88 protein-coding genes, 1 tRNA gene, 1 pseudogene and 1 riboswitch (1 of these 91 cut by a window edge) are annotated in these 96,605 nt (G+C 48.2%); of the genes and pseudogenes, 25 read left to right on the forward strand and 65 right to left on the reverse strand.

The genetic code is table 11. From position 1 onward, the window contains the following. Positions 1-123 carry the 3' end of an RDD family protein gene (locus AC4IFB_RS09390; RefSeq protein WP_490780017.1) on the forward strand. It extends 327 nt beyond the left edge of the window, so only the last 123 of its 450 coding nucleotides appear in the window; the start codon falls outside the window, past its left edge; the stop codon is at positions 121-123. A gap of 344 nt (positions 124-467) precedes the next feature. On the opposite strand, the gene AC4IFB_RS09395 is transcribed toward AC4IFB_RS09390, so the two are convergent. The 12 genes from AC4IFB_RS09395 to AC4IFB_RS09450 form a co-directional block, all read right to left on the reverse strand. Continuing rightward, entirely contained in the window at positions 468-1,763 is a 1,296-nt protein-coding gene (locus AC4IFB_RS09395; protein ID WP_490774834.1) for an adenylosuccinate synthase, read from the reverse strand. Between the two features lie 83 nt (positions 1,764-1,846). Beyond that, a complete protein-coding gene (locus AC4IFB_RS09400; protein WP_490780066.1) occupies positions 1,847-3,031 on the reverse strand; it encodes an ATP phosphoribosyltransferase regulatory subunit in 1,185 nt (394 codons plus the stop codon). 8 nt (positions 3,032-3,039) lie between these two features. Beyond that, a complete protein-coding gene (locus AC4IFB_RS09405) occupies positions 3,040-3,225 on the reverse strand; it encodes a DUF2065 domain-containing protein (protein ID WP_490774833.1) in 186 nt (61 codons plus the stop codon). 185 nt (positions 3,226-3,410) lie between these two features. Further along, positions 3,411-4,277 carry a protease modulator HflC gene (hflC, locus tag AC4IFB_RS09410; protein ID WP_490774832.1) on the reverse strand — a complete coding sequence of 289 codons (867 nt, stop codon included), beginning with the start codon at positions 4,275-4,277 and terminating at the stop codon, positions 3,411-3,413. Next, positions 4,277-5,428: an FtsH protease activity modulator HflK gene (gene hflK, locus AC4IFB_RS09415; protein ID WP_490780018.1), complete on the reverse strand. Its 1,152-nt coding sequence runs from the start codon at positions 5,426-5,428 to the stop codon at positions 4,277-4,279. Before hflK ends, hflC begins: the two co-directional genes overlap by 1 nt. Positions 5,429-5,732: 304 nt before the next feature. Further along, entirely contained in the window at positions 5,733-7,013 is a 1,281-nt protein-coding gene (gene hflX, locus AC4IFB_RS09420) for a ribosome rescue GTPase HflX (protein ID WP_490780019.1), read from the reverse strand. 100 nt (positions 7,014-7,113) lie between these two features. Then, positions 7,114-7,380, reverse strand: a complete 267-nt coding sequence (gene hfq, locus AC4IFB_RS09425; RefSeq protein ID WP_490774829.1) for an RNA chaperone Hfq — start codon at positions 7,378-7,380, stop codon at positions 7,114-7,116. Between the two features lie 162 nt (positions 7,381-7,542). Next, positions 7,543-8,523 carry a tRNA (adenosine(37)-N6)-dimethylallyltransferase MiaA gene (miaA, locus tag AC4IFB_RS09430; RefSeq protein WP_490780020.1) on the reverse strand — a complete coding sequence of 327 codons (981 nt, stop codon included), beginning with the start codon at positions 8,521-8,523 and terminating at the stop codon, positions 7,543-7,545. A 1-nt stretch (position 8,524) separates the two neighbouring features. After that, positions 8,525-10,327: a DNA mismatch repair endonuclease MutL gene (gene mutL / locus AC4IFB_RS09435; protein WP_490780021.1), complete on the reverse strand. Its 1,803-nt coding sequence runs from the start codon at positions 10,325-10,327 to the stop codon at positions 8,525-8,527. A gap of 213 nt (positions 10,328-10,540) precedes the next feature. Further along, positions 10,541-11,857, reverse strand: a complete 1,317-nt coding sequence (locus AC4IFB_RS09440; protein WP_490780022.1) for an N-acetylmuramoyl-L-alanine amidase — start codon at positions 11,855-11,857, stop codon at positions 10,541-10,543. Between the two features lie 103 nt (positions 11,858-11,960). Continuing rightward, on the reverse strand, positions 11,961-12,431 hold the full coding sequence (tsaE, locus tag AC4IFB_RS09445) for a tRNA (adenosine(37)-N6)-threonylcarbamoyltransferase complex ATPase subunit type 1 TsaE (protein WP_490774825.1): 471 nt from the start codon (positions 12,429-12,431) through the stop codon (positions 11,961-11,963). Continuing rightward, positions 12,424-13,935 (reverse strand): NAD(P)H-hydrate dehydratase, encoded by a 1,512-nt coding sequence (locus AC4IFB_RS09450; protein ID WP_490780023.1) that lies wholly within the window; start codon positions 13,933-13,935, stop codon positions 12,424-12,426. Before AC4IFB_RS09450 ends, tsaE begins: the two co-directional genes overlap by 8 nt. A 187-nt stretch (positions 13,936-14,122) precedes the next feature. On the opposite strand from AC4IFB_RS09450, the gene queG reads away from it, so the two are divergent. After that, a complete protein-coding gene (queG, locus tag AC4IFB_RS09455) occupies positions 14,123-15,181 on the forward strand; it encodes a tRNA epoxyqueuosine(34) reductase QueG (protein ID WP_490780024.1) in 1,059 nt (352 codons plus the stop codon). Here queG and AC4IFB_RS09460 read toward each other — a convergent pair. Both AC4IFB_RS09460 and orn read right to left on the reverse strand, forming a co-directional pair. Then, positions 15,174-16,280 (reverse strand): VanZ family protein, encoded by a 1,107-nt coding sequence (locus AC4IFB_RS09460; RefSeq protein ID WP_490774822.1) that lies wholly within the window; start codon positions 16,278-16,280, stop codon positions 15,174-15,176. The genes queG and AC4IFB_RS09460 overlap by 8 nt on opposite strands. A gap of 14 nt (positions 16,281-16,294) precedes the next feature. Beyond that, positions 16,295-16,843 (reverse strand): oligoribonuclease, encoded by a 549-nt coding sequence (gene orn / locus AC4IFB_RS09465; protein ID WP_490774821.1) that lies wholly within the window; start codon positions 16,841-16,843, stop codon positions 16,295-16,297. 109 nt (positions 16,844-16,952) lie between these two features. On the opposite strand from orn, the gene AC4IFB_RS09470 reads away from it, so the two are divergent. Genes AC4IFB_RS09470 through rsgA form a run of 3 tightly spaced genes read left to right on the forward strand, consistent with a single transcriptional unit; the run spans position 16,953 to position 19,506 of the window. Beyond that, complete coding sequence (locus AC4IFB_RS09470) at positions 16,953-18,200, forward strand: M48 family metallopeptidase (RefSeq protein WP_490780025.1); 1,248 nt, start codon at positions 16,953-16,955, stop codon at positions 18,198-18,200. A 13-nt stretch (positions 18,201-18,213) separates the two neighbouring features. Beyond that, positions 18,214-18,501: a cytochrome c gene (locus AC4IFB_RS09475; RefSeq protein ID WP_490780026.1), complete on the forward strand. Its 288-nt coding sequence runs from the start codon at positions 18,214-18,216 to the stop codon at positions 18,499-18,501. A 12-nt stretch (positions 18,502-18,513) separates the two neighbouring features. After that, complete coding sequence (gene rsgA / locus AC4IFB_RS09480) at positions 18,514-19,506, forward strand: small ribosomal subunit biogenesis GTPase RsgA (RefSeq protein WP_490780027.1); 993 nt, start codon at positions 18,514-18,516, stop codon at positions 19,504-19,506. A gap of 60 nt (positions 19,507-19,566) precedes the next feature. Here rsgA and AC4IFB_RS09485 read toward each other — a convergent pair whose 3' ends face one another. The 8 genes from AC4IFB_RS09485 to AC4IFB_RS09520 all read right to left on the reverse strand — a co-directional run bounded on the left by AC4IFB_RS09485 (position 19,567) and on the right by AC4IFB_RS09520 (position 25,314). Continuing rightward, on the reverse strand, positions 19,567-20,019 hold the full coding sequence (locus AC4IFB_RS09485) for a protein tyrosine phosphatase family protein (protein WP_490774817.1): 453 nt from the start codon (positions 20,017-20,019) through the stop codon (positions 19,567-19,569). Between the two features lie 59 nt (positions 20,020-20,078). Continuing rightward, on the reverse strand, positions 20,079-21,449 hold the full coding sequence (locus AC4IFB_RS09490) for an ATP-binding protein (RefSeq protein WP_490780028.1): 1,371 nt from the start codon (positions 21,447-21,449) through the stop codon (positions 20,079-20,081). A 54-nt stretch (positions 21,450-21,503) separates the two neighbouring features. Next, on the reverse strand, positions 21,504-22,184 hold the full coding sequence (locus AC4IFB_RS09495; protein ID WP_490774815.1) for a response regulator transcription factor: 681 nt from the start codon (positions 22,182-22,184) through the stop codon (positions 21,504-21,506). Positions 22,185-22,296: 112 nt separating this feature from the next. Further along, positions 22,297-22,563, reverse strand: coding sequence for a PepSY domain-containing protein (locus tag AC4IFB_RS09500; protein WP_490780029.1), 267 nt, complete (start codon positions 22,561-22,563; stop codon positions 22,297-22,299). A gap of 167 nt (positions 22,564-22,730) precedes the next feature. Further along, positions 22,731-23,264 carry a glycine zipper 2TM domain-containing protein gene (locus AC4IFB_RS09505; protein WP_490780030.1) on the reverse strand — a complete coding sequence of 178 codons (534 nt, stop codon included), beginning with the start codon at positions 23,262-23,264 and terminating at the stop codon, positions 22,731-22,733. Between the two features lie 167 nt (positions 23,265-23,431). After that, positions 23,432-24,037 carry a DUF938 domain-containing protein gene (locus AC4IFB_RS09510; RefSeq protein ID WP_490780031.1) on the reverse strand — a complete coding sequence of 202 codons (606 nt, stop codon included), beginning with the start codon at positions 24,035-24,037 and terminating at the stop codon, positions 23,432-23,434. A gap of 10 nt (positions 24,038-24,047) precedes the next feature. Further along, positions 24,048-24,980, reverse strand: coding sequence for an oxygen-dependent coproporphyrinogen oxidase (hemF, locus tag AC4IFB_RS09515; RefSeq protein WP_490774835.1), 933 nt, complete (start codon positions 24,978-24,980; stop codon positions 24,048-24,050). A 16-nt stretch (positions 24,981-24,996) separates the two neighbouring features. Further along, positions 24,997-25,314, reverse strand: a complete 318-nt coding sequence (locus AC4IFB_RS09520; protein WP_490774811.1) for a CDC27 family protein — start codon at positions 25,312-25,314, stop codon at positions 24,997-24,999. A 460-nt stretch (positions 25,315-25,774) separates the two neighbouring features. Between AC4IFB_RS09520 and AC4IFB_RS09525 the strand changes: the two genes are divergently transcribed. From AC4IFB_RS09525 to AC4IFB_RS09535, 3 genes are all read left to right on the forward strand, one after another. Then, positions 25,775-25,978 (forward strand): hypothetical protein, encoded by a 204-nt coding sequence (locus tag AC4IFB_RS09525; RefSeq protein ID WP_490774810.1) that lies wholly within the window; start codon positions 25,775-25,777, stop codon positions 25,976-25,978. 73 nt (positions 25,979-26,051) lie between these two features. Beyond that, complete coding sequence (locus tag AC4IFB_RS09530) at positions 26,052-26,372, forward strand: hypothetical protein (RefSeq protein WP_490774809.1); 321 nt, start codon at positions 26,052-26,054, stop codon at positions 26,370-26,372. Positions 26,373-26,449: 77 nt separating this feature from the next. Next, complete coding sequence (locus AC4IFB_RS09535) at positions 26,450-26,791, forward strand: DUF1801 domain-containing protein (protein ID WP_490780032.1); 342 nt, start codon at positions 26,450-26,452, stop codon at positions 26,789-26,791. A gap of 257 nt (positions 26,792-27,048) precedes the next feature. Here AC4IFB_RS09535 and AC4IFB_RS09540 read toward each other — a convergent pair whose 3' ends face one another. From AC4IFB_RS09540 to AC4IFB_RS09570, 7 genes are all read right to left on the reverse strand, one after another. Next, positions 27,049-28,044 (reverse strand): transposase, encoded by a 996-nt coding sequence (locus AC4IFB_RS09540; RefSeq protein WP_490780033.1) that lies wholly within the window; start codon positions 28,042-28,044, stop codon positions 27,049-27,051. Positions 28,045-28,393: 349 nt separating this feature from the next. Further along, positions 28,394-29,392, reverse strand: coding sequence for a calcium-binding protein (locus tag AC4IFB_RS09545; RefSeq protein WP_490776251.1), 999 nt, complete (start codon positions 29,390-29,392; stop codon positions 28,394-28,396). Positions 29,393-30,100: 708 nt separating this feature from the next. Next, entirely contained in the window at positions 30,101-30,697 is a 597-nt protein-coding gene (locus AC4IFB_RS09550; protein ID WP_490780034.1) for a class I SAM-dependent methyltransferase, read from the reverse strand. Then, positions 30,694-31,917 carry an O-succinylhomoserine sulfhydrylase gene (locus AC4IFB_RS09555; protein ID WP_490780035.1) on the reverse strand — a complete coding sequence of 408 codons (1,224 nt, stop codon included), beginning with the start codon at positions 31,915-31,917 and terminating at the stop codon, positions 30,694-30,696. The genes AC4IFB_RS09550 and AC4IFB_RS09555 overlap by 4 nt, the downstream gene beginning before the upstream one ends. Before the next feature lie 63 nt (positions 31,918-31,980). After that, positions 31,981-33,606, reverse strand: coding sequence for a glutamate--cysteine ligase (gshA, locus tag AC4IFB_RS09560; protein ID WP_490776255.1), 1,626 nt, complete (start codon positions 33,604-33,606; stop codon positions 31,981-31,983). A 219-nt stretch (positions 33,607-33,825) separates the two neighbouring features. Further along, entirely contained in the window at positions 33,826-35,910 is a 2,085-nt protein-coding gene (locus AC4IFB_RS09565; protein ID WP_490780036.1) for a carboxy terminal-processing peptidase, read from the reverse strand. 179 nt (positions 35,911-36,089) lie between these two features. Continuing rightward, on the reverse strand, positions 36,090-36,953 hold the full coding sequence (locus tag AC4IFB_RS09570) for an NUDIX hydrolase (RefSeq protein ID WP_490780037.1): 864 nt from the start codon (positions 36,951-36,953) through the stop codon (positions 36,090-36,092). Between the two features lie 459 nt (positions 36,954-37,412). On the opposite strand from AC4IFB_RS09570, the gene AC4IFB_RS09575 reads away from it, so the two are divergent. The 5 genes from AC4IFB_RS09575 (at position 37,413) to AC4IFB_RS09595 (ending at position 41,080) form a co-directional block, all read left to right on the forward strand. Next, the gene (locus AC4IFB_RS09575; protein WP_490780038.1) at positions 37,413-38,696 is read left to right on the forward strand and encodes an SDR family oxidoreductase; all 1,284 of its coding nucleotides are present in this window, start codon (positions 37,413-37,415) and stop codon (positions 38,694-38,696) included. Continuing rightward, positions 38,696-39,172, forward strand: a complete 477-nt coding sequence (locus AC4IFB_RS09580) for a DUF2269 family protein (RefSeq protein WP_490776259.1) — start codon at positions 38,696-38,698, stop codon at positions 39,170-39,172. Before AC4IFB_RS09575 ends, AC4IFB_RS09580 begins: the two co-directional genes overlap by 1 nt. Positions 39,173-39,184: 12 nt before the next feature. Beyond that, positions 39,185-39,802, forward strand: a complete 618-nt coding sequence (locus AC4IFB_RS09585) for a DUF4166 domain-containing protein (protein WP_490780039.1) — start codon at positions 39,185-39,187, stop codon at positions 39,800-39,802. A gap of 164 nt (positions 39,803-39,966) precedes the next feature. Continuing rightward, positions 39,967-40,470 (forward strand): C-GCAxxG-C-C family protein, encoded by a 504-nt coding sequence (locus AC4IFB_RS09590; RefSeq protein ID WP_490780040.1) that lies wholly within the window; start codon positions 39,967-39,969, stop codon positions 40,468-40,470. Next, positions 40,460-41,080 carry a dUTP diphosphatase gene (locus AC4IFB_RS09595; protein WP_490776262.1) on the forward strand — a complete coding sequence of 207 codons (621 nt, stop codon included), beginning with the start codon at positions 40,460-40,462 and terminating at the stop codon, positions 41,078-41,080. Before AC4IFB_RS09590 ends, AC4IFB_RS09595 begins: the two co-directional genes overlap by 11 nt. A 44-nt stretch (positions 41,081-41,124) precedes the next feature. On the opposite strand, the gene AC4IFB_RS09600 is transcribed toward AC4IFB_RS09595, so the two are convergent. Further along, complete coding sequence (locus tag AC4IFB_RS09600) at positions 41,125-41,598, reverse strand: hypothetical protein (protein WP_490776263.1); 474 nt, start codon at positions 41,596-41,598, stop codon at positions 41,125-41,127. A gap of 216 nt (positions 41,599-41,814) precedes the next feature. On the opposite strand from AC4IFB_RS09600, the gene AC4IFB_RS09605 reads away from it, so the two are divergent. Next, complete coding sequence (locus AC4IFB_RS09605) at positions 41,815-42,207, forward strand: DUF302 domain-containing protein (RefSeq protein WP_490776264.1); 393 nt, start codon at positions 41,815-41,817, stop codon at positions 42,205-42,207. 48 nt (positions 42,208-42,255) lie between these two features. Here the strand turns inward: AC4IFB_RS09605 and nudB are convergent, their stop codons facing one another. The 7 genes from nudB to pomA form a co-directional block, all read right to left on the reverse strand. After that, complete coding sequence (gene nudB, locus AC4IFB_RS09610; protein ID WP_490776265.1) at positions 42,256-42,702, reverse strand: dihydroneopterin triphosphate diphosphatase; 447 nt, start codon at positions 42,700-42,702, stop codon at positions 42,256-42,258. 43 nt (positions 42,703-42,745) lie between these two features. After that, entirely contained in the window at positions 42,746-44,536 is a 1,791-nt protein-coding gene (aspS, locus tag AC4IFB_RS09615) for an aspartate--tRNA ligase (RefSeq protein WP_490780041.1), read from the reverse strand. A gap of 48 nt (positions 44,537-44,584) precedes the next feature. Continuing rightward, positions 44,585-45,211: a DUF502 domain-containing protein gene (locus tag AC4IFB_RS09620; protein ID WP_490776267.1), complete on the reverse strand. Its 627-nt coding sequence runs from the start codon at positions 45,209-45,211 to the stop codon at positions 44,585-44,587. Positions 45,212-45,229: 18 nt separating this feature from the next. Then, complete coding sequence (locus tag AC4IFB_RS09625) at positions 45,230-45,493, reverse strand: FmdB family zinc ribbon protein (RefSeq protein WP_490776268.1); 264 nt, start codon at positions 45,491-45,493, stop codon at positions 45,230-45,232. A gap of 264 nt (positions 45,494-45,757) precedes the next feature. Next, a complete protein-coding gene (locus tag AC4IFB_RS09630) occupies positions 45,758-46,375 on the reverse strand; it encodes a PilZ domain-containing protein (RefSeq protein WP_490776269.1) in 618 nt (205 codons plus the stop codon). A 57-nt stretch (positions 46,376-46,432) separates the two neighbouring features. Continuing rightward, positions 46,433-47,311, reverse strand: coding sequence for a type VI secretion system protein TssL, long form (tssL, locus tag AC4IFB_RS09635; protein WP_490780042.1), 879 nt, complete (start codon positions 47,309-47,311; stop codon positions 46,433-46,435). A gap of 2 nt (positions 47,312-47,313) precedes the next feature. Continuing rightward, complete coding sequence (gene pomA, locus AC4IFB_RS09640; protein WP_490776271.1) at positions 47,314-48,072, reverse strand: flagellar motor protein PomA; 759 nt, start codon at positions 48,070-48,072, stop codon at positions 47,314-47,316. 187 nt (positions 48,073-48,259) lie between these two features. On the opposite strand from pomA, the gene AC4IFB_RS09645 reads away from it, so the two are divergent. The 3 genes and pseudogenes from AC4IFB_RS09645 (at position 48,260) to AC4IFB_RS09655 (ending at position 49,877) form a co-directional block, all read left to right on the forward strand. Next, a complete protein-coding gene (locus AC4IFB_RS09645) occupies positions 48,260-49,108 on the forward strand; it encodes an SDR family oxidoreductase (RefSeq protein ID WP_490776272.1) in 849 nt (282 codons plus the stop codon). Positions 49,109-49,238: 130 nt separating this feature from the next. Beyond that, positions 49,239-49,589 (forward strand): annotated as a pseudogene (locus AC4IFB_RS09650) (gamma-butyrobetaine hydroxylase family protein); the annotation flags it as partial. An 18-nt stretch (positions 49,590-49,607) separates the two neighbouring features. Beyond that, complete coding sequence (locus AC4IFB_RS09655) at positions 49,608-49,877, forward strand: MoaD/ThiS family protein (protein ID WP_490776361.1); 270 nt, start codon at positions 49,608-49,610, stop codon at positions 49,875-49,877. A 177-nt stretch (positions 49,878-50,054) separates the two neighbouring features. On the opposite strand, the gene gspC is transcribed toward AC4IFB_RS09655, so the two are convergent. The 13 genes from gspC to leuC form a co-directional block, all read right to left on the reverse strand. After that, the gene (gene gspC, locus AC4IFB_RS09660) at positions 50,055-51,014 is read right to left on the reverse strand and encodes a type II secretion system protein GspC (RefSeq protein WP_490776273.1); all 960 of its coding nucleotides are present in this window, start codon (positions 51,012-51,014) and stop codon (positions 50,055-50,057) included. Positions 51,015-51,053: 39 nt separating this feature from the next. After that, on the reverse strand, positions 51,054-51,617 hold the full coding sequence (locus AC4IFB_RS09665; RefSeq protein ID WP_490776362.1) for an SPOR domain-containing protein: 564 nt from the start codon (positions 51,615-51,617) through the stop codon (positions 51,054-51,056). A 130-nt stretch (positions 51,618-51,747) separates the two neighbouring features. Next, complete coding sequence (gene folC, locus AC4IFB_RS09670; RefSeq protein WP_490780043.1) at positions 51,748-53,016, reverse strand: bifunctional tetrahydrofolate synthase/dihydrofolate synthase; 1,269 nt, start codon at positions 53,014-53,016, stop codon at positions 51,748-51,750. A 144-nt stretch (positions 53,017-53,160) separates the two neighbouring features. After that, positions 53,161-54,021, reverse strand: a complete 861-nt coding sequence (gene accD, locus AC4IFB_RS09675) for an acetyl-CoA carboxylase, carboxyltransferase subunit beta (protein ID WP_490776275.1) — start codon at positions 54,019-54,021, stop codon at positions 53,161-53,163. 35 nt (positions 54,022-54,056) lie between these two features. Further along, positions 54,057-54,875, reverse strand: coding sequence for a tryptophan synthase subunit alpha (trpA, locus tag AC4IFB_RS09680; protein WP_490776276.1), 819 nt, complete (start codon positions 54,873-54,875; stop codon positions 54,057-54,059). Further along, positions 54,872-56,068 carry a tryptophan synthase subunit beta gene (gene trpB, locus AC4IFB_RS09685; protein WP_490776363.1) on the reverse strand — a complete coding sequence of 399 codons (1,197 nt, stop codon included), beginning with the start codon at positions 56,066-56,068 and terminating at the stop codon, positions 54,872-54,874. Before trpB ends, trpA begins: the two co-directional genes overlap by 4 nt. A 4-nt stretch (positions 56,069-56,072) precedes the next feature. Next, complete coding sequence (locus tag AC4IFB_RS09690) at positions 56,073-56,699, reverse strand: phosphoribosylanthranilate isomerase (RefSeq protein ID WP_490780044.1); 627 nt, start codon at positions 56,697-56,699, stop codon at positions 56,073-56,075. 82 nt (positions 56,700-56,781) lie between these two features. Beyond that, complete coding sequence (gene truA, locus AC4IFB_RS09695; protein ID WP_490776278.1) at positions 56,782-57,537, reverse strand: tRNA pseudouridine(38-40) synthase TruA; 756 nt, start codon at positions 57,535-57,537, stop codon at positions 56,782-56,784. Positions 57,538-57,723: 186 nt separating this feature from the next. Beyond that, positions 57,724-60,498 (reverse strand): motility hub landmark protein FimV, encoded by a 2,775-nt coding sequence (locus AC4IFB_RS09700; protein ID WP_490780045.1) that lies wholly within the window; start codon positions 60,496-60,498, stop codon positions 57,724-57,726. 326 nt (positions 60,499-60,824) lie between these two features. Then, positions 60,825-61,940 carry an aspartate-semialdehyde dehydrogenase gene (gene asd, locus AC4IFB_RS09705; protein WP_490780046.1) on the reverse strand — a complete coding sequence of 372 codons (1,116 nt, stop codon included), beginning with the start codon at positions 61,938-61,940 and terminating at the stop codon, positions 60,825-60,827. 54 nt (positions 61,941-61,994) lie between these two features. Continuing rightward, positions 61,995-63,071 carry a 3-isopropylmalate dehydrogenase gene (gene leuB / locus AC4IFB_RS09710; RefSeq protein WP_490780047.1) on the reverse strand — a complete coding sequence of 359 codons (1,077 nt, stop codon included), beginning with the start codon at positions 63,069-63,071 and terminating at the stop codon, positions 61,995-61,997. A gap of 11 nt (positions 63,072-63,082) precedes the next feature. Then, positions 63,083-63,721, reverse strand: coding sequence for a 3-isopropylmalate dehydratase small subunit (leuD, locus tag AC4IFB_RS09715; RefSeq protein WP_490780048.1), 639 nt, complete (start codon positions 63,719-63,721; stop codon positions 63,083-63,085). Positions 63,722-63,797: 76 nt separating this feature from the next. Continuing rightward, complete coding sequence (leuC, locus tag AC4IFB_RS09720) at positions 63,798-65,201, reverse strand: 3-isopropylmalate dehydratase large subunit (protein WP_490780049.1); 1,404 nt, start codon at positions 65,199-65,201, stop codon at positions 63,798-63,800. Positions 65,202-65,322: 121 nt separating this feature from the next. On the opposite strand from leuC, the gene AC4IFB_RS09725 reads away from it, so the two are divergent. Continuing rightward, positions 65,323-66,210 carry a LysR family transcriptional regulator gene (locus AC4IFB_RS09725; protein ID WP_490780050.1) on the forward strand — a complete coding sequence of 296 codons (888 nt, stop codon included), beginning with the start codon at positions 65,323-65,325 and terminating at the stop codon, positions 66,208-66,210. Here AC4IFB_RS09725 and ndk read toward each other — a convergent pair. From ndk to AC4IFB_RS09750, 5 genes are all read right to left on the reverse strand, one after another. Continuing rightward, the gene (gene ndk / locus AC4IFB_RS09730) at positions 66,207-66,635 is read right to left on the reverse strand and encodes a nucleoside-diphosphate kinase (protein WP_490776285.1); all 429 of its coding nucleotides are present in this window, start codon (positions 66,633-66,635) and stop codon (positions 66,207-66,209) included. The genes AC4IFB_RS09725 and ndk overlap by 4 nt on opposite strands. A gap of 149 nt (positions 66,636-66,784) precedes the next feature. Next, positions 66,785-67,933: an MFS transporter gene (locus AC4IFB_RS09735; RefSeq protein WP_490776286.1), complete on the reverse strand. Its 1,149-nt coding sequence runs from the start codon at positions 67,931-67,933 to the stop codon at positions 66,785-66,787. A gap of 321 nt (positions 67,934-68,254) precedes the next feature. Continuing rightward, positions 68,255-69,352: a chorismate synthase gene (aroC, locus tag AC4IFB_RS09740; RefSeq protein WP_490780051.1), complete on the reverse strand. Its 1,098-nt coding sequence runs from the start codon at positions 69,350-69,352 to the stop codon at positions 68,255-68,257. A 22-nt stretch (positions 69,353-69,374) separates the two neighbouring features. Further along, positions 69,375-70,694, reverse strand: a complete 1,320-nt coding sequence (locus AC4IFB_RS09745) for a TolC family outer membrane protein (RefSeq protein WP_490780052.1) — start codon at positions 70,692-70,694, stop codon at positions 69,375-69,377. Positions 70,695-70,802: 108 nt separating this feature from the next. After that, the gene (locus AC4IFB_RS09750; RefSeq protein ID WP_490780053.1) at positions 70,803-71,639 is read right to left on the reverse strand and encodes a M23 family metallopeptidase; all 837 of its coding nucleotides are present in this window, start codon (positions 71,637-71,639) and stop codon (positions 70,803-70,805) included. A 294-nt stretch (positions 71,640-71,933) separates the two neighbouring features. On the opposite strand from AC4IFB_RS09750, the gene AC4IFB_RS09755 reads away from it, so the two are divergent. Both AC4IFB_RS09755 and AC4IFB_RS09760 read left to right on the forward strand, forming a co-directional pair. Beyond that, positions 71,934-72,020 (forward strand) — tRNA-Leu (locus AC4IFB_RS09755). A 392-nt stretch (positions 72,021-72,412) separates the two neighbouring features. Then, complete coding sequence (locus AC4IFB_RS09760) at positions 72,413-73,468, forward strand: calcium-binding protein (protein WP_490776290.1); 1,056 nt, start codon at positions 72,413-72,415, stop codon at positions 73,466-73,468. A gap of 507 nt (positions 73,469-73,975) precedes the next feature. Here AC4IFB_RS09760 and AC4IFB_RS09765 read toward each other — a convergent pair. Continuing rightward, positions 73,976-75,529 carry a hypothetical protein gene (locus AC4IFB_RS09765; protein ID WP_490780054.1) on the reverse strand — a complete coding sequence of 518 codons (1,554 nt, stop codon included), beginning with the start codon at positions 75,527-75,529 and terminating at the stop codon, positions 73,976-73,978. 57 nt (positions 75,530-75,586) lie between these two features. After that, on the reverse strand, positions 75,587-76,846 hold the full coding sequence (locus AC4IFB_RS09770) for a hypothetical protein (RefSeq protein ID WP_490776292.1): 1,260 nt from the start codon (positions 76,844-76,846) through the stop codon (positions 75,587-75,589). Between the two features lie 1,116 nt (positions 76,847-77,962). Between AC4IFB_RS09770 and AC4IFB_RS09775 the strand changes: the two genes are divergently transcribed. Then, positions 77,963-79,639 carry a hypothetical protein gene (locus AC4IFB_RS09775; protein ID WP_490780055.1) on the forward strand — a complete coding sequence of 559 codons (1,677 nt, stop codon included), beginning with the start codon at positions 77,963-77,965 and terminating at the stop codon, positions 79,637-79,639. A gap of 150 nt (positions 79,640-79,789) precedes the next feature. Here AC4IFB_RS09775 and acnB read toward each other — a convergent pair whose 3' ends face one another. Then, positions 79,790-82,372, reverse strand: coding sequence for a bifunctional aconitate hydratase 2/2-methylisocitrate dehydratase (gene acnB / locus AC4IFB_RS09780; protein ID WP_490780056.1), 2,583 nt, complete (start codon positions 82,370-82,372; stop codon positions 79,790-79,792). A 464-nt stretch (positions 82,373-82,836) separates the two neighbouring features. Here acnB and AC4IFB_RS09785 point away from each other — a divergent pair, with 464 nt between their 5' ends. The 4 genes from AC4IFB_RS09785 to AC4IFB_RS09800 all read left to right on the forward strand — a co-directional run bounded on the left by AC4IFB_RS09785 (position 82,837) and on the right by AC4IFB_RS09800 (position 85,789). Then, positions 82,837-83,742 (forward strand): LysR substrate-binding domain-containing protein, encoded by a 906-nt coding sequence (locus tag AC4IFB_RS09785; RefSeq protein WP_490780057.1) that lies wholly within the window; start codon positions 82,837-82,839, stop codon positions 83,740-83,742. Between the two features lie 263 nt (positions 83,743-84,005). Next, on the forward strand, positions 84,006-84,242 hold the full coding sequence (locus AC4IFB_RS09790) for a hypothetical protein (RefSeq protein WP_490780058.1): 237 nt from the start codon (positions 84,006-84,008) through the stop codon (positions 84,240-84,242). 575 nt (positions 84,243-84,817) lie between these two features. Beyond that, positions 84,818-85,180, forward strand: coding sequence for a hypothetical protein (locus AC4IFB_RS09795; protein WP_490776297.1), 363 nt, complete (start codon positions 84,818-84,820; stop codon positions 85,178-85,180). 372 nt (positions 85,181-85,552) lie between these two features. Next, positions 85,553-85,789, forward strand: a complete 237-nt coding sequence (locus AC4IFB_RS09800) for a hypothetical protein (protein ID WP_490780059.1) — start codon at positions 85,553-85,555, stop codon at positions 85,787-85,789. Between the two features lie 95 nt (positions 85,790-85,884). Here the strand turns inward: AC4IFB_RS09800 and atzF are convergent, their stop codons facing one another. The 7 genes from atzF to AC4IFB_RS09835 all read right to left on the reverse strand — a co-directional run bounded on the left by atzF (position 85,885) and on the right by AC4IFB_RS09835 (position 95,638). Next, positions 85,885-87,696, reverse strand: a complete 1,812-nt coding sequence (atzF, locus tag AC4IFB_RS09805) for an allophanate hydrolase (RefSeq protein WP_490780060.1) — start codon at positions 87,694-87,696, stop codon at positions 85,885-85,887. Positions 87,697-87,702: 6 nt separating this feature from the next. Then, positions 87,703-91,299: an urea carboxylase gene (uca, locus tag AC4IFB_RS09810; RefSeq protein WP_490780061.1), complete on the reverse strand. Its 3,597-nt coding sequence runs from the start codon at positions 91,297-91,299 to the stop codon at positions 87,703-87,705. 112 nt (positions 91,300-91,411) lie between these two features. After that, positions 91,412-92,056: an urea amidolyase associated protein UAAP2 gene (locus tag AC4IFB_RS09815; protein WP_490776301.1), complete on the reverse strand. Its 645-nt coding sequence runs from the start codon at positions 92,054-92,056 to the stop codon at positions 91,412-91,414. Positions 92,057-92,059: 3 nt separating this feature from the next. Continuing rightward, entirely contained in the window at positions 92,060-92,794 is a 735-nt protein-coding gene (locus tag AC4IFB_RS09820; protein ID WP_490780062.1) for an urea amidolyase associated protein UAAP1, read from the reverse strand. A gap of 3 nt (positions 92,795-92,797) precedes the next feature. Next, positions 92,798-93,616 carry an ABC transporter ATP-binding protein gene (locus tag AC4IFB_RS09825; RefSeq protein WP_490780063.1) on the reverse strand — a complete coding sequence of 273 codons (819 nt, stop codon included), beginning with the start codon at positions 93,614-93,616 and terminating at the stop codon, positions 92,798-92,800. Then, the gene (locus AC4IFB_RS09830; protein ID WP_490780064.1) at positions 93,613-94,434 is read right to left on the reverse strand and encodes an ABC transporter permease; all 822 of its coding nucleotides are present in this window, start codon (positions 94,432-94,434) and stop codon (positions 93,613-93,615) included. Before AC4IFB_RS09830 ends, AC4IFB_RS09825 begins: the two co-directional genes overlap by 4 nt. Before the next feature lie 163 nt (positions 94,435-94,597). Beyond that, positions 94,598-95,638: a putative urea ABC transporter substrate-binding protein gene (locus AC4IFB_RS09835; RefSeq protein WP_490776305.1), complete on the reverse strand. Its 1,041-nt coding sequence runs from the start codon at positions 95,636-95,638 to the stop codon at positions 94,598-94,600. 61 nt (positions 95,639-95,699) lie between these two features. Continuing rightward, positions 95,700-95,837, reverse strand: a riboswitch (guanidine-I (ykkC/yxkD leader). Positions 95,838-96,605 lie beyond the last annotated feature (768 nt).

Here is a 96,605-nt window from a genome sequence, read left to right on the forward strand (position 1 = left end):
TTTGCAGCAATTCTCTCCCTTTTAATCGTGGGCTTGGGGTTTATTTGGATAGTGTTCGATCGAGATAAGATGGCGTGGCACGACAGGCTCTCACAAACCCGTCTGGTAATAGTCGAAAAGTGACGAGTGACACACTAGTGTGGTGCGTCATATAAACCCTGTATTTAGAAAGCCGCTCAAGCCGTGAGTGCAAGGCGCAGCCCGCAGGTAATGGTCGTTCCCTTACCAAGGGGTGCAACGCCGCAATCGCGGCTTGAGTGGCTTCCCGCAGGGCGAGGCAGGTGATTTAATCGCAAACTGAGATAGGCCTTGTCTAAATATAGGGTTTATATGACGCACCACACTAGGATCACAATCTTTTTCAGCCATACCTCAGCATCAGTTCCTAAACCATTTTGATTGGGGAAAAAGATTGGTCAGGCCCACCGCAAAGGAGAGAAGTGCATCACAAAGCGGCGGCCCGGGAATCAGCTATCAAAGGGGTGGCAGCGAATAATCGTCTCTTTTCGATCAGGCCCGGTAGAAACAATGTCGATCGGAGTGTCACACAACTCTTCGATTTTACTTAAATACTCCTTGGCGGCTGTTGGTAACTTATCATAATCAGTGATACCTACAGTCGACTCCTGCCAGCCTGGCATTTCCATATAGACTGGCTCACATTTCTCGAACAGATCTGCGCCAGAAGGCGGTGTTGTAACCTCCTGACCATCCAGCTTGTAGGCAATGCAGATTTTTATCTTATCCAAACCGTCAAGAACATCGAGTTTGGTTATACAGATTCCGCTAACACTGTTAATTTCCAAAGAACGACGCAAGGCAATACTGTCCAACCAGCCACAGCGTCTTTTACGCCCAGTTGTGGCTCCAAACTCATGTCCTTTGGTACCCAGGTGGTCACCAGCATCGTCAAACAGCTCCGTTGGAAACGGTCCTGCGCCCACACGCGTGGTATAGGCCTTGACTATGCCCAATACATAATCGATATATCGTGGCCCCACACCCGTGCCAGTGGCGGCACCACCTGCAGTCGTGTTGGAAGAGGTGACATAGGGATAGGTACCATGATCAATATCCAACAGGGCGCCCTGAGCCCCTTCAAACATCACATGTTTACCCTCCCGGCGCATTTGATGCAGTGTGCCGGTCACATCCTCAACCATAGGTTGCAGACGTTGAGCCTGTTCAAGTAACTGGTCGAGTACTTGCTGGTAATCGACCTCACCATATTCAAACAGGTGTTTGAGGGCGAAATTATGGTAATCCATCACCTCACGCAAACGCTCAGAGATATGTGACTGATCAAAGATCTCACCTAAGCGGATGCCCCTTCTCGAGATCTTATCCTCATAGGCAGGGCCAATTCCACGACCAGTTGTACCAATAGCCTTTTTACCACGAGCCTTCTCACGAGCCGCGTCCAGCGCGATGTGGTAGGGAAGAATCAGGGGGCAGGATTCAGAAATTCCTATGCGGTCGGACGCAGGAACCCCGCTCTTCTCCAACATGTCGATCTCTTCCATCAAAGCATCCGGGGCGAGTACGACACCATTGCCGATCAGGCAGCGGACACCATCCCGCAGCACACCCGAGGGGATAAGATGCAGTACTGTCTGCTTACCATCGATAACCAAGGTGTGGCCGGCATTATGACCACCCTGAAATCTGACCACGGCAGACGCTTTGTCAGTCAGCAGGTCTACGACCTTACCTTTGCCCTCGTCTCCCCACTGTGTTCCGATAATTACGACATTCTTGCCCATGGCTCTCTCAAAATCGTTATATCCGGCTGCTGCCAGACTTTTTATTACAAAACCCGTCGATTCTTACAGAAATATTTTCAAAATCAAACAGAAATAAGTTTCCAGTGATCGTCAACACACTCAAGTTGTTGCTCACACCCCATATCGACAGCCCCCCCTGACTGACCTGGCAAGGCACAGATCACTCTACGCCCCTCTCCACGCAATCGGGCAATCTCCTGATGTAACCTAGGATCATCTGAATTCGGTGCAAATATTGAGGATTCATCCGCCCCATCAATGGTGGATTGTGCGACACGAATCAGATTCTTGAGGTCGGTACTGAATCCTGTTGCTGGTCTGGCTCGTCCGAAAACGCTGCCAATGGCATCATATCGCCCACCCCTGGCTATCTCCTTTCCATTTCCAGGTACGAATGCGGCAAATACAACCCCAGTATGAAAGTGATAGCCTCTTAACTCCGCAAGATCAAAGTGCACCGGTACATTGGGTAACCATTGTGCGATCTGATCAGCCATTGCCTGCAGATAATCCAATGCCTCAATTACTGAAGGTGAAGCCTGCTGGAGTTCCTGCTTTGCCTGGCTGAGGGCCTTGTCACCGTTCAGCTCGCCCAGACGGGAGAGCATCGATGCATGCTCCGGTGCAATGTCGAAGGATGAGAGCAGGGTTTCAATCTCTGGCAGCGCCTTGCGTTGTAGCGCATCGAAAAGCTCAGTCTCCTGAGACTTATCCAATCCTGCCTGCTTGGCCAGACCCTTGAAGATGCCAACATGCCCCAGATCGAGATAGAGATCCTCTACTCCGGTTTTTGCCAATGTCTCCATCATCAGGCGCAATATCTCTATATCGCTCTCAACCCCACAATGGCCATACAACTCAGCACCGATTTGTAATGGGCTTCTTGTCCCAGCAAAACCATCCGTACGTGTATGAAGCACCGTTCCCAGATAGCATAGCCGTGTTGGGCTCTGTGCGCGTATTCGATGTGCATCGATTCGTGCTGCCTGGGGGGTGATATCGGCACGAACCCCCATCAATCTGCCACTCATCTGATCGGTCAGTTTGAAGGTATTCAAATCGAGGTCGCTACCGGTACCCGTCAATAGAGAGTCCAGAAACTCCACAAAGGGGGGAATGACATAGTCATAACCCCAGCTGCGATAGAGATCCAGCAACTCGCGGCGTTTACCCTCTATCACTGCAGCTTCCTGAGGAAGCACCTCATCAATGCCGTCAGGCAATATCCAACGTTCGTTTTCCATCATCGCCAAGATTAATTCACCAGATAAAGCAGGATAACACCAGAAACCATACTAATCAGACCACTGAGGCGCATGGAACGGTTATCGTGTTGGGCAATCATCAGCAGGATTGAACGCATGCTGTTAGGGTTCAAAAAAGGCCAAATGCCTTCGATCACCAACAACAGGGCCAACGCCACAAGCAGATCATGCCACATCTGTCATTCCCCAAAAAAAAACCGGGAGCATCCCGGTCCAGAGTTTGCTGCCCTTACAGGCCGCAGGACATTTTCCCAGAGTGGACAACTATTGTCCATCAACGGGGTAGTTGATTTCCAACTGTTTATTCAAGAACAAAGGGAAATCCCATCCTCAGCAAAGGCTGAAGATGGGATAGTGGCAACTACTGTCCGGAACTGTTTTTCAAATAGCGGAAAAAGTCAGAATCAGGTTGCAACACCATTATATCCGATGAGTCCTTGAAGCTGCTTTTATACGCATTCAGACTCCGGTAGAAGGCATAAAACTCACTGTCCTGCTTATAGGCATTAGCGTAAGTCTCAGCAGCTTTACCGTCACCCTCACCACGTAATATCTCTGCTTCACGATAAGCATCAGCTACAATAACGACACGCTCTCGGTCAGCATTGGCCTGGATACGTTCTGCTGCTTCCGCACCTTTGGCGCGTAGATCCCTGGCCACCCGTTCACGCTCAGCTCTCATCCGTTGATAGACAGACTCACTGACTTCAGGCGGTAGATCGATCTGCTTGACACGAACATCCAGAATTTCGACACCCAGTTCAGACGCCATGACGTCAGACACCTTGGTCAACTTATCCATGATTTCTGTACGTTCGCCGGAAATAACCTCCTGCACAGTCCTTTTACCAAATTCGTCTCGGAGATTGGTGTTTATACGTTCCTGTAACAGTCGTGCAGTTTTATCCAAACTACCGCCTGTCGAGCGAAAGTACTGCGCAGCATCTGCAATTCGCCATTTCGCGAAATAGTCAACAATGACGTCTTTCTTCTCAGCTGTCAGAAAACGCTCAGGACGGGAGTCCATGGTCTGGATACGGGCATCGAAGGTCTTAACATTATTAAGCACAGGCCACAAAAAATGCAGTCCGGGCTTGTAATCAGTTGCAACAATCTCACCCAGCCTGAGCTTTAAAGCTACTTCCCACTGGTTGACAACAAAGGCAGATGAGTAAACCACCACTGCTCCGATGGCGACCAAAGGGAATATTATTTTAGATGATTTCATCAACGTGCCCCCCTGGTGCGATCGACATTACGGAATTTTGTGCTCTCAACCGGTGTGCGGGAACTCTCACTACTGCCGATAGATGCGCTCCTGCTGTTATTACCCTTTTCCACACCTTGTATCAGTTTATCCAAAGGCAGATACATCAGACTGTTACCACCTTCGGTATCCAGCATGACTTTGCTGGTCTGACCCAGCATAGTTTCCACTGCCTCGAGATAGATACGTTCTCGGGTAACCTTCGGTTCCTTTTGATACTCTTTGAGAACTGCAAGAAAACGACTCACATCACCCTCTGCCTCAGCTATCACCCGATCCTTATAGGCACTTGCATCAGCAAGTTGGCGCGCCGCCGCACCTCGAGCTCTGGGTACCACTTCATTGGCATAAGCTTCCGCCTGGTTTTCAAGCTTCTCTTTATCCTCTCGGGCTTTGATCGCATCATCAAATGCGCTTTTAACCTGTTCAGGTGGCTTGGCTGGCTGCATATTCACACTGGTAATCATTAAACCGGTCTTATAGTCATCTATCAGCCCCTGAGCACCTTGTTTAATTCGATCAGCAATTGCACCACGACCCTGTGTAAGGATGAAATCCAGATCACTTTTACCAATTATTTCACGCACTGCGGTTTCTGTTGCATCGCGCATGGTCTTGTCGGGATCACGATCCTGAAAGAGGTAATCTGCAGCATCCAGAATTCTGGACTGGATGGTGAATTCCACATCGACGATATTCTCGTCTCGGGTCAACATCTGGGCCTTGTGCCTGAATGAGGTTATCTGATCCACATTCACAGAAATTACCCTTTCGACTGGGAAGGGTATATGCCAGTGAGGACCAGGCTTAGTGGTTTCATGGTATGCGCCAAAACGCAATACTACGCCACGTTCAGGCGCATCGATGATGTAGATACCGCTGGCTAACCAGACTAGCAGCGCAATCGCCACAACAAATCCGATTGATTTTGATCCAGGCCCGGATCCACCACCTATTGAGGAGTCTCCACGAGAGGAATTACCCCCACCAAAGATTCCGCCTAGCTTTTCCTGAAGTTTCTTTACCACTTCATCAAGATCTGGCGGACCTTGATCACCACCCTTGCCACTCCAAGGATCTTTACCGTTTCCACCCGGTTCATTCCAGGCCATTGAACACTCCAAACTTAGTTATTGATTTATATAGAATATGTCAGATACCCTAATATCTATATATGGGGATATTCCAACAGGATTCAATGCTCCACTTTCAACACATCTTATCAGGCTAACCACCCGGTGATGTACCGCGAAGCATTCTAACAGTACGTTACTGCCATGTCCCACAATACGATACCATCGCTTTCCTTAGCAGACTAACCCAATTATTGTACTGCTACTCGAAAAACCAACAGACCGCACATCCGCACTAAAAAACACCAATTCCAGAAATCAAACTGTTTAGGGCCTGTTAACACTAGATCAGGCAGTTTTCTAAAACGGGTTCCTCTTTCAGAAGTCTACGAAACGCTCTTTCTGACATATCAATCTCCATCTCCCAGCCACCTTCGTCGGTTGATGATTCATTGATGACCACACCACGCTCAAATAACATGGCATGCAGTCGGCCATCCTGAGGACTCAAAAGAACACGCTGCCTGACATGATTTTGTTTGAAATACTCAGTGAGTCCTTGAATGAGTAGATCACAACCCTCTCCTGTCTGAGCAGATAGCCAGATACGCGAAACCCGTCCATTTTCATCCCGGTCTATCCTGGGTTGATCATTCGCTAGCAAATCGATCTTATTGAAAACTTCAATCTGATTGACCTTGTCAGCACCAATTTGTTGCAAAACATCATTAACTTCAGTGATACAGGTTCCACGCTGGTGGCTGGCTGCATCGATAACATGCAACAACAACGACGCATCAGTGGTCTCTTGCAAAGTCGACTTGAAGGCCGCGACCAGGTCATGGGGTAGATGACTGATAAATCCCACGGTGTCTGCCAATACAACAGGCCCCTCAGGCTTCAATTCAAGTCGCCTTAAAGTGGGATCCAAGGTTGCAAAGAGCTGATCAGCTGCATAGACATCTGAACCAACAAGACGATTGAAGAGTGTGGATTTTCCTGCATTGGTATATCCAACCAGTGAAACTGTCGGGATTTCCGCCCGCTCCCGTCCTCTTCGCCCCTGCTCCCTCTGTGAATCCACACGAGTCAGCCGTTTCTTTATCTGGCTTATTCGCTGACTGAGCAAGCGTCGATCAGTCTCCAGCTGGGTTTCACCCGGCCCCCTGAGACCAATACCACCTTTTTGCCTCTCCAGATGGGTCCAGCCTCTGACCAAGCGCGTTGAGAGATGCTGTAATTGGGCCAATTCCACCTGCAGCTTACCCTCGAAAGAGCGCGCACGTTGTGAAAATATATCGAGTATCAGTCCTGTTCTATCGACCACTCGACAGCCGAACTCTCGTTCCAGGTTACGCTCCTGACTGGGGGAGAGCGTGTGATCGAATATCACCAGCTCTGCCTCTTCAGTGGAGACGATCTGCCCAATTTCTTCCGCCTTACCTCGTCCAACAAAATACTTTGGATCGGGCTGACGACGACTTCCGGAGACAAAAGCGACCTGCTCCGCACCCGCAGAGAGAGACAGATCTCGAAATTCGTTAATCTCATCGGGATCGCTAACCCCGTTCAGATCAAGATGAACCAGTACAGCTCGTTCACCCGATTTGGGACGTTCAAACATAAGTGGAATTGTTATTGAAGATTAGGAGAGATATGAACTATCAAACTGAATGGGCGTATCAAACCAATGATACGCCCAGCAATGATCCTGATTGAGCAATCTAGAAATTTCCGGCGCCTGCAGCCCCATCCTCTTCGGATTGGCCATTAGCATGCTGAATACGGACGTTTCTGGCAGGCACAACAGTAGAAATAGCGTGCTTGTATACCATTTGACTGACACTGTTCTTCAAAAGAACCACAAATTGATCGAATGATTCAATCTGACCCTGTAGCTTGATACCGTTTACTAGAAATATTGAGACAGGTACGCGTTCCTTCCTCAGTGCATTCAAAAAAGGGTCTTGTAAACTTTGCCCTTTAGACATGGGAGATTCTCCTTATTGTGTTTGTATTATTAAAAAACAATTACAAGCGCTAAAAATTAATACCGGTAGTAAATATCTACTTTACAAGCGAAATTGTAGCATACTGTATATTTATCAAAGTATTCAAAATATCAATACCTCAAATTTAGGTGCGTTTATTGCCTAAACCCTTTTCGTTTTCGCGGCCAAACTGGGAAAATGCTCAGAAATCAGATCTAAGGCCTGTTCCAGCACATCCCCCTCATCGTCCAACCAGTGGCAATCCTGCTCTGCACGCAGCCAGGTAAACTGGCGCTTGGCCAATTGGCGTGTAGCGATGATTCCCTTTTCTACCATCTCATCCCAACTGCTTTCACCGAGAATATATTGCAGCATCTGTCGATAACCGACAGATCTCATCGAGGGCATCACCGGTGACAAGTTACCTACACTCAATAATTTCCGAACCTCCTGCTCAAACCCCTCGGCAAGCATTTTTTCGAAACGCTGTGCGATTCTGGCATGTAGCAGAGCTCTCTCTTTAGGCGCACGAACCAGTTTCAATACACGATACGGGAGTATGTGACCCTTACCGGCCTGTTGAAGTTCACTCATCTTCTTGCCACTGATCTCGATGACCTCCAGAGCGCGTAGAATACGCTGGGTATCATTAGCGTGAATCTTTGCAGCTGCATCGGCATCCAACCTCTGCAGCCTTTGGTGAAGAAAATTCAATCCTTGTTTCGCCAATTCACTCTCGAGCCGCTTTCTGATCACTGGATCCGCTGAAGGCAGATCAGATAGCCCTTGTGTCAGAGCTTTGAAGTAGAGCATTGTCCCCCCCACCAGAAGCGGCACCTTACCAGAGGCATGAATAGTAGCCATCTCCTGCAGTGCATCTTGTCTGAATGAGGCTGCAGAGTAACTTTCAGATGGTTCCAGAATATCGATCAATCGATGAGGTGCTTCACGAAGGGTCTCCTGATCAGGCTTGGCAGTACCGATATCCATACCCCGATAGACCAGTGCTGAATCGACACTGATAATCTCAACAGGCAACCGACGCACCAGATCTACCGCCAGCTCGGTCTTGCCTGTCGCAGTTGGTCCCATGATAAATATAGCAGCAGGTAATTCATCCTGATTCGTTGTTGTGCTGACCATCTCAACGACCTCTGAGGAACAATCGATCGATCTCACCGATCGACAAGGTAGTCCATGTCGGTCGGCCGTGATTGCACTGATCAGCCCTTTCAGTTCGCTCCATATCACGCAGTAGAGCATTCATCTCATCCAACTCCAGACGCCGATTGGCACGAACCGAGCCATGACATGCCATGGTTGCCAATACATGGTCTGTCTCATCTTTGAGCCTTTGGCTGCTGCCATGTTCGGCTAAATCAGAGAGTAGATCCCGCAATAGTTTTTCTGGATCTGCACCTTGCAAGAGCGCGGGAATGGATCGTATTGCCAGAGATTCACGTCCAGAACGACTCACCTCAAGACCCATCTGTTCTAAAAATGCATTTGACTCCTCAGCCAGGTCTGCTTCCCGCACACTAACCGCCACCCTGACCGGTACCAGTAAAGGCTGATGGGTGACCCCCTCTCCGTGATATCGCTGTTTCAATCGCTCATAGGTGATCCGCTCGTGGGCAGCATGCATATCCACCAGAATAAGACCTGTTTGGTTCTGCGCCAGAATGTAGATTCCATGCAGCTGGGCCAAGGCATAGCCAAGGGGCGGAATCTCGTCATCTGCAGCGGACTCACTACCACTATGGTGCATGGGTTCGACAGGCCGCTGTGCCGCAAACCCAGCCCGATAGGCCGCCGGACGTTCCGCTAGACGCCAGTCAAGACCCTGCTGTTTGGGGGATATATATGATAACTCACCAGAAGCCTGCGGCTGAGTTGGTGTCTCGATCTGAATTGTCTCAGAACTCAGACTCTCCTCTGACGACTGCGGCCTTGTTTCAGCCAGCAAACGATGAAGAGCACGATAGATAAAGTTATGAACTGAACGTGAATCCCGAAACCGTACCTCATGTTTTGTGGGATGAACGTTAACATCAACCTTACGTGGATCGATATCGAAGAAGAGTACATAGGCTGGATGCCGGCCATGATAGAGAACATCCTGAAAGCCCTGCCGAACAGCGTGGGTAACCAGTTTATCCCTGATCATGCGCTGATTGACATAGAAATATTGCATATCCGCCTGTGAGCGTGAGAAGCCTGGCCTGGCAACCCAGCCATAGAGAGCGAGATCTCCCGCCTGCTCCCTGATAGGCAGTGCCTGCTCGAGAAAATTGCTCCCGAGAAGTTCAGCCAGACGTTTCTCCTGCTGCGTGACGTCGTTACAAGGTGCCAGAGATAAGACCCTGCGGCGATTATGCTGAAGAGTAAATCCCACATCAAATCGAACCAGCGCCAAGCGCTGAACCAATGTTTGAATATGACCAAATTCAGTCTTTTCCGTGCGTAGAAATTTTCGCCTTGCCGGAGTGTTGTAGAAGAGATCACGAACTTCAACCGTTGTTCCCTGTGGATGGGCGGCCGGCTTTGTCTTCAGCTCGCTATCGGCCCCATCGCCACTGACTTCCCAGGCCTCTTCGTCATCCTGGTGCCTTGAGATCAGCCTCAACCTGGAAACTGAACTGATACTGGGCAGGGCTTCACCACGAAACCCCATACTCTGCAATAGTTCCAGATCTTCAAAACAACTGACCTTACTCGTCGCATGGCGGGAAAGGGCCAAACTCAGCTCATCCCGGGTGATTCCGACACCATCATCTCTGACCCGCAGACGTTTGATCCCCCCCTGCTCTATCTCGATTTCAATGTGACGAGCACCAGCATCCAGGCTGTTTTCCATCAACTCTTTAACCACAGAAGCTGGTCGTTCAACAACCTCACCAGCTGCGATTTGATTGATCAATTGTGGTGGCAGAGTACGGATAGGCATGTTGGTAAGTTTTAAAGCGTCTGGCGTATTAACCCGGCACCTTAATAGGTCATGTGAAGGAGTTCAAGGTCACACTTGTAACCATATAGAGAGCTATCTCCACTGTAGATGGCTACAAGACTGGTGAAATATCGATTTTAGGCCAATATCCGAGGCAGGACTATAGAACTCAACTGATTCATCGAAGATGGGGAATCAGAATAGCGGAAGGCGTCAGCCACCAGGAATTTGCAGCACCTGTCCGATGCGAATCGTATCACTTTTCAGCTCATTGGCATTACGCAGACGTTTGACACTGACCTGGTAACGATTGGCGATGGCAAGCAAGGTATCACCTGACGAAATGACATGCTTGCGTACAGCTTGATTTGCCGCCAGCCAGGTGCCTGGTGGTGGCTGATACCTGAAGTAGTCACGAATACCCTTCATCAAAGCTTTTGCCACTTTATTCTGATGTTTGGGATCTCGCAGACGGCGCTCTTCATCTGGATTGGAGATAAATGCGGTCTCCACCAGCATTGAGGGTATATCCGGTGATTTGAGCACCACAAACCCAGCTTGCTGTACCCTCCGTTTATGGGTTTTGCCCAGGCCCTTAAGCTCAGAAAGTACTCGGCTTGCTGCCTCAGAACTCGCTTGTAATGTGCCAATCTGTGAGAGATCGAGTAACACCGAGGCCAACATATCATCCTTGTCCTCCAGCGAGACGCCACCAACCAGATCAGCACTGTTCTCCCGCTCTGCCAACCACCGGGATGCTTCATTCGAGGCGCCACTCCTTGAGAGGGTGTAGACAGAGGACCCCCTCACTTTCGGGTCTTTGAAGGCATCAGCATGGATTGAAACAAACAGGTCTGCCTGGTGTTGTCTGGCTTTAGCCATGCGTTTTCGCAGGCCCAGATAGTAATCCCCATCCCGTATAAGAACAGCACGCATCCCTTTTTGCTTGTTGAGCAACTTCACCAGCTTGCGGCCGATTTGCAGCACCACGTCCTTTTCATAGGTACCCTTGCGCCCCCTGGCTCCGGGATCTTCACCCCCATGACCAGGATCAACCGCAATTACCACATCACGGTGTCCTGCTGTTTTGGCTTTCTTTGCAGTTTTAACCGGTTGATTGCGATGTAGGGTTGTACTTTTCCCATCATACAGATCAACAACCAGACGGTGGCCGTATTCTCTGTTCGGACGAAGGGAGAAACTCTTTGGTTTTACCGCGCTGTTCAGATCAAAAACCACCCGAACATCATTTTTGTTGCGCCCAGCAGATCGCATACCCCGAATCATCTTGTTCTCTTTAGTGGGATCAGGTAAGTGCTTGGTGAGCTTTACATTTTTAAGGTCCAGTACCAGGCGATCAGGTGCCTTCAGGGTAAAAATCTTGTGTGATACTATGTCGTCGGCATCAAATACCAGGCGGACATGGTCTGGCGCAGACCAGATACGCAGCCCGGTAATCTCAGCCTGCTTCGCGTGGAGTGGGAGACTGCTGACAAACAGTAGCAGCAGTATGGTGAGTCTATTCCTCATTGCCCCATGACCAATTAACATTAAAACACAACATAAAAAATAGCATGTGTCAGTATTTTTTCCAAGTTATTCTGCTAGATAGATGATTTTTCTATTAAATAAATTAACCATCCACCAGATCACTTTGTATTTCCTGAAATATCTCCCTGCCTTTTCTACTGACGCCCCCGATTTTTATTCGTCTTGCCGCCCCATCATGAGCAATATCAACCACCAGATCAGGGGAAGGCAAGCCACCCTCGCCTCTTTCCGGCCATTCAATCAACATATAAGCGTCTTCTGTAAGCAGGTCTTGAATGCCAAGATATTCCAGCTCTTCAACATCTGACAATCGATACAGGTCGAAATGATAGCAGGAAACCTTACCCATTTCGTAGGGTTCCAGAATTGTGTAGGTTGGGCTTTTAACTCGCCCCTGATAACCGACGCCCCTTAGGAATCCTCTTGCCAGTGTAGTTTTACCCGCACCAAGATCACCCACCAGATAGACAATACAGGGGGGAAAACAGTTCATTGCCAGACGGCGCCCGACCTCCTCTTGCTGTGCTTCACCCGACACAGTCAGCTCAATCATTCTTCAGCTCCAAATTCAGAGTCGGACGCAGGGCCTCGATCAAGTCTCCTGCTAACATACCTATCTCTCCCCCGATTGCCGCCTGGTCACCAGCTGCAGCGTGCAGGCAGACACCGAGTTCAGCGGCCTCCCGAAGTGGGTAACCCTGCACCAGAAATGCACCGATAACACCGCTCAGTACATCACCGGATCCTCCACTCGCCATACCGGGATTGCCATCACTACAGAGCGCAACAGCCTGATTGCCATCAGAACCAACCAGTGTTCCCGCCCCTTTCAAAACAGTGACGCCACCATAGCGTTGCTGTAGTGCTTCACAAGCTGCAAAGCGATCACATTGAACCTGCTTTGTCTCCCATCCCAAAAGTCTGGCAGCCTCCCCTGGATGGGGTGTCAATATCCAGTTATCTCTACGAGCAGGATATCTCTTCAGCCAATATAGCGCATCGGCATCCATGAGTAGGGGTAGACCAGTCCGGGTAACAGCGTTGAAAAGCATCTCACTCCAGACCGACCGGCCTAAACCAGGCCCCAACACCACACCATCCACTCTATCCAATAAGAGCCCCACCGATGCCTCATCGGTCACCCCTCGGCACATCAGTTCCGGGCGACCGATGTTACTCCATGGGGCATGTTGCGGATGGGTTGCCAGAGTGACCAATCCTGCACCACTCCTGGCTGCACCCTCGCCAGCCATACGCACTGCACCAGAGTAGCCAGTATCACCTCCAGCAAGCAGAAGATGGCCAAAATCTCCTTTGTGGGAGGAACGATCCCGCTTGGGTATTTGATTTACTGCCTTGTGCCAATTTATACGACGACAAGCCAGCAGTTGACGGGAGTAGAGTTGCGCTGGCACCTCAAGGGCATCGAAGCTGATGTCGCCACAATACTCGGGACCATCTCCAGTAAACATACCCTGCTTCAACCCTATAAAGCTGATGGTTGCTTCAGCTTTCACCGCCACGCCCAATACAGAGCCGCTATCCGCATGGAGTCCGGATGGTATATCCAGCGCAAAGACCGGCGCCTGATGTTGATTGATCTGCTCAATCGCAGATCTCCAGCTCCCCATAACCTCACGCTCAAGACCTGTACCAAGAATCGCATCAACGATCAGACCAGGTTTTCCTGGCAATCCCTGGTAGGGCTCAATATCCCGACCTAGATCCTGCCAGGCCCTGGCTTTGATCAGAGCATCCCCCTTGATCTTTTCCTCGTCTCCAAGCTGTAGTACACGGACTCGAAAGCCTGCCTGGAGTGCCAGCCTGGCAACAACATAGCCATCACCACCGTTATTGCCTAATCCACAAACCACCACTATTTCGCCGATCTCGGGCCATCTATGCTGTATAGCTTCAAAGGCGCGAGCACCGGCCCGCTCCATTAACACTTCACCAGGAATAGAGAACTCCTCAATGGCGATTCGATCGAATTCGCGCACTTGCTCAGCCCGATAGAGGGCGAAAGGCAAAGTGTCGATGAACGGCATTACTCGCATAACTGTCTAGTCTCCTAATGTCAGTGGAACCATACCGCGAAGCCATTGGGGTATCAAAACATCCTCTGCCTAGTGAACCTCGTCATTGATTCTGTACCATTCAAAATCTATGACGAGGTTCACCAGACTCACACAAATAAGACACTGCCCAGGGAGTAAGTTATAGTTTCCCAGCATGAGTGTGACGATGAATGCTGATCAGTTGAACAACCTCAGCCTGCAGATCAAACAGTGGGGAATTGAACTGGGTTTTGATGCGATAGGTATCGCAGACACTGACCTGACAGAGGCGGAGTCAAGACTCAATCAGTGGCTGGCATCCGGCTACCAAGGGGATATGGCCTATATGGCCAAACATGGTACAAAAAGAAGTCGACCATCCGAACTTGAAAGCGGCACACTCAGGGTCATCTCTGTGCGTATGGACTACCTGCCTGAATCGATGGACGATCTGCAGAGTGCACTGGACAGTCCTCAAAAAGCCTTTATCTCACGCTACGCTTTGGGGCGTGATTATCACAAGGTGCTGCGAAAGCGACTGAAAAAACTGATACAGAGGATCGAGAAGGCCGTCTCAGGTGGACACCATCGACTGTTCGTGGATTCCGCCCCGGTACTTGAAAAACCCCTGGCACAAAAAGCTGGATTGGGTTGGATTGGCAAACATACCAATCTGATAGCCAAAGATTCGGGATCATGGTTTTTTCTTGGTGAGATCTATACTGATCTACCCCTCACCACTGACCAGGTCTCTGAAAACCACTGTGGCAGCTGCAGCGCCTGCATTGATATCTGTCCCACCCAGGCAATCACAGCCCCCTATCAACTTGATGCCAGACGCTGTATCTCCTACCTGACCATTGAACTTAAAGGGTCTATTCCCGAGCCATACAGGGTTCCCATAGGTAATCGAATCTATGGTTGTGACGATTGCCAGCAAGTCTGTCCCTGGAACCGCTTTGCTTGCTTAACCCGGGAAGAGGAGTTCTACTCACGTGAAGGTTTGGACAGCAGTGACCTGATCACTTTTTTCAAATGGGATGAAGTCACATTTCTAAATCGCACTGAGGGTTCTGCTATACGCCGCATCGGCTATGAGCGTTGGCTAAGAAACCTGGCTGTGGCACTGGGCAATGCACCCACTACACCCGAGATTGTGGAGGTACTGCAAATCCGTACAAATCAGGTAACCCCGATGGTCAAGGAGCATCTGCTTTGGGCATTGAAGCGTCATAAAATCAGATAGAAACTGAGTGACGCTTGCTGACGAAGAGTCTGACCAACAACAAACCAGCAATAATTCCAATGCCATCCACGATCACATCGCTGAACCTCGGCGATCTGCCAGGGACAAAATACTGCATCAATTCTGTAGCAAATGCCGCTAGCAGCAATCCAGGCAACAGAAGCCAGACCGGTTTTGCTCGTTCTGAAAAGAGAACCCCACTCAGCAGAAAAAAGCCAACCAGATGGCCAAATTTCGATACATCCCAAATCACTGGAAAATATGTGGGTGAGATATTGAACGACAGTCCCATTGCAGAGAGCATATCCTTAGTATACAAATCAGGAACAGAAGAAAAGAGTGTTTGTTCCAATGCCCTTTTTAGCTCAATCGGTGCCAGAACCCCAACCCCAATCAGTATGATCATGGCTACCAGATAGCCCCATTGCGGACGACCACGATAGTGTTGAATAAGTAATATCAGCCACCAAACAGAGAGCGTAGTCCAGACCAGTAGCAACAGGTTTTTAACGGTGGTATATGTAGGATTACTAGCTGCGGGATAAAGAGAAGGTGTTTTAAACTGCAACTGTCCCGCTGTTTTGAAGAGTGAGATCGAGAAGCAGACTTGCTCAAATTCAGAAGAAATTTCCACAGCCGCATGATAATGATTCCAAGGTAGATCTCCTTGAGAATTGAATAATCGACTGCTTAGTTCATAGTTTTTCCCACCATCGGCAAGATATCCTGTCACCCCAGCCCTCGCTCCATGCCACGCTTTAGGCCCAATCTCCAAACCCTCGGTTCTCGCATCAATCGCCATCACCAGGCCGCCGGGAAATACCGAACGCATCCAACACTGGTATAGCCTGCTGGATTGAGTTTTGGATTGATGGTTGATCTCGACAACACCATCAATGACCTGAATCAATTCTCTCTTTCCACCGATCTTCCAACCCGTCAGTTCGTCAGTAAAGCCGGGATTTGTCAGAATCTCCTCACCAGTGATGAGATAGTCATCCACCGAGTTAAAGAGAAGATAACTCAGGAGTGCTAGAGATATTGCCAGTAGATAGTGTTTTACCAGCAGATGCGGCAACTTCCCTGTTTGACCCAACACAACTGGCCCATATACTAAGGTAGACGGAGGAAATGGTTCCGATAGTATTGCAATTCAGCTATCGAGTCTTTGATATCGTCCATCGCAAGGTGCTTTCCCTGCTTTGAAAAGCCCTCACTCAAGGAGGGGGACCAACGGTTGATAAGCTCTTTCAACGTACTGACGTCCAGGTTCCTATAGTGGAAGAAACCTTCCAGTTGCGGCATTGTCCTGGCCATGAAACGTCGATCCTGACAGATGCTGTTGCCACACATCGGAGAAGCCCCTGAGGGTATAAATTTTTCTAAAAAGGCAATCGTCTCTGCCTCCGCCTTTGCCTCGTCATACTGACTGTTTCTGACCCGCTCTAACAGCCCGGAACCACCGTGCTGGCGTTGATTCCACTCATCCATGGCATCAAGCTTCTCCTCGGGCTGATGAATTGCAATCACAGGCCCTTCCGCAAGAATAGTCAGGTTTGCATCGGTAACAATGGTTGCAATCTCAATGATTTCATCGTGTTGCGTATCCAACCCGGTCATCTCCAGGTCGATCCAAATTAAATTGGAGGCATCAACAGGCATCTTGGTATCCTTTGTCGCATTATCGGCTCGCGGCGAGATTCTAGCAGGAAGCTGTCTCAGACTGTATGCTTATCGACCCAACAACCTAGGATTTTCTGATAAACCACTGATGGCTCTATTTACACAACTTTTTTTACTGTTCCTGATTTTCGGTACTCTGCTACAGCTCTGGTTGCTCTACCGGCACCTGAGTCATGTCGCTAAAAACAGGGGCATGGTACCCACTGCGTTCAAAGACAAAGTGACAATCGAGGATCACCAGAAAGCCGCTGACTACACCCAGGCCAAGGGTAAACTGGCCTTTATCGAAAGCTTGATCGGTGTTGCTTTGCTGCTGTTTTGGACCCTGGGTGGAGGCCTGGATCTGTTAAGCCGCTACTTGGGAGGGTGGCAGTGGGGAGAGATTACAACCGGGATGGCCTTTATTTTCTCATTTTTGTTCATAGGTTCCTTTCTGGATCTCCCATTCAGCCTCTTCAGAACCTTCCGTTTGGAAGCCGTTTTTGGCTTTAACCGCATCACACCTCAACAATATCTCAAGGATCGTGCACTCGGCCTGGTGCTCTCAATACTGCTTGGTGGGCCTCTATTGTGGGTGATCCTGAAATTGATGCACAGCGCAGGTGAATACTGGTGGCTTGGCGCATGGCTGGTCTGGCTAAGTTTCACCCTCGGTATCTCCTGGGCTTACCCCCGCTTTATTGCACCATTGTTTAATAAATTCACCCCGCTTACTGAGGGTGATATGCGCAACCGTATTCGAAGTCTGCTTCAACGTTGCGGTTTTGCCAGTGATGGCATTTTTGTTATGGATGGTTCAAAGCGATCAGCCCATGGCAATGCCTATTTTACCGGCTTCGGAAAAACCAAACGCATCGTCTTTTTTGATACTCTGCTGGAAACCCTCAGTGTTGAAGAGGTGGAAGCTGTTCTGGCCCATGAACTCGGTCACTTCCACTACAAACACATCCATAAACAGATGGTGGTGATGGCCCTGCTCTCGCTCGGTGGCATGGCACTACTTGGCTGGCTTACTCAGCAAATCTGGTTCTACAATGGTCTGGGCATCACAGAACCATCAAACGCTGCAGCGCTTCTGTTATTTATACTGACAATCCCTGTTTTCACCATATTCTTTACCCCGCTTGGCAGTTATCTATCACGACGCCACGAGTTTGAAGCGGACAACTATGCGGTAAATCAGAGCAGTGGGGAGTTTCTGATAAAAGCGCTGGTCAAACTCTATCAAGACAATGCAAGCACATTGACACCGGATCCGCTCTATTCGTTTTTTCACGACAGCCATCCTCCGGCTCCTGTGCGTATTGCCCACATTACCAAACATATTTCAGCTTAAATGGAGAGTGTTGATGAATAAGCTACTGATACCTGCAACCTCACTACTGATCCTTGTCTCCTCCAACCTGTTTGCAGAAGACCTGGAAAGAGGCCAGCAGTTACATGGCGAACACTGTATTAAATGCCATGGCAGTGAGGTTTATACCCGTCCAAATCGCAGGGTTGGCGACCTCCCTGGGTTACATAAACAAGTGCGTTTTTGTGAGCAGAATCTAGGACTGACCTGGTTCGATGACGACATCGACAGTACCACCACATACCTTAATCAGGAATACTACAAATTTGACCCTAAACAATAAGAAAATCTCTTCATGGCCAAACGCCGCCTGACAATCCAACAAAAAGGTCGTATTCAGGCAATACAAGAGAAACGACGACAACGTCTGGATCAGAGAGCCCATCAATCCCTGAGCAGTGCTGATGAACAACCCTCCCGGGAGGGGCATGTCGTCATACGCCATGGCGCCACACTTGGGATTGATGATGGGTCAGGAAAGATCCACCGATGCCAGACCCGTCAGAACATAGGCCATCCAGTCTGTGGAGACCGGGTTATATGGCAACCTGTCGAAGAGACAGAAGGGGTTGTAACCGCTCTGTTGCCGAGAGAAAGCGTCCTCAGCAGGCCCGACTATAGCGGCCGCCATAAACCACTGGCAGCAAACATCGGTCTACTGGTAATTGTACTTGCACCAAGGCCAGAACCCAGTGGCTACCTACTCGACCAGTATCTGGTTACTGCTGAAACAATCAAGATTCCGCCTCTAATTGCCATCAATAAGATCGACCTTTTATCAGAGGAAGAGGAATCAACCTTTATCTCTCAATTCGATGCCTATACCAAAATTGGCTATCCGCTGATAAAGATAAGTGCAAAACAGGAACATGGACTGGACGCCTTGATCGAACACCTGAAGGGGGTCACCAGTATTCTGCTCGGGCAATCCGGTGTTGGTAAATCATCATTGATCAATGCCCTGCTTCCGGAGCATGATGTTGAGACTGGCAGACTCTCTGAAGCCACAGGCCTGGGCCGGCACACCACCTCAGCTGCGACATGCTACAACCTGCCTCAGGGGGGGAAATTAATTGACTCACCAGGGGTTCGAAGTTTTCGGCTCACCGATCTCAGTCGCCAGGAGCTTGAACAAGGCTTCCCGGAATTCAGGCCCTATATCGGTCAGTGTCGTTTTCACAACTGTACCCATGAACATGAACCGGATTGTGCCATTCAAAGTGCCGCCAATCGTGACGAGATAGCCCCGCTTCGCCTGGAGAACTTTCTCAGACTAAGCAAGTCATAGTCCTATTTTTTCAATATATAGCGGACAATATCCTCTCTAAGGAGTGCTGAAACAGTATTGTTACTTGATTTTAAGTGCCATAAATTGTTGCCAAACATCATTTGGTCGCCATGATGGCAACATCACTCGGCAAGCTTGATCATGCGTATAGCCATGAACCGACTTATAGTACTGATACAAAAAAGCAGAAACTCGTTTATTTACCACACAATGTATCCATATTTTTTTATCCGAAAAACTCTCCATAATGTTAATGAATGTTCTCAAATGCTCGATATCTGGCACATCGAACGGTACTGGAATATGGACATATGACATTTTCCTTGCTGTTACAATATAACCTTCTTCAGGGATTGCATTGTCCGAATTTGGCATCGCCAGATTAATTACTAACTGGTAGCCTGCTTGTGCAATATCCTTGAATTGCTTCTCTTCAGGTTGCCCGGAAGAAGCAATCCGTTCAGAAACTCGAATGTAGTTTGTAATATCTTCTATTGCCATTTTCTTTGTCACTGCGTGGTATTGACCTGCAGGGCTTGGCTCGTTGTACTCGAGCCTAACAATTTTTAGAATTAATTCTCGGGAAAGCGTACATGCACAGCTGCGCCACCGAATGTCGATGATGTGCCTATCTCTATCTGTCCGCCATAGGCACTTACGATATCTGCGGCAACTGCCATGCCGATACCTTGCCCCGGTTGTCGGGTATCAACCCGATGTCCTCGTTGAAAAACAGTCTGAATCTGATTATCTGGTATGCCATCTCCATCGTCCTCGATGCAGAAATAGAGAGATTTGGCTGCGGTGACTGTTACTGCAACCTGGCGCTTGCCATATTTACAACTATTCTCCATCAGATTCCCAAGCAGCTCCATCAAGTCACCTTCATCCCCAAAAAAGTGGCTCTCTGGCTCTACACTGATATGCCATTGAATGCCCTTATCGAGATAGACCTTATCCAGTGATTTCATCAATCGTTCGACCAGTGGTTCAACCGCAATACTCTGAGTCAGAACATGACGCCCCGAAGCGGCCGCACGTTGTAACTGATGGCTTACAATCTGATTCATTCGCACCACTTGATCGCAGACAGTTTGATGAGGATACTCTCCTGGTCGATCTGCTATACCCTGGAGGATAGCCAACGGCGTCTTAAGACTATGGGCCAAATCGCCAAGACTGTCCCGATATCGCTGCTGCCTGGCCTGGGCGTGCTGAATCAGGGAGTTTATATTTGATGTCAATCGATTCAGCTCTTTCGGGTAGCGCCCCTTGAGTTTATCGGAGCGTCCGGATTCAATTTCAGTCAACGCCTCCTCCACCTCACGCAGTGGTGACAACCCCCAACTCAGAACCCATCCTTGCACCAATAACAGCAGGACAGCGGCCCCACCCAACCATAGAAAAAGGGTGTCGCGAAAAGTCCCTATCTGCTCCTGTATCGGTTCCAGATCTTCAGCCACCGACAGCACATATTTCAATTCACGGCCATTGAAATCTTCCCATACCACACCGAAGTTCAGGCCCATAACCTCTCTGTCAGGCATCTTGAAACGTCCAGACTCTGATTCACCAGGGGCGATATATTTGGAAAAACTGAGCGCTTGACCTAAAGCGGACCCGGAGTGCCAACGGTAACCCTCTGGATAGAGATTAACCTGAGCGTAAAGGCCTGAGTCTGGTCGATTGAAACGGGGATCTGTCAAAACATCAGGCATTTTTAGCTGCCCTTCGTGACCCTCTTCAGCCGCTGCCAGCAGTGCATAAACACTACTTAAGAGCCTCGCATTCAAGGCCTCTTCAGTAGAAGATCGAAAGGCTTTATCGAGAGACAACCCGGTTAACCCGAGAAAAGCCCCTAACACCAGAGTTGCCGCCAGAAGCAGACGCTGCCGAATGGATAGGATATGCCTGGTGTGATTGGCCATCATAGGACGCTGCAAAACCCTCTATCCAGGTTCAGAATAGCGTTGAATTTGCCAGAGACTGTTGGGTTGTTATAGATTTCTTTCCAGAGCAAATCGATAGCCCCGTCCGCGCAGAGTCTCAATGGGTTTGTAGTGTTCATCAGGATCAAGCTTTTTACGCAGGCGCCTGACAAAGACTTCGATAGTATTGCTATCCCGATCCCAATCCTGGTCATAGATGTGTTCGGTCAGCTCGCTCTTTGAAACCACTTCACCGGCATGTAGCATCATATATTCGAGAACCTTGTATTCGTAAGCTGTCAGCTCCACAGGTTCATCGTTGATACTGACCGTCTGAGTACGGGTATCGAGGGACACCGGCCCGCCTGAGAGCACCGGTTGCGACCAACCACCAGAACGTCTCAGAAGAGCATTGAGTCTGGCAAGTAACTCTTCAACATGAAAGGGCTTGACCAGATAATCATCAGCACCCGCTTCCAAACCTTCCACTTTGTCCTGCCAGTTTCCGCGGGCGGTAAGAATCAAAATTGGAAAGTTTTTATCCAGCTTTCGAAGTTCACTGATTAACTCAATTCCAGACATCTTCGGCAGGCCAATATCGACAATACCTACGTCGATGCCATATTCCCGTCCTAAAAAAAGCCCTTCTGCGCCATCCTCGGCACTATCTACAGTGTAACCATGATCAGCGAGTCGAGTAGCCAGTGGCTCTCTTATCTCCGCCTCATCTTCAACCAAAAGTACCCGCATCTAAGTTTCCCAATACCAAGTCAACAGAACTGCCCAGATAACTGCCTTCTACATGCTATTCCTGATTCTGACCAGGTTCATAGAGACAAGAATAGATATGTGTTTTCTTTGATCAGCGCCTGGCGCCATTTTTCTTGCCTCCGCCATCTGCGTTAATGCGTACACGATGCAATTTCCCATCTTTGGACAATATACGAATGTTATGCACTCTTCGGCCATCCCTGGTTTGGGTCTCTGCTTTGATAACCTGCCCACCCTTACGCTGTTTGGCCTGCTCCACCGCTTTATTGAGGCTAACCTCCGCTACAGCGTTGGTCAGTGACAATAGTAGCGATCCGAGCAACAATGCCTGGACTATTTGTCGAGCGATTGACCTCATATTATAAAAACACCTGATTGTCTAAACTGTTTGCAGTCACCGGGTTGGCCCCGGGGGAGCAGTAAATGCCGATCTCCCCAGGGGATGAAGAAATCCTATAACCCCTCATCGATTGTTATACCTTTTTCATCGATCGAAAGCGATAATCCTTCTGCTGCCAAACAGACCTAATAACTATCTGCAGGCCTGACATCTACCCGAACCGGTATACGCTCGCCGGGATGCTCATTGGTGAAGGTGGTAAATACCCGGCCTTTGTAACGATAGGTGACGTCGTATCCGGCCAACTGCTCTTTATAGCGGGTGTGGTGAGTGGTTTCACACCGCTGTTCATAGGTTGTACCGTAGTGGCCACCCCGCCCCTGATTACTCAGGTCGTGACCAATTGCGCCACCAAGCAGCGTACCAGCGAGGGTGGCAGCGTCACGTCCTCTGCCACGACCGCGACTCACTGAGTTTGCCACAACACCACCAATAATGCCGCCCAGCACTGTACCGGTAAATTTTTTACCTCTTGGTTGATAGTAATCAACCTCTTCATCCCAACAGTGACGCTCAGGTTCAGATATCTCTACGGTACGATAGACTGGTTCCACATCGATAACCTTGGCACTATCCCGATAACGGTCACGATGCCCTGCTGTAGCGGTCATTGAAAGAGTAAGAAGAACGGTTCCGGTTATCAATATTGTTCTGTTCATGATTTTCTCCAGGCTGATTCCGAAAAACAGTGGTGACAACTCACCTCAAGTTATCTACAGCTTAAGAGAACGTAACTGAACACAAACTGAACCAGAAAACCCTATAAATACAATATACAAATCAATGACTTAGCTATGGGCTTTTTTCGGATGTACAAATCCAACACTCAAGACCCCTGTTTACGCCAGACCAGCATGCGATTGTTGACCGGCATTTCAATATCTTCCTCAAGTATCATTCCATGATTGCCAGCCAGCAAAACCAGGTCATCAAAATTTCGTATACCACTCAATGGATCACGGGATTTAAGCCATTGATCAAATCTGCGATTACTTTCACTGGTGAAGTGGCCTTGATAATTAAATGGGCCATAGAGCACAAAACAGCCATCCGGCTCCAAAATGCGGCCTACCCCTTGAAACAGTTTTTCCACTTCTGGCCAAGACATGATGTGGGCGGTATTTGCACTGAAAACTGCAGAGAAAGTCTCTTCAGGCCAGCTGTCAGATACATCCAGAGATATCGGCTCTCTCAGGTTGGTTAAACTCGCATCGACCAACCAGGCACGTATTCCCTCGTGATTCTCCTCCTTATCACTGGTATGCCATATCAAATGAGGCATAGCTGCAGCAAAAAAGACCGCATGCTGGCCTGTACCACTGCCGATTTCCAAAACTGAATTGGCACAGCTTAACAGGCGCTTCAATTGCTCTAGAATTGGTTGCTTATTCTCATCACAAGACTCGGCATAGGGTTTCTGCTCTATATTCAATTTTCTATCCTTAACAATCCGCCCACTCTGTGGGTTTTAAATATCGTTCATATAACTGAGCTTCGTTTGAGCCATCCTCAGGAGTCCAGTTATATTGCCAACGCACCAAAGGTGGAAGCGACATTAAAATAGACTCGGTACGTCCCCCGGACTGCAGACCAAACAACGTGCCTCGATCGTAGACCAGATTGAACTCCACATAGCGCCCCCTGCGATAGAGCTGAAAACTCCGTTCACGCTCACCAAAAGGGGTATCACTTCGACGAGTAACTATGGGTCGATAGGCAGGCAGGTAGTGATCACCGACACTGCGCATAAAATCAAATGACTTGGTAAACCCCCACTCATTCAGGTCATCGAAAAAGAGACCACCAATCCCCCTCGGCTCATCTCTGTGTTTCAGATAGAAGTAGTCGTCACACCACTTTTTATAGCGAGCATAGACATCACTGCCAAACGGATCACACGCCTTTTTTGCAGTATTGTGCCAATCTCGACAATCCTCGTCATAACCATAATAAGGTGTTAGGTCAAAACCGCCGCCAAACCACCATACCGGATCAGCGTCCTCTTTTTCTGCAATAAAAAAACGGACATTGGCATGAGATGTAGGCACATATGGATTGTTTGGATGTATCACCAGGGAGAGCCCCATCGCCTCGAAGGCGCGGCCTGCCAACTCCGGGCGATGAGCAGTTGCTGAGCCCGGCAGCTGATCTCCTCGCACATGGGAAAAGTTAACACCTGCCTGTTCAAAAACAGCACCATCCTGCAACACTGCACTGATTCCACCACCACCCAGTTTTTCTCCAGGTTCGCGTTGCCAACTATCCAGGAAAAAATGAGCCTGACCATCTTCCTCTTCCAGGGCTGAGCAGATAGTCTGCTGCAGTTTCAGCAAGTACTCCTTAACTTGCTGTTTGTTTGGTTGATCATTCAAGATAATTAATTCTCTATTGTTATGTTGATTTGGTATCAAGGCGTTTCAGAAAGATCTTCATCTCCTTGGCAGCCTGTATATCCCCTTTAGCCTCAGCTACTTCGATTCCTTTTCGGTAAACATCCGCCGCCTCCTTCACCTGCTCCACCCCTGCCAGAGCCTTGCCAAGGTGTTTCCAACTGGCAGAGTGTTGTTCATCCAGCTTTACCGCTTCAGTCAACTGCTCTACAGCTTTCAGGAAATCTCCCTGTTTGAGAAAAAGCGTTCCCAGCGTATATCGCAGCAAGGCGTTATCTGTGCCCTGCTCCAACATTTTTTCCAGGTTCTTTTGGTCCATGGGTAGTTTGACCTCTTTTGTATTGCTCTGGGTATAAATTATAAACCGTTCAATATTTACAGGTTAAATGGTACTTCAGACAGATGATACCTCTTCTGATACTATCAGATAGGGGTAATCACATAGAGATACAACCTGAAATAATTAATGGGTATTGAACTGTTTAGGCGGGTCACAATATTGCCATAGGTCAATATCTCTACAACCGGTTCATCCTAGAATCCGCAGTTGAACATGGATTTGTGGAAAATCTCGGCGTGTCCGGCTAGGCGTCGATCGCCGTTAATGGCTATTCCCTTAACAAGAGCGACAACGCAGCAGGGCGCGCTGAGATTTTTCACAAATTCTTGTAGCGTTAGTAAGCTCAATCAGTGGGTAGGGATAAAACCATTAATTGATGTGGCATATCATTACCTTATGCCAGGTTATAGCGGTCAACTACGGAATCTAGGATCATAATATGACCATAGATAAAGCGCGCGAAATCATCAAACAGCAGATCTGTTTCGGCAGTGGATACAATCGTAATGCGGTACGCCTGTTGCTGAGCGAAATTCAACGAGAGTACGGTCAGCAAGCCAGTGACCAGTTGATCAATGAACTCTCTCTGGAGGAGGCATTTGGTATCAAGCCTGGAACTGATTTCACCCATGTTGCGCATTAATATCCGGCGAAATCAAGGCAATATGCCTTTGAATACATGTTGAACTAAATCGTTATAAATAAATGATCGAAAAATGATCTCAGAATCTGATTGGAAGAAGTTTAAGAAAATTAAAGAAGAGGCATTACAACGCTTCTGTGGAACAATATTAAATGATGTATCAGCGGGTTTAGAGAATAGTGATAACCCAACAAATCATGGTAAATATCTCTATTTATACAAATTGATTGAGAGCTATGATAAACAAATTGCTTTGCTATTTAATGACCACAGCCGCTCAAAAGCCACAATACAACTTATGATGCTGCGACAAGAAGGATTGGTTAATGAGGCTGATATCCAGGGTTTATCAAATGAACTCAAAGAACACACAAATCCTAGTAATCATGCATAACCATCGGCTACAGTGGATGCTCGCTACCGCTCGGCACACTGAGCCTGGCCGTTATGTGATGTAAAAGGAGGATAGAATTGAAAGCCGAAGATTATTTTAACGGGCTAGAATCACCGATGAAAGAAATCTCAAAAGAACTGCGCAGGATAGTTACTACATTTTCTTCAGAGCTAAAGGAAGAAATAAAATGGGGTGTACCGACTTATTCAATGAAGAAGAATATTTGCTCAATAATAGCTCATAAGAAACATGTAAATTTTCAAATAATGCAGGGTGCGCATCTAAAAGATGCTCAAGAACTTGAAGGGACAGGGAAAGATATGCGGCACATGAAACTTTACTCACTCAGTGAAGCCGAAGGTGAAAAGATTAATAATTACTTAAAGCAGGCTATAGAATTGGAAAATGATTACACATAACAATGAGCTTTCAGTCGAGCGGTTTCATATAATATAAACATTATAAACATGACACCCAATCAAAATATAAACATGAAAATAGCCCAGATTCAAGGTGAAAGCATCACCACCTGCTGCAAAAATTGGTGAATTTCAAAGGAGATATTATTGAATTATGGAAAGAATCTATACTGAACTTCGTTAAATTCTCAACGTTAGGCGCATAGGACTCTCAGCGTTTGCTGATCTTATACTTTGTTGAACGATGAGAGTCTTTTTTAGGTAAGCAGCGACTGCACTGCCCCAAGATTCGGCGTTCGCCGATAACCCAGTTTTCGGCAAACGGCTTTGAGTGAGTAACTCATACCCACCAGTCCCTTGAAGCGACTTTCGAAATTCTGTGTCATATAAAGCCAATGCTTGGCGTCGATCTGTAATCTTTCTAGAATCGGTGGTTGATTTTCAGCAATAAAGCCACGTTTGTTTTCCAGAATGGCGCGACCCGTCCAGTCGACCAGTTCGAGATAGTCCTTTAGGCGAAACGGTAATCCTTTGGGCATATCCTGACGTGGATCGCCGACAAATGGAAATAGCCCACTTGGTGTTTCAGGTTCGCCTGAATCATCGGGATGTTGTTTCAATTTCAGGGCTCGCTCTTTGATGGATATATGCTCGGACTGTTCGGGTGTATCCGCTACTCCTGCTCTCACCGGATTGAGATCCACATAGGCCATACAGGTTGCCAGAGCCTTTTCATCCAACAGGGCCTGGGATTTATAGCGACCTTCCCAATAGCGACCAGTACACTCATCCTCTTGGTTGGCCTTTCTGGCAATCGGTTCATTGAGACAGCGCATGAACCAACTTATGCTGTGCAGGCGTCGTCGCCATTTCGTGATCAGCTCTGATACCGAGTCCCGCTCTGCCTGAGTGAGTGTCTCTTTGGCAAGATAGCGTTGGACGATCACAGGGAGGGAAAAGAGGCGTTCCCAGCGCTCGATGACCGCCCGTTCACTCCACTCTGCAGCTCGCTCGGAGTCCACATGGAGTATGACGTGGTAGTGATTGTGCATCACGGTGTATGCACAGGTGTCGATGGCGAAGATATCCGTCAAAAGCATTATGCGATCGACGATCCATTGTCGCCGATGTTCATAGCTTTTTCCGGTAAGCGAATCCACGCCACAGAGAAAGGCACGGCGTACGCAGCGGGAGACACAGTGGTAGTAGGGGGTTTCTTCCAGCAGAATCTGGACTTTCCTTGGTTTGGGCATCGTATCGCTCCTTGATAACAGATGGTAAATGAAGATTGCTATTCTGTGTGGATTTTTTAAATCAGGAATGGGTGTCCGGATAAAAAAGAAAAGGATCTGGATGTACGACTCGTTCTCCTATACCTCACGTTTTGTGAGTTCAAAATTAGTACTTACTACGAATGGAAGAAAACTTAGATGATAAACCACGGAAAATACTGAAGACACGGATATATATTACGATCCTTCAGTGATATCAGTTGTTAAAGACTTACTATAAAATAGTGAGCTGTTTTACCTGCCAGACAGATTTTTAATTAGTCTCTAACTGAATGGGCAAGGCCACTACTGTGACCTGCCCTAGCAGGTTTTACTTAAAAGATATCAAATTGAGAGGAAAACCACCGCCTCCTGACAGATTAGGGCCGCCTCCACCGAGCAATCCCAGCGGATCTAAGAATGACGGTATGGAACTACCTGAATCCTGTTGTGCATCATTGCCATTCCCAGCATCAAGTTCGTTACAGTTTGGCTCACGAATTATTCTGTCACAACCCGTGCCGCCATCGACATCATCCGATCCCTCCCTGGCATCAATATAGTCATCGCCTGAGCCACCTCTGACGATATCGTCGCCACCTTGGCCCACCAAACTATCATCGCCGGAGCCACCGATAAGTACATCAGTGTAATCGCCACCTCCTCCACCGATAAGATCGTCACCGCTTCCACCATCAAGGTAGTCAGAACCTGCGCCGCCATGTAAGTGGTCATCTCCTGAGTTTCCTTCGAGGCAATCATTGCCAGTACCACCACTTACCTTATCGTTACCGCTACCACCGCTCATCCTGTCATTACCACTATTCCCACCGAGCCAGTCATTACCAGCGCCACCATCAACAACGTCATCGCCAGATCCTGCATGAACCTCATCGTTCCCTGCACCTGCTGAGATAACATCATCACCACTGCCACCAAAGATCTTTTCGCTACCTGATCCACCTTGAATGTTGTCGTCTCCATTCCCACCTTTAAGAGTAAGATTGTTTTCAGGGCCGTGTAGTTGATGACCGGTAACCGAAATATTATCGTCCCCACAACCACCATTGATTACAAGATTTTGTGACTCTTCAGCCGTGAAGTGATACGTATTTCCATTGAAGGTAACATCCGTTGATCCGTCACAATTAACATGTGCATTTATGCAATCATCCCCATCACTTCCATTAAAGGTCGTTTGTCCGTTTGACCTTTCGATTGATGATCCATCAGCATTATTCTGTACACTTGGGTTAACGCATCCACAGGAGAAGTTTGAGTTTGAAGCCTGAGAGCAGCTTGATAATTGAGTTCCATTCATAGCATCCATGTTTGTAATTTCCTTAATTAAGTACGAAGTTATTGATACATATTCCATATACATCAAATCCATTTGCACTTTCATTAGACACGAGAAATGCAACCTATACTAGCTAGGGATATCCTGTATATTGTTTTAAAATCTCAATGTAAGAATAGGTTATATACCTATTCTTGAAGCGTAGATTATGGCATTAAAGAATGATTGTAGATAACATAAAAATCGAGACGGCATCAATTGAAGATGCAGATACTATTCTCAATATACAAAAGACCGCTTTTCTTGACCAAGCAAAGATTTACAATAATTACCAACTACCACCTTTAACCTAAAGCTTGGAGTCAATCAGGAATGAGTTCTAAAAAAAACCTTTCTTAAAGTCTTGTTAAAGGGAAAAATTTAGGAATATTCATCTATATAAAAAACTGGGATACCAAATTATTAGAAATGAAATCACGGATCAAGGCTTTGAGCTGCTATATATGAAAAAAAGCCATAACAATGCCAATCCACACTGACTCTCTCAATCGGCAGTGCCAGCACTCTGCATTATAAAAAACTCTGTGAGGCTTTGAAGCATGAATCCTTGCTCTAATGGGCCGCGTGGTAAGTTCGGTAACCCTCAACCGGCCCACTACTAGCCAAACAACTGACATCTGGTAAAACTAAAAAGCTTGATAATAGGTTAGTTTTTAGCTGACGGGAGATCACTGCCTGTCATTTTTCAGCTACCAACATCGCAACATCACGGGTTCCCCTGGAGAGATCACCCAGCCTTCCCTCTTCTCTATAGAAGCGTATTTTTAGCTTATTGAACAGTCTCAGCAGTTCCTGGTCAGCCAAGCGAAAACTGCTGTTTTTAGGCCCTTCCGCTGATACGGCATCACGAATGAAGGTTTGATAATAGATCAGGCCGCCTGGTTTCAAGGCGTTGATCAGTGATGCGATCAAGCTGCGTTCGAGGAAGTAGCTGACTACGATCACATCAAACTGATTCCCTGATGGGGGATTGTGTTCAACATCTCGCACTTCGGCTTTCAGGTTTGGCAGGTTTTTCTCATTTGCAAGTTGCTGCAGACGCTGTATGGCAACTGGAGAAAGATCCCAAGCAACCACATCCAGCCCCAATGCAGCTAAATGTACTGCATTGCCGCCTAAACCACATGCAAGATCGAGCGCAGTTCCATTTGATGGCAACAGGTGCGAATTGCTTAGCACTACCTCGGCTGGTCGGGCTATTTTCTCCTGATCGCTATAGCGCTCATCCCACATAGCACGAAGCTGCTCATTTTCTTCGTTGTTCTGATCGCTCAAAGCCTATCCAGGCCACGGGCCAGATCGCGCTTGATATCTTCGATATTTTCCAGACCAACAGCAACACGCACCAAGCCATTGCCTATACCGACTTTGGTTCGCTCTTCCGGACTCAAACGACCATGGGTAGTAGTGGCGGGATGGGTAATCGTGGTTTTTGTATCACCCAGGTTGGCGGTAATTGATATCAAGCGGGTTGAATCAATCAATGTCCAGGCTGCGGTTTGCCCTCCTTTAACATCAAAGGCCACAATACTGCCAGGTGCGCTCTGCTGCTGTTTCGCCAGGTTATATTGTGGATGGCTGGGCAAACCTGGAAAATAGACCCGTTCAATACTGGCGTGCTGCTGTAGCCATTCAGCCAACTGCTGAGCGTTTCTGGAATGAGCCTGCATGCGTATTTCAAGGGTTTCCAATCCCTTGAGAAACACCCAGGCGTTGAAAGGGCTCAATGTTGGGCCTGCAGTTCTCAACACTCCGAATACCGCCTCCCCTACAACTTCATGACTACCAACCACTGCGCCACCCACACAGCGCCCCTGCCCATCAAGATACTTTGTGGCGGAATGGACAACAATATCAGCGCCCAGACTCAGAGGTCGCTGTAGCGCAGGGGTGCAAAAACAGTTATCCACCACCAGTAACGCCTGATGTGCATGGGCCAGTTCACTGATTTTTCTGATATCAGCCACTTCGGTGAGTGGATTCGAGGGGGTTTCCAGAAACAGAAGCTTGGTTGTCGGACGAATTTCCGCTTCCCAGGCAGCGAGGTCGTTGAGTTCGACAAAGGAGGTCTCGATTCCGAAGCGGGTTAGATATTTCTCAAACAGTATGGAGGTTGTTCCGAAAATACTGCGTGATGATATGAGATGATCACCTGCCTGGAGTAATCCCATACAGATGGCGAAAATAGCTGACATGCCAGATGCGGTGGCAACACAGCGCTCTCCACCCTCTAGTGCCGCAAGCCGCTCCTCAAAATTCCTGACTGTAGGATTGGTGAATCTGGCATAGATGTTCCCTGGCTCATCACCACTGAAGCGGGCTGCAGCTTCAGCAGCACTTCCGAAAACAAAACTGGAGGTAGGAAATATTGGTTCACCATGTTCACCTTCAGGCGTCCTATGATGTCCGCTACGAATAGCTAGCGTAGAGAACCCCCATCCAGGCTCTTGTTGATCCTCCATTTTTTTATCCTCATGCTTTTTTACCTGGCTCATTTCAACAAATCACAGCACAGGAATTTGTGTAAATTGTACTTCTCTCTTATTCAGAGAATATAGTCAGCTCATGGAGATGTTCTTGTCGTAAACTGCTTCAACAGAAGGTCTATCTATCTGCTGTGCAAAATAGCGCTCCAGAAACTCGTCAAAACTGAGTGTATCAGAGGCTTCTAACTCTTTCTGCCGCCGCCAGGAATCTATAGCTTCCTGACTTAACAGGCTCTGATCTTCATTAGAACCAGCCTGCTGACTGAAGTCGTGACGATGTTGTTGCGACATACGCTTGGCGAAATGATAAAAGCCCTCTCCTCTTTCTCTCATTTCACTCAGCATTCGAGCTGAGGGGGTCATCTCCGGATCTTCTAGTCGACTCTTCTGTAGAAGAAGACTCCGGGTATAGGGTTGTCCGGGCATACCCGTCTCGAGAGTCTCGCAAATGGGTAACATGGCTTCACAGATCTCCAGTCCCCAATCACGTAACGATATCTTTTTCCCTCTCCTTTGCAGTTCCAGTCCTGGCTTCCTACCCTGGTGCGCTGCCGCCAGCTCATTCCAGTCTATTGTTTTCTGTTCAGAAACATTTATCGAGGGGCTTTCACTGAGCAGACAAAACAGCATCAAAGCCTCAATAAAATAAACCTGCTCCTCGGCAATTCCCAGTGGATGGAATGCATTCACATCCAGGGATCTCAGTTCAACATAGCGCACACCGCGTCGCTGCAGAGCATGTATCGGTTTTTCCATCAATTCAGGGATCTGCTTCGGCCGCACTGTACTGTAGTACTCATTCTCTATCTGAAGGATGTTGGCATTAAGTTGTTCGTAACGTCCATCAACTTTCACCCCCATTGCTTTGTAGATTGGACAAGGTGTCTCAATGGCACGGGAAAGCGTCTCTATATAGGCATCTAAACAGTCGTAACAAGCTTTGATGCCTGTACCCTGCTCCTTACTGTTCTGATAACCGATATCCCCCATACGCAAAGAGGTGGCATAGGGTGAAAAGTAGGTATATTCATCAAAGGATTCCAGTGTCGTTGGACGACCACCCAGAAAGGACTTGCACACTGCGGGGGATGCGCCGAACAGATAGGGTATCAACCAGCCCAGACGCTGTAAGTTTCTGAGCATTGCGAAATAGGAATCTGAAATAAAGGCCTGGGTATCCCCTTTATCACCTTCAAGCTGCTGATATACCCACCAAAAATCCTGGGGTAGTGAGTAGTTGAAATGCACCCCGGCAATCACCTGCATAACCCGACCATATCTATGCCCTAAACCACGTCGATATACAGTCTTCATCATCCCTGCATTTGAAGACCCGTAGTTAGCGATGGGAATGCGCTCATCATCCTCGACAACACAAGGCATACTGGTTGACCAGAGAATCTCTTCATCCAGATGTTGGTAGAGAAAGCGGTGTGCTTCGAAGAGAAATTTCAGTGGTTCATTACGATCTGCAGAGGGCGGCGTAATAATCTCGGTCAAGGCTTCTGAGTAATCAGTGGTGATGTAACGATTGGTAAGAGGGGAGCCCAATGCCTCAGGATGAGGCAGGTTTGAAATAGAACCTTGGGGTGAAACACGCAGTCCCTCTTTTTCCAGACCAATCAATCCCCCTCTCATAAGCTCGAGTTGATTCGCTTGGTGTAGACGTTTTAAACGATTTTCAAGTGTTGAGTACAAACCGGGTCAATCCCTAAAGGGGCATGGATGATATTGAGCATTGGACATAAAAGGCGGAGATTATACCTTGCCATGGAGACGTATAGTAGCTTGGCGATAGATCGGTATAACCATGTCTAAAAAAATTAGGCCAATAAGACACAGCCATATCCCATCTGCTAATCGATCTGGGATATGGCTCTTGATTGGTACAGTTTATACGTTACACCACACTAGGGCTTATCGCATCACTGCCATTGGTTCTGCGACACGTATCGAGTCCATAAGAATGCGTGCTGCTTCATTCAATTCGATACGGCTGGTAGCCTCAGTCTCCTTTTCATCTGGGTCATCATCTAAATCTTTCTGGTCTGCATCCTTGATTGCAGTCAAACCTTGTGAAGCACGAAAACGGTTTTTGTGCAGCAGCCGTTCATGCTCCCTCTCCTGCCATTCATTACGACGCTGTTTTTCAAGCAAACTGACTTCTGTACGTTTATCAAGTTCGAGAAATCGTTTTTCCTGATCCACTAACATTTCAAAACCCGCATCCGTCTTAACACGTGTCAGATGAGTGCCAATCAGTTCAGAGACAGTGTATTGACCCTTGGTTATAAAGTTGGCAGGCCTTATCTGAGCCCAGGGTAAGGCATTTTCCAGTGACCTCTCACCATATTCATCTGAATATTTTGCTGTAGGGAACTGAATATCGGGAACCACACCACGATGCTGCGTGCTGCCTCCATTTATTCTGAAAAATTGAGCCATGGTCAGACGAAGTCGCCCAAGATCCTTTTTACGTCCAGGTACAAATCGCCCCAGATCCACCAGAGTCTGCACAGTACCTTTGCCGAAGGTTGGCTCACCAATGACAATACCTCGTTTATAATCCTGGATTGCCCCGGCGAAGATTTCTGATGCTGAAGCGCTGTTGCGATCCACCAATACAGCCAGGGGACCTTCGTAAGCAATGGATTGATCCGGATCCTGCTCAACTTCGATCTTTCCGAAGGCATCTTTGATCTGCACTACAGGACCGGAATCTATGAACAGACCTGTTAGTTCTGTCGCCTCGGAGAGTGACCCCCCTCCATTCTCCCGTAGATCGATCACGATACCGTCGACATGCTCTTTTTTCAGGTTGACCAGCAGATTCCTCACATCACGAGTAGTGCTGCGAAAATCAGCTTCACCCCGTGACTCAGCTGCAAAATCCCGATAAAAAGTGGGTACTTCAACAACCCCAATGCGGTATTTTTCCATGCCATCCAGTTTATCGATGACATAACTCTTAGCGGCTTGCTCCTCCAATTTGATTTTGTTTCGCACCAGGGTGATGGTTTTTCGATTCGAGCCCTCTCCCTTCTCCAACACATCAAGCTGCACAACTGAACCCTTGGGACCACGAATCTGTTCGACAACATCCTGTAGACGCCAGCCGATAATATCCATTATCTCACCCTCGAGGCCCTGTCCAACGCCGACAATTTTGTCACCGGCATGGAGCAGATCACTCTGCTCCGCAGGCCCACCTACAATGGTTTTCTGCACCACGGTATAGCCATCCTCGTCTTTCAGGACAGCTCCAATACCTTCCAGAGAGAGCCTCATACTGATATCAAAATTCTCGGATGTACTGGGTGACATATAGCTGGTATGGGGTTCCAGGCTCAATGTATAGGCATTGATAAATGTCTGAAAAACATCATTATTATCAAACTGCTCCACTCTCGAGAGCAGACGCTCATAGCGTGCTTTGAGTGTCTTTTTGATCTCTTTGTCCTGTTTATCCATCAAGCGCAGATTAAGAAAATCGTTTTTTACCCTACGACGCCAGATATCATTCAACTCTGTACGGGTCTGGGCCCATGGCAGCTCTTCCCTTTCGAAGACATAGATCTCGTCAATGGTAAAATCGAAATCATCTTCAAGCAGTTTCAATGCGTGCCCTATCGCCTCACTCACTCGCTGACGATAGAGACGAAAAATCTCGAATGCAGGCTCTATCCGGGCGTTTTTCAGGTAGTCATCCAGTTTGTCCCGATAGCTCGAAAAGTGGACGATATCTGCTGCCAGAAAGAAAGAACGGTTGGGATCAAGAGCACCGTAGAAGCGCTTCAGAATCATTTCAGACATCGCGTCGTCCAATGCAGTATCTTTGTAATGATACTTTTCAATGACCTTGACGATGACGCTGGCAGTCTGTTGCTGTTCCGCAGTAGGACGTAGCTCCTGCACGGGAACTGGTTGTCGATTGGCCCACAATGGTGCTGACACAAAAATCAGAATCAACCACCAGAACCGCTTCATTTTAAGATATATCATTCATCCTACCTGGTCATTTCGGGATCGGACCTACCTAGGTTGGTGTTCACAGGCCCAGGGAAAACACCTATACAAACTCAATTTTTATATTTTGAGTATGCTTTGGACTAAATTTCCAGTCACCGGGTTCCGTAGCACCTACAAAAGAGCACGGGACACCTTGAATTTACCACCTTTACTCATAATTTCTTGTGCAATCCGTGGACTAACTCGAGATATCCCTGTGTTTCAGGATTTATAATCCCATGACGAATCAGAAAGTCAATCACAACAAGATTACAGTTCGGCTTGAAATCATCGGTTTCAGCAACCCTTTCTGCTGCCTCTTCCACTGACATCAATGTGAACTCTGCCACTTCCCCATCTGTATTGTGAGGAATAAAGTCCTCCGGCAACTCAAGATCATAACAATAGAGTGTATCCGGCTTTAGACCTACCTCGGTTTCTATACAATAGGTCAATGCACCGACCGGTATCGCTCTATCAACTATAGAGGAAGGCACACCCGCCTCTTCCTTACACTCTTTGTACAAATTCTCACTCATAGTCAGGTTGTGGGGTAATCCTCCCGCTACCATGTTATCCAGATGATCAGGGAATATTCTCCGGTCTGAAGCCCGTCTGGCTATCCACAGTTTCAAGCCATCCGCACTGCGAATGAAACCATTTAAATGTTGACCATAGGCCCGCAAACCGAAAAAAGCAGCTGCCGCACGATCAATTGTAGCAATTGCAGAATCCCTTCCACTGGAAGTGACGGGATACCGTTCACCATGCCTGTGAGTCATTACCTTCAGATCCACCAATTCAGTGGTCACTTCATCAAGTAGTTCAGTTCTCGATTCGAAAGTATTGAATTGAGGATTGAGATGAAGCCCAACTTCATCCACTGAAAAGCTGTCTGGCCATTTCATCAGTTGCGACCAGACAGGTTCTTTCAGATAACCGATGAGATCTGATGTGTAGTAGAAAGCTTTGAAATTGTCACGATTCCATAGATTAAGCTTATCGATATGCCGTTGAAATCCTTCTATTTTCATCATTTTTCTATTCTATTTGGAAGCTACCTTTAATCCGAAATAACGGGTTCGCTAATCTTATATGGGGCCTCAATCTGTCTGATTCAATCTGGCGACAGCGATCATGACCTCTGAAATCTCTAATAGCACTGCCCCATTTTAAAGTCCGGTCCGGTAAAGCTGCTAAACACTCCTGCTGCAATTTAACTTAAACCTGGACATTTTCCCAAGCACTTCGCCAGCTGGATGCAATCTTTCTTGACAGAGGCAGATAATTTCACTACTTTCTGTTTATACAGAAATTACTGATATATGAGTATAGCGATGCATCCAACTCTCCTGACACTGCAAACATTTTGTCATTTCTTAACTCCACTCACGCCACAACAGATCAGTAACCCAGACAGAGAGATTAACAAAGTCACCAGTTCTACCCCATTAGGTAGCAATGGCAACAACCGGTCATTTAACAAGGAGAGTCCAATGCGAATCATGATCACCGGAGCCAATGGGTTCATCGGCACTCATATTGTTCAGGCTCTGCATCAAGATGGGCATCAAATCGTCGCTTGTGTACGATCCATCAAATCCGCCAGACAAAGAGGCCCCGGAATAGAGTTGATAGAGGCCGACTTCACCACTGATCACAGTGCCAGGGTATGGCGGCCCCGTGTAAAAGGCATTGATGTGGTTATCAACACTGTTGGCATTATCCGCCAACGTGGGCGTCAGACATTTTCATCACTGCACCACAAGGCACCAATAGCCCTATTCCGGGCATGCGCTCAAATGGGTGTGAAGCAGGTTATCCAAATCTCAGCCCTGGGCGCTGATCGTAGCGCCTTCAGCGAATACCATTTAAGTAAAAAAGCAGCTGACGACTACCTTGCCTCCCTGGATCTCAACTGGCTGATACTCATGCCATCCATTGTTTATGGGGTGGGCGCAAAAAGTATGGCATTTTTCAAAGCAGTCTCTTCTCTGCCCCTGGTGCCCCTGATCGATCAGGGAGAGCAGCAGATACAACCGATCCACATTGATGACATGATCCACTTGATACGCAGATCAATTAACCCTGAAAGGCGTTTCAGGAAAAGAATGGTATTGGTTGGTCCCTCCAGAATCACGATAAAAAAGCTCTTGGAGGATTTAAGGCTGTGGTTAGGATTGACTCCCCCCCACTATCTCTCCATACCCTACAAATATGCAGTATCACTTGCTCAATGGGCTGGTTTTTGGGGTAACACGCCACTCAATGGGGAGGTTATTAGCATGTTGCAGCGGGGAAATATTGGAGAGTGCAAACCCTATATTGACGAGTGCGGAAAACAACCCAGGGAGATGAAGAGCGTACTCTTGGAATCTCCAGCCGAAGATGCAGACAAATGGCATGCTGGTCTCTATTTCCTGAAACCAGCTTTACGTTTGAGTATTGCATTTGTCTGGCTGTTCACTGGTTATCTTTCCGCTTTTGTTTTTCCCATTGAATCGAGTTACGCCCTACTTTCTCAGGTTGGCATTGAGCACCGTTACGCCCCGCTGTTCCTCTATAGTGCAGCCGGTATAGATATAGCCTTGGGTATTGCCACAGCATTCACATATCGAATCCGACTCACAGCAGTTCTGCAGATAGCACTGATTGTGCTCTATACCCTGATCATTTCAATCTACGTACCCGACCAATGGTTCCACCCATTTGGGCCAATCAGCAAAAACCTGCCGCTTATCGTAAGCATCCTGATCATGATGACATTGGAGAGAGAGTGATGAATGAATATTTATTGATCAAATGGGCACATATCCTCAGCGCAACATTTCTTTTTGGAACGGGTCTTGGAAGTGCCTTTTATAAGTGGTTGACTGATCGAACAGGAGACCTGCCTGCAATGGTTCAAACCAATCGATTAGTAGTCCTCGCCGACTGGATATTCACCACCCCTACAATAGTGATTCAGCCTGTTACGGGCATCTGGTTGTTGTCGATGATAGGCATACCACTGAACCAGGGATGGGTGCTGATTACCATTTTACTCTACATCATTGCTGGCGCCTGCTGGTTACCTGTTGTCTGGCTCCAAATTCGCATGCGAGACCTGACTTCTGAAGCTTATAGAGCGAATCTGCCTTTAGGGAAAAGCTACCAGAAGTATGCTCAAATCTGGTTTTGGTTGGGTGTTCCTGCCTTCATTGCGATGATTGCCATCTACTTTTTGATGATTTTTAAACCTGCCATCAACCTATAGAGGGAACTTTAAATGAAACAAGAGAAACTGGAACCGGTAATCAAACAGGCACTCGGAACAAACTGGGAAGCGTTGTCCGGAATTGTCAAACAGCACTACGATATTACCCCGGGAGAAGATAGTACGCTTATTCTTCGAGGAGAGATGGGTGAAGTCTATCACTCCACTATTGCAAAGCTCTACCTGTTACCGGGACGCATATTCGGTGCGCTGGTCCCCTATCGAGGTAAAAAAATACCCACAACCGTCAAGAACTGGACCAGCACTAAAAACAGCAAAGCGATGTTCTGGTATAGAACCTTACACTTTCCAAATAGACCTCAGGTGATATTTCAATCACGCATGGAGCATTTGGTGGATAATGAGATTATTGAGTACGTGAAGTATGGAATGGGTATCCGCATGGCACTGTTCGAAGATAACCATAGCTTGGTCTATAAAGGACTGGGATATGTTTTAAGAATCGGCAAACTGAAGCTCCCTATACCCAACTGGTTGATCCTGGGTAGAGCAACAATTGTGGAAACGGCAATATCAGATAAGCTGCTGCACCTCGATTTTGAAATCGTACACCCACTATTCGGTAGGACTTTTTCCTACTCAGGGGAGTTCGTGATTCTGGGCGGTTAGCATATGCTATTACGTGCCAGGCTACGGTGTGGTGATGTTTGTTGAGGTTTAATAAGATCTAAAGATGACCTATGTTCTGGTCGTGCTTGTGACACTAAAAGTTAAATGACCTATGGTCTAATCTGATACAGTTTAAATTTCCACTTCCCTAGATGGTTGAAGCAATGTCCAGCAATCGATCTGTAAAAAAACCGGCCGATAGCAGCGAAACAAGAGCTAAAGCCGCTACTCAGTGCTTCTGTAACGGCTACAACTGTTCTCAGGCTGTATTGACCGCCTTTGCAGGTCGTTATGATCTTGATGAAGGGTTGGCGATGCGTCTTGCTTCTGGTCTTGGTGGTGGCGTAGGTCGCATGGGGGAGGTTTGTGGTACCCTCACCGGTGCTGCACTGGTAGTGGGTTTGGAGCTGGGTCCCAAATCCAGTGAAGATGTTGACGCCAAAGAGAAGACCTATGTCGCAACCCGGCAACTACAGGAGCGCTTTATAGAGCGCCACGGCAGCAACATCTGCAAGGAACTGTTGCAAAAAGACCTGAGCAATCGTTCTGAGTACCTTCAGGCGAAAGAGCTGGGGTTGTTCAAAATCCATTGCCCTAATTATGTGGAAACGGTAGTGTCCCTGCTTGATCAATTTTTAGAAGATAGTGAAGACCAAGATGAAAGATAAGATCCTAACCATGCTCAAACTCCAGGATGCCATGAACTGTAAGGTTAACGATGATTGGCGAGACGCCGGCTATCCCTGGTACCGGGCAATCTGGACCGAGTGCGCGGAGATGCTCGACCACTACGGCTGGAAATGGTGGAAGCATCAAAAACCGGATATGCAACAGGTCCATCTGGAGATCGTTGACATCTGGCACTTCGCTCTAAGTGATCTCATCTTGCACAATGCCACCCTTGATGAAGCCGCTGAGCAGGCAATGAAGGGGTTAGAACAAACCACCGAACCGGTTGACATCAGAACCTCCATCGAACAACTTGCGATGGCCAGCATCAAGACCGAATCTGCAGATATAGGTCACTTTGCCACCATGATGCGTGCAGCGGAGCTGAACTTTGATGAACTCTTCAAAACCTATATCGGTAAAAACGTGTTGAACTTCTTCCGTCAGGATCATGGCTACAAGGAAGGGAGCTACATTAAGATCTGGAATGGACGAGAGGATAACGAATATCTGGCTGAAATCCTTGATGGTCTCGATGCAAACAGCACGGAATTCAGCGATGAAGTCTATCGTCAGCTGGAGAAGTCATACCCAACCACTGCTGAGTAAACTATTGACCCGACACTGCAACTGGCTACCACCTACTACACCATTCAGGAGAGAATCTGTTCCAATTGCAGTTCGGAATACCCCGCTTCTTCCCCAAACTTCTCTATCAAGTCCTGACCGGCAAGTTGCCGTGCAATCCCCTTGTCTTCATTATGTTCTAGATGGTATTCATAACGATCACGTAAATAACCATGACGCCGCCAGGCATCACGCTGTGATAAGCCGACTCGATTCGAGCGTTGTGAACGCAGTAACTTAGCTGCCCCACTGCCAAACTTCTGCTTCTTTTGCTTTTTCTCCCTACTACTTTTTGATTCAACCAGTTTCTGCTGTAACTTTTCTATGGCTTGATCACGTTTCTTGAGTAGCGCTTCCAGTGTATTGATCTTACCTTTGAGCTCCAGGATGACAGTACCTTTCTTCCCTGAGTTGTTGTCTGAGCTGTTGTCTGAGGTTTTATTCTTCTTTTTGAGCTTTTCCTTGCCTGTTTTTTTAAGCTTTTTTTCTTTATTCTTCATATCCCAGCCTCGACAGATCTTATTCCGCCCCGATAAATGAGTCACAATTTAAGATATAGAACATATCTTCTCTGCCATCACGTCGCTTCAATTTTATAATTATAACTCAAGTTTTGAACTTCACAGTCTGCACATAATGTTTTGTGGTTTTGACGAAATTCAATGCCTGATATCCCTCTCTCTGTTGAAATGCGCCAACTTTTAACAGGAGGCACTATGTACGAATTCAACACTGAGATAGATCTTTCTTTTGATAAAGCCGTGGCGCGTGTTCGCGATGTTTTGATGGAGGAACATCTGGGAGTAGTCAGCGACGTGGATGTTCAGGCTATCTTCAAAAACAAAATGGATAAAGATATTCCCGCCTATCACATTTTTGGTGCATGCAATCCGGGATTGGCTGACAGGGTATTGAGTAGTGAACCAAACGCAGGGACACTGTTACCCTGTAATTTCATAATGCGCGAGCAGGAAAATGGTAAAGTCGTTGTCAGTTTCATGGATCCTGAAACCGTACTCGGTCACTGCACAACAGAAGAACCTAAAAAAGTAGCGACAGAGGCCAAACAGAAGCTGCTGAGGGTAATTGAAAAATTAAACGCGAACTGACAGAAGGTAAATGGACTCTCTGCAAGTAGAGAATGCCACCACACATCTTCACTGCCGATTGTTCATCAAATATCGCAGGGCCTTGCGATTGGTCCAGGAAGTAGCCAGACGCAAGGCCTGTTCATAGGAAACCCATCTGTATGCACTATGTTCACTGGAGTGTAGTCTGGGTAGACGACGATTAGGTAGCATTAAAGAGAACCAGTGTTCGGTATTGGTGTGGGCTGAAGGTGCATAGCGAGACCGCCAGGCCGACAAGATAGGGAAGGTCACCTGCTGTTGCAGATCGATCAAGCCATCACCCGCCATGATACCTGTCTCTTCATACAACTCTCTTCGCGCAGCCTGCTTCACCGACTCCCCCCACTCCAAGCTACCGGTGACAGACTGCCAGAACTGCTTCGGCAGAACCCGCTTCAGCATCAATACCTCACCACAGACTGTATGCACCACCACCAGTACAGACTCAGGCCGTTTGTTAGCTCTGGATCTCATATCGTTCAGTGATGTGTCACGAGTCCGAAGATGATGTCTAGCCTTAAGACGAGCTCTCTTCTGTTGTGGGTTTACGCACACGAATAGAGAGCTCACGCAACTGCTCTGGCGCCACTTCTGATGGTGCTGAAGTCAGCATACACGCTGCCGTCTGGGTTTTTGGAAAAGCCATGACCTCACGAATGGAGGCTGTACCCGTTAGCAGCATAACCAGACGATCCAGACCAAATGCCAGGCCCCCATGTGGAGGACATCCAAACTTCAGGGCATTCAAGAGAAAACCGAACTTCTCTTCGGCTTCCTCGTCACTGATCTCTAAGAGCTGGAAGATCTTCTGTTGTACATCCTGCTGATGGATACGGATGGAACCACCTCCCAGCTCAACCCCATTCATCACCATGTCATAGGCACGTGATTTACAGTTACCTGGGTCACTATCGAGTAGATCGAGTTGGTCCAACTTGGGTGAGGTGAAAGGATGGTGCAGCGGAGTCCAGCGTTTGTGCTGTTCGTCCCATTCGAACATTGGAAAATCGACAACCCAGATCGGTCTCCAGTCCCCTTGCATCAGATCCATATCCTGACCCACTTTGACACGCAACGCACCCAAAGCTTCATTGACCACATGAGCCGAATCGGCGCCAAAGAAGATCAGATCGCCGTCTTTTGCTCCGGTACGCTGAAGAATCGCATTCACCACCTCATCCGGAAGGAATTTAAGAATCGGTGACTGCAACCCTTCGATGCCTTTGGCCAATTCGTTGACCTTGATGTAGGCCAGACCTTTGGCACCGTAGATAGCAACATATTTTGTGTACTCATCGATCTTCTTGCGGCTAAGTGAACTGCCACCAGGCACCATCAATGCCGCGACTCGACCCTTGGGATCTTTGGCCGGGCCGGAGAACACTTTGAACTCCACATCCTGCATCAGATCACCCAGATCCACTAACTCTATAGGCACACGCATATCGGGACGGTCAGAACCAAATCGTGACATCGCCTCATCGTAGGTCATGCGAGGAAAGGGGTTGGGCAGATCCACATCCAAAATTTCTTTGTAGAGCTGACGAATCATCTCTTCGTTGATCTGCAGAATCTCATCCTCATCCATGAAAGAGGTCTCGATATCGAGCTGTGTGAATTCTGGCTGGCGATCAGCACGTAAGTCTTCATCTCGAAAACAGCGGACAATCTGATAGTAACGATCCATTCCTGACATCATCAACAGCTGTTTGAAGAGCTGTGGCGACTGAGGCAGCGCGAAAAACTCTCCCGGATGGGTACGACTGGGTACCAGGTAATCACGGGCACCTTCGGGGGTAGCTTTTGTCAGCATTGGGGTTTCGATGTCCATGAAGCCCTGATCATCCAGATAGCGGCGTAATACCCGGGTCACCTGGGAGCGAATGCGGATTTTCTCCAACATCTCCGGACGACGCAGATCGATATAACGGTAGCGCAGACGTATCTCTTCGGAAACATTCTCATGCTCTTCGAGTTGGAATGGTGGCGTTTCTGAGCGATTCAACACTTCCAGCTCAAGACCCAGAATTTCAATCTCCCCAGTCGATAGGTCTTTATTGACTGTGCCTTCCGGTCTCGCTCTGACACGCCCTTTTACCCGTAGCACAAACTCATTACGTACCTGCTCTGCGAGGGAAAAAACTTCTGGCAAGTCGGGATCATAGACCACCTGAACCAGACCTTCACGATCACGCAGATCGATAAAAATCACGCCTCCGTGGTCACGCCGGCGGTGCACCCATCCACAAATTTCAACTTCCTGGTCGATATGGGAGCTATTGATTTGGCCACAATAATGACTGCGCATGGGTATTATCCTGTGAGATTTCGCTGGAAACGCTAAAAAGCGGGAATGTTACGGCTTGAGTTGCGCCTCTGCAAGCCCAGGTGTCGAGTTGACTGCTCCCATGGAGAGCAACATCTTCAATCCGTCATCGACACTCATCTCCAACTCCCGTACTTCCTCTTTCGGCAGAAGCACGAAATATCCACCTGTGGGGTTGGGTGTCGTTGGAATATAGACGCTGACCATGTCGCGCCCGAGGGCCTCTTGTACCGGCCCACTATCTTCATTGGTCAGGAAAGCCAAGGTCCAGAGTCCACGGCGGGGAAACTCTACCAACACCACTTTGCGAAACGATTTGCCATTGTCAGCAAACATGGTTTCGACCAACTGTTTGACAGCTGAGTAGACTGAACGAACCAGTGGAATATGGGAAAGCAGTGCTTCCCAAAGCTTTACTAAACGGCGACCAAACAGATTTGCTGCCACCAGGCCTGTAAAGAACAGAATCAGTAGAGAGAGCACCACACCGAGTCCCGGAATATGGAAACCCAGTAAACTGTCAGGACGATAGGCCTCTGGTAGCAATAACAGGCTGCGATCCATCCAGTCCACCAGAAGACTGACAACAAAATAACTCGCGCCCAAGGGTAGCCAGATCAGCAGGCCTGCTACTAAATAACGGCGTAAATAGGTCATTCAGAAAGCCAATGGATATTAGCCACAACCGCAGGATCCACCACCACACCCCTTTGATTTTCCTTCAGTTTTACCACTATCATGAACATTCTTTTTACTACCGCTTTTGAAATCGGTCTCGTACCAACCACTCCCTTTCAGTCGGAACCCGGCAGCTGAAATCAGTTTTTTGAGGCTATCCTGCTTACATTCAGGACACGCCTTCAGCGGTTCATCGCTCATCTTCTGTAAGGCTTCAAACTCATGGTTACAGGCCTCACAGCGATATTCGTAGATAGGCATTGCAGGCACTCCTCATTACATCGAATTTAGTCGCCGCATTCTGTTATGCAGCGTAGAATTCTGGAATCCTACCATATTGGGGTGAGTAGACTACTATTCAAGGTTCTTTAAACCTAAAAAGATCAGTCGGACGGCGTGAAGTGAGCACTTGTGGTGGTACAGCTCCTGCACGGCGCGCAATAGCCTGTAGCCTGGATTGAGTGCAACGGAATCCAGGCTACCTTACTGAGAATTGATGAAGATGGTAGACCCACAAAGTGAGGATCAATTTTCTTGCGACTCCTTCATCTCCCGGCGCTGTCTCAACATCTCTCCCTGTCGCCGAGTGATATGTCGAATCAGGGCATCCTGATCTGCCCCGCGGATCAGTGAAAAATTGATTCTGACATGATAGGGATAATCTGGATGATCCCCCTCGGAAGCTACAATACCAACCACTTCCCCATAGGCCAGAAGACCGCTGTATGAGGGTAGCAGCAGCAGCTTGATCTCCACCATTGAGCCCACTTCAACCTGCTCGGTGATATCCATACCCAATCCACCAGCACTCAAATTGACTTTTTGCGAGGGTCGATCAAGCAGTTCCCGCTCTTCTGTCAGAAAGCTTTTACCCAGCAGATTGACCTTTTCGTCGAGCGCTTTGAGGTAGTCGGCAATGTCAGTGTCACGCTGCTCAATTCGATGCATTGAGGCGGACAGATGTTGACTGATCTCCTGTAAACGTGTCATCACAGTAAATCTATCACCTGCCCTCAGTTGCTCATCAATACTGGAGGGTATTTCAGATGCGGGAATTACCCGATAACTCACTTGAAGAGAATCGTCTATACGGAAAAATTCCCGGCGCTCATCTTGGGTTTTTTCCTGATCATCTATAGACATCGGTCTGACTCCTATTCGGGCCGGTTAACACTAAAAGTAGGTTACAAATCATTTGAATCAGTCTATTTCCTCAGGCATTGCAGCAGATTCTTGGCTGCCACCAAGATCCTCACCACGCTGTATGACCAGCTCAACACGCCTGTTTTGTGCCCGGTTTTCAGCAGTATCATTATCAACCAGGGGATGAGAATCGGCATAACCCTGTATCAGAAACCTGTCCTCTTCAATGCTTGCGTTACTCAGCATGGCATGTACCACAGTTACTGCACGGGCAGAGGAGAGCTCCCAGTTGGAGCGGAATCGTCTGGTGGAGATCGGTATATTGTCCGTATGGCCCGCTACCACGATCTTACCCGGCGTTGTCGAAATCACATCGGTAATCTTGGTAATGACTTCGAAAAAATCGGGATTCAGATTTGCCCGCCCTGAAGGAAATGAGCCCTTTTCCTGTATACGTATGATAATGTTAGTAGATTCTGTATCCACATCGATCAGTCCTTCGTTTATCTCTTCCTCCAGCATCTCCTGCAGCTCAACTGCCTGAGCTTCAACCTCTCGTTCCAGTTTCTCCTGCATCGCGGCCTTGGCTTCATCGATATCAAGACTATCCTGTTGCTGTTTTTCCCTATCAAGAAACTCCTGCTCTAAATCACTGGTCGTCTGCCGAATATCATCAATTGGTGAAGGCTCTGGTTTACCCGGACTGAACTCCTGCATAATGACACTGGTGCCTTTGACGATTTCGACTGCCGGTATCTCCCGCTGCACACCGAAGGCATCTTTCATCGACTCTGCCATCTTCTTAAACCGCTGGGCATCAACCTCGGCAAAAGAGAGCAGTAGTACGAAGAAACACATCAGCAACGACATCAGATCCGCAAAGGTAGCCAACCATGGGGGCAGACCATCGGGACATTTGGGACATTCGTCAGCCATGCTCAGCCTTCCTGTACAGGACGCTTGCCAGTGGGCAAATAGGTGCTAAGAAGCTGTTCCAGGACCCTTGGATTCATACCCTCCTGAATTCCTGATATTGTCTCTATAATCAATGATTTATTGGTTTTCTCCATACCACTGGCTCGAGCCAGCTTGTCAGCGATAGGCTGAGCAAAAGCATTCGCTATTACCGCACCATACAGGGTTGTCAACAGAGCAACAGCCATCGCGGGACCGATACTCGCGGGGTCAGACATATTAGCCAACATTTGAACAAGTCCCACCAGTGTTCCGATCATACCCATTGCCGGTGCCATGGTAGCCATATTTTTAAACATCGTTTGGCCGACCTCATGGCGCTCGATCGTGAGATCGATATCCTTGGTCAGCAACTTATTCACCAGTACCGGATCGTGCCCGTCAACACACAGACCAATGCCCTGCTTGAGAAAGCCGTTGGATATCTCTTGTCCTTCCAGGGCCAACAAGCCATTTTTACGTGCGATATCAGCCAGCTCTACCGCTTCCTCAATCAATTTCTTTGGATCATCGGTTTTATAAAAGAAGGCCTTCATCCCCATACTGAAGGAACCGAGAAAATCACCCAATGAGACCTGCATCAGGGTTACCATGAAAGTACCACCGACAACGATAAGCAGAGAAGGAACATTGACAAATAACATCACGTCGCCGCCAGAGGCGATCGCACCGATAATTATGCCGAATCCACCTAAAAGACCAACCAGTGTCGCAATGTCCACCTAAATATTCTCCGAAACTCCGTTGCTGTTTTAGTCGCTTTCAGAGCAATTCTCTATCCAGGTCAGAGAGCGTTGTCTTAATGCGATTAATCTGTTTGGTTTAGCGGTCACAATGAGTCAAACTTTAATTCCTGGTTTAGGAATTTCCAGTCTTTTTTAGCCACTATCACAGAGGTAAGTTAACACCATGACCGATACAAAAAGCATACTCATCACAGGCTGTTCAAGTGGTATCGGTCTATGCGTCGCCAAGGCACTGAAAGAACGTGGCTATGATGTATTCGCAACCGCCAGAAACCCTAATGATGTCAGTGATTTACAGCAGCAGGGTTTGAGAGCATTCAGGCTGGATCTAACCGATAGTGAAAGCATCAAAGCTACTGTCGAGAAGGTCTTTAATGAGACTGGCGGGACGCTCTATGCCCTATTCAACAACGGTGCCTATGGTCAGGTTGGCGCAGTGGAGGATCTCAGCGTGGCAGTGTTGCGGGAACAATTTGAGACCAACCTCTTCGGCTGGCACGATTTGACCTGCCAGGTAATTCCCGCGATGCGCAAACAGGGTATGGGACGCATCATTCAGAACAGCTCAATCCTAGGTTTCATGACCCTCCCCTATCGAGGGGCCTATGTTGCCACCAAATATGCACTGGAGGGCCTGACAGATACCCTACGCCTGGAATTGGCTGACAGTGGCATACAAGTCTCTCTGATTGAACCCGGGCCAATTGAGAGCCGATTCCGAGACAATGCATTTGCTATGTGGCAAAAAAATATCGACCCGGAAGAGTCAGCTCACAAGGCACACTACCAGGCGATGTTGGCCAGATTGAAGAAAAAGGGCCCCGCCACCCCCTTCACACTACCTCCAGAAGCAGTTTTAAAGAGGGTTATTCATGCCCTGGAAAGCCGGTCAGCCAAAGTCAGATACTCAGTTACCTTCCCAACCTACCTTTTTGGCCTGTTGAGACGCATTTTGACCAGCCGCGGCATGGATCGAGTGCTACTTAAGGTGTCGGGCAGCGGCAAGCGCTAAATGTCGTTTAATTAAGCCTCCAGTTAGCTCTTGCACAACTCACGGAATCTCTTGAAATGTCCAGGTTGAAGCGGGAACCTGTTCTGTGACATGATCCTTCACCCTTGATCAAACACTGCTGACCAAAGCCATGACTACAGAGACCCCTACCCCCATTGAAATCAACCTGCACAGAAAGTCCCGTCTTCTGGCACTTCGATTCTCAGATGGGGCCAACTTTGAGCTCCCCTGTGAATATCTGCGTGTTTTTTCCACCGCCGCTGAAGTCAAGGCTAGCAAAATACCCGTCACGGGCAAAGAGTCGGTCAATATCGAAAAAATTGAGCCTCAGGGCCAATATGCCATTAGACTGATATTCGATGACGGTCATGATACCGGTATCTACTCTTGGGAAACGCTCTATCAGTTAGGCTCAAAGTATGAGAATAACTGGAAAAAATACTTGGAAAAGTTGGAAGCTGCGGGTTATCAGCGACAAAGCGAAGTGCAGAAAGATCGGGTGGTCAAACTGTTCTACTTCGCCTGGCTGGCGAACAAGATAGGTAAAGAGGCTGAGGAGATAGTTCTTCCACAGTCAGTCTCCACAATTACCGACCTGCTGAAGCTGATGAGAATGCGACGTCCGGAAATCGCACCTGTATTTGACGAATCACTACTCCGTCCAACCATCAACAAGCAATTTGCAGAGATGTTTACCCCATTGGAGAATGGTGACGAAGTGGCCCTGGTGCCTAATCAGCCAACCCCCCCGGCAACACCTGAGCTCTGAATTGGCTTTTAGGGCTATGCCACTAGATGCTGATTGTTAAACCTAAAAAATCAGTTGATCGCTCCATTCTAGTAGCAGGTTCCTGATTGTGTAGAAAATAGCTTCGATGGTCATGGCCACCTGTTGGGTGAATCACGCTGCCCAACTGATCTTTTTAGGCTAAAGGAAGGGCAATTTTTAATTCAGGTCGAAATTCAATGACCTAGTCTGTCCATTGCGAATGATATCCACCTGCAGCGTCTGTGAGTCTTTGAGCTGATCCATCAGTTTCATCGCCTCTTTGTCATTGGTCAGAGGAATGCCATTAACTGCTGTGACCAGATCAGAAGGCCTGACCCCCAGTTGATTGTACAACTCACGGTTTTTCTGGGGCAGAATTCGATATCCCTTCATCCCATCACGCGACTTGACGGGTACAAAACGTACATATTCGAAAACCTTTAGCGGCTCTTCGCGCAACATATCCCGGTATTGACTGAGATTACCTTTGCGAGACGATGAAGCGCTAACATTGGGACCGAAGTTATCTCTGGCTTTGACGCTACGTCTGCCTTTATTGGAGCTTTTTCCCTTGCTCGGGGCACTGGTGTTTTTGATTTTAGGAAACTTCAATACCTCGGACTTTCCCTTTCTCATAAGTACAACCCTATCGGTATAGACACCCTGCAGGGTCACTCCAGACATCACCGCACCACCTACTTTATGGTATTTCTGAGTGGATCCGGTGCCGATGATTGCTGCACCATTTTCGGGCTGCTCAGCCACAAAAACACCATGCAGGGTGAGATTCAGTCGAGTCTCCGGCGCCTTTTTATCTACCTTCTTGGGCTTTCTGTTCACTCCGGCTTCGCCAAAAAGATGCAGTTTATCGATTTTTGATAACTGGTTGCTATCAGCTGGTGAGACTTTTGAAATCGATGTTTGCGCCCCAGTGGTTGGCGGAACGTGTAACGGAACCTGAGGTGCAGGAATCAGACCCCAGGTAAGATCTGCAGCCCGCATACTGATCAGCAGAATTAATACAATGGTAACGATGACCGGCAACTGACTGCTTAGAAAGCCCTCCAGCCATTTAGGTGAGCTTTTATCATCCATCCATCCATTGAGATAGGATTGTGCACGTGTTGCGATATTCATCTCAGGTTTCCACTGGGCCTGTTAACACTAATCCATCACTCATTGAGGATAGCGCATCAGTTTCGGGTTCATTTTGAAATCTTTTTTTATCTTAGCAAGCATCTTCTCTGCAAGTCTGTGATCAACCTCTGGCCCTACTCTTATACGATAGTGTCGCTTACCATCCAATTTGACAAGTTCCATCTGTGCCGGCAAATCCGCTTTACGTAACTTTTCCACCAACTTTTCAGCATTCTTCTCATTCGTCAGACTCGCCACTTGTATTATCCAGGCCGTTGGTGATGTGCGGGATTTGTCACTGGTCGCAGCCTTCTTCGGCTTGGTTTTAACAACCGGCTTCGGCTTGGGTTGAGCCTTTGGTTTCTGTTCGACCGCAGGTTTTGGTGGAGGTGCCTCAGATGCAATCTTTTTTTGCGGCTTTACAGGCTCAGGGGTTCGAACTGGCTGAGACGTCGGGGATTGAGGTTTTATCGGTATGGAGTGAGCTGACTGATCGCGTTTCTCAACCGGTTCTTCGATTAACATAGGTACAAAAATGACGATCAGCGCAACCAGCACTGCCCCACCCAGCATCCTCTGTTTCAGTCTCTCCTCCAGGGCCATATTAATCACATCCGTCTTGCAGCGAAGATTTCTTTAACATTAATCCGGCGACAAACCTGTTCATTTCTGCCACCGTTTTGATAGTTTGTTCATATTCAAAGTGCGAGTATATCAGTTCCCACCGGCGACCTCATTCTGGGTGCAAATGTTGCAACGCGTCTCCGACTATCAGAAAGGAACCGAATATCAGAAGCAAATCTTGTGGCTCTGCCTCTGTTTGAGCTGCTTTTAAAGCATCCGCAAAATTGTGGTGGCAGTGAACAGAACTCTCGACCCCGCTCTGTCGTACCGCCTTGGCCAATTGCTCAGCACTTTGTCCCCGATCTCCCGGAAGGTCGACCAGATACCAGCCGGAGACAGCAGGTTTGATGATTTCCACGATCGATTTGGCATCCTTATCCTTCAACAGACCGAATAGTGCGATTATCCTGCCTGGCCAGCCAAGCCGATCCAGGTGCTCCTTAAGCGATGAGACAGACTGAGTGTTATGTGCCACATCGAGCAGTATACTGGGCTCGCCCTCGATCAACTGGGCACGTCCCCGCAACGAAACTTGATTCAATCCGTCAATGATCTGCATTTGATTCAGTGGCAGACTGGATTGCAGTAGTCTACAGACCATTATCACTGCACTGGTGTTACTGACCTGCCCTTTGCCGTTAAAGCTGAATTGGGGCAGTGTCAGCAAATCGTCACCCTTAGTCTGCCATTGCCAGGTATCACCACCAGGGCTCAGATTAAAATGGCTGCCGCCCAAATAGAGTTCAGCACCGATCTTCTGCGCATATTCAGGCACACTCTCTGGGATCGCGCTGTCTCCAACCACCACTGGCCTGTTGCTACGCATAATACCGGCCTTTTCCAGGCCGATCTGCTGGCGGCTATCCCCAAGCCAGTCGGTATGATCCAGATCCACTGTGGTAATCAAAGCCACATCCGCATCGATGATGTTGACCGCATCCAGACGCCCCCCTAAACCTACCTCGAGAATCACCAGGTCGAGGTTCTGCTCTGCAAATAGAATCAAAGCGGCCAGGGTGGCAAATTCGAAATAGGTCAATATGGTCTGCCCCCGCGCTTGATCGACCCGCTCAAAGGCCTGACAGAGGGCGCTATCGGAGACCTCTTGGCCATTAATACGTATGCGCTCGTTATATCTAACCAAATGGGGCGAGGTATAGGCGCCTACCTGATAACCTGCATGGCGATAGATACTCTCCAGCAGTGCCACGCTGGAGCCTTTGCCATTGGTGCCGGCGACTGTTACGACCAAGGATTGGAGCCCTTCCGGTTTGAGCCGATGCCATACATCGGATACCCGTTCCAGACCCAGGTCGATCTCCTTCGGATGCAGGGTGGTTTGCCAACCGAGCCATTGCTCAAGGGTATTGAAACGCATCAGTATCTACAGACAGTTATATTTCGGGCGAGACAATGGTGAACGGCGCTGATACGCTGAGCGCTGCATTGAAAGGGTCGCCTTTTCCAAAGCACACAATCTGTGTGAAAGACTGACGAGTATCGCACTCAAATAGAGGCCCACTCAGGCTCTTGGTTTACTCATCAGGATACTGATCAGGTCGGCTACTCGATCACGCAAATCCCGCCGATCAATAATCATATCGATTGCGCCATGTTCAAGTAAAAACTCACTGCGCTGAAACCCTTCCGGTAACTTCTCTCGCACGGTCTGCTCAATAACCCTGGGGCCAGCAAATCCGATCAAGGCGTTGGGTTCAGCAATATTGATATCGCCGAGCATCGCCAGGCTGGCTGAAACACCGCCCATAGTCGGGTCAGTCATCACTGAGATAAAGGGTAAACCACGCTTCTGTAACCGCTCCAGAGCAGCACTGGTCTTAGCCATCTGCATCAATGAAAACAGAGACTCCTGCATGCGAGCGCCACCACTGGCAGAAAAACAGATCAGTGGGATATGCCGTTCCAGGGCCATATTGACCGCACGTACAAAGCGTTCACCCACCACGGATCCCATTGAACCGCCCATGAAACTGAACTCGAATGCCGTAACCACGATATCCATACCTTTAAGCTGGCCACGCATGGCCACCAAAGCATCCTTTTCACCGGATTTTTTCTGGGCTTGAGCCAACCGCTCCTTATACTTTTTGCTATCCTTGAATTTCAGTGGGTCAACAGACTCAAGATTTACACCGAGTTCCTCCCTGGGCTCAGGATCAAGGAAGGTTTCAAGTCGCCTTCTGGCACCGATTCGGTTGTGGTAGTGACATTTTGGGCAGACATCGAGATTTCTTTCCATCTCAGCCCGGTAGAGAATCGCGCTGCACCCCGGACACTTGGCCCACAACCCCTCTGGTACTGCACGTTTATGCCCTGCATCCGTTCGGATACGGCTTGGCATCAGTTTTTCGAACCAACTCATAGATCTAGTTAACCTTTATCGTTATATTCTCGGGTTCAGGACATAGGCTCAGCGCTATCCATCGCTTGTCTCATCGACGAAAGCAGTCCCCGTAGGGCTGCGCCTATCTTTTCAGGTTGATCGGCCAGCGCCTCAACCCGCGAAACCAAAGCACTCCCAACAACCACTGCATCAGCCAGTTGAGAAACTGCAGCAGCAGTCTCGGCATCCTTGATACCGAATCCGACCCCCACAGGTAGTTCTGTATTCTGTCGAATTTGTTTCAGTTTATCATCCAAAGTTTTTAAATCGAGATGACTGGCGCCTGTGACACCCTTTACAGAAACATAGTAGACGAAGCCACTAGAGAGTTCACAGATACGCCGTACACGATCCTCAGTGCTGGTGGGTGCAACAAGATAGATTTGATCCACCCCCTGCTGCTTCAGTATCTGCTGAAGATCGTGCCCCTCTTCAGGAGGCACATCGACAATCAAAACACCATCCACCCCGGACTCTGCGGCCTGCTTGGCAAATGGCTGATAGCCCATAATCTCTATTGGATTGAGATACCCCATCAATATCACAGGGGTTTCACTATCCATCTGCCTGAAGCGCCGAACCATCTCCAATACATCTCTCAGACTGACATGATACTCCAGAGCCCGCTCACTTGCCCGCTGGATGACTGGACCATCGGCCATAGGATCTGAGAATGGTACACCCAGCTCAATGATGTCGGCACCAGCGGCAACCAGATCCTGCATAAGATCAACGGTAATCTCTGGCAAAGGGTCTCCCGCAGTCAAAAACGGGATAAGCGCAGTTTTTCCCTGTTGCTGTAGTTGATCAAACTTCTTCTTGAGCATGCTCATAACTTCAATCCCTCGTGCGCCGCCACCGTATGCATGTCTTTGTCGCCTCGACCGGAGAGGTTGACCAGCACCATCTGATCACGACTCATGGTCTGAGCCAGCTTTGCGGCATAGGCCAATGCATGACTCGATTCAAGTGCCGGGATTATACCTTCGATACAGGTCAGATCATGAAATGCACGCAGTGCTTCATCATCAGTGACCGCAACATAATTGGCTCTTCCGCTGTCTTTAAGCCAGGCATGTTCAGGGCCAACACCAGGATAATCCAGACCAGCTGAGATAGAGTGAGTCTCAATGATCTGGCCATCACTATCTTCCATTAAATAGGTACGGTTGCCATGCAGTACACCAGGCTTTCCGGCACATAGGGGGGCTGCGTGATTACCTGTCTCCAATCCACTGCCTGCAGCCTCCACCCCATAGATCGCCACCTCTCTATCATCCAGATATGGGTAGAAGAGACCGATAGCATTCGATCCTCCTCCGACACAGGCAACCAGTGCATCGGGTTGACGACCGGTCTGATCCAGCATCTGCTGACGTGCTTCCCGTCCGATCACTGATTGAAAATCCCTTACCATTGCAGGATAGGGATGAGGGCCGGCAACAGTGCCGATAATATAGAATGTGTCGTCGACATTCGTTACCCAGTCGCGCATCGCTTCATTCAGCGCATCTTTGAGGGTTTTAGAACCTGACTCAACAGATCTGACTTCTGCACCTAACAGACGCATACGATAGACATTGGCTTCCTGACGGGCAATATCCACCGCCCCCATATAGACCACACACTCCAGTCCCAGTCGTGCGGCTACCGTCGCTGAAGCAACACCATGTTGTCCTGCCCCTGTCTCGGCAATAATGCGGGTTTTACCCATATGGCGAGCCAGCAAAGCCTGGCCTACTGTGTTATTTACCTTATGTGCGCCAGTGTGATTGAGATCTTCCCGTTTGAGGTAGATCTGTGCGCCATTCAGTTCCTGACTCCAGCGCTTGGCATGGTAGATGGGTGAAGGACGACCTACATAGTGTTTAAGGTCTTCATCCAGCTCCTTAAGGAAGGCCTCATCCTGCATATAGTGCTGATAGGCCTCGCGTAATTCATCGAGCGGTTTCATCAGGGTTTCGGAGACGAATACCCCGCCATAGGAACCGAAATGTCCCCGTTCGTCGGGATAGTTCCCGATCATATTTTCAGTCGTTGTCACCACGCATCACTCCCGTAATGAAGGCCTCTATCTTTGCCATATCTTTGATTCCCTTCGATTCTTCCACACCGCCGCTGACATCAACTGCAAATGGTCGCAGCTGCTGCACCGCTCGAGTCACATTCTCGCTATCCAATCCACCAGCCAGTATGATCCTGCCAGCGAGGGACTGGGGCACCATATTCCAGTCAAAAGTCTGACCAGTGCCTCCGGGCACGCCTGCCTTATAGGTATCAAGCAGCAAACCCGAACCTGAAGCATAGGTTTGCGCTTCAAATGCCAGGTCAGTATCCGCTTTCATTCTGATCGCTTTGACCCATGGCCTGCCAAATCCACTGCACTCTTCTGGGGATTCATCTCCATGAAACTGAAGCAGATCGAGGGGTACCTCTTTGAGGATCTGCTCGATAACCGTTCTATTTTCGTCCACGAACAGACCCACAACTGTAACAAAAGGCGGCAGGCTTTTCACAATCTCTGCTGCCTGATCAGGAGTCACCGCCCTGGGGCTGGGTGGATAAAACACCAAGCCGATTGCATCCGCCCCGAGACGGGCAGCAGCAAGCCCATCTTCTGGCCTGGTAATTCCACAAATCTTAATTCTGGTTCTCATAGGATGCTGAAAGATACAGTAAGCTCAGGGCCGACGCTATGGTCATTTACTATCAAATATCCCTCTATCATATGCGCCTTCATCAATCATCCAGCTTAAACTCATCAGGATAATCCACCTTTGTCAGACACAATCCTTGGGGAGATGCTGTAACGCCACCCAGTGTGCGGTCACGCAACTCCAAAACCTCTGCTGCCCAGGATTCAGGTTGTTCACCTTTGCCTATGGAGATCAATACTCCAGCTATATTACGAACCATATGGTGTAGGAAAGCATTCGCGTGAATATCTATGCTCAACATCTCCCCCTGGCGGGAGACCGTCAGGCTGTGAATGGTTCTGACCGGATGCTTTGCCTGGCAGCCAATGGCCCGATAGGATGAAAAATCGTGTGTTCCCAGCAGATGCTGAGCAGCGCCATGCATGGCCATCTCATCCAAGGGTTGGTGTATCCACACGGCTCGATTTCGCCATAAGGCCGAACGATAGGGTTGATTCAAAATAAGATAACGATAGTGCCGTCCAATAGCACTGAAACGGGCATGGAAGGTCTCGGACATCTCCTTAGCCCAGCTCACACTGACATCTGCAGGAAGATTCACGTTACTACCCAGGATCCAGGATCTTTCAGATCTGACTGCAGGGGTATCAAAATGTACCACCTGCCCGGTGGCATGCACACCGGTATCGGTTCTGCCAGCACAGTGTACAGTTACTTCATGATCAGCGACTTTCGAGAGGGCTATTTGCAACAACTCCTGGACACTGCGAACATCGCCCTGATACTGCCAACCGTGGAAAGCGGTTCCATCGTACTCTATACCCAGGGCCACCCTCATTAAAAACCTCGTTCATTTGGAGTAACCAAACCTCTCTCCTCGCGCCTTGATTGGCGCTTTTTTCAGGGGCAACAGGGCCAATTAGATTAGTGTTAACAGGCCCTAAAAAAGTTCCTGAAAAAAAAGGGCGCACCCGGTGCGCCCTTCTATTTACCCGAACAAAAAATTGTTCGGAACAGATTAAGTTCAGCTGCTGAGACTGCTCAGAAGATCCTGGGCCTCTTTCTGCTGGGGTTCACTACCTTCACCAACAACCTCTTCAAGGATGCTCTTGGCGCCCTCATTGTCACCCATGTCTATATAGGCACGGGCCAGGTCAAGCTTAGTGGTAATCTCATCTGTAGAGTCAAGATCAAGGTTTTCACTATGGCTGTGCAGTAGACTCAGCTCATCAACATCGCCTGTTTCATTGTCCAGGTCAGTGGAGATGTTTTCCAGTTCTCGCTCGATACTATCCAGATCCAGGTCATCAAGGACTTCGGAATCCTCTACCTCGATGCCTTCAACGACATCATCCAGAACCTGGCTATCTTCTATGTCGGAAAGATCAAAGGGGAGCGGATCTTCTGAACTCTCTTCTGCTACTGGTTTGGATTCAATTCCAGATGAGGGTACTGAATCGATCTCAAGATCACTCAGATCAATGTCCAATGCATCGGAATCCTCCATCGGAGTCGCCTCTTCCACCCCATCCATCTTGTTCAGAAATTCGGAATCAAGAGAGAGATCAGCCTCAAGGGATTCGGAATCCATTTCATCAAGATTATCCAGGCCACTCAGATCCATGGAGTCCAATTCATCGGAGGCATCCGAAATGACATCTTGGGCAGCTTCAGGAGCAGCAGCAGGTTCTTCAATATCGGCGACAGAACCTAGATCCAGGTCCAGATCATCAAGACCGTCTGACAGATCGGCAGCAGCCATTCCAGCTGCACCTGCAAACAGGGCATGTCCAGGATTCAGCTCCTTACCCATAGCAGTGATCTTGCTCCAGGCATCAGGCTGTTGCTCAGCCAAGCCATCATCATGCAGTTTCTGTGCAAGGGCTGAGTACTCATCAGACTTTTTAGCGGAGAAATAGATCTCAAGCAGTTTATGCTTAAGCTCTTCACGCTCAGGATACTTCTCGATGGCCTGATTGATGAGCTCTTCTGCCTGCTGGTATCGACCATATGCAATATAGACGTCTGCTTCAGAGAGAGGATCCACCTCACCAGTCTCATCCTGCAATGCATCGATATCGCTGGGTGAGAAATCACTCATGAAAGAGGTTTCATCGGTAGGCGAAGTCAGAGAACTACTATCATCAGCACCGGTTGGCACGATATCGCTATCCGGTGAGACCAGAATACTCTCTGCAAACTCAGCCTCCGCTTCTTTACGACGCCGCATAATCATGGTCAGCAGACCAATCAGCAGGACACCCGCACCACCGACAATTGCGAGCATGGTGCTGTTCTCTTTCAAACCGTCGAAATAGCTCACCTTCTTTTCTGGCAATTTAGCAACTGGTGGTTCGGCAAGTTTCGGTTCTGGCTGTGCCGGTTTGGCTTCCATTTTATCTGCAACAGGTGCTGATGTTGGCGCAGCGGCGGGTTCAGCCTCAGTTGCTGGCGCCTCCTCCATAGCCATCTTGTCCTGCTCAGCAGCTATTTTGGATTCAATATCTACTTCCTCTATAACAGTACCTTCAGGCACTGGCATAGCAGGCGCTTCTATCTCATAGGCTGGGGCGCTCTCTGCTTCTGCCATTGCAGGTTCAGCAGGTGTCATCTCTTCGGCTACCTCAGCTTCAGCAACAGGCACCTCTGGTTCTGCAGCAGGCTGCATCTCTTCCATCTTCTGAGAGGCAGTTGATTGTGCGGCCTGTACTTCAGCCAGTTCATCACTGCGGAGTGTCAGTAGCCTTTGTATGTCTTGAATCTGATTTTCGAGTTCCTGTACTCGGGATTTTAGCGCGCTGTTCTCTTGCAGAGCACCCTCATTGGACTCCCTCACCAACAATATTTCTTGCTGCAGACGATCAATCTCGGCAGATTCCGCCATACCTTCCCGTTCAGCAGATTCACCTGCGCCAGGTTTTGGAGAGACCAGCTTCAGTCGATCCTTAGGCGCTGGGGAAGAGCTCGGAGTAGATGCTTGTTGCTTGCTCTGTTCGGGGGCTGCAGCACGTCGGGAACCTGACTGCCACTCTCTGGTCTGTGCCATGAACTCTTCGCGTGCTTCACGCTTCGTCATGGCAGTAACATTCGCATCCTCTGGTAAGCGTAAGATCTTTCCGACTTTGAGGTTGTTTACGTTGTTGTTGATAAATGCTGAAGGGTTGTTGTCCAGCAGTGACATCATCACCTGCTCGATCGACTCACCACCTTCGCGCATCTGCTTGGCGATATTCCAGAGGTTTTCATTGGGCTGTACAGGTCCGTACTCCCTTCCCCCTCCAGAACTCATCGTTACTTCAGACATGCTGGCTGCAGGCGCTGTTGCCCTACGGCTTGGGATCACTCTGGTAACTGGCTGGTTTCTGACAACAGGTGCAGCAACCGGAGTAGGCTTTCGACTCAGGGTTACCGGCGGATCCAGCAATACTGTGAATTCTCTGACCAACCTGCCTTTCGGCCAATTGACCTCAACAAGAAAATTCAGAAAGGGCTCACGTATAGGATCCTTGCTGCTGATTGAGATTACCGGTTTGCCCGAAGCTGTCAGCTGAGTAGCAAATTTCAGTGAAGTCAGATGAAAAGGCCTGTCCATACCCGCTTTTTTGAAGGCCTGTAAAGAAGCCAGAGAGACACGTACATCCTGCAACTCTTCCTGGGAAACGGAAAGCAGATCGATATCGGCCTTGAAGGTCTGATTAAGTGCCGATTGTGGGTGAATTTCACCTAGTCCGAGAGCGAGAGCACCCAATGGTGACAGAGCTGTTGCAACAGCCACTGCCAAAGACAGCTTACGAATCATGCTTCCTCCTTGCCAGAAAACATAACCACTGGCCAAAAAGTCACCTTGACACAGTGGGTCAGAGGCCCGCCGTTCAGCCCCGAATGGTTAGAATAAACTTAACAATTAGTCGCTAACTATAGCTTATGAATGATCTTTTTACCAAAACTAAAAGGATCATCACAATAAAAATCGCAATACTGTACAGCTATTTGGGCTCAACAACTAAAAGTGAGAAATCGGTCGTATTTTTTCACTTCCATTTCTGCTTGTTATGAGGAAGATCTATCGATCCTCAACCCAATCAGCCCCATCAAAAACCGATGCCTTGAGGTTTTGAGCTGGAATTATCCTTCCAGCAATATCCTCAACATCCGTCGCAATGGTTCTGCAGCACCCCAAAGTAACTGGTCACCAACAGTGAAGGCATTCAGATACTCCTCACCCAGGTTCATCTTTCGCAGACGTCCGACCGGAACACTCAAGGTTCCAGTCACCTGAGCTGGATTCAAATCACTCACTGTGACATCACGCTGATTCGGAACAACTTGCACCCAATCATTGGCGCCATCCAGTATCGACTCCACCTCGTCTATCGGCACATCCTTACGTAACTTTATGGTCAGCGCCTGACTGTGGCAGCGCATAGCCCCGATTCGTACACAGGTTCCATCTATTGGGATCGGGTTATCACTTCGGCCCAATATTTTATTGGTCTCAACATAACCTTTCCACTCCTCCTTGCTCTGGCCATTTTCAAGAGGCACATCGATCCATGGGATCAGGCTTCCGGCAAGGGCAGCCCCGAAGTTATCTGTTGGAAAAGCGTCGCTACGCATGGTATCAGCAACTTTGCGGTCGATATCAAGAATTGCAGAAGCGGGATCCATCAACTGATCATGCACCGCCACCTCCAAGGCTCCCATCTGACTGATCAATTCACGCATATTACGTGCACCAGCACCTGAAGCTGCCTGGTAGGTCATTGAAGTTGCCCACTCCACCAGATCTTCACGAAACAGCCCGCCCAAAGCCATCAGCATCAGGCTGACTGTACAGTTACCTCCAATGAAGTCACGTTTCCCAGCAACCAGACCATCACGAATCACCGACTCATTGACTGGATCAAGCACTATCAACGTATGATCTTTCATACGCAGACTGGAAGCGGCATCAATCCAGTAGCCTTGCCAGCCGGCTGCACGTAATTGATCGTAAACTTGATTCGTATAACTGCCTCCCTGACAGGTCACGATGGCCTCCATAGCCATCAACTCATCCAGCGATGCAGCATCTTTAAGGGCGGGAATCGACTTACCGATATCGGGGCCAGCCTGCCCAACCTGGGAGGTTGTGAAGAAGACCGGCTCATCAATCAGGGAAAAGTCATTCTCTTCGAGCATGCGCCCCATAAGAACTGAACCCACCATGCCACGCCAACCAACAAAACCGACTCTTTTCATCTTCAATAACCTGTTAGAAAAACTTTTAGAAGCAATCAGCCAATACCATCACACTCAATCCAGCGCGGCAACCACTGCATCGCCCATTGCTTCACAATTAACTTCTGTCATGCCATCAGCAAAGATATCCGCTGTACGCAATCCTTGATCCAGTACTCTGTTTACAGCCTGCTCCACGCGATCTGCCATATCGCTCTCATCAAGACTGTAACGCAACATCATTGCAACCGAGAGTATCGTCGCCAACGGATTGGAAACCCCCTTACCGGCAATATCCGGAGCTGAGCCATGAATAGGCTCATACATACCCTTACTCTGCTCATCCAGTGATGCAGATGGCAACATACCGATAGAACCTGTCAACATCGCCGCACAATCAGAAAGAATATCGCCAAACATGTTGGTGGTCACAATCACATCGAACTGTTTGGGCCATTTCACCAGCTGCATGGCAGCATTGTCTACATACATATGACTTAGAGAGACTTCGGTATGCTCACTGCCGACCCGTGTCACTACTTCACGCCATAGCTCTGTTGATTCAAGAACATTCGCCTTATCTACAGAGCAGACCCGATTGTCACGTTTTTTGGCAATGTCATAGGCAACCTGTGCGATGCGCTCGACTTCAGACTCCTTATATACCAGCGTATTGAATCCCTGACGTTCGCCACCTTCCAGCTCGCGGATACCTCTGGGTTGTCCGAAGTAGATACCTCCGGTCAGCTCACGCACGATCATGATATCCAGCCCCGATACGATATCGGCTTTCAGGCTGGAAGCTTCGGCCAGCTGCGGATAGAGAATTGCCGGGCGTAAGTTAGCGAATAGATTCAACTCGGCGCGGAGCCCCAAAAGACCTTTCTCTGGACGAATAGAGATATCAAGCTGCTCCCATTTCGGTCCGCCAACTGCACCGAGCAGAATGGCATCCGCCTCTTTTGCCAGATCCAGAGTGGCATCGGGTAGTGGGCCACCGGTGGCATCGATTGCTGCACCACCAATCAGTGCCTCATCCATATCGATATCGAGTCCGTAACCATCTCGTAAGGCGGCTAAAACCTTGACCGCTTCAGTTACGATTTCCGGACCAATACCATCACCTGGCAGAATTAAAATTTGTTTGCTCATCTATCCTCACCTCAAGAAAACAGCCAAGGCGCTTCACTCTTTCGTCGCGCTTCATAGGCCTTGATCAAATCAACATGTTGCAGAGTCAGGCCGATATCATCCAGCCCATTGAGCAAACAATGCTTACGAAAAGGGTCCACCTCAAAAACGATCCGTTCGCCATCCCCTTTGAGCAGCTCTTGAGCCTGCAGATCCACAGTCAGGGAAAGTGCCTGTTCAAGGGTTGCCTGAGCAAACAGATCATCAACTTTTTTCTCATCAAGAACAACGGGTAATATGCCATTCTTGAAACAATTATTAAAGAAAATATCAGCATAACTCGGGGCGATAATAACCTTGAACCCATAGTCTTCCAAAGCCCAAGGGGCGTGCTCCCTGGATGAACCACAACCGAAGTTCTCCCGAGCCAGCAATAGCTGTGCACCCTGGTAACGGGAATCATTGAGTACAAAATCAGGGTTCAAAGGGCGATTGCTGTTATCCATACCCGGCTCACCCTGATCCAGATAGCGCCACTCATCAAACAGATTGGGACCGAACCCAGATCGCTTAATCGACTTTAGAAACTGTTTCGGAATAATGGCGTCAGTGTCTACATTGGATCGATCCAGCGGGCAGACAATGCCGGTAAAGATTTCGAATTTATCCATTAACTTATCCTCTCATTCAGCATATTCTTAATATTTTTCATGTAATTAATGAATATACTTAACAATAATTCTTCATTCAAAGATCGACAAAATGTCCATTAACAGCTGCAGCTGCAGCCATTGCAGGACTGACCAAATGGGTTCGGCCACCCTGCCCTTGTCTTCCTTCAAAATTACGATTGGAGGTTGAAGCACAGCGCTCTCCAGGTTCCAACCGATCTGCATTCATAGCCAGACACATGGAACAACCAGGTTCACGCCATTCGAAGCCAGCCTCAACAAAGATCTGGTCCAACCCCTCTTGTTCAGCCTGCGCTTTGACCAGACCGGAACCCGGTACAACCAGTGCCAACTTGACGTTCTCTGCAATCCGCTTACCCTTTGCTACCTCGGCTGCGGCACGCAGATCCTCGATACGGGAGTTGGTACAAGAACCGATGAAAACCTTGTCGACGGTGATCTGCTTTATCGGAGTTCCAGCCTCCAGCCCCATATATTGCAGAGCCCGACTCATCCCCTCTGCCTTGACCCGGTCAGATTCATCTGCAGGATCAGGTACGAATTGATCAACACCCACTACCATTTCAGGTGAAGTGCCCCAGGTCACTTGAGGGGCGATGTCAGCCGCATCAAGTTCAATAACCTGATCGAAGCCAGCACCCGGATCGCTGTGAAGTGTCTGCCAATTGGCAACAGCCTTTTCCCACTCATCGCCTTCCGGCGCATAAGGTCTGCCTTTGACATAGTCGATGGTCTTTTGGTCAACTGCGACGAAGCCAGCTCTGGCGCCAGCCTCAATGGCCATGTTACATAGCGTCAGGCGGCCTTCGATCGACAGCGCCTCGATTGCATCCCCGGCAAATTCGATAGCAAAGCCTGTCCCACCAGCGGTACCGATCCTGCCGATAATCGCCAAAACGATATCTTTCGCGGTAACTCCGGGTCTGACCTCCCCTTCGACACGAACCTGCATCGATTTCGACTTTTTCTGAATCAGGCACTGAGTGGCCAGTACATGTTCAACCTCAGAAGTTCCGATACCGAAAGCCAGAGCACCCATTGCACCATGCGTCGAGGTATGGGAGTCACCACATACCACAGTCATACCGGGGAGTGTCGCTCCCTGTTCAGGACTGATCACATGCACTATGCCCTGTCTTGGATCGAGCATTTTAAACTCTGTAATAGCAAAATCCTGACAGTTCTGATCCAGGGTCTCTACTTGTAATCGGGAGACCGGATCAACGATGGTTTTAACCCCTCCAGAACGCTCTGTGGTAGGAACATTATGGTCCGGCGTTGCCAGATTGGCCTCGGTACGCCAGGGCTTTCGACCCGCAATCCGCAGGCCTTCAAATGCCTGAGGGGAAGTGACTTCATGCACCAGATGGCGATCGATATAGATCAGTGCAGTACCATCCTCATCGGATCGCACCAGATGGGTCTCCCATAATTTGTCGTATAGCGTCTTTGCACTCATCTCTCTCTCCTCTTGCTGATCTTCCGAAAAACCTGATTCGGCGGTAGTCAAAACATAGGGGAGTGTGCTACATAATACAAATTCATATTTTTCATTTTTTCCATTCCCATTAGGAATAGATATGGATTTTGCATCACTTCGTGCCTTTGTTCAGGTTGCCCGGGAGGGCTCATTCTCTCTTGCGGGGGAGACCCTCTACTTGACCCAGCCCGCCGTCAGCAAACGGGTGGCCGCTCTTGAGAACGAGCTTTCAGTACGTCTTTTCGATCGTGTTGGGCGTCAGATCTTTCTCACAGAGGCGGGACAACAGCTACTACCCAGAGCCGAACAGATCCTACAGGAGATGGCTGACATACAGCGGGGACTCTCAAATCTCTCGGGGGAGATCTCGGGTCAACTGATCATGGGCACCAGCCACCATATCGGCCTGCACCGACTCCCGCCTGTACTAAGAGGCTTTACAGACTGCTACCCAAAAGCAGCGCTGGACATTCGTTTTATGGAATCGGAAAAGGCCTGCCAGGCGGTTGAACATGGAGAACTGGAGATGGCTGTTGTCACCCTCCCCCTTAATCCCATCGAAACCCTGGAAACCCGAAAGATATGGCACGATCCACTTTGTGTAGCAATCGGCCCGGATCACGAGCTGGCCCAGCAGGAATCGATTGCAGCAGCTCAACTGGTCGATTATCCAGCTGTGTTGCCGACAAAGGGAACCTATACGCGAACTCTGCTGGAACAGTCGGTCAATGAAATGCAACTCGAAGTAAACTGCACCCTTGCAACCGACTATCTGGAGACACTCAAAATGATGACCAGCATCGGCCTGGGTTGGAGTCTGCTACCGGAGATATTTCTTGAGGAAGGAGAGATCCAGAAACTGGAAGTCCCGGAACTGCAACTGAGCCGCTCTCTAGGCATAGTGACACACCGTAAGCGGACGCTATCAAATGCAGCAAACGCCATGAGCCAACAACTGCTGGCCCATAGCGATCCTAGCGTCAGTTAACGGGTACGCTCGCAGACACCTTCAGGGAAGAAAAAACCGATCTCCTCTTTAGCAGTGTCCGGTCCATCTGAGCCATGAACCGCATTTTCATCAACAGTCTCGGCGAAATCCGCACGAATAGTGCCAGGGGCCGCTTCCTGAGGATTGGTAGCACCCATGATCTCCCGATTACGACTGATGGCATTCTCCCCTTCCAGAACCTGCACCATCACCGGACCAGAGGTCATGAAATCGATCAGGTCATTGTAGAAAGGTCGCTCCTTATGTACAGCGTAGAACTCCCCGGCCTGTTCACGGCTGAGATGCAGCATACGAGACGCGACAATCTTCAGACCGGCGTCTTCAAAACGGGCGTAGATTTTACCGATCAGGTTTTTTGCAACCGCGTCAGGTTTAACAATTGAAAAAGTGCGTTCGATGGCCATTTAGGGAGCTCCGGAGAGTATCAAGTTGTAAAGAAATGCTGATGCTTCGCCAATATTGGCGGCTATGTTGCAGCGCAGCAGGTGCGAAAGTTACTCATCTCCCTCAGAAGTGTCAAGTCGATAAGGGTGCCAATTGAATATCCACCGCATCAACTAACCAGCGGTGCTTCCTGGCGATCAATCCATCGGCTGGCAATGAATACAGCAATCAAGGCATAAACAGCCGCAGCCCAATAAGCCATCTCAGGCCCGATACCACTCCAAAGATAGCCACTCATAAGACTGCCCACCGCCCCTCCGGCACCAAAACTGATACTGCTATAGAGCGCTTGCCCCCGCCCCTGGTGACGACCAATAAAATAGTGATGCACCATGTGTATGGCAGCGGCATGGAAAGTGCCGAAAGTAGCGGCGTGCATCAGTTGCGCCAATAACACCAGTAGAAGATTGTCTGAACCCCAGGCAACCAGTACCCAACGAATCACTGCGATCATCAGACTGACAATGAGAACGGTTCGCGCACCCCAGCGATGTAACAGGCGATGCATAATCAGAAATACCAGGACTTCAGCAACAACACCCAAGGCCCACAACTGGCCGATCACACCACTGCTGTAACCAATCCCCTCCATATAGATCGAATAGAAGGCGTAGTAGGCGCTGTGGCTTGCCTGCATCAGAAAGCAAACCAATAAAAATGCGATGATATCCCTGCGTTTCAGTACCTCAAGTATCGACCCCTGTCCCAAAGGAGAGAGCCCAGCCTCTTTTTCAGGCACCAGCAGACTGTTAAAGAAGATACCTATGTAGATGAAGAGCACAACTTGTGGCACCACGCCCACACCCCAACGCTCCAACAGGAATCCCAGCGCCAATACCGCGAGAATAAATCCAACCGAACCCCAGAGACGGATACGACTGTAGTTTTGAATACGCTCCCGCAGATAGCTCATGGTCACTGCCTCAAACTGAGGCAATGAGGCATTCCAGAAGAAACTGAATAACATCATGACCAGCGCAAGCGCCCAATAGCCCTCAACAAAGAAGACCCCCAGAAAGCAGATCACTGAAAGTAGAGAGGCCAATCGCACAATCGGCATACGCCGACCGGTATGGTCGCTAATCCATCCCCATATGTTCGGGGCAATCAACTTGGTCACCATGATGACCGCCATCAACTCACCAATCTGCGCTGGTGAAAAACCTCGATCCAGAAGATAGAGCCCCCAAAAAGGCAGCAGTGCACCCAGGGACGCAAAGTAGAAGAAATAGAATCCGGAAAGGCGCCAGTAAGGCATCCTGCTAGGGCCTGTTAACGCTAATCGAATCGGCCCTGCTGAGACTATTTTTTCGTCCAGCAAGGCAGAATAAGCGAAGTGTAGTCATTCTACATGAGCGAATGATAACGCCGCTGGGCGGAAAAATAGTCTCAGCCCTTCGGGTTACCCCTGAAAAAACGCCACTCGGCGTTGCTCGTGGTTCATTTGGTGTGACCAAACCTCTCTCCTCGCGCCTTGATTGGCGCTTTTTCAGGGGCAACAGGGCCGATTCGATTAGTGTTAACAGGCCCTAGTGTGGAGTGAGGTATAAATGGCGCATATCAGCGTGACGAGCAGCTGTTAGCTGTTGCTACCAAGATCTGCGAGACCTGACTGGACATCCATGTTCTGCCCACGATTACGCAATACATGATCCAAGACAACAATGGCCATCATCGCTTCAGCAATCGGGGTGGCGCGAATACCGACACAGGGATCATGACGCCCTTGCGTCACCACTTCCACAGATTCACCGGAACGATTGACCGTCTGACCAGGCAGACGAAGACTGGATGTTGGTTTGAGTGCAATCGAGGCCAGCAGGTCCTGGCCGCTGGAGATACCCCCCAGTACGCCACCCGCATGGTTGGTAAGAAAGCCATCCGGGGTCATCTCATCCCGATGTTCTGTACCTTTCTGCTCGACAGCGAGAAAACCATCTCCTATCTCCACCCCTTTGACCGCATTGATACTCATCAGGGCATGGGCCAGGTCTGCATCGAGACGATCAAAGATTGGCTCACCCAAGCCGGCCATCATACCGCTGGCCACAACATTGATACGAGCGCCGACAGAATTACCCTCTTTGCGCAGTGCATCCATGTAGGCCTCCATCTCTGAAACCTTATCCGCGTCTGGAGAGAAGAAGGGGTTTTTATCGACCTGGTCCCAATCAAACTGCTCAATACGAACCGGGCCGAGCTGTGAAAGATACCCCCGAACCTGAATACCATACCGCTCGAAGAGATACTTTTTGGCAATACCTCCGGCAGCCACCCGCATTGCCGTCTCCCTGGCTGAAGAGCGACCGCCCCCGCGATAGTCACGGAAACCATATTTCTGGTTGTAGGTGTAGTCCGCATGTCCAGGACGGAAGCGATCCATGATATCGGAGTAGTCTTTCGAACGTTGGTCGGTATTGTTGATGATCAGACCAATCGGAGTACCTGTGGTTTTACCTTCAAAAACACCAGAGAGAATCTGCACCTCATCCGCTTCCCGACGTTGTGTAGTATGGCGTGATGTGCCTGGCTTACGACGATCAAGATCGTGCTGAAGATCCTCAGCGGAAAGAGGCATCCCTGGAGGACAACCATCGACAATACAACCAATAGCCGGGCCATGGGACTCTCCAAATGAGGTCACCGTAAAGAGTTTGCCAATGGTATTACCAGACACAGAATCTACCCCTTGATTTCAATCACTTTTCCAGCCAACCATTGACATTTTCCAGGTCCGTCTCACTCAGGGTACCTGCTGCGGATTTGAGAACCAGACCATTGAGAATATAGCCATAGCGGGAGTTGAGATAGTCCCGCTGTGATGAGAAGAGATTGCGCTGCACATTCAATACATCAACGATCGTACGGGTACCAACCTCATATCCAGCCTGGGTAGATTCCAAAGCACTTTGAGCGGAGACAGTTGCCGCCTTAAGCGCTTCAACCTGACTGATGGCGGAGAGCACACCACGAAACGCATCCCTCACCTGTCGGTTCACTGAACGACGGGTTAGATCCAGGCTCTGCTGGGCGGCGCGAAAGTTGGCCTGGGATTGGCGGGTGGAGGCACTCACTGCACCACCGGTATAGAGAGGCACCTCGAGGGAGAGACCTATTCTGCCAGTATCTGCTTCGGTTGCCCTATCACTGTCACTGCGATTTATCGAATAGCCACCAACCAGATCCAGGGTTGGGTAGTGACCCGATTTACTGACATCGATCTCCTGCTCAAGCACTTTAAGGTTGGAGCGGGCGGCAATAATACTGTAGTTCTGCTGCTGAGCAGTATCTGACCAGTCTTGCAGTTTATTGGGCACCGGTGGGTTCAACAACAGCCCATCTCCCAGCTTGCCCAAGTCGCTTTTAGGCTGGGGACCAATGATCTCGTAGAGTGCCTCCCAGGCATTATCCAGACTGTTTTCAGCAGCAATTTCGGCAGCTCTTGCTGCATCGTAAGCCGCTTTGGCCTCATGCACATCAGTGATTGCGATCAATCCCACATCGAACCGTTGCTGCGCCTGCTCCAGCTGCCGGCCTGTGGCTTCACGTTCAGCATTGGCCACTCTCACATCATCCTCAGCGGAGAGGATATCAAAATAGGCGGTGGTGCTGCGTACCATCAATTCGATCTCAGCTGCAGCATATTCCGCTTCAGCCTGAGCTATTGTACTGTCAGCCTGTTCCAGCTGCACCAAACGGTCACGACGGTAGATAGGTTGGGTCAAATTCAGCCCCAACCCACTCTCTCGATAGTTGCTTGTCTCGTCGACAGAAGTACCTTGCAGTGTTTTGACATCACTACGGACCGCATCATAGGTCCCACCCAGCCCCACAGTGGGTAACAGCTGGGAACGAGCTAAACTCTTTGACTCACGGGCAGAGTTCAGCTGCTCTTTTGCGGCTTGCAGTTGAGGGTCGTTATCCAGTGCAAGACGATAGACTGACATCAAGTCATCAGCCTGAATTGAAGGGATCCAACAGATCAGAAAAAGTGTCGCCAGTTGCTTCATCGGTCTCATTATTTTTCCATTAAATTAGAGAGAAGAGAATACAATTTCAGATTGAGGGGCACTTTATCATAGATATGCCATAGAGTGGCTCCTACCCTACCCCATTGAATTCAGATCCTACTCAGGCATTGATGGTACCAGCAGCTGGGGGTCGATCCGAGCAGCACCCAAGTTCATACGCCAGTCCAAATGGGGGCCGGTTACACGCCCTGTGGCACCAATCTCCGCAATAGGATCCCCCTGCTTCACCACTTGCCCATCCTCTACCAGGATTTTGCTGAGATGTAAAAATGAGGACGAAAGATGGAGGCCGTGGTCGATAATCAAAGTTCCTCCTGAGTAGAACATATCAGAATGAGTCATCGTCACCACACCATCAGCAGGTGAGACTACCAAGGTGCCCACTGGAGCTGCGACATCCACACCATAGTGGGGTCTTTTAGGTTTACCGTTGAGAACCCTCTGACTACCGTATACCCCGGAAATCCTCCCCTTCGACGGCCAGATAAAACCGCTGCGATAATCATCACGATCCTCATTCAGCTTACGCGCCTGCTTGACCTGAGCAACTTCCTTTTTGATCCTGTCCCAGTTACGTTTTGGTGGTGTCACCTTGCTGGGAGGCAGTCCGGTGATATTCTGAATCTGATACTCACGTTTCTCGATAGTGAAAAGCCTTGACTGTTGAGGTTGACCGTCCCGACGCACCACCAACTTATGCTCTAACGGTGCATCCCGGTCAAAACCGAGCAAAAATTCACCATTTTTAGAGACCTTCACCGGTTTCCCATTGAACTCGACACTCGCTCCAGGCACTACCTGGCCAATCAACATGCCCCCCTGAATATAGTTACCGTCCAGAGAGAGGCCCATTGCGGATTGCGCAGTCATCAGCATAGACAGAAGCAACAGCTTCAAGGTCAGACCAATATTGAGGTAGCGTGACATCATCATAAAAAATAAGGTCCATTTAGATTCAAGGAACGTAATCAAGCGTAGTTTCTCATATTGATTGCAAAATTCAGAGACCTATATTAGGCCTCAGGTCAAAGGGCAATAGGTAGAGAAAGGCAGTTCCGGATCAACCATTGTCTCCCATATCCAAGACCAGAACAGATCTTCATATTACTCGGCAAAGAGGAACAATGAGACTACAACAAATTCAAGGCTAACCAAATATTGACAGATGCGGAAACTGGTTGTAGAGTTCGCGGTCTCCAACCGGCCTGGTGCCGGAAGACCACATCTGCCGAGGTGGTGAAATTGGTAGACACGCTAGCTTCAGGTGCTAGTGGGGGCAACCCCGTGGAGGTTCAAGTCCTCTCCTCGGCACCATATTCCAAGACCATCACAGACTACCTGAAGTGATAGAGACCCTGTTTTCAGGGTTTTTTTATGTCTGTTCCATTTTCTTTGGCATACGCTTACCAGGCAATTATTGCTGTTAGCAAGACTGTTAGATCCATAATGGCTTGCCAGTAGAGTAAGAATTTCATTTATCTAATTCACTCAGGCCTGTCAGTCCGAATAGACATCCTTATCGCACACCAAAATTCTGAATTCATGAGATTTGTATTCAACAAATATAAAATAGAATGAATATCCTATCCGGGCTAACCCTAGCTAGGGTGATTCCCATCTTTTCCAGAACTGATTTCAGCTGTTTAATAGTTTTAAAGAAATTTTCAACGATTCATTATGGAACCTAGCTAACAGGGAGAACAGTAATGGGAATATTCTCATCAATCCGTGCAAGAATGTCAGAACTCTCTAACTCAACCACAGTAGATCGAGGTAACAGGGGGTGTTTTGGTAACACAGGAAAGGTCGTTCTAGACGCTAGAAACGGCAATGATAAAATCAACGTTCATACCAACATCGATGGCTCTGTCGATGTGACAGTCAATGATAATGAGTGCCACCATTTCTCCTCTGATGAGGCTCGAAATCTAGTGATCAAAGGTGGTAGAGGCAATGACACCATTACTATGACAGGTCATCAGCTGTATGGCCCCAAGAACAATATCACTATAGATGGCGGCAAGGGTAACGACACAATCTATGGTGGTTGCGGCAACGACACTCTGATCGGCGGCAAAGGCAACGATACCATCTACGGCGGTGCGGGCAATGACACAATCAGAGGCGGTAAAGGAAACGATAAAATCTATGGCGGTCGCGGTGATGACAATATCCGTGGCGGAAAGGGTAGTGACATGATCGATGGCGGCTGCGGTAATGACACCATCCGTGGCGATAAAGGCAATGACACCATCTTCGGTCGCTGCGGCAACGACAATATTATCGGCGGCAAAGGCAATGACCGTATCTATGGTGGCCGGGGTGATGACAATATCCGTGGCGGTAAAGGTAACGACATGATCCATGGCGGCTGTGGTAACGACACTATCCATGGGGATAGAGGTCATGACACCATCTTCGGTAGCTATGGTAATGACAATATCTACGGTGGCAAAGGCAATGACCGCATCTATGGTATGCAGGGTGATGATAATATCCACGCTGGCAGGGGTCATGACTATGTTGATGGCGGCTTTGGAGATGACAACATCTCCGGTGGCAAGGGAAATGATCACCTTCGTGGTGGTTACGGAAACGATAACATCTCCGGTAATAAGGGCCGGGATTATCTGGTAGGTGGCCCAGGCTGTGACAACCTGGATGGCGGCCGCGGTAGGGATAGAGTGAACCACGGAAATGATGGTTTAATTACAATCAGCCCTATCGAACTGATAAGGTACCCGAACGATACTATCCTATAAGTGACCTCTGAGTTAAGTTTGAGCGGAACAGGTTGTTGATCAATATGGGTCAATTCAGGGTTTGGATCTTCGCAATAACCTAGCTATTGCGAAGATCCGTAACGCTGAATCGGTCTACAGTTGACTAGTCAGTGAATGCAGTTTTTTGAAATGCACTGATGTATATATTATGGGCACTTCACTCTTTGCTTATACCCTCTGCGTGACCTGAAGCGTGTAGCTGCCAGGTGTGAGACGAAGCAGAATGGTTGTTCCATTCTTAAGGATAACAACGCAGCAGATGCATGGATGATTGTATTTTGAGGTTGACACATTGTGAAACTTCAGCACTCTGCACACGTAAAAAAGAAGTCATATCCTTTAAGCAAGGCTGAGCATACTTAAATATCTTATGCACCTAAAGTATGTCACACTACTACAGCAAAAAACTTATTCAAAGGTAATCTACTATCCAGAACATGAGTATCATGACACTCAGCAAATATTGCAGTCATGCCCATCGTATACCTATGATTGTTGATCTAATAGTACACCACGAAACCAAATATATTTTAATCTACCGTCGAGGGTAAAGGTGGGAATGCGCCACTCATCACCATTATCATATCTTATAGTTAAACTATAACCGTCAAATTCATATAATCCCTTTTGATCATCATCGGGTTGCAGACTTCCTCTCCCATCATCTTTATTAATTTTCTTACCATTTACTTTCACCTCTTTTCTATTGATGTATACAAATCGCCCTGCCTTGGTAAGGCGTTCACCCCTGAATTCAGTACTGGAAAAGTCGGAACCGCTGTGTGTGGATGATGCAAGCCACACCCCTTGTAAATGGGTACCGAATGGAATCGGTTCTGTTTTTTTCTGTTTGCCTTTGGGCACAACATAATGTGATTTATCAACATTCCAGGCAAAACTATAGCGTTGACCATCGAACTTCCACCAACCCCATCTGTCCGGTTCCCGGTTTCGTGATTTCGACACGTCCAGTATATTTGGGGCGACAGGTAGGTTATCCATTACACGCCCATCTTTTGTGAGCAGGTAGATCTCTTCATTTAGTGGACGATTTCCCGGCTCTGCAGACTCTTCATAAACATAGAGAATGGTTTCAATCTGAGCAACAGGGAGGCCTTCACCTGGATTTGTGACATAAGGGTACCCCCTCTTTTTTTTACTTTTAATTTTTTTTCTTTGACTTGGTGATAACCGATCTACAGGATCAATCCAGCTCAATCGATACTCGGAGGGATCATCGTAAGCATAAATAACCGGCTTTCCTGTTTTTTCATTGACACCATAGATACAGTAACTTTTATAAGTTTGTATACTGTTGTAACAGGGGTCTTTGATATACAGTTTTGCAAAACGTTCGGAGTAGACGTAGTGACCTATGTGCTCCTTCTTGGTATTGAGAAACTCATACTCACCATTATCATAAAGCATGATGCTATATGTTGAACGCGCGTCACCACGAACCGTCTCTTTTCCTACATATCGACCTGGTTTGATGGGCCCTCCTTTTTTTATACCCCTAACCTTTGGTGTCCCTGTTTCAAGATCGAGACCTCGCCACTCCGCCTTGGCATTTTCGATCTCAATATCATCTATATTCCGAAATATTTCAAATGCCTGATCGTAGTATATTTTATCTACATTACTCGCATATAAAACCATAGCTGGTCGCACATATAGCAAATCCGCACTGAAACCTATCACACCTAACATACCTCTATCACCATCTGCCTTGCGGAATTCACGAAAGCCAAATGCTCGATTGTAACTTCTTCTGTTGACTTTTTTTCCTTCTCCTACCCACTCTCCTCTGGGAGCCTTACTGTTAAAGAGTTTGTTGCGTACCCAGGCGTCTACACTACGCCCCTCTAGTAACTCAGCGGGATAGTATTTCACCATGATATCGATATTTTGATCTTTCGGCTTGAAGACTATCGTGTTTTTTTTATTGTCGACGGTTCGATTCCAACCTACAGGAATCTCACTTGCCATGCTGATCGAATTAGCCAGAAACACTAACAGAAGTACCATCATCCTTTTCATAAATGCTTTCCCTGAATAGATTATATGCTCTGATCAACACTGATCGACCTCTGTCAATCAATCAGTTTTATATAAATAACCACCTTCAAACCAAATACCTCTGAACTCATCAGAGGTACCAAATGTAGGCAGATATTTCACAACACCGCTATCATATTTAAGTGTCAACGTGTATCCATCAAATTCATAACTACCGATGCGATTACTATTGGGTTTTCTTCTTGTACTTGAACCACCACCCACTCTCTCACCGATTACATTTACAGCAGAATACTCATCTGAGTTATATGCTGTGACCAAGTCTCCAAACCCAAATGGCGATCCAACAGATCCGCCTGCCTGCTTTGTATTTCTACGGTATCTTTTGAAGCGTCCATCACTGTTTAACATAACTCCCCAAAATGAAATATCAGAGAAATCCATACTTACAAAAGAGGATGAAGCACCCCAATCACCTGTTAAGCGGGTACCCTTTGGTATAGGCACAGTTTTAATCTGTTTACCTTTAGGCACTTTGTAGTTCCTGCGTTCTATATTCCACGAAAAACTGTAACGATTATCTTCATACTTCCACCAGCCCCATCTATTAGGCTCTCGACTGCGCGATTTCGCCACGTCCATCCTAGAGGGTGCAATGGGCAAACCATCCCTGACCCGCCCATCTTTCATTAGAAGATAGATCGATTCATCTGTTTCCATGCCACCAATTTGGTAGGTATCTTCATAGGTGTATAAAATTGTTTCAATCTGATCATTACTAATGCCTTCACCCTTCTCTGCCAAATATTTATAGCCATAGGTGCCTACTTTCTCCATCTCATGAAGGTGTTTTCTCTGTCTGGGAGAGAGACGGTCAACCGGTTTTTCCCATCTGAGACGATAGAGATTGCTATCTTCACGTGCATAGATCATAGGCTTGCTACTCAGTTTATGAACACCATAGACGCAGAAGTTTCTATTAGGCTTGTATGAACTGTTGTAAAAATCATCAACCATATTGAGCCTACCCAGTGCCTGCGAGTAAAGGTATCTGCCTGATTTGTTGTATCCTCTTATAAATTCATATTCACCACTTTCATATAATATGACTTCAACATGCCATATCACCTCATTATTCCTGGTTTTAGAGCCGACATAGCGTCCTGGCTTGATCGCGCCACCTATCTTCATGCCTTCAATTTTCGGTGGTCTGGTTTCTATATCTTTTTTGCGGCCTTCGTTTACAGCATCAGCTTTTTCTATTTGAAAAATACGGGTCAGAATTTGGTAACCTTGCTGTAGCAGATCATTATCACCGCTCTTCATATCACGAATCATGAACGCAAGCCTTGCATGTTCTCGATCAACAGTTACTGCTACAGCATCCAGCAGACCCAGACTACCATCCTTTCTCAGAAACGATCTTGCACCATGTGCATAATTTGCGCTATCTCTGACAATTTCTGCCTGGTCTTGCCATTCTCCCTGGGGAGCTTTGTTATTGGATAATTTGTTACTTAACCAGTTATCGATTCCACGCCCATGCAGTGGTTCTTTTGGGTAGTGTTTAATCAGTATTTTGGTAACAGAGTCGATCGGCTGGAAGATCTGTGCATGCTTCTTATTATCGGAGCGCTGCTGCCACCCCGCAGGCAACTCTGTTGAAGAGCAGGTAAACGATAGCAAGAGCCCCAAATTCAACACCCAAATCAGCTTCCAAAGGGGCGGACACTGCAGGAAATGCAGTACCAACAGAATCCTTTCCATTCATTACATCCTTATACACGCCGAAGCTTAGTGATTGACATAAATAATTTGTATTTAAGAGCACCTCGATTAATTGCTTGTACCCTCTGGATTTACGACCCGTAGCGTACGGCCTGAAGCATGCATCTGCTGCGTTGCGATGCTTGAGAATGGAGCAACCATTTTGCTTCGGCTCTCGCCTTGCAGCTACAGGCTTCAGGTCACACAGAGGGCATAAGCAATTAATAGAGGCTCCCTTAACTCTAAACCAGCACAGCTGTTTTATCAAAGCCTAAATAAACAACAATTCTTACCCTCCTCTTTTCGGTAACCTTCCATAACTACGATGTAAATAACACTCTTTATTGAGATTATCTATCTCGTCTTGCAACAAAATTGTTTATCTGGCAGTCTTTGAGGCAAATCACCTTAAACCACCGGATATCATGGAGTGATGTCATGCATTGGTGTAGTAAAATAGAGATCTCTTTTGAGATCACACCCTACTTTTTACTTTTCCCCTCACTGAATCGCTCAAACCTTTCATTTCTGTGTAGACAGATCATTCTGCATATATTTCATATCTCGTACTCAATTGCTTCTGACTGGCAACAATGCACTGGCTATGAAAATAGTATTGCCCTCTCTCAATCCAGTGAAGATGGTGATGATTCAGTTATAACCCAACCATTCTAAACAGTGATAAATATGAGATATTCGAACTCTCTCTCTTTGCTATTGATAGTATTAACTTCCATTTGGCATCCCTGCCTCAGCTTCGCTACTGAGACGCCTACCGGTTGGAGCTATAACGTTGATGCAGAGAAAAAAACAGTTATTTTCAGGCCGACTCAATCAAATTCAGAAATCGATATACTCGTAAAGTTCTACCCAGCTGTTCCACTTAACAATAAAGGCGTGGATGGTTGGCTTCGTAACAAACTCTACTCCAGCAGAGCACCCAAAGGCAGCTGGAAGAGTGAGGAGCATGTGGTTCGTGATACTGCCAATTTTGCTCACGGACATCGCACATTCACCAATCCAGACGGCTCTACAGGTTTAGTGATGGCACATGTGTTTAGCGCCGATCGTCAATTTGTCCGCTTGGGAATCATGCTGCTTACCCAGAATGAGAAAAATAATGCCTATCTGGACCAGGCCACAGAGATTCTGGGTAACCTCGTAGAGTTCGAAAAAGCATCTGCCATAAAAGAAGAGCGAGGCATTGACATGGAATCCCCACCGCCGAAGGTCAAAAGCATCAAGGCAGGTGGCCCAATAAAACCTGGCCGTTATATTGGCTCAAGGACAAAGAACGGCAAGAGTAAGGCACGCTATGAGATCATGCTCTATGAAAACGGAGAATATGAATTTCTTGATGCCTATCAAAAGAAAAAACGCAAGCAAAAAAAAGGTCACTACGTCTACTCGCAGCTGACAGGCAGGTTAAACATTCGCGGCGATTTTTATAACAGTACTATCTACCCGAAAAGTGATTTCTGTGTTTATGGCGTACATAGAAGTACAGGAAAAGAGACAATCTACGCCCGCAGTGACGATGACAAATATCGCCTGACCTGGGTAAACCCGCCAGATCGACTCTCACCCAGCGCCCGGGAGGAAGCTGAAAATGCGGCTGAGGCAGAAGCCAAGCGATACAAATATGTTACCAATCCTGGTGATGGCCTTTCACAAGATGATATAGAAGCCATTATCTACACCTTCGATCTCTATTATGGCTATGGCGCTATGCAACAGCGCCACGAGGCCTATCTACTGACAAAGGATGGACGGGTGATGGACGGCATTCCTGTTGCCCCCAACAGTCTGGATGTTGGCCAGTCCCGCAGTCGTGAGCCTGACCGCTGGGGCTGGTGGAAATATGATGGTAAAAAGTATCGTTTTGCCTGGCCTGCTGACAGGAATCAGTTCAAACTCCCCAGGGGTACTCAAATGGTGGCAAAGCCTGTTCCCAAGGGTACGAAACTGGATGGCACATGGGGAAGTACCTCATCTTCAACGAGCCTCGACTTTTCCAGCACCTCGTTTTGGGGCGTCACCCTGGACAAGCAGGGTCGCTTCAAAAAGTACCGTAGTAGCATGATGCAGGGCGGTGGAGAGATAACAGGTGGTGGAGGCCCAATGGTTACCAGCATCTCAAATGATGAAGGTTCGGCGACATCTGTTATCGGTTCGAACGTGGGAGGGGGTAGTAGTAGAAAAAACAAAGGATCTGCAAGTCATCGAATGGGGAGCTACGAATTCGATGGTTACAACCTGACCTTGAGATACGACAATGGACGAGTCAAACATCTTGCCACTTTTACTACCGGGGATAACTATAGTTCCATCTGGTTTGAAAATGGCGATCTAAATCGGAAATGAGTTTTTTTATGAACCACGGAAAACACTGAAACACACGGAATAATTTCTTCTTTATTTTCCGTGTGTTCAGTGTTTTCCGTGGTTATAGAGTTAATGCAGGCCTATCTTATACCGGCAAACTTGAACTAAGAGTGCCGGTACAGACTACGCTCAAACAGCCAGCTTAACCGCTATCTCCTGACCTCTTTTTGCCGACTCCACATATTCGCTCATCGTATCGAAACTGAGATACTTATAGATTTCAGGCGCCATGGAATCGATCTTACTGGCGTAGGCCATGTACTCTTCCATTGTTGGCAACTTACCCATGATCGCGGCAACTGCTGCCAGTTCGGCAGATGAGAGATAGACATCTGCACCACTACCAAGACGGTTCGGGAAGTTTCTGGTTGAGGTGGAGACTGCGGTTGAGCCTGCTGCGATTCTTGCCTGGTTACCCATGCAGAGTGAACAGCCTGGCATCTCTGTCCGTGCGCCAGCCCCGGCGTAGACATTATAGATACCCTCCTCCATCAGTTGAGCTTCGTCCATCTTGGTGGGGGGTGCCAGCCATAGACGGGTTGGAATGCTCTCTCCGGAGGCCTCAAGCAGTTTGGCGGTTGCCCTGAAGTGGCCGATGTTGGTCATACAGGAACCGATGAAGACCTCGTCGATCTTAGTGCCCTGGACATCTGAGAGGGTTTTCACATCGTCCGGATCATTCGGACAGGCAAGCAATGGCTCTTTGATCTGAGACATATCGATTTCGATGACCTCAGCATACTCAGCATCTACGTCAGCACGCATCAGGGTTGGATTCTCCAGCCACGCTTCCATAGCACGGGCGCGTCGTTCCAAAGTGCGAGCGTCACCATATCCGTTGTCCATCATCCAGCGCAGCATAGTGATGTTTGAACGTAAATATTCAGCCACAGACTCTTCAGAGAGTTCTATGGTACAGCCGCCGGCTGAACGCTCAGCCGAAGCGTCAGAGAGCTCGAAGGCCTGTTCTACTGTCAGGTCAGGCAACCCCTGAATCTCAAGAATACGACCGTTATAGACATTTTTCTTACCCTGCTTCTCCACTGTCAGCAGACCCCGCTGGATTGCGGCATAGGGGATGGCATTGACCAGGTCGCGCAAGGTGATGCCTGGCTGCATCTCACCGGTAAATTTCACCTGTACAGACTCTGGCATATCGAGGGGAATCACACCCAAAGCGGCACCAAAGGCGACCAGACCGGAACCGGCCGGGAAGGAGATACCCAGTGGAAATCTGGTGTGGGAATCACCGCCGGTACCCACCTGATCTGGGAGCAACATACGGTTAAGCCAGGAGTGGATAATGCCGTCACCAGGACGTAGAGAGACACCGCCACGGTTCTGGATAAAATCAGGTAGGGTGTGTTGAGTATTGATGTCCACTGGCTTGGGGTAGGCTGCGGTGTGACAGAAAGACTGCATTACCAGATCGGCACTGAAACCGAGGCAAGCCAGCTCTTTCAGCTCGTCACGGGTCATGGGGCCGGTGGTGTCCTGTGAACCTACGGTGCTCATGCGGGGTTCGCAATAGGTACCAGGACGGATACCGTCGACACCACAGGCTTTGCCGACAATCTTTTGTGCAAGGGTAAATCCTTTACTGGAGTTCTCCGGGTCTTTAGGACGGCGGAATATATCGGTCGGGCCCAATCCCAGAGCCTCGCGCGCTCGCTCGGTGAGTGAGCGACCGATAATCAGAGGAATACGTCCACCAGCCTTCACCTCATCCAGTATGACGTCGGTCTTGAGGCTGAACTCTGAGAGCAGTTCACCTGACTCTGTCTCAATTTTACCTTCATAGGGCTTGAGTACGATGACGTCACCCATGTTGAGCTGTTCCACCGGACACTCAATCGGGAGTGCGCCAGAGTCCTCCACTGTATTAAAGAAGATGGGTGCAATCTTACCACCCAGTACTACGCCACCCTGTCGCTTGTTAGGTACGAATGGGATATCAACGCCGGTTGTCCAGAGAACTGAGTTGGTCGCCGATTTACGTGAGGAGCCAGTACCTACAACATCACCCACATAGGCCACCATATGGCCCTTCTCTTTCAGCTCGTTGATCTGGGGAATAGCATCATGGATGCCTTCACGCTCATTTTTAAGCATTGCCAGAGCATGCAACGGAATATCAGGTCGCGACCAGGCATCCTGGGCTGGAGAGAGGTCATCGGTATTGGTCTCGCCGGTAACTTTGAAAACAGTCAGCTTGATCTCTTCAGCTACAGCGGGCTTACGTTTGAACCATTCGGCATCTGCCCAGGATTGCATTACCGCTTTTGCTGTGGCGCTACCTGCATCCGCCTTCTCCTTTACATCATGGAAGGCATCAAACATCAGCAGGGTAAACTTCAACTGTTCCGCAGCCAGCTCACCCAACTCACTATCATCCATCAAACCGATCAGGGGTTGAATGTTGTAGCCACCCAACATGGTGCCAAGCAGTTCTACTGCCTTGGTCTTATCTACCAATGGACTATCAGCCTCGCCATTGGCTACTGCGGCGAGGAAACCTGCCTTTACGTAGGCAGCATCATCTACACCAGGGGGTACTCGATTGGTCAGAAGGTCGAGTAAGGTCTCCTCCTCACCGGCTGGTGGATTTTTGAGCAGTTCCACCAGATCGGTGACCTGCTGAGCATCCAGTGGCAGTGGGGGAATACCCTGTTTAGCGCGTTCTTCGACGTGGTGACGATAAGTTTCGAGCATGCTGACTCTCCTGTGTTCGATGATAAGCGAGTAACTCGACTCACTCTAGTGTGGTGCGTCATACTAATCGACGATTCTAGCGAGACGCTAAGTGGTCAGCCGCTAGGCGCGTGCCGCAGGGAATGGCAGGCCCTATCCAAGGCTCGCAACGCCCCAAAGGAAGTGCCCTTGGGGTGCAACGCGGATGACCACTTAGCGTCTCGCCCGAAGGGAAGCCAGCTCAGGCCAGGATAGTGCGTTGCAATGCTTGAAAAGGGCGTGCCATTCCCTGCGCATTGCGCCTTCTCTCCTGGCCTGAGCTGGCTTCTAGAATCATCAATTAGTATGACGCACCACACTAGTACTGAGCTTATTTGAGGTAGTACGAAATATGTCAGGCAAGATAACAGACCATTTAACATACGTATAATTGATTGTTCGCATGTATTATATAATTTTTTTGCATGTTAATATCTCTAACCATTATGGACCTACAACTCCTACGCTCATTGATTGCAGTGTCTGACACCGGCTCAATCACCGAAGCTGCCGACCATATCGGCCTCACTCAACCCGCCCTCTCCCGTCGACTTCAGCAGCTGGAAGAGCACTTAGGTGCAGAACTGTTGTCACGCAGTCGCAAAGGCGCTCAGTTGACTGAAATTGGTCGCCTGGTTGAGAGTGAGGCACGCATCCTGATCGACCGCTATGACCATATGCGTGAACAGGTGCGGGCTCATCAGGGACTTGAAGGTGGCACGGTACGCATCGGTGGCGGCGCCACGGCTGTCTCCTTCCTTCTGCCCAAGGCAATTGCAGCATTTCAGCGCCCACACCCTGCAGTTAAGTTTCAACTGAAAGAGGCTGGCAGTAATGAGGTCGCAGAAGATGTATTGAACGGTCGCTTGGAGTTGGGACTGGTCACCATGCCGGTTAAGAACAGAGACCTTACTGTCTGGCCGCTATTGACTGACCGCATTGTCCTGGTGGGTCCACGACGTCATCCCCTGGTGCGCAAAGGTCGTATAACCGCGAAGGACCTGGCGGATACTTCGTTTGTTGGTTTTGAGGCAGATACAGCGGTTCGGCAGATCATTGATGCCACCCTGCGTGATGCCGGTGTGGCTATGAATGTTGTTATGGAGCTACGATCGATCCCAGCCATTCTGCGCATGGTGGCAACCACGGGCAATCTAGCCTTTGTCAGTCAACTTGGCGTGGACAGTTTGGAGGATGTGGCAGAGATTGCGGTTAAAGACCTGAAGATCGAGCGAGAACTGGCAGTCATTGCCCGACGAGGCACTTCGCTTTCCCCTGCTGCACACGCCTTCTCCAGCTTGTTGAGGGAAGTTGTGACCAGTAGCCAGTCCAAGCTGGAACATAGCCTGTAGAGCGTATTGTGCGCTCGACAGAGCCAATGATATGGGAAACAGCATGAAGCCCGATCAAATAGTATTGAACAATATCCATCCTGTAGATCCACAAAAGCCAGCTATGCTGTTAATCAGGGTGTTAGAGGGAGTAGTCTGCTAATTTGCGATTATCTAGCGCCTATTGGTGTGGCACGCCGCACTTTGCCTGCTTCACAAACATCCTGGTGAAAATCGGCATTTGTAAAGCAGTAAATTATCTGGATTAGATGAAGGAGATAGATATGAAGAGCATGAGCTGCAGACAACTGGGTGGTGCTTGTGACAAAGAATTCAGAGCAAACTCCTTTGAGGACATTGCAGAGATGAGTAAACAGCACGGCATGGAGATGTTTCAATTGAAGGATCAGGCTCACTTGGAAGCGATGAGTGTGATGCAACAGCTTATGCAGGATCCAAAAGCAATGACTGCCTGGTTTGAAAACAGAAGAAAAGAGTTTGAAGCACTGGCAGATTGTTAGCGATGTTTGATCTGATTTACTTCTCGACCACCGGCCTTTGTGACAAATGAAATCATGAAACAAACAATCTGTAATTACAGTTGAATTTTGAAAAAATTTCATGAGGCATCAATACTGCTCCATTAACTCTCAATCACCTAGAAGCAAGCATTCAAGCCCCTTTCCCTCGACTCCGGTCTATACAGACGGGAGAGGGTGAGCATCAAGGGTATGATGCAAATGATGGATATTCCCCCTCTCCCCCGGCCCCTCTCCCGCAAGGGGCGAGGGGAGTAAGATGTCCCGGTTGTATATAATGACCGCCATGCTGCACACTCTCCTCTCCTTTTGTCACTCTGTTGATTTGTAATTTTTCTGCCCCTAACCCTCTGCTCCGTTATGCTTTTTCATGTCTGAACTCTCAATCGGCAAGAGAAACCAACAACGATTAACTCGTTAACAAAATATCGTCGAAGTCAATCGGACATTAGCAGTAATGGAGCATATAGAATTGCTTCGTCTATATGATATATTAATCTTCAAATCAAAAGAGTAGTAACTGATTACACACAGAGCATAATATTAATCGAAAACCCATGAATCTATACATATACATTGATGGTTCCGACCTGGAAGAAATAGCTGATGCTATTTCATCTTCTATTAGTGATTGGCTCAGTCAATCGAAAGCTCATGCCGAGCTGATAAATCAGGTAGGCGAGCAAGATATTGACCTTCCAGATCAGCGTCTTGGGATTAACCTCAAAATATCCAAAGGCAGAGAGCTAAAAGAACCTTTAAACCTCCTCTATGGACTTGCAAAAGAGCATAAGCGAGATTTTGTCCTGGGAATTGTTAACATCGAAACCGATCTCAGAGAAGATATCTGTTACTTCGGAAATGAAGAGGGCAAGCCTGATTTCTATGAAATCAGTAGCTATCTTGGGGTGAAGGTTTAGTAGTAATTATGGTAGCTCTTAAAGTTTAACCCTACGTAGTAAAATAGTGATGCGCATTACGCTTATAAGACATGGAAAGCCAGCGTTTGAGCTTAGAGGAAATGTCCCAGCCAAGGCGTTAAGAGAGATCGCCAAGTCATACGATCTATCGGGAATAGTAGGCACTCCTCCAAAAGAGGCAATTTCTGCCGTGAAGGGGAATCACTTCGTTGTGTGTAGCCATCTGTTACGCTCAATTGAATCTGCTAAGAGTCTTGGCTATGGCGAAGAATGCGTAGAAGAACCCCTTTTCTGTGAAACAGCCATACCACACTTCAATAGCGGCCGTATTACACTACCAATCGGTGTTTGGGTTGTTATATTAAGAGTGCTTTGGCTATTTGGCTTTTCAAGGAATGGAGAATCCCTGGCGAACCTAAAGCTTCGTGCAAGGCAGGCGGCTGTAAAGCTGATCAAGTTGCAGAAGAACATCAAAATGTTCTGCTTGTAGGTCATGGATTTATAAATCACTTCATCGCTAAAGAGTTGCGAAAAAAAGGTTGGTTTGGCCCATTGAAGCCAGGCAAAGCATATTGGGAATATGCTATTTATGAAGATACACCTAAATAACAGATCCCTTCATGCAACATTCTGCAAAACAAGATACCGTTCTCCGTAAACACTGAAAGAGCGCTAGAGAAGAGTAGTATACTTTATGCCCTCTGTTACTTTTTCAAATAAGCCTTCCAGCCTCTAAGCTCGGTTATCTCTTCTGCTTCTGGGATTGCATAAGGCTCACATATAAAGCCACTGGCAACTGATCCGTCTGACAATCTCACCTTGCCAATACCAAGAGGTGCAGGAACCCCATCCACAAAGCTGCCAAACTGGCTGGACGGCATGGACCAGACTTCAACCTCAATAGCCTCACCATGTTGCTCATCCAATATCAATCCAGGACGTTTTGGTGGTCCACCTGCCAACGCATACATCCTGTAAACAGGTGCAGTTTTGGTTTTTGATTTCAGGGTTGAACCACGCTCGGTCAGTTGCCAATTAAGAGGAAGACCATGCAGATGAGCACCACAAACCACAACATCAATGCTATCTGTGCAACCCACTTCATCTATCTTAGAAGAGTCAATATCAAACTCTGACGCGCCAACCTTCAAACCACAACTTTTATGCAACCGATTGGCAATCGATAGTAGTGCCCGGTCAGCGAATGCAGACCCTACCAGGGTAATACCAAAGGGTATACCATCAGATGTTATCTGAGTTGGAACGGCAATAGATGATAAATCCAATAGATTCATGAAATTGGTGTAGTAACCAAGCTGACTGTTCCGCAGGATGGGTTCATCCAACATCTGCTCTATTGTAAAACAGGTGCCTGCTGTGGGGGTAAGCAGGCAATCAACACCTGCCAATTGCTTATCACAGATCTTTTTTAATGCATTCAGACGATATTGAGCCTTAAACAGATCTGTTGCCTTGAGTGATCTGCCTGGGGCAATAATCTCCCTAACCACAGGGAAGATCGACTCTGGACTCTCATCAATAAGGGGCTGTGTAGCGATATACCGCTCTGCCACCCATGGTCCTTCATAGAGTAACTTTGCCGCTTCATCAAAGGGCTGGTAATCTATTTCCACAATCTCAACCCCATGCTTTGCAAGCTGCTCAAGGGTTGTTTGGTATGCCTGTTGGTAAACAGGATCATTGAAGAAGTTCAACTGCTTGTCAGGTATGACCCCTACTTTTATACTCCCTCTCCTCTCTCCAAAGCTGCGTTTCTGGTTGTGAAAGGGGTTGCTGCGACTGTATGCATCTTCAGGGTCATAACCTTCTGCCATTGAGAGCACCAGATTCGCATCAACAGTGTCATAGGCAAAGATTGTTATACAGTCCAGACTTTTACAAGCAGGAACCAAACCATTGGCTGAGAGTAACCCCCTTGTTGGTTTGAGACCGATAAGGTTATTGAAACATGCAGGAACCCGCCCTGAACCTGCGGTATCTGTACCAAGACTGAAACTGGCCAAACCCAATGCAACTGCAACAGCTGACCCAGAACTGGAACCACCGCTGATATACTCTGGATTAAAGGCATTTTTACACGCTCCCCAGGGGGAACGAGTGCCGTTTAAACCGGTTGCAAACTGATCCAGATTTGTTTTTCCCACAGGTACAGCACCAGCCTCTATTAATCGATCAATGACTGTTGCTGACGCTTCAGGTGTATAGGCAAATGCCTCACAGGCCGCTGTGGTAGGTATAGACTCCAGGTCAATATTATCTTTGATTGCGAATGGAATGCCCCAAAGAGGTGACTCATCAGGGTTCATCTGTTGCAACCCAAGCAGGTATTTACTCTGCTCTTCCTCACTCAGAAGATGAATCCAGATATTATGATCTGTGTATTTCTCTGCTCGCTTACGTATATCAGACAACACCTGCTGAGGTGTCAATGAACCCTCTGCGTAGGCTGAACGTAATGAAGCGATGGTCATATTGTATGGAAATTGTGTACTCATCCTGCTTCAGACCTCTTCTAGTACAACAAGCGCCTGCCCTGCGCCGACTCGCTGCCCATTTTCCAGAAGTAGATGGGTAACTCTACTCTCCACTGAAGCATATACAGGAATCTCCATCTTCATTGATTCCAAAATCATCAGGCACTCTCCTGCTTTGACTTGCTGACCAACCTCTACCTCTGTCTGCCAGACACTTCCGGTGATGGGACTATCTATCACCAGACTCTCTTCTGGCCAGTCCCTTTCGGTGAGCTGTTCATCATCTTCAATCGTCTCATAATTGAATTGCCCATTTGCATGCCAGTTCTTCAATTCATTATTGAAGGCTTGCTCTCTTTGCGTGCGAAAGGAGTCGATCTCTGTGTCGTGCTCTTTGAGAAAATCTTCATACTCCGACAGGCTAAAACTGCTCTCCTCAATTTTTATTGGATATCTCCCTTGAGGAAAATCCTTGCGTATTCGGGTCAGTTGATCATGAGTCACCTCATAAAATTTAATCTGATCGAAGAACCTCAACAACCAGGGTTTATTGAATACCTCTGTCTGGCGATATCGATTCCACATCTGTAACGTCCTGCCCACAAACTGATATCCTCCCGGCCCCTCCATGCCATAGACACAGAGATATGAGCCACCGATACCGACTGAATTTTCAGCCGTCCAGGTGCGAGCAGGATTATATTTTGTTGTTACCAATCGATGCCGGGGATCAATAGGGGTGGCAACGGGTGCACCCAGGTAGACATCTCCCAAACCCATAACCAGGTAGGAAGCATCGAATACGATCTGTTTAACCTCATCTATCCCTTTCAACCCATTGATGCGTCGTATGAACTCAAGATTACTTGGACACCAGGGTGCATTTTTTCGAACCGATTGCTCATACTTTTCGATCGCCAATTGGCAAGCCTGGTCATCCCAGGAGAGGGGTATGTGAACTACTCTTGAAGGCACTTGGAGTTCATCTATCTGGCTAATGAGTGCCTTCTCACCTGCCTTGAGATGTCTCAGGAGTGCTTTGTAACTGAGAACCTGACTATCGTAGTGAACCTGAAGGGAGCGTATACCCGGAGTCAGTTCTTGCAGTCCCTCCAATCGGTTTTTTTGCAACCACTGCATCAAGGCATGAGCACGAAAACGCAATGCAATATCCAATACCTGATTACCATATTCCACTAACATGAAGTGATCGCCTGATGCTCTGTAGACCACATCAACACCATAATCTGCTCTATCCAGCCGATCCAGAATGGGGGTTTTGATCTCTGCTGATTCGTATTCGTTTGGTTGAGGCTGTAATTGTTTGATAGATGATATCTGCTGCTGCTCAAGGGCAACTGCTGTTTCCAGACTTACTGAAACAAACCTGACCTTATCACCTGCCCGCAACTGTCCCAACTTCCAGAGATCAGCCTGAATAACCGTCGCAGGACAGACAAAGCCACCGAGAGATGGACCATCTGGGCCCAGTATCACCGGCATGTCTCCTGTGAAATCTACGGTTCCGAATGCATAGGCGTTATCATGAATATTGGATGGATGTAACCCGGCCTCTCCACCATCATTACGGGCCCACTCTGGTTTTGGCCCGATCAAACGAATGCCTGTACGGCTGGAGTTGTAGTGCACTTCCCACTGATGTAAAAAAAAGGATTCAATATCCGCTTCTGTGAAAAAGTCTGGCGCACCATGCGGACCGTAGACCACACGAAGCTCCCAGTTATGAACTATTTTTGGTCTGACCTCTTCGTCTAGAGTGTCTACTGACGTCAGTGTCTTGGAATCAGGTAATTTAAGAACATCCCCTGCTCGCAACCCACGACCATTGTGACCGCCAAACTGACCCAGTGTAAAAGTTGATTTTGAAGCCAGGTATTCAGGGCATACAACTCCTCCCTGAATTGCCAGGTAACTTCTTGCACCCTGATTTTTGATGCGTCCTATTTTAAGTGTTTGTCCTGCAAGTAGAGTAACAACAGACCACATCTCGATGGCTTGCCCTTCAACCTCAGCTTCGATATCTGCACCGGTCAGAGCAATTTGTCTATCACTGCTGAACTTTAAGGTCGGGCCCTGCATAGTGATTTCCAAGCCTGCGGCCTCTTCATCATTACCTACAAGCCGGTTTGCCAATTGAAAAGAGTAGTTATCGAATGGCCCGGATGGTGGCACGCCAACATCCCAGTAGCCCTGACGCGCCGGATAGTCCTGTATGGTGGTTTGTGTTCCACCCTGCACCACCTCTATACGAGTCGGTGTATAGCTGAAATCGTTGAGATATCGTGTAGTCACTTCACCAGATAACAAGAGCGGATCACAACTTAGTGCTGTCAGATAGTCGAGATTGGTTTCACTACCATATAGGCGGATAGACTTCAGGGTTGAGTTTAATTTAGCAAAGGCTTTGTCGCGATTATCTGAATGGATGATAACTTTAGCCAACATCGGGTCGAAATAGGGTGGGACTTCGATACCTGATTCAATCCAGTGATCTATTCTGATATCCCCGTCCTGTGGAAAATAGACATCAGTCAACAATCCTGGGCAGGGTTGAAATTCCCGATAGGGATCTTCTGCATAGATTCTGACCTGAACCGCATGTCCATCTGCTGATAAGGTCTCTCTTTTAGTATCAAGCTCGACAGACTCACCTGCAGCCAGTTTAATCATCCACTCTACCAGGTCGACCTGGTAAACCTCTTCAGTAACACCATGCTCTACCTGCAGGCGGGTATTGACTTCAAGAAAGTAGAAATCTTCTGTTGCAGCATCATAGATAAACTCCACTGTGCCTGCATTCCGATAGGCAACACTGGATAACAATGATTCAGCAGTTTGATGGAGTTGTTTTCGTGTTGACTCGGCAAGATTTGGTGCAGGACACTCCTCGACAACCTTCTGATGACGCCGTTGACTTGAACAATCTCGTTCACCTATAGCCAACGCGCCGCCCTTGCCATCACCAAACACCTGAACCTCTATATGCCTTGCCCTGGCGATGAATTTCTCGATGAAGACGCCGTCATCGGCAAAGTTATTGGCACCAAGTCGTTTCACCGAATCAAAAGCAGCAATCACCTCATCTTGAGCGTGGCACAGTTGCATACCGATACCGCCACCACCAGCGGTACTCTTGAGCATAACCGGATAGCCAATCTGTTCAGCAGCTTGGAGCGCCTCATCGAGATCCTTTAGAAGGTCTGTTCCCGGAGTCAGAGGAACAGCCGCTTGTTCGGCCAGTGCTCTGGCTTTATGTTTAAGCCCAAAGGTCTCCATCTGCTCTGGTGTTGGGCCGATAAATACAATACCCTCAGCTTCGCAACGCCTGACAAATGAAGCATTCTCACTCAGAAAACCATACCCAGGGTGAATCGCTTCAGCGCCACTCTTTTTTGCGATGGCGATGATTTTATCGATATCGAGGTAGGTGTCAGACGCCCCCCCTTCCCCCAAACAGTAGGCTTCATCAGCGTGGCGAACATGAAGGCTGTCTGCATCGCTCTCAGCGTATACAGCCACTGATGAGATGTTCAGTGTTTTCAGTGTACGGATAATTCGTGTAGCAATGGCCCCACGGTTCGCAATGAGAAGTTTGCAAAACATGCTTACCTTGGCCGGGTCGTCCCGGTAATAAAATCATCAGAGGTCGTCCACTGATGTGTCGAATAATAAATTTAAAAAATAGAGTTAGTTTTAAAACTTGATGTTACTCATACTAGTCAGCAGCCCAGACCAGACACTCGATAGGCGTTGGGTTATATCCATTACAAGGGTTATTCAGCTGTGGACAGTTCGACAGCAGCACAACCACATCCATTTCAGCGCGAAGTTCAACATATTTACCAGGCGCAGAGATACCATCTTCAAAGGTCAGTCCACCCTCTGGGGTAACTGGTACATTCATAAAGAAATTGATGTTATGCGTGATATCACGTTTACTGATTCCATACTCTGGATGTTCAGCAATCGCCAGCATCCAGCTGTCACGGCAGGCATGCATACAACGTTTTTCAAGATCGTATCTGACAGTATTACTCTCTGTCGCGCAGGCGCCACCCAGGGTATCGTGCCGGCCACAGGTATCAGCCACCACTTCCAACATGACACTATTCTCATTCGAACGCAGCTTGGAACCGGTAGTGAGATAGACATTGCCCTGCTCTCTGATTGTATCCATGGCACTGTAACGCTCTGCAGGGTTATCTGAGCAATAGAACAGAGTATCTGCTGCCTGGTTTCCTTCAAGATCGAGAATGCGGATGGTTTCACCTGCTTTCAGGAGACTTATGTAGTAGTCACCCGCTCTGACAACGGCTCTCTCTATTGCCTGCTCAGGCTGTAATTTTGATTCTTTGATCATGAGCTATACTCCCAGCCCGATGTGATAGAGCTTGTTGTTCTGGAAGCCTCTGGCATTTTCAGCTCTGAAAAGCTTGCAGTAGTCATCATCGGTTAGCGGTTGAGCGACACCCAGCTCGATCTGAACATTACTCTCCGGATAGGCTTCTGAAATGTTCATCGGATGGGGACAGGTATGGAGTAGAACAAGGGTGTCCATCTCAAAACGAAGTGTAACCTGATCACCAACCTGACTGTGGTTTTGCACTAACTCAAGTGAGCCTTCGCCATCTACTCTCACCTTACTGAACCAGTTGATGTTGGCAGCGAGATCAGCAGCATTCAGGCCATATTTGGCCAGTTCCACTAAAAATGCATCATGGCCATTCTGATGCCAATCGTTGCGGTCATTCTGGTAATCCCTGGCGCCCCATTTAGACTCAACGTGACTGGCATGGGAATTACCAGATACGGTTTCATGCCAACCAAGCGTGTCATTCACAATAGAGGCAAAGATACGTCCCATATCTGAGTAGAGGCAATTCCCTTTGGTTAACTTGAAAGTGTGCTGACACTTCAAGGTATCTGGGGCATTGTATCGTTCAAGCAGATTTTCAGGGTTATAAAATAGCATTCCAACATTTGCACCACCTTTCAGGTCAGTTATTCGCATTATGCTGCCGCGACGCACGCGAAGTGACCAGTGGGCAGCCGTTGGAATTTCTGTTTGATAGTCAATAGAACTGATTATCTCGTTCATTTCTTAGTCCGCTTTTATCTCCAATTGGGCAGGCACTGGTCTGATATCGTCATCAATTTTTTCATACAGCGACTTATCCATATGCCCGACAGGTAGATCGTAAGTGATACCTGCGCCATATCGATTTGGTGCCTGTGGATCATGTCTTAGTTTATCGAACACCCATAGGCGGGTTCCAAGATAGAAACCCTCTTTCAGATCATGGGTGACCATGAAAACGGTCAGCTTATGTTCGCGCCAGAGGTCTAAAACCAACTCCTGCATATCCGCCCTGATGCCAGGATCAAGCGCGCCAAAGGACTCGTCCAAAAGGAGAATACGTGGCTTTCCCAGCAATGCCTGGGCAATCGCCAATCGCTGCCTCATACCACCGGATAACTCATGAGGATATTTACCCAGTGCGTGGTTTAGCCCCACCTGTTCAATGATCGATTCAGCTTCTTTACGCGCTGCAGCCTTGCTGGAACCAAACAGGTATCCGGTTATGCCTTTACGTTGAAAGCCACGAGTGGCCATGACGTTTTCGAGCACTGTCATATGCGGGAAGACGGAGTATTGTTGAAAAACAATACCTCGATCCGGACCAGCCTCTGCCGGTATAGGTTTTCCATCCAGCAGAATCTCGCCTTTGGTTGGTTGCTCTGTCCCCAGCAACATGCTCAGGAAGGTACTCTTACCACAGCCGGAAGCTCCTACCAGGGTAACAAACTCCCCTTCATTCACAGAGATATTGAGTCGTTCTAAAACAATATTGTCCCCATACTGCTTCCAGAGATTCTTTACCTGAATCATTGGTGAATCAGCACTCTCGCTTGTACTCATGACTTACCCCCTTGTATATACCAAGGAAATAGTTTATGACTCGTTTTCCGCAATGACATATCGATCAAAAATGCCAGCACCGTAATCCAGGCGACATAGGGTAAAATCACATCCATTGCCATATAGCGCCGAACGAGAAAGATTCGATAACCGAGCCCATCCGTTGCCGCCACAGCTTCTGCCGCAATCAAAAAAAGCCAGCCTGCGCCTAAAGAGAGTCGAACTGCATCCAATAGTTTAGGCATGATCTGGGGCAGCAGAACACGAATCATAATCTGTGATGTATTCGCCCCCAATGACTGAGCTTTGACCAGTTGCTCTATTGGAATCTCTTCGGTTCTTCTCTGTATGTCCCTGGCGATAAATGGTGTGATGCCTATCGCGATTAAAACCACCTTCGATACCTCACCCAAGCCAAAGACAATAAATAGAATGGGTAATATGGCCAATGGAGGAATCAGGGAAATAACTGTCAATAACGGTGAAAGAGAGGCCGTGAGCATCGGTAGTGCACCGGTTACCAAGCCAATAAGCAACCCAAGTGATGCCGCAATAAGCAGCCCAAGACCCAGACGAGTCAGGCTACTTGTTGTATCTTTCCAGAACAGATATTCGCCTGATCGCTTACTGGGCTCAAATGCCATTCGCTCCAAACCATCAGCAATCTGGCTCATGCTTGGTAACAATTTGTCATTTGGATTGAGCTCCAGTCTTGCATCTGAGCCAACCACATAGAAGATGATCAGTAGAACAAAGGGTGCTAATCCTAAAAACAACTTGAGTGTTTTGTTTGGATGCTGGTTAATGAATTTCTTCATGAAGATTCCCGGTGTTGTTCACAACAGCCTAAACAAAAGCGCAGTTGTTCTGTAGGGATAGCAATTGCTTTTTTAATTCAGAGAGTTTGGCTTTGTTCGATGCACCTGCCCTACAAAGCTGACACAACGGTCAGCCATGGATAGAGCAGATGCCATTCGAACTTTAAAGCTTGCCTTCAGCAGCCATACTCATATAGGTAGGATCGAAGCGGAATTTTATATTTCCTTTATCCCCATATGTACCGGCAGGCATTTCAATACCGATAAAGCCCGCATCGGGAGCACCATCACCGAGCAACCCATGATCAAATGAGAACTTAGCGACGTGGGTCATGGTTGTCACCAAGTCTTGACTATTGGTCAGTGCCAGTGCCGCTTTTGGTGTGTAGAACATCTCTGTACTTGCCAGCTGTGCATCATATCCAGCCAGATCAGTACCGGAAGCTGCGGCCATATGAGTTTTTGCAGCAGTGGCTGCAGAGTCGGAACCACTCATAACTCCCATAATCTCATACCAAGCTCCTACAAGGGCTTTACCCAATTTTGGGTTCGCCTTAAGAGTCTCTGTATTAATTACAAGCAGATCGATGATTTCACCAGGGATCATTGAGGAATCGAAGACTTTGGTGCTGTTGGGCATACTCACGATTTCACTTAAAAGCGGGTTCCAGGTTGATACTGCAGTGACATCATCAGTACCATAAATCGCTACCATATCTGCATCGGAGGTATTTATAACGGTTAGATCCCTCTCACTTAATTTCACACTCTCAAGTGCGCGGGCCAGCAGATAGTGAGAGACACTCAGCTCAACCAGATTAACGCTCTGACCCTTGATATCAGCCAAAGCACTTTTCCCTTTAAGAACGATGCCATCATTACCATTCGAGAAATCACCGACAACAAGTGCAGTGCTATCTACACCACCAGCCGCAGGTATGGTCAAGGCATCCATATTGGTCATGGTGCAGGCATCAAATCCACCTGCTGTGTATTGATTGATTGACTCGATATAGTCATTGATCTGTACAACTTCGATATCAATACCGTACTTATCTCCCCATTTTTTAACGATGCCCTGATCAGCACCATAGGCCCAGGGCATCCAGCCAACATAGATCGACCAGCACACCTTAAATGGGTCTGCTGCATGCGCCATAGGGCTAAGAGAAAGTGCGAGAATTAAAGCGGCAATACGTTTCATTAAGAACCTCTCAGTTACATCAGATCGACACGGAGCACCCTTGGCATTTCAGACCAAGCTTGTCTCCCGGGCTTTTATCCCGCCGTGTAACCTTTACCCTGTAGTGAGAGGGGGAGGTCGAATGCTCTCGGACCAGTCATCAAAGTTCATCAACTCTAGTGAATTGCTGAACTTGATCGGAACCCTAGCGTTCTATTTAAAATAAATTGTATGTCCTGAAAATCAAGGGCACGGACATGACTATCAAAGCAATACCCAGGCCAATCCATTTAATTCTTTATAATTCAATAGATTAGAAAATCAACGCTCTCTATGCATCCAATAAAGTCATCGTCTATCGAAACACGATGGTGCAAACCAGCCGCCGAACGCACCATAAATATGCACAGGCCCGGCTTGAATTGCACAGTTATTATTAAGGGCATCTCTATCAATTGCTTGCCCCATAAGCTTGAGATCTGACAGCAATGATTCAGAAACGGGTCATTGAGGTCTAGGGGATATGCGACCGATCCTATAATCTGCGTAGTGTGGGACTGGGCCCCACCATCAACATAATTGCCAAGATCGAACAGCAAGGTAGCCTGGATGAAGTGCAACGGAATCCGGGATGATTGGTGCACTGTTCTCCCGGATTCCGTTGCACTTCATCCAGGCTACAGGCTTTTGGTGGGGCATGGCCCCACCCTACGCGATGTGTAAGGTTTTGCCCTCGTTCCCAATCTCTGAAAAGTGACTCGCCCAGATGGACGAAACAGTAGCTTGATAACTTGATGAAAATAGAGAGAGGGGACTAGCTTTAATGCATAACACTTAAATGGATAGTACCGTAGGGTGGGGCCAGGCCCCACCAGATAAGGTGAAAAACAGAATAAAGCTGGTTCTCTAGTCATTCAAGTTCTAGCCCAACCACCCACTTGAGCGGGCCTCTATCGCTATTTGGTGGGGCATGGCCCCACCCTACACG

This window comes from Candidatus Thiodiazotropha sp. AKIB8 (assembly GCF_058244675.1).

Coding starts and splice junctions, on each gene's coding strand:
- AC4IFB_RS09395 (WP_490774834.1), bottom strand. CDS start 1,763: ATGGGCAAGAATGTCGTAATTATCGGAACACAGTGGGGAGACGAGGGC.
- AC4IFB_RS09400 (WP_490780066.1), bottom strand. CDS start 3,031: ATGATGGAAAACGAACGTTGGATATTGCCTGACGGCATTGATGAGGTG.
- AC4IFB_RS09405 (WP_490774833.1), bottom strand. CDS start 3,225: ATGTGGCATGATCTGCTTGTGGCGTTGGCCCTGTTGTTGGTGATCGAA.
- hflC (WP_490774832.1), bottom strand. CDS start 4,277: ATGAAATCATCTAAAATAATATTCCCTTTGGTCGCCATCGGAGCAGTG.
- hflK (WP_490780018.1), bottom strand. CDS start 5,428: ATGGCCTGGAATGAACCGGGTGGAAACGGTAAAGATCCTTGGAGTGGC.
- hflX (WP_490780019.1), bottom strand. CDS start 7,013: ATGTTTGAACGTCCCAAATCGGGTGAACGAGCTGTACTGGTTCATCTT.
- hfq (WP_490774829.1), bottom strand. CDS start 7,380: ATGTCTAAAGGGCAAAGTTTACAAGACCCTTTTTTGAATGCACTGAGG.
- miaA (WP_490780020.1), bottom strand. CDS start 8,523: ATGGTCAGCACAACAACGAATCAGGATGAATTACCTGCTGCTATATTT.
- mutL (WP_490780021.1), bottom strand. CDS start 10,327: ATGCCTATCCGTACTCTGCCACCACAATTGATCAATCAAATCGCAGCT.
- AC4IFB_RS09440 (WP_490780022.1), bottom strand. CDS start 11,857: ATGAGGAATAGACTCACCATACTGCTGCTACTGTTTGTCAGCAGTCTC.
- tsaE (WP_490774825.1), bottom strand. CDS start 12,431: ATGATTGAGCTGACTGTGTCGGGTGAAGCACAGCAAGAGGAGGTCGGG.
- AC4IFB_RS09450 (WP_490780023.1), bottom strand. CDS start 13,935: ATGCGAGTAATGCCGTTCATCGACACTTTGCCTTTCGCCCTCTATCGG.
- queG (WP_490780024.1), top strand. CDS start 14,123: ATGAATGCTGATCAGTTGAACAACCTCAGCCTGCAGATCAAACAGTGG.
- orn (WP_490774821.1), bottom strand. CDS start 16,843: ATGCCTGTTGATGCCTCCAATTTAATTTGGATCGACCTGGAGATGACC.
- AC4IFB_RS09470 (WP_490780025.1), top strand. CDS start 16,953: ATGGCTCTATTTACACAACTTTTTTTACTGTTCCTGATTTTCGGTACT.
- AC4IFB_RS09475 (WP_490780026.1), top strand. CDS start 18,214: ATGAATAAGCTACTGATACCTGCAACCTCACTACTGATCCTTGTCTCC.
- rsgA (WP_490780027.1), top strand. CDS start 18,514: ATGGCCAAACGCCGCCTGACAATCCAACAAAAAGGTCGTATTCAGGCA.
- AC4IFB_RS09495 (WP_490774815.1), bottom strand. CDS start 22,184: ATGCGGGTACTTTTGGTTGAAGATGAGGCGGAGATAAGAGAGCCACTG.
- AC4IFB_RS09500 (WP_490780029.1), bottom strand. CDS start 22,563: ATGAGGTCAATCGCTCGACAAATAGTCCAGGCATTGTTGCTCGGATCG.
- AC4IFB_RS09505 (WP_490780030.1), bottom strand. CDS start 23,264: ATGAACAGAACAATATTGATAACCGGAACCGTTCTTCTTACTCTTTCA.
- AC4IFB_RS09520 (WP_490774811.1), bottom strand. CDS start 25,314: ATGGACCAAAAGAACCTGGAAAAAATGTTGGAGCAGGGCACAGATAAC.
- AC4IFB_RS09525 (WP_490774810.1), top strand. CDS start 25,775: ATGACCATAGATAAAGCGCGCGAAATCATCAAACAGCAGATCTGTTTC.
- AC4IFB_RS09530 (WP_490774809.1), top strand. CDS start 26,052: ATGATCTCAGAATCTGATTGGAAGAAGTTTAAGAAAATTAAAGAAGAG.
- AC4IFB_RS09540 (WP_490780033.1), bottom strand. CDS start 28,044: ATGCCCAAACCAAGGAAAGTCCAGATTCTGCTGGAAGAAACCCCCTAC.
- AC4IFB_RS09545 (WP_490776251.1), bottom strand. CDS start 29,392: ATGGATGCTATGAATGGAACTCAATTATCAAGCTGCTCTCAGGCTTCA.
- AC4IFB_RS09555 (WP_490780035.1), bottom strand. CDS start 31,917: ATGAGCCAGGTAAAAAAGCATGAGGATAAAAAAATGGAGGATCAACAA.
- AC4IFB_RS09565 (WP_490780036.1), bottom strand. CDS start 35,910: ATGATATATCTTAAAATGAAGCGGTTCTGGTGGTTGATTCTGATTTTT.
- AC4IFB_RS09570 (WP_490780037.1), bottom strand. CDS start 36,953: ATGATGAAAATAGAAGGATTTCAACGGCATATCGATAAGCTTAATCTA.
- AC4IFB_RS09575 (WP_490780038.1), top strand. CDS start 37,413: ATGCGAATCATGATCACCGGAGCCAATGGGTTCATCGGCACTCATATT.
- AC4IFB_RS09580 (WP_490776259.1), top strand. CDS start 38,696: ATGAATGAATATTTATTGATCAAATGGGCACATATCCTCAGCGCAACA.
- AC4IFB_RS09585 (WP_490780039.1), top strand. CDS start 39,185: ATGAAACAAGAGAAACTGGAACCGGTAATCAAACAGGCACTCGGAACA.
- AC4IFB_RS09590 (WP_490780040.1), top strand. CDS start 39,967: ATGTCCAGCAATCGATCTGTAAAAAAACCGGCCGATAGCAGCGAAACA.
- AC4IFB_RS09595 (WP_490776262.1), top strand. CDS start 40,460: ATGAAAGATAAGATCCTAACCATGCTCAAACTCCAGGATGCCATGAAC.
- AC4IFB_RS09600 (WP_490776263.1), bottom strand. CDS start 41,598: ATGAAGAATAAAGAAAAAAAGCTTAAAAAAACAGGCAAGGAAAAGCTC.
- AC4IFB_RS09605 (WP_490776264.1), top strand. CDS start 41,815: ATGTACGAATTCAACACTGAGATAGATCTTTCTTTTGATAAAGCCGTG.
- nudB (WP_490776265.1), bottom strand. CDS start 42,702: ATGAGATCCAGAGCTAACAAACGGCCTGAGTCTGTACTGGTGGTGGTG.
- aspS (WP_490780041.1), bottom strand. CDS start 44,536: ATGCGCAGTCATTATTGTGGCCAAATCAATAGCTCCCATATCGACCAG.
- AC4IFB_RS09620 (WP_490776267.1), bottom strand. CDS start 45,211: ATGACCTATTTACGCCGTTATTTAGTAGCAGGCCTGCTGATCTGGCTA.
- AC4IFB_RS09625 (WP_490776268.1), bottom strand. CDS start 45,493: ATGCCTATCTACGAATATCGCTGTGAGGCCTGTAACCATGAGTTTGAA.
- AC4IFB_RS09630 (WP_490776269.1), bottom strand. CDS start 46,375: ATGTCTATAGATGATCAGGAAAAAACCCAAGATGAGCGCCGGGAATTT.
- tssL (WP_490780042.1), bottom strand. CDS start 47,311: ATGGCTGACGAATGTCCCAAATGTCCCGATGGTCTGCCCCCATGGTTG.
- AC4IFB_RS09645 (WP_490776272.1), top strand. CDS start 48,260: ATGACCGATACAAAAAGCATACTCATCACAGGCTGTTCAAGTGGTATC.
- gspC (WP_490776273.1), bottom strand. CDS start 51,014: ATGAATATCGCAACACGTGCACAATCCTATCTCAATGGATGGATGGAT.
- AC4IFB_RS09665 (WP_490776362.1), bottom strand. CDS start 51,617: ATGGCCCTGGAGGAGAGACTGAAACAGAGGATGCTGGGTGGGGCAGTG.
- folC (WP_490780043.1), bottom strand. CDS start 53,016: ATGCGTTTCAATACCCTTGAGCAATGGCTCGGTTGGCAAACCACCCTG.
- accD (WP_490776275.1), bottom strand. CDS start 54,021: ATGAGTTGGTTCGAAAAACTGATGCCAAGCCGTATCCGAACGGATGCA.
- trpA (WP_490776276.1), bottom strand. CDS start 54,875: ATGAGCATGCTCAAGAAGAAGTTTGATCAACTACAGCAACAGGGAAAA.
- trpB (WP_490776363.1), bottom strand. CDS start 56,068: ATGATCGGGAACTATCCCGACGAACGGGGACATTTCGGTTCCTATGGC.
- AC4IFB_RS09690 (WP_490780044.1), bottom strand. CDS start 56,699: ATGAGAACCAGAATTAAGATTTGTGGAATTACCAGGCCAGAAGATGGG.
- truA (WP_490776278.1), bottom strand. CDS start 57,537: ATGAGGGTGGCCCTGGGTATAGAGTACGATGGAACCGCTTTCCACGGT.
- AC4IFB_RS09700 (WP_490780045.1), bottom strand. CDS start 60,498: ATGATTCGTAAGCTGTCTTTGGCAGTGGCTGTTGCAACAGCTCTGTCA.
- asd (WP_490780046.1), bottom strand. CDS start 61,940: ATGAAAAGAGTCGGTTTTGTTGGTTGGCGTGGCATGGTGGGTTCAGTT.
- leuB (WP_490780047.1), bottom strand. CDS start 63,071: ATGAGCAAACAAATTTTAATTCTGCCAGGTGATGGTATTGGTCCGGAA.
- leuD (WP_490780048.1), bottom strand. CDS start 63,721: ATGGATAAATTCGAAATCTTTACCGGCATTGTCTGCCCGCTGGATCGA.
- leuC (WP_490780049.1), bottom strand. CDS start 65,201: ATGAGTGCAAAGACGCTATACGACAAATTATGGGAGACCCATCTGGTG.
- AC4IFB_RS09725 (WP_490780050.1), top strand. CDS start 65,323: ATGGATTTTGCATCACTTCGTGCCTTTGTTCAGGTTGCCCGGGAGGGC.
- ndk (WP_490776285.1), bottom strand. CDS start 66,635: ATGGCCATCGAACGCACTTTTTCAATTGTTAAACCTGACGCGGTTGCA.
- AC4IFB_RS09735 (WP_490776286.1), bottom strand. CDS start 67,933: ATGCCTTACTGGCGCCTTTCCGGATTCTATTTCTTCTACTTTGCGTCC.
- AC4IFB_RS09745 (WP_490780052.1), bottom strand. CDS start 70,694: ATGAGACCGATGAAGCAACTGGCGACACTTTTTCTGATCTGTTGGATC.
- AC4IFB_RS09750 (WP_490780053.1), bottom strand. CDS start 71,639: ATGATGATGTCACGCTACCTCAATATTGGTCTGACCTTGAAGCTGTTG.
- AC4IFB_RS09760 (WP_490776290.1), top strand. CDS start 72,413: ATGGGAATATTCTCATCAATCCGTGCAAGAATGTCAGAACTCTCTAAC.
- AC4IFB_RS09765 (WP_490780054.1), bottom strand. CDS start 75,529: ATGAAAAGGATGATGGTACTTCTGTTAGTGTTTCTGGCTAATTCGATC.
- AC4IFB_RS09770 (WP_490776292.1), bottom strand. CDS start 76,846: ATGATTCGTGATATGAAGAGCGGTGATAATGATCTGCTACAGCAAGGT.
- AC4IFB_RS09775 (WP_490780055.1), top strand. CDS start 77,963: ATGAGATATTCGAACTCTCTCTCTTTGCTATTGATAGTATTAACTTCC.
- acnB (WP_490780056.1), bottom strand. CDS start 82,372: ATGCTCGAAACTTATCGTCACCACGTCGAAGAACGCGCTAAACAGGGT.
- AC4IFB_RS09785 (WP_490780057.1), top strand. CDS start 82,837: ATGGACCTACAACTCCTACGCTCATTGATTGCAGTGTCTGACACCGGC.
- AC4IFB_RS09790 (WP_490780058.1), top strand. CDS start 84,006: ATGAAGAGCATGAGCTGCAGACAACTGGGTGGTGCTTGTGACAAAGAA.
- AC4IFB_RS09795 (WP_490776297.1), top strand. CDS start 84,818: ATGAATCTATACATATACATTGATGGTTCCGACCTGGAAGAAATAGCT.
- atzF (WP_490780060.1), bottom strand. CDS start 87,696: ATGAGTACACAATTTCCATACAATATGACCATCGCTTCATTACGTTCA.
- uca (WP_490780061.1), bottom strand. CDS start 91,299: ATGTTTTGCAAACTTCTCATTGCGAACCGTGGGGCCATTGCTACACGA.
- AC4IFB_RS09815 (WP_490776301.1), bottom strand. CDS start 92,056: ATGATCAAAGAATCAAAATTACAGCCTGAGCAGGCAATAGAGAGAGCC.
- AC4IFB_RS09820 (WP_490780062.1), bottom strand. CDS start 92,794: ATGAACGAGATAATCAGTTCTATTGACTATCAAACAGAAATTCCAACG.
- AC4IFB_RS09825 (WP_490780063.1), bottom strand. CDS start 93,616: ATGAGTACAAGCGAGAGTGCTGATTCACCAATGATTCAGGTAAAGAAT.
- AC4IFB_RS09830 (WP_490780064.1), bottom strand. CDS start 94,434: ATGAAGAAATTCATTAACCAGCATCCAAACAAAACACTCAAGTTGTTT.
- AC4IFB_RS09835 (WP_490776305.1), bottom strand. CDS start 95,638: ATGAAACGTATTGCCGCTTTAATTCTCGCACTTTCTCTTAGCCCTATG.